The sequence below is a fragment of the Massilia luteola genome (assembly GCF_034420155.1).
Taxonomy (GTDB): Bacteria; Pseudomonadota; Gammaproteobacteria; order Burkholderiales; family Burkholderiaceae_D; genus Telluria; species Telluria luteola.
Genome location: NZ_JAXOFN010000001.1, coordinates 338,106 through 453,448 on the forward strand (window position 1 = coordinate 338,106; position 115,343 = coordinate 453,448).

Below are 115,343 nucleotides of genomic sequence, written 5' to 3' on the forward strand. Positions count from 1 at the left end.
TGCCGCCGCCACCGCCGCCGTGATTTCCCATGCGTCGCAGCTGGGCATGAAGCAGGTGGTGGGCGAGCAGATCGCCTTCGTCAATGTCGACGAGGTGGTGTTGATGAGCGATTTCGTCCGCTTCCTGCCTCCCGATCAGGTCATCCTGGAAATCCTCGAAACCGTCCGTCCCACGACGCAATTGCTGGCGCGCATCAGGGAGTTGAAAGAGCTCGGTTTCAAGTTCGCTCTCGACGATGTTATAGGCCATTCCGAGCAGGTAAGCAAGCTCAGGAACCTCGTCGACGTCATCAAGATCGACTTGCAGGGCGTGGGCCGCGACGAGCTGGCCGGGCTCGTGCACGCACTGCGCGGGCCGCACCAGAAGCTGCTGGCGGAAAAGGTCGAGACGGTCGAGGAATTCCAGCTGTGCCTGGAGCTCGGCTTCGAATATTTCCAGGGCTATTACTTCGCGCGGCCGGCGATCCTGTCCGGCAAGAAGATCTCGCCGTCCGAGCTCGTGCTGCTGCGCCTGACGGACCTGATCCACTCGGATGCCGACAACGAAGCCATCGAAGCCGCCGTCAAGCGCGACGCGTTGCTCAGCCTGAATCTGCTGCGCCTCGTCAACGGCCACCTGACGGGCGCGGGCGCCCCGCGCGTGGAATCGATCTCGCAAGCCCTCGTCCAGCTCGGGCGCAGCCAGTTGCAGCGCTGGGTGCAGATCCTGCTGTACAGCGGCCCGGAAGGTCAGGTCGAACTGAATTCGCCGCTGCTGCAGATGGCGACGACGCGCGGCCGCCTGCTCGAGCTGATGACGTTGACCCTGCGTCCGGGCGACGTCGCCGGCGCCAACACGGCGTTCACGGTCGGCATCATGTCGCTGATGGATGCGCTGTTCGGCGTGCCGATGCGCGAGATCCTCGACAAGGTCGACATCTCGCGCGACGTCCGCGTGGCCCTGCTCGAGCGCGACGGCGACTACGCCGCCATGCTGAGCGTGGCGGAATCGCTGGAGCACAAGGAACCGGGCCGCGACCTGGGCGCGGCGCTGGGCCGGCTGGGGCTGTCCGTCAAGCAGGTGCGCGAGATCGAACTGGCCGCGTTCGGCTGGGTGCGCGAACTCGGCGCCGAGGTGCACTGAGCGGCACGCGTGGGCACAGCGTGCCCACCCAGCAATTTTACTGTGCGAGAAACAGGAAGACGGTCGGCTTCTTGTGGAAATCCGGCGCCTTGCCGGCGGCCAGTTCGGCCTTCCACTTGGCGGCCGTCTGCGTGCGCACGGTTTCCGTCGCCAGCGACAGGTCGGTCGCCACGCACACGAGGGTACTCGGCTGGCAGCCGGCGACGAGCGCTTCCAGCATCGCGCCGTTGCGGTAGGGCGTCTCGATCAGCAATTGCGTCTGCTTGTCGCTGCGCGAGCGCTGTTCCAGTTGCTGGATGCGTTTCGTGCGCTGGGCGGCGTCCGTCGGCAGATAGCCGTTGAACGCGAAGCTTTGACCGTTCAGGCCGCTCGCCATGACGGCCAGCAGCAGCGACGAGGGGCCCACGAGCGGGCGCACGTTGACGCCGTGCTGGTGCGCCAGTCGGACGAGGTCGGCGCCCGGATCGGCGACGGCCGGCACGCCCGCTTCCGACACGAGGCCCGCGTCGCGTCCGTCGAGCAGCGGCGCCAGCAGCGCGGCCAGCGCCTGCGCGGGCGTGTTCACGTTCAGCTCGGCGATCTCGATGTCCTGCAATGGGCGTGCGAGCGGATGGTCGATGGCGACCAGTTTCAGGAAGGCGCGCGCCGTCTTGGCGTTCTCGGCCACGAAATAATCGAGCTTGCTGGCGATGTCCTGCACGTGTTCGGGCAGGATGTGGGACAGCGCGTGCGGCGCCGCTTCGGTCGGGCCGAGGGTGTTCGGGATCAGGTAGAGCGTACCGGGCATAGTCTTTATTGTTGGGTCATGAAAAACGGCATGCCGGCACGGCGCAGCATGCCCGTCAGGGCGATCAGCGGCAGGCCCGTGAGGGCGGTCGGGTCGCTGCTGTCGATGCGTTCGAGCAGGGCGATGCCGAGACCCTCGTTCTTGGCGCTGCCGGCGCAGTCGTATGGCTGCTCGATGCGCAGGTAGGCGTCCAGCTCGGCATCCGGCAGGTCGCGGAACGTGACGAACACCTGCACGTTATCCAGTTGCGCGGCCTGCGCCGCGGCGTCGAAGGGCAGGCGTCCATCCCACAGGCACAGGGCCGTATGGAACACGACGCGGCGGCCGCGCATCATTCGAAGCTGGGCGAGGGCGCGCGCGTGGTCACCGGGCTTGCCGATCTGGACGCCGTCCAGCGTGGCGACCTGGTCCGAGCCGATCACGAGGGCGCCCGGGTGAGTGCGGGCGACGGCCGCCGCCTTGTCGCGCGCCAGCCGCAGCGCCGTCGCTTCCGGGGCTTCGCCGGGACGCGGAGTCTCGTCGATGTCGGGCGAGACGGCGTCGAACGGCAGGTGCAGGCGGCCCAGCAGCTCGCGCCGGTAGGCGGAACCGGAGGCCAGGATGAGGCGCGGAAGGGCGGAACTTGGCATCGATTTTTGTAAATGAAACAGGAAGATAGCGCTTTTGCGACGGAGTCTTTGACTGCGCGGGGCGAAGCCTGTTATTATCGCAGGTTTTCCGGGGATGTTTTTCCAAATGAGCGCTTTTGTCATCGACGCTTTTGAATTTTGTCGGAACAACGGCTATCGTGAAGGCGTCACGCCGGTGGCGGAAATGACCCGCCTGGCGGCCGAATGCGCCGACCGGTCCGGTCAAATCGCCTGGTCCATCCAGGGCGGCCAGACCCGGCAGGGGTATCCGATGTTGACGCTGTCCGTCTCCGGTACCGTGCAGCTGGTCTGCCAGCGTTGCCTGACCCCGTTCGGCTACGCGCTCGATTCGTCGACCGTGCTGGTGCTGGGCAAGGACGACGCGGAAGCGGACGAGATCGAGGAAATCCTCGACGACGAGAGTATCGACGTGATCGTCGGCAGCCACGCCTGCGACATCCGCGACCTGCTGGAAGATGAAGCCCTGCTGGCCTTGCCGCAGGCACCGAAACACGAGGTGTGCCCCGATACCAAGCTGCTGGACTCGATCAAGTCCGAGAAGGTATCGCCGTTCGCGGCATTGAAGAGCCTCAAATCTGAATGACGAACGTCGAAAAACAGTAGCGGGCGGCAGCAGATCTGGATGAGAAGCGCCGCTGTACGAGAGTACAGCGAGCATCGCGGTTCAAATATGCAACGCGCAGCAGGTTTGTCGATCTTCGAAAAGAATTGCGGTGGGTGCTACGTACAGGTAGCATTCGCAGCGTCAAAACGTGTCAAACGCGTGCAGCTCGAGTATTGAGTCATCGTTGTAAGGCAGCGTTAAGCATGTCGGCAATGGCGTTCCCAAAGTTATTGCCGCTGGGATACTCGATGCGCATGTACTTGCAAGTCGAATGTGTTAGAATTTTAGAACTTATGTTTAGGAGTCATCATGGCAGTTCAACAGAATAAGAAGTCCCCGTCGAAGCGCGGCATGCACCGTTCGCACGATTTCCTGACCGCCCCGAACCTGGCAGTCGAGCCGACCACCGGCGAAACGCACCTGCGTCACCACATCAGCCCGAACGGTTTCTACCGTGGCCGTAAAGTGCTCAAGACCAAGAACGACGAGTAATCGACGTCTTGCGGTTTTGTTCCATGAAAGCGGTGCAACGTATGTCGAATGCGTGGCGCCGCTTTTTCTTTCGCGGTAACTCCGTCATTTACCATCCTGCTGACTCGGTCCGTTGTGTATCCTGCCGAGAACACGCCGCCGTCGGCCGACCTTGAGCCCGCGGTCCATCCCGACAAATGACAATCAAAATTTCCATCGACTGCATGGGCGGCGACCACGGCCCCACCGTGACCATCCCGGCAGCCCTCGCATTCCTCAAGCGCGAATCCGATGCCGAACTGATCCTCGTTGGCCAGGAAGAGCAGATCCGTGCTGAACTCAAGAAACATCACGCGGGCGACAACCCGCGCCTGACCATCCGCCATGCGTCCGAAGTGGTCGCCATGGACGACCCCATCGAAGTCGCCCTGCGCCGCAAGAAAGATTCGTCGATGCGCGTGGCGATCGAGCTCGTCAAGGACGGCAGCGCCGCCGTCTGCGTCTCCGCCGGCAATACCGGCGCGCTGATGGCCATCTCGCGCTACGTGCTGAAAACCATGGCCGACGTGGATCGGCCGGCCATCTGCTCGATCCTGCCGAACCAGAAGGGCGGCCCGACGTACATGCTGGACCTGGGCGCGAACGTCGACTGCGAGCCCCACCACCTGCACCAGTTCGCCATCATGGGCGCCGTGCTGTTCGAGGCGATGGAAAAGCGCCGCCCGAGCATCGGCCTGCTCAATGTCGGTACGGAAGAGATCAAGGGCAACGAAGTGGTCAAGGCCACCGCACCCCTGCTGCGGGCCGACCACGAACGCGGCGTGCTGAATTTCCACGGCAACGTGGAGGGCAACGACATCTTCAAGGGGACCGTGGACGTCGTCGTGTGCGACGGGTTCGTCGGCAACGTGACCTTGAAGGCGATCGAAGGCCTGTCGCGCTTCGTCAAATCGGTATTCCTCGAAACGACGATGTCGAAGGTGGGCGCCCTGTTCGCGCGCAAATCGCTCAAGAAGCTGAACCCCGAAAGTTATAACGGTGCCGGCCTGCTGGGTCTCAAAGGCCTGGTATTCAAGAGCCATGGCGGCGCCACCGCCTACGCCTACGAGTGGGCATTGCGACGCGCTTTTGACGCGGCGAAATATAATGTGCAGGCGCAACTCTCGACCTTGATCGCCGAAATGTTGCCGCAAGCTCCCAATCCGGAAGCGCCAGGCTCAACTATTCAGCAGGGTTAGCAATGACTTATAGCAAAATTATCGGCACCGGCAGCTATCTGCCCGCGCAGCGTGTCACGAACGACGACCTGGCGGCCCAGCTGGCCGTCAAGGGCATCGAGACCTCGGACGAGTGGATCGTCTCGCGCAGCGGCATCTCCGCGCGCCACTATGCCGCGCCCGAGGAAAACGCGTCGGACCTGGCCGTGAATGCGGCACGCAAGGCGCTCGAAGCGGCCGGCCTCGAAGCCGAACAGGTCGACCTGATCATCGTCGCCACGTCGACCCCGGACTTTTTCGGCAGCTTCCCCAGCACGGCGTGCATCGTCCAGAACAAGCTCGGCATGCGCAACAACAGTGCGGCGTTCGACATGGGGGCCGTGTGCAGCGGCTTCGTCTACGCCATGGCGACGGCCGACGCCTTCATCAAGGCCGGCAACGCGAAGAACGTGCTGGTGATCGGCACGGAAGTGTTCTCGCGCATCCTCGATTTCGACGACCGCAGCACCTGCGTGCTGTTCGGCGACGGCGCCGGTGCCGTCGTGCTGGCGGCGTCCGACGAGCCGGGCCTGCTGGCCGTCAAGCTGCATGCCGACGGCAGCCACGGCGGCATCCTGTGCGGCCCCGCGAACCCGTCGAACCTGGCCGCCAACCAGAAATTCCTGTACATGGACGGCCCGGCCGTCTTCAAGCTGGCCGTCACCGTGCTGGAAAAGGTCGCCAACGAAGCGCTGGCGCATGCGCAAATGCCGGCCAGCAGCGTCGACTGGTTGATCCCGCACCAGGCCAACCTGCGCATCATGACGGGCACGGCGAAAAAGCTGGGCCTGCCGACCGATAGGATGATCGTCACCGTCAACGAACACGGCAACACGTCGGCCGCATCGATCCCGCTGGCGCTCGACGTGGCCGTGCGCGACGGCCGTATCAAGCCCGGCCACAACGTCATGATGGAAGGCGTGGGCGGCGGCTTCACATGGGGTGCCGTGCTGGCGCGCATGTGAAGCGGCCAGGCCCGACCGAACAATCCACCGGGCGCATGGCCGAGCCGGCGCCCGGCAACGAACAACAATCAAGGAGAACTTGATGAGCAAATTCGCATTTCTTTTCACTGGCCAGGGCGCGCAAGCCGTCGGCATGCTGAACGGCTTCGCCGGCAACCCGGTCGTCGCACAGACCGTCGCCGAGGCATCGGAAGCGCTGGGCCAGGACATCGGCAAGCTGATCGCCGAAGGCCCGAAGGAAGACCTGGACCTGACCACCAACACGCAGCCCGTGATGCTGACGGCCGCCGTCGCCGTGTATCGCGCGTGGATCGCCGCGGGCGGCCCCAGGCCGGCCGTCGTGGCCGGCCACAGCCTGGGTGAATACTCGGCCCTCGTCGCCGCCGGCGTGATCGACTTCAAAGACGCCGTGCCGCTGGTGCGTTTCCGCGCCCAGTCCATGCAGGATGCCGTGCCGGTCGGGCAGGGCGGCATGGCCGTGATCCTCGGCCTCGCGGCCGACGACGTGCGCGCCGTGTGCGCCGAGGCGGCCCAGGGCGACGTCGTGGAAGCCGTCAACTTCAATGAACCGACGCAGATCGTGATCGCCGGCCACACCGCGGCCGTCGAGCGCGCCTGCGACATCGCCAAGGCGAAAGGCGCCAAGCGCGCCATGAAGCTGGCCGTGTCGGCGCCGTTCCACTCGTCGCTGCTGAAGCCGGCGTCGGACCGCCTGCGCGAGTACATGGCGAACCTGAATTTTGCCGCACCGCAGATTGACTTGATCAACAACGTCGACGTGGCTATCCTGAACGATCCGGCCGCGATCAAGGACGCCCTGGTGCGCCAGGCTGCCGGTCCCGTGCGTTGGGTCGAGACGATGCAGAAGATGGCGGCCGACGGCGTGACGCAAGTCATCGAATGCGCGCCGAGCAAGACCCTGATCGGCATGGCCAAGCGGATCGACCCGGTGCTGGTGGGCGAAGCCCTGGTCGACCAGGCCGCGCTGGAGCGTGTGCTCGCCGCCGTCAAAGGCTGAGCGCAGCAAAATCCCGTTAGAAAAAAAGAGGACCAAATGAATCTGCAAAACCAAGTCGCCCTCGTCACCGGCGCCTCGCGCGGCATCGGTAAGGCCATCGCACTCGAACTGGCCCGCCAGGGTGCGAAAGTGGTCGGCACCGCCACCACCGGCGCCGGCGCCGAAGCCATCAGCGCCTACCTCGCCGAATTCGGCGGCAAGGGCGTCGTGCTGAACGTCACCGACGCCGCGCAATGCGCCGCCGTCATCGACGACGTCAGCAAGAACGTGGGCGCCATCGGCATCCTCGTCAACAATGCCGGCATCACCCAGGACCAGCTGGCGATGCGCATGAAGGACGAGGAGTGGGACAACGTGATCGCCACCAACCTCACGGCCGTCGGCCGCCTGTCGCGCGCCGTGCTGCGCGGGATGATGAAGGCGAAGCAGGGGCGTATCATCAACATCACCTCCGTCGTGGGCGCGTCCGGCAATCCGGGCCAGATGAATTACGCGGCCGCGAAGGCGGGCGTGGCCGGCATGACCCGCGCGCTGGCGCGCGAGATCGGCAGCCGCAACATCACCGTCAACTGCGTGGCGCCGGGCTTCATCGACACCGACATGACGAAAGGGCTGGGCGAAGGCCAGCACGAGGCGCTGCTGACGCAGATCCCGCTGGGCCGCCTGGGCCAGCCGGAAGACATCGCGCATGCGGTCGCCTTCCTGGCCGGTCCGCAGGCCGCCTACATCACGGGTACCGAACTGCACGTCAACGGCGGCATGTACATGGGCTGATGGCCGGCACGCTTTGCAAAGAAATCTCGGCAGTTGGCGGTAGTTTCAGTCGATTTAGCGTCAGACGCCGAAAATAGTTTTTCAACGCGCAAACCCTGATAAAATGCGCGCACTTTCCGCAACACATACCTAATGGAGCCATAACATGTCGGATATCGAACAACGCGTTAAAAAAATCGTCGCTGAGCAACTGGGCGTTGCCGAAGCAGACATCAAAATCGATTCCTCGTTCGTTGACGACCTCGGCGCTGACTCGCTGGACACCGTGGAACTGGTGATGGCCCTGGAAGACGAATTCGAAATGGAAATCCCGGACGAGCAGGCCGAGAAGATCACGACCGTTCGTCAGGCTATCGAGTACGCACAGGCGCACGTCAAGGCCTAAGCTTTCAGGATTTCAGGAGAAGCGCTTGAGTTCACGCAACCGCCGTGTCGTCGTTACCGGCCTGGGTTGCATCTCTCCGATCGGCAACACCATTGCCGAGGCGTGGGAGGCAGCACTGGCGGGCAAATCGGGCATTGCCAACATCACCAAGTTTGACGCAGCGCCATTTTCGACCCGCTTCGCGGGCGAAGTGAAGAATTTTAACGTCGAGGATTACTTGCCGGGCAAGGAAGGCCGCCATATGGATACGTTCATCCATTTCGGCATGGCCGCCGGCATCCAGGCGATACAGGATTCGGGCCTCGTCGTCACCGAGGATAATGCCGACCGCATCGGCGTGCTCGTGGGCTCCGGCATCGGCGGCCTGCCGATGATCGAAGAGACCAAGGCCGAGTACGACAATCGCGGTCCGCGCCGCATCTCGCCGTTCTTCGTCCCGGCGTCGATCATCAACATGATCTCGGGCGACCTGTCGATCAAGTTCGGCCTGCGCGGCCCGAACCTGGCCATCGTCACCGCCTGCACGACCGGCCTGCACTGCATCGGCCAGGCTGCGCGCCTGATCGAATACGGCGACGCCGACGTGATGATCGCGGGCGGCGCGGAATCGACCGTGTCGCCGCTGGGCCTGGGCGGTTTCGCCTCGGCGCGCGCACTGTCGTCGCGCAATGACGATCCGGCGACGGCATCGCGTCCGTGGGACCGCGACCGCGACGGCTTCGTGCTGGGCGAGGGCGCCGGCGTCATGGTGCTCGAAGAGTACGAACACGCGAAGGCGCGCGGCGCCAGGATCTATGCGGAAGTCGTCGGTTTCGGCATGAGCGCGGACGCCAACCACATCACGGCACCCCTCGAGGACGGCAGCGGCGCATCGCGCTGCATGGTCGCCGCGATGCAGTACGCGGGCATCAACCCGGACCAGGTGCACTACGTGAACGCGCACGGCACGTCGACCCCGGTGGGCGACGTGGCGGAAGTGAAGGGCATCAAGCGTACCTTCGGCGACCATGCCGGCAAGCTGGTCGTCAACTCCACCAAGTCGATGACGGGTCACCTGCTGGGTGGCGCGGGCGGCCTGGAGTCGGTGTTCACCGTGCTCGCGATCCACAACCAGGTGTCGCCGCCGACGATCAACATCTTCAACCAGGACCCGGAGTGCGACCTGGACTTCTGCGCCAACACGGCGCGCGACATGAAGATCGATTACGCGGTGAAAAACTCCTTCGGTTTCGGCGGTACCAACGGTACGCTGGTCTTCGCGAAAATTTGATCGATATCCGAAGATAGTCGAACTTTCAGACGCCCATTCCTGTCCAAGGAATGGGCGTTTGTCTTTTCTGGCCGAGCGGTCACGTTAACCCAACGAGTATTCCCATGTCGATCGCGGTTTCCGCGCTCGTCAGGCCGTCACGCATCCAGCGTTTCGTGTGGGGTGGTTGCGGCGTGGCGCAATGCGCATCGGCGCTGGCCGTCGGGCTATTGGCGCCCGGACGTTTCCTCATAACGCCAGTCGTGGCGCTCGCGCTGGCCGGTGCCGGCGCGGCCGTGCTGGGCGCCGCGGCCCGCCGTCCAAAGATGCACCGGATTGATATTTCTGGAACCGGCGACCTACGCGTGACGGTACAACAGGACGTGGGCGGCCCGCAGGGGGGCAATGCGGTCCTGCTGCCGGGCTCGGTCATCTGGCCGATGCTGATGTTGTTGCGGTATGCCGCGCCGGGCACGGGGCCGCGGGTACTGGCCGTGTGGCGCGACAGTGTCGACGCCGCCGCGTGGCGCGCGTTGGCCGTCGCGCTGGCAGTGGTCGGCCGGCGCGGAGATGCGGACGAAGGATGCGAAGAATCGACGAACTTATTGCAGCGGACCAACTCTTAAAAAAGAAACGTCGTCCCGTCGCGCGTGTCGGCAACGCTCGGCGGGGTGTCCACGTTTCCGTATAACAGGGACGCCGCCGCAGCCAACGGGGCATTGCAGTGACGACCGAGCGCGAATGTGATCAACTGCTGGTTGAGCGCGTCCAGGCGGGCGATCGCCGGGCGTTCGACCTGCTGGTGGCGAAATACCAGCGGCGCCTGATGCGGCTCGTGTCGCGTCTCGTGCACGATCCGGCGGAGGCGGAAGACGTCGTGCAGGAAACCTTCATCAAGGCGTTCCGTGCGCTACGCCATTTCCGCGGCGATTCCGCGTTTTATACGTGGTTGTACAGGATAGGAATCAATACGGCAAAGAATTTTCTTGTTACGCAAGGCAGGCGGGCGCCGACCTCGACGGAAACCGATGCCGAACGTGCGGAAGGATTTGACGACGCGGATAGCTTGCGAGACATTAATACACCGGAATCGGTGTTGGCCAGCAAGCAGATCGCCTATACCGTGAACGCGGCCATGGAAGCCCTGCCGCTGGAATTACGGACGGCGATTGTCCTGCGCGAAATAGAAGGTTTAAGCTACGAGGAAATCTCCGAAGTGATGGCGTGTCCAATCGGTACGGTGCGGAGCCGGATTTTTCGGGCGCGCGAAGTCATCGCCGAGAAATTGCGGCCCCTGCTCGATATCTCGGCGGACAAGCGTCGGTAGGTAGCGATGATCGTGAAGGCATCTCGCACGACCGGACGCGGCTGGCGGCCGGCCGGGTCGAGGTTCCCGATGTTGGAGACCAAGGATCACATACCGGCGTGATGGAACGACGATGGACACGAACAAGAAAAACCGCGAACTCATCTCGGCGCTGAGCGACGGCGAGATCCCGGATCCCGACCAGGAACTGGCGCTCGCCGCCCTGGACGGTCCGGACGGCCGGCAGGCCTGGGCGCTCTTTCACCAGATCGGCGACGTGCTGCGCGCGGCGCCCGCGCCCGACCTGGCGCCCGGCTTCGCGGAACGGCTGGCGGCCCGCCTCGCGGCCGAACCGCTGCCGGGCAAGCGCGCGGCCGCCGCCAGCGACGCCGCCGGTCCGGCGGCGCAGTTCGACCAGACCGTGGCCGGACCCACCTGAGCCGCAAGCGCATTCCCGGCGCGGCCAAGTTCCGGCCGCGCCGTCCCATGCCGGACCGCCGGCGCGCCGCCCCGTCCGCCCCCGTCCGCCACGGACGTGCCAACGCGACAACAAGGCACTTTTGTCTTACCATACCATCCATTCAAGCCCAGACCTTATCGATCCTATGACAAGCAAAACCGCAAGCGCGCTCCTGTCCGCCCTCGTATTTGCGGGCGCGAGTCTAATGTCCTCCCCGGCGGCCAACGCGGCGGCGCCCGTTGCCGTCCCCGCCGTCACCGGCCTGCCCGACTTTGCCGACCTCGTCGACAAGGTCGGCCCCGCCGTCGTCAACATCCGCACCACCGAACGCGTCCGTCTCGACCAGGGCGGGGGCGACGAGGAGATGCAGGAATTCCTGCGCCGCTTCTTCGGCGGCCAGATGACGCCGCGCGGACGCCGCGGCGGGCCCGTGGAGCAGCCGCCGGAAGAGCGCGTGCAGCGCGGCGTCGGCTCCGGCTTCATCATTTCGGACGACGGGTTCGTGCTGACCAATGCCCACGTCGTGGAGGGCGCGGACGAGGTCGTCGTGACCCTGACCGACCGGCGCGAATTCAAGGCCAAGGTGCTCGGCTCGGACGCGCGCAGCGACGTCGCGCTGCTCAAGGTCGACGGCCGCAACCTGCCCAGCGTGCGCATCGGCGACTCCAGCCGGATCCGGGTAGGCGAGTGGGTGATCGCCATCGGCTCGCCGTTCAACCTGGAGAACACGGTGACGGCGGGCATCATCTCGGCCAAGGCGCGCGATACGGGAGAGTATTTGCCGTTGATCCAGAGCGACGTGGCCGTCAACCCCGGCAACTCGGGCGGGCCGCTGATCAATATGCGTGGCGAAGTCATCGGCATCAACTCGCAGATCGCGACGCTGTCCGGCGGCTACAACGGCATCTCGTTCGCCGTGCCGATCGACGAGGTCATGCGCGTGTCCGACCAGATCCGCAAGACGGGCAAGGTCACGCGCGGGCGCCTCGGCGTGCAGATCAGCGAAGTCACGACCGACGTGGCCGAATCGCTGGGCCTGGGCCGCGCGCGCGGTGCCGAGGTCGCGATGGTCGAGCCGGGCGGCCCGGCGGACAAGGCCGGCGTCAAGGTCGGCGACATCATCCTGAAATTCAACGGCAAGGACATCGACCGTTCATCCGACCTGCCGCGCCTCGTCGGCGGCAGCGCCGTCGGCAGCCGTGCCAGCGTCACCGTGTGGCGCCGCGGCAGCCAGCTCGACCTGCCGGTGACCATCGTCGAATTGCAGGAAGAAAAATCGCCCACGGCCCGCGCGACGCCCAAGAAACCGGCGCCGGACCAGGCCCCGAACGCACTGGGCCTGCATGTTTCGGACCTGTCGGCCGTCCAGAAGCGCGAGCTCAAGACGGAAGCGGGTGTGCTGGTCGAATTCGCCGAAGGGCGCGCGGCGTCGGCCGGCATCCGCCAGGGCGACGTGATCCAGCAGATGAACAATGTCGAGATCACGGGCGCCGCCCAGTTCAACGGACTCGTCGCCAAGCTCGACGCCAAGAAGCCGGTGGCCCTGCTGGTGCGGCGCGACAATGTCTCGCGCTACCTCGTCATTCGGCCGCGCCCATGAACGGCGCACCGCGCTTCACGCTGTATTCGCGGTCGTACTGCCACCTGTGCGACGACATGCTGGCGGCGCTGCAGGCCTTCATGGCGCGCCAGGGGCAGGCCTACACGGTGGACGTGGTCGACGTCGACGCCGACCCGGCCCTGGCCAGCCGCTTCGACGAGCTGGTGCCCGTGCTGGCGGGCGATCCGGCCGGCACCGAGATCTGCCACTACTTCCTCGACGAGGCGGCGCTGCGGCGCCATCTCGGCCTGCAACCCGTGGCCGCGGCCTGATACTCATGGCAATAGCCATAACATTCCTATCGTGTTCCCCGGATCGATTCGCCGGCAAACTGCGATAATCGGCGTCATCGATTCCTGAATGGCGCATATGGCTGACGGCCCCGACACGACGCTCGACCCCGAGGACTGGAAGGACATCCGTGCCCTCGGGCACCGGATGCTGGACGATATGTTCGACAACCTGGAAGGCATCCGCGCGCGCCCGGTGTGGCAGCAGATGCCCCCGGAAGCCCGCGCGAGCCTGCATGCGCCGCTGCCGCGCGGCCCCGGTTCGCTGGCGGACGCCTACCGCACCCTGCAGGACAATGTGATTCCCTATACCGTCGGCAACCCGCATCCCGGCTTCATGGGCTGGGTGCATGGCGCCGGCACGCCGGTCGGCATGCTGGCCGAGATGATCGCCGGGGCGCTGAACGCCAACGTCGGCGGACGCAACCAGGCGCCGGTCGAGGTCGAGCGCCAGGTGTCGGGCTGGATGGCGTCGCTGTTCGGCTTTCCGGCCGACGCGCGGGGCGTGTTCGTCACCGGCACGTCGATCGCCAACTTCATGGGCGTCGTCGTCGCGCGCACGAGCGCGCTCGGCCGCGACGTGCGCGCGGAAGGACTGGCCGCGCACGCCGGCCTGTGCGCGTACGCGTCGACCGAAGCTCACGGCTGCATCGCCAAGGCGATGGACATGGCCGGCTTCGGCACCGACGCGCTGCGCGGCGTGCGCGTGGACGCCGCCGGCCGCATGGATCTCGACGACCTCGCCGCGCAGGTCGAGGCCGACTGCGGCAAAGGGCTGCGTCCGTTCCTCGTCGTCGCCAGCGTCGGGACGGTGAACACGGGCGCCATCGATCCGCTCCCCGCGCTGGCCGATTTTGCGCGCGCGCATTCGATGTGGCTGCACGTCGACGGCGCCTACGCGGCGCTGGGCATGCTGGCGCCGGACGTCGCGCCGCTGCTCGACGGCATCGCGCGGGCCGATTCGATCGCCTTCGATTTCCACAAATGGGGCCAGGTGCCGTATGACGCGGGCTATTTTCTCGCACGCGACGGCGAGCGCATGCTGGACGCCTTCGCGGCACCGGCCGCCTACCTGCAGCGCGCGGGACGCGGCCTCGCGGCGGGGACGGCCTGGCCATGCGACGTCGGCCCCGACCTGTCGCGGGGCTTTCGCGCGCTCAAGACGTGGCTGACGTTCCAGGTCTACGGCGCCGACGCCATCGGCCGCTCGATCTCGGCCACGTGCGCGCTGGCGCGCCTGCTGGCCGAACGCGTCGCGGCCGAGCCGGAGCTGGCGCTGGCGGCGCCCGTCAACCTGAACATCGTCTGCTTCCGCTATGTCTGCGACGACCCTGAACGCGTCAACCGCGAGATCGTGCTGGCGCTGTACGACGAAGGCCGCGTGGCGCCGTCGGCGACGACGCTCGATGGCCGCTACGCGATCCGCGCCGCGATCGTCAACCACCGCACCGGCCCCGCCGACATCGACGCGCTCGTCGACGCCGTGCTGCGGGCCGGCCGCCGCCTATCCTTACCTCCCACAGCATGATCACTCCTGAACTCGTCGACGCCGCCGCCACACCGAACGCCCCGCTGATCGGTGCCGCGGCCCTGATGCGCTGCGCCTTCTATCGCGCCGACCTGCGCCCGATCGGCGAACTGTTGCTGGCGCGCGCCCAGGCGAATCCGGACGATGCGAACGCCTGGCTCGATGCCAGCTTCGTCCTGCAATTGCTGGGCCAGCGCGCGGCGGGCCTGGACGTGCAGGCGCACGCGCTCGCCACCCGCTCGCTGTACGCGTTGCCGGCGCCGGCGCGCACGCCGACGCTGAACCTGCTCGTGCTGATGGGCCCGGGCGACTTCATGGCCAACACGCCGATCGAATTCCTGTTGCAGACGTCGGACATCGCCGCGCACGTGCAGTACGTGACGCTCGACCTGCCTCTGCCGGAACAGGTGCCCGACCACGACGTGCTGTTCGTGGCGCTCGCGCAATCGGACGCCAACGTGCCGCTGCTGCGCGACGTGGCGCAGATGCTGGACGGCTGGCCGCGTCCCGTCGTCAACCGGCCGGAGCAGATCGCGCACCTGTCGCGCGACGGCGCCCATGCCAAGCTCGACGGTGCGGCGGGCGTGCTGATGCCGCGCACGGTGCGCGTGGCGCGCGCGACGGCGGCGCAACTGGCGGACGGCGTGCTCGATGTGCCGGCGCTGTTGCCGGGCGCCGCGTTTCCCCTGATCGTGCGGCCGCTCGACTCGCACGCCGGCACGGATCTGCAGAAGGTGGCCGATCCGGCCGCCCTGCGCGACTACCTGGCGGCGCAGCCGTCGGGCGAGTTTTATCTCGCGCCGTTCGTCGATTATTCCGGGCCGGACGGCCAGTTCCGCAAATACCGCATCGTGCTGATCGACGGCCAGCCGTTCATCTGCCACCTGGCGATCTCGTCGCACTGGATGGTGCACTACCTGAACGCGGGCATGGACGACAGCGCGGACAAGCGGGCGGAGGAGGCGGCCGGCATGGCCGGTTTCGACGCGGGCTTCGCGCGGCGCCACGCGGGGGCGCTGGCGGACATCGACGCGCGCATCGGCTTGCCCTACCTCGGCATCGATTGCGCGGAAACGCAGGATGGCCGGCTGTTGATCTTCGAAGTGGACAATGCGATGGTCGTGCACGCGATGGACGACCCGGCCAAGTATCCGTACAAGGGGCCCGCGATGGACAAGGTGTTTCGCGCCTTCGAGGCGATGCTGCACCGGGCGGCAGGCGCGGCTGCAGACGCGGCGCCAAACTAACCGTCGCCCCCGCGCAGGCGGGGGCCCAAGTATATTTCACGTTTACGCGACGTAATTGGGTTCCCGCCTGCGCGGGAACGACGATGAATTAGGTTCGCCCGCGCGGGAACGACGATGAATTGGGTCCGCCTGCGCGGGAACGACGGCATTTACGCTACGGCGAGTGCGTGCGCATCGTTGGCGACGGGCAGGGCGGCCGCCGGCCCCAGCAGCGCGCGCATGAACGCCCGCTTCGCGCCGCTGCGCGGGCTCGCCCAGAAGCTGTCGAGGGTCGCCTGCGGCACGCCGTCGTAGTCGACGCACAGCAGGTACGGCCGGCCCAGCAGTTCGCTGTGAACATAGCTCGCGAAGCATTCGGCGAAATCGTCATACGGATTCGTCGCGCCGTACAGGCTGGGAAAGTCGCTGCCTTCCAGGCCGGAGTAGGCGGTCAGGATGGCTTCGCTGTCCAGCTTGTTGGTGCCGTAGAAATCGACGACGCCGCGCAGCTCGAAATTCGAGCCGTCCCATGGCACGAAGCGTCCTTGCGCATTCACGCCCCAGCTCAGGTCGAGGAAGGGGAAAGATGCGGCCGGCACCGGCTCCCACCAGCGCGGCAGGAACGTCCCGCCCGCCGTCACGACGTGGCCGAATTCGTGCAGCAGCAGGAATTGCAGGGCGTGCGCGCGGGTGTCGTCGCGCGGTTCCGCGATCGTCGCGGCCAGCGCGAAGCCGGGGCCGCCGAACGGCAGGTTTTCCTTCCACGTCGCCCAGGAATTGGCCGTGTGGTTTTCCAGCAGATCGATATCGAGCAGCACGATGCAGCCGAGGATGCGGCCGTCGACGGCGTCCGCCACGATGTCGGTCACGCCCGACGAGCCGAGCCCGCGGCCCACGCAGACGCCCAGCAGCAGCGGGCTCACGAGGTCGCGCACGGCGGCCGGCATGCCGGCCAGCGCGGCGCGCAGGTCCGCCCGCAGCGCGCCGTCCGGCGTGCACGGGGCGGGCACGGCATCCATGCCGGACGCCATGTTCACCTGATGCACGAATTCGCGCACTTCGTCGGGCAGGGGCAGGATGCGGGTCTCGATGGGCTGGCCCAACTGGGCGCTCCATTGCTGCGGATCGGACGTGTAGATCATGGTGTCGACGTATCGGGATGGCGGCGGGCCGCCGATGTCCCATTAACGGCGCTTCCATCGCCAACTTGACGGTTGGAAATTAAATTCCGAGCGCCGTTGACAGCACGACAAGACCGCACGCACGCCCTTGCTGCCCGTGTTTCGCACCGTATCGATCCCCGCCAGCGTGCGTGTTCCCGGGAGTCGCCCCCCGGAAACCGGGCTTTCTGGCTCGAAATCCGGTAAAATGGGCAGCTTACGGGTGAACCTGCGGCGCTTGGGCGCCCGTTTCGCTCGATAAGGCGCTCGCCCGGGGAACGTCCCGTCCCCCGCACGCGGCGCTTTTTTCGTATTGCGCCGGCGGGCCCTCGGCTGTTATCCGTCCGCACCGGCCTGGCCGCGTGCCGCTCTTTTTGGTTTTGAGTTTGTTAATGAAAAACATACGTAACTTTTCCATCATCGCCCACATCGATCACGGTAAATCGACGCTGGCCGACCGCATCATCCAGCTGTGCGGCGGCTTGTCGGAACGTGAAATGGATGCGCAGGTCCTCGACTCGATGGACCTGGAGCGCGAGCGCGGCATCACCATCAAGGCGCAGACCGCGGCCCTGCAATACAAGGCGCGCGACGGCCAGACCTACAACCTGAACCTGATCGACACGCCGGGCCACGTCGACTTCTCGTACGAAGTCTCGCGCTCGCTGTCCGCCTGCGAAGGCGCGCTGCTGGTCGTCGACGCGTCGCAGGGCGTGGAAGCGCAGACCGTCGCCAACTGCTACACGGCGCTCGACCTGGGCGTGGAAGTCGTGCCGATCCTGAACAAGATCGACCTGCCGCACGCCGATCCGGACAACGCCAAGAAAGAAATCGAGGACGTGATCGGCATCGATGCGTCCGACGCGACCACCTGCTCGGCCAAGACCGGCCTCGGTGTGGAAGACGTGCTCGAGACCCTGATCGCCAAGGTCCCGCCGCCGCAAGGCGACCCGGACGCGCCGCTGCAGGCGCTGATCGTCGACTCCTGGTACGACTCCTACGTCGGCGTCGTCATGCTGGTGCGCGTGGTCAACGGCACGCTGCGCCCGAAGGACAAGATCCTGCTGATGGCGACGGACTCGGTGAACCTGGTCGAGAACATCGGCGTCTTCACGCCGCGCTCGGTCTCGCTGCCGGAGCTGTCGGCCGGCCAGGTGGGCTTCGTCATCGCCGGCATCAAGGAACTGACCGCCGCCAAGGTGGGCGATACCGTGACCCTGGCCAACCGTCCGGCGCCGGCGCCGCTGCCGGGCTTCAAGGAAGTCCAGCCGCAAGTGTTCGCCGGCCTGTTCCCGGTGGAAGCGAACCAGTACGACGCGCTGCGCGACTCGCTGGAAAAGCTGAAGCTGAACGATGCCGCCCTGATGTACGAACCGGAGGTGTCGCAGGCGCTGGGCTTCGGCTTCCGCTGCGGTTTCCTCGGCCTCTTGCACATGGAAATCGTGCAGGAACGCCTGGAACGCGAATTCGACATGGACCTGATCACGACGGCGCCGACCGTGGTGTACGAGGTCGAGATGCGCGACGGCTCCATCGTCCGCGTCGACAATCCGTCCAAGATGCCGGAGCCGTCCAGGATCAACGAAGTGCGCGAGCCGATCGTCGACGTCAATCTCTACATGCCGCAGGAATACGTGGGTGCGGTGATGACACTGTGTAACGGCAAGCGCGGCGTCCAGATGGACATGGCCTACCACGGCCGCCAGGTCAAGCTGCACTACGAAATCCCGATGGCCGAGATCGTGCTGGACTTCTTCGACCGCCTGAAGTCGACGTCGCGCGGCTATGCCTCGATGGACTACGAGTTCAAGGAAAACCGCGCGGCCGACGTGGTCAAGGTCGACATGCTGATCAACGGCGAGAAGGTCGATGCGCTGGCGATCATCGTGCACCGCGCCAACGCGCCTTACCGCGGGCGCCAGGTGGCCGCGAAGATGCGCGAACTGATCCCGCGCCAGATGTTCGACGTGGCGATCCAGGCCGCGATCGGCGCGACGATCATCTCGCGCGAGAACGTCAAGGCGCTGCGCAAGAACGTGCTGGCCAAGTGCTACGGCGGCGACGTCAGCCGCAAGAAGAAGCTGCTGGAAAAGCAAAAGGCCGGCAAGAAGCGCATGAAGCAGGTCGGCTCCGTGGAGATTCCGCAAGAGGCCTTCCTGGCCATCCTCCAAGTGGAAGAAAAGTAAGGAAAGAATAACAAGCGATGAACCTGCAACTGATCCTTGGCAACTTTGCCTTAATCCTGTTCGTGGCCATGGTCGTCACCGGCGTCATCTGGTGCCTGGACGTGTTCGTGCTGGCCAAGCAGCGCCGCGCGAAAGCGGATGCGGCCCTGGCCGAGTACGACGCGCGCCTCGCCAAGCTGACCGCCGACGGCATCAAGCTGGACAACGGCAACCGCGCCGTGCTGGAAGCGTCGATCCTGCGCCAGCCGACGTGGGTCGAATATTCCGGCAGCTTCTTCCCCGTGATCGCGCTCGTGTTCGTGCTGCGGTCCTTCCTGTTCGAGCCGTTCAAGATCCCGTCGTCGTCGATGGTGCCGACCCTGCTCGTGGGCGACCTGATCCTCGTGAACAAGTTCGACTACGGCATCCGCCTGCCGGTGATCAACAAGAAGATCGTCCAGATCGGCAATCCGCACCGCGGCGACGTCATGGTGTTCAAATACCCCAAGGATCCGAGCCAGGACTACATCAAGCGCGTGATCGGCGTGCCGGGTGATAAAATCACCTACGAGAACAAGCGCCTGACCGTCAACGGCCAGCCGATCGAGTACCAGCCGATGGACGATTACCTGGACGACGAGCGTCCGGTCTACCACAAGCAGTTCCTGGAAAAACTGCCGGCCGCCCCGCACCGCATCCTGAACATGGACGGTGCGCGCACGATCAACCTGAGCGCCGTGGAAGATTTCCCGCATCACGAAAATTGCACCTATTCCTACGATGGATTTACCTGTATCGTACCGGAGGGCAATTATTTCATGATGGGCGATAACCGCGACAACAGCGCAGACAGCCGCTACTGGGGCTTCGTGCCGGACAAGAACATCGTCGGCAAGGCTGTGTTTGTTTGGATGAACTTCGGCAACCTGAAGCGCATCGGCGGTATCCACTGAGCCGGACGCGGAGGGTGAGATGACAAGCAGCAAACGGTATCGGATCGGCGCGGAGAGCGGTGTCTCGCTGTCCGGCCTGATCGTCGTGTTGATCGTGCTGGGCGCGGTGGCGCTGGTAGCCATCAAGGTGGTCCCGGCGTTGTTCGAATACCGGGCCGTCAAGGATTCGATCGTCAAGGCGAAGGCGGAAGCCGGCACCGGCAGCGTGCGCGACATCCAGCAAGCCTTCGACAAGAATGCCGGCGTCAACGACGTCGACGCCATCTCCGGGCACGACCTGGTGATCACGCGCGACGGCGGCGATACCGAAATCAGCTTCTCCTACGAGAAGCGGATCCCGCTGGCGGGCAATGTCAGCCTGCTGTTCGACTTTGCCGGCACCACCGACCCGAGCGGCGTCGTCGCCGCCAAGGCCGATACGAAGTAACACAGCCGGGAGGGCGCGCGATGGGATCGGCGCGCGGCGCCGGCCCATTAGATTGGTACGACAATGAATCTTCAGTTATTGCAAACCCGCCTAGGCTATACGTTCCGGGACCCCGGCCTGCTGCAGCAGGCGCTGACCCACCGTAGCCACAGCAGTGTGCATAACGAGCGCCTCGAATTCCTCGGCGACTCGATCCTGAACTGCGTCGTCGCTTCCATCCTGTACGACCGCTTCAACAACCTGGCGGAAGGCGACCTGTCGCGCCTGCGCGCCAACCTCGTCAAGCAGCAGTCGCTGTTCGAGATCGCCCAGAAGCTGGAGCTGTCGCAATTCCTGCGCCTGGGCGAGGGCGAGCTGAAATCCGGCGGCTTCCGCCGACCGTCGATCCTGGCCGATACGCTGGAAGCCCTGCTGGGCGCCATCTTCCTCGACAGCGGCTTCGACGCGGCGCGCGCCGCGATCCGCGCGTTTTATATTCCGCTGCTCGATTCCGTCGATCCGCGCACGCTCGGCAAGGACGCCAAGACGCTGCTGCAGGAATTCTTGCAGAGCAAAAAGATCTCGCTGCCGACCTACAACGTCGTCGCGACGCACGGCGCCGCCCACAGCCAGGAATTCGAGATCGAATGCCTCGTGCCGAAACTCGGCATCCAGGTGTTCGGCCGCGGCGGCAGCCGCCGCGCCGGCGAGCAGGCCGCGGCGCGCCTTGCGCTCGAAACGGCCGAGCAGCTGTTGCAGAAGAGCCCGTCCACGGCGCGCAAGTCGCGGCCCCGTTCCGCCCAGCTGAAACTGGCGGGCATCGCCACCGACCAGAGCGAGCTGACGGTGCAGGCCGAGGAGCCGCAGTCGCAGCAGAAACCATCACAGCCCCAGAAGTCAGGAAACACGCCAGCATGAACACGGAAACCACCCCCAACGACGCACCCGAAGAAGGCACGCAGCCGGAAGGCTTCCGCTGCGGCTACATCGCCATCGTCGGCCGTCCGAACGTGGGCAAGTCGACGCTCATGAACGTGCTGATCGGTGCCAAGGTGTCGATCACGTCGCGCAAGGCGCAGACGACGCGCCACCGCATCACGGGCATCCAGACCCGCGACGACGCCCAGTTCATCTACGTCGACACGCCAGGCTTCCAGACCCGCCACGCGAACGCGCTGAACAAGACGCTGAACAAGACGGTGTCGAACACGCTGACGGCATCCGACGTGATCCTGTTCCTCGTCGAGGCCGGCACGTTCGGCCCGGCCGACCAGCAAGTGCTCGACCTGTTGCCGAAGAACGTGCCCGTCATCCTCGTCATCAACAAGTCCGACCGCATGAAGGACAAGGCCGAGCTGATGCCGTTCGCGGCCAAGGTGGCGGGCCTGCGCGATTTCACGGCCGTCGTGCCCGTGTCCGCGAAGCTGCGCTTCCAAGTCGATGCGCTGGAAGGCGAGATCAAGCGCCACCTGCCCGAAAATGCGCCGATCTTCGGCCCGGACGACATCACGGACCGCAGCGAGAAATTCCTCGCGGCCGAGATCGTGCGCGAAAAAGTGTTCCGCCTGCTGGGCGACGAGCTGCCGTACACGAGCACCGTGCTGATCGAGCAATTCCTGCAGGAAGGCAATCTGCGCCGCGTGTTCGCCGCCATCCTCGTCGAGCGCGACACGCACAAGTCGATGATCATCGGTAACAAGGGCGCGCGCCTGAAAGAGATTTCCACGCAGTCCCGCCTCGACATGGAAAAACTGTTCGGCGGTCCTGTCTACCTGGAAATCTGGGTCAAGGTGAAATCCGGCTGGGCCGACAACGAAGCGGGCCTGCGCGCTTACGGCTACGAGTGAAGCCGGGGTAAGATAGCCCGCATGCCCAGCCACGACGACGAACTCATCGACAACGACCAGGACGCGCATGCAGCCGCGCCGCACGCGGCGCCCGCCGGCGCCAGGCGCCGCGCGCCCGTGCGCGAAGGCCGCATCAACGGCCAGCCCGGGTTCGTGCTGCACAGCTATCCGTACAAGGAAACGAGCCTCATCGTCGACATGTTTACGCGCGACCACGGCCGCATCGGCGTCGTGGCGAAGGGCGCGAAACGGCCGACGTCGAAGCTGCGCGGCGTGCTGCAGACCTTCCAGCCGCTGTCCGTGTCGTTTTCCGGCAAGTCCGAGCTGCGCACGCTGATCGACGCCGAATGGGTCGGCGGCATGCTGCCGCTGGAAAAGGCCGCGCTGCTGTGCGGCTTCTATCTCAATGAACTGCTGGTGAAACTGCTGGCGCGCGACGATCCGCATCCCGCGTTGTTCAACCATTACGTCTCGACCCTCAATGAACTGACGCACGGCGAGCCGGCGCCGATCGCCTTGCGAAAATTCGAACGGGCCTTACTTAAGGAGACCGGGGTCGCCGCCGACCTCACGCGCTGCACGACGACGCGCGCGGCCGTCGAGCCGGACGGCCTGTACGTCGTCGATCCCGAGCGCGGCGCACGCACGGCGGCGGCCGTGGAGTCGTGGCCGATCGTGTCCGGCAAGACGCTGGTCGACATGGAGCGCGAACACTACGCCGACCCGCAGACGCAGGCGCAGAGCAAACAGCTGATGCGCTTCCTGCTGGCCTATCACCTGGGCGGCGCGCCGCTGAACACGCGCCAGATTTTGATCGACCTGATGCAGCTTTAACACCAAAAGAATACGAGAATACGACCATGAGCTTCCTGCAACCCGCCGGCCAGGTGATCGACCTGGGCGTGAACATCGACCACATCGCCACCGTCCGCAACGCGCGCGGCACCGTCTATCCCGACCCGCTGCGCGCCGCGCTGATCGCCGAGCAGGCGGGCGCCGACCTGATCACCCTGCACCTGCGCGAAGACCGCCGCCACATCAAGGACGCCGACGTCCTCGCCATCCGCCCGCAGCTGGCGACGCGCATGAACCTGGAAGCGGCCGTCACGCAGGAGATGATCGACTTCGCCTGCAAGGTGAAGCCGCAGGACGTGTGCCTCGTGCCGGAGCGCCGCGAGGAAGTGACGACCGAAGGCGGCCTGGACGTCGTCCGCTACCAGAAGGAAGTCGAAGCCGCGGTCCGCCAGCTGAAAGGCGAGGGCATCCGGGTGTCGCTGTTCATCGATGCGGACGACGCGCAGATCGCCGCCGCCGCGCAGGTGGGCGCCACGGTCATCGAGCTGCACACGGGCCGCTACGCCGAGGCCGGCAACGCGGACGAACTGGCGCGCGAACTGGAGCGCATCAAGCTGGGTGTGCGCGCCGGCGTGAGGCACGGCCTGCGCGTGAACGCGGGCCACGGCCTGCACTATGCGAACGTGCAGCCGATCGCGGCGATTCCCGAGATCCATGAACTGAACATCGGCCACGCGATCGTCGCGCACGCGCTGTTCGCGGGCTTCGAAAACGCCGTGCGCGAGATGAAGGCGATCATGGTCGCCGCGCGCCTGGGCGTGTCGTACGCCGCGCACGGAGCCGGGCAGTGACGATCTACGGGATCGGCACGGACATCGTCCAGATCTCGCGCGTCGCGGCGGCCCTCGCGCGCAGCGGGCCGCGCTTCGCCGAAAAGATCCTCGGCCCCGAGGAACTCGTCAAATACCACGCCCGCCGCGCCAAGAACGACGTGCGCGGGCTGCGCTTCCTGGCCACGCGGTTCTCGGCCAAGGAGGCGTTCTCGAAAGCGATCGGCCTGGGCATGCGCATGCCCATGACGTGGCGCTCGGCCCAGATGCTCAACGCGCCCAGCGGCAAGCCGGTGATCGTGTGCAGCGGGGCGCTCGACGAATTCATGCGGACGCACCGCCTCACGGCCCAGGTGACGATCAGCGACGAGGCCGACTACGGCGTCGCGTTCGTGATCGTCACCCAGGCCCCGGAAGGAGCGTCCGCGACGTAGCAGGTGCAGCGGAAGTGAAAGACGAAGTCGTAGTACCGGCCAGGCCGAAGACGCCGCGGCGCGCGCCGCGGCCGGCCCCGGCCACCATGCCGCGCGCCCGTCCGGACGCGTGGCAAGCCATGAAAGAGGAAATGATCGCGACGATGACGAAGGATGCCGAATCTCCCGCGCGCCCCAGCGAGGAAGCGCGCGAACAAGTGCTGGCGACGGTGGCCAGGCTGCCCGACCTGCCGGGCGTCTATCGCTATTTCGACGGCGACGACAAGGTCCTGTACGTCGGCAAGGCGCGCAACCTCAAGAAGCGCGTGTCGAGCTATTTCCAGAAGACGTTGTCGAGCCCGCGCATCGCGATGATGGTGTCGCAGATCGCGCGCCTGGAAACGACGGTGACGCATAGCGAGGCCGAGGCCCTGATCCTGGAAAACAACCTGATCAAGAGCCTGAAGCCGCGCTACAACATCCTGTTCCGCGACGACAAGTCGTACCCGTACCTGAAACTCACGGGCGGCGCCTTTCCGCGCATGGCCTATTATCGCGGCGCACTGGACAAGAAGAACCAGTACTTCGGACCGTTCCCGAGCGCATGGGCCGTCAAGGAATCCATGCAATTGCTGCAAAAGGTGTTCATGCTGCGCACGTGCGAGGACAGCGTCTTCGCCAATCGCACGCGGCCGTGCCTGCTGCACCAGATCGGGCGCTGCAGCGGCCCGTGCGTGGAGCTGATCGCGCCCGAGGACTACCAGCGCGACGTCGACAACGCGGCGAAATTCCTGCGCGGGCGCCAGACCGAGGTGCTGGAAGAACTCGAGAGGAAGATGCTCGCCTATGCCGAGGACCTGAAATTCGAACAGGCGGCCAGCGTGCGCAACCAGATCCAGGCGCTCTCGCGCGTGCTGCACCAGCAGAGCATGGAGACGACCGGCGACGCCGACGTCGACATCATCGCCGTCGTCGTGCAGGGCGGCCGCGCCTGCGTCAACCTGGCGATGGTGCGCGGCGGCCGCCACCTCGGCGACCGCGCCTATTTCCCGACCCAGGTGGGCGAGGCGATGGATGAATGCCCCATCGAAGTGGAGGTGCTGGCCGCGTTCCTGGCTCAGCACTACGGCGACAAGTTCGTGCCCGGCACGTTCATCCTTAACATCGAGTTCGACCAGCCCGAGCTGATGATGGCGCTGACCGAGCAGTGCGGCCACCGCATCAATCTCGTGTTCCAGCCGCAGGGCCAGCGCCGCCAGTGGCTGGAGCTGGCGCAGAAGGGCGCGGAGATCTCGCTGGCCCGCCTGCTGTCCGAACAGGGTTCGCAGCAGTCGCGCACGCGCGCGCTGGCCGATGTTCTCGGCCTGGACAGCGAGGACCTCGACGCGCTGCGCATCGAATGCTTCGACATCAGCCACACGGCCGGCGAAGCGACGCAGGCGTCGTGCGTCGTGTTCCACCACCACCAGATGCAGAACGGCGAATACCGGCGCTACAACATCGCGGGTATCACGCCGGGCGACGACTACGCCGCCATGCGCCAGGTCCTGATGCGGCGCTACGAAAAGGTGGCGAACGGCGACGGCGTGATGCCGGACATCGCGCTCATCGACGGCGGCAAGGGGCAGGTCGAGATGGCGCGCCAGGTGTTCACGGAACTGGGGCTAGACATCGCGTCCATCGTCGGCGTGGCGAAAGGGGAGGGGCGCCGCGTCGGCTTGGAAACCTTGATCTTCGCCGACGGCCGCGCCGCGCAGGAACTGGGCAAGGAATCGGCCGCGCTGATGCTCGTGGCGATGATCCGCGACGAGGCGCACCGCTTCGCCATCACGGGCATGCGCGCCAAGCGCGCCAAGACGCGCCAGGCGTCGCGCCTGGAAGAGATCGAGGGCATCGGCGCCAAGCGCCGCCAGAAGCTCCTGGCGCGCTTTGGCGGGCTGCGCGGCGTGGTCGATGCGAGCGTCGAGGACCTGATGTCGGTGGAGGGCATTTCGAGCACGCTGGCCGAGGAGATCTACCGGCAGCTGCACTGAAGTGGGCTCAACTGGTTTAAACGGCAAGAGCCATGTAGACTAGCGCGCACAAACTCAACAAGTGCAGTACCGATCCGCCTCACCCATGCCTTTCAATATTCCGATTCTCCTGACGTGGCTACGCGTCGCACTCATCCCGCTGGTCGTCGGTGTCTACTACCTTCCCGATCACTGGCTGCACGTGGCCGACCGCAACCTGGCCTCCACGCTCGTGTTCATCGTGGCCGCGATCACCGACTGGTTCGACGGCTATCTGGCCCGGCGCTGGAATGAGACGTCGGCGTTCGGCGCCTTTCTCGACCCCGTGGCGGACAAGCTGATGGTGGCGGGCGCGCTGCTCGTGCTGGTGCAGCTGGGCCGCGTGAACGCCATCATCGCCTTCATCATCATCGGCCGCGAGATCACGATTTCGGCGCTGCGCGAATGGATGGCCGAGATCGGCGCGCGCAAGTCCGTCGCGGTGAACTCGCTCGGCAAGATCAAGACGGCCGCGCAGATGGTCGCGATCCCCATGCTGCTGTTCCACGACCCGCTGTTCGACGGCACGCTCGACATTCACCGCTGCGGCGAACTGCTGCTGTGGGTCGCGGGCGTGCTGACGGTCTGGTCGATGTTTTATTACCTGCGCCGCGCCTGGCCGCTCATCAAGGAAAAGTCCGGCGCCGTATAGCTTTACGACATTCATCCTTGACACATAGCTCAGCATCTCTATAATGCCTGCCTGTTGCGAACGACATCGCGGCAAACGGAACGAAGCGGGAGTAGCTCAGTTGGTAGAGCGCAACCTTGCCAAGGTTGAGGTCGAGAGTTCGAGACTCTTCTCCCGCTCCAGAGTTTGCAGGTGATTGATGGTCGTAACAAAAAGGTTGTCTTGGAAATCAGTAAAAAATCTGAGATAATCGCAAGTTCCAGCGACGCGGGAGTAGCTCAGTTGGTAGAGCGCAACCTTGCCAAGGTTGAGGTCGAGAGTTCGAGACTCTTCTCCCGCTCCACTCATCGGCAGATGAGGCTGGGGCAGCAAATAGTAGGTAGTAAGACTCCATGCGGGAGTAGCTCAGTTGGTAGAGCGCAACCTTGCCAAGGTTGAGGTCGAGAGTTCGAGACTCTTCTCCCGCTCCAGTGTTTTACGGCAGTGCGTGATGAACTCCTAAGCGGGAGTAGCTCAGTTGGTAGAGCGCAACCTTGCCAAGGTTGAGGTCGAGAGTTCGAGACTCTTCTCCCGCTCCAGTGATTCACGAATAGCAGTACCGATGCGGGAGTAGCTCAGTTGGTAGAGCGCAACCTTGCCAAGGTTGAGGTCGAGAGTTCGAGACTCTTCTCCCGCTCCAGTTACAGAGAAGCCAGCCTTCTCGCGTCGTTGCGACAGCTAACCGGTCGCTTCGATAGTCAAAGTCTTCCTCCGGCGAGGTAGCAAAGCGGTTATGCAGCGGCCTGCAAAGCCGTGTAGATGGGTTCGACTCCCATCCTCGCCTCCATCTATCTCATGTTGTCTTAAGGCTCTGATTCAAATCAGATTTAAACCCATGCCTACGACGAAATGAGCACACCAACTGCGGTTTCGTGTAAGCGCCATCTGCGCGCCGTCTGGACTGCATGGGACACTTCATAGAGCGGCCGGTGCAGCTAAGCCATCAAGGTAAGCGTCGTCTCTGCATCGTGTAGACACTCGGCAGCTTCAGACGCAAAGTAGTCCCCAGTATTTTTGGTGGGGACTATTTTGGTAGGTGAAGCAGAACAAAAGAAGCGCCGACGCAGCACGAACTATCCGCTGGAGTTCAAGCGGCAGCTGGCACAGCTAGCATGCGATGAGTCGATATCGGTAGCCCAGTTGGCGATGCAGCATGGGCTGAACACGAACATGCTATTTCGCTGGCGCCGTCAACTGCGTGCCGGCTTGCTCGACACGACCACCCAGTTTCTGCCAGTGGCGGTGACGACCGAGCCGAAAGAACCGCCCGGTTTCGGTGCCGGTGGTGCCGACAGCATTGAGATCCAGTTGGGCCAGGCCAGAGTCTGCATTCGCGGCGCGCCCGACCCGGCGACATTGGCGCTGGTACTGCAGGGTTTGCGTCCATGATCGGGCTGCCCGCGGGTACGCGAATCTGGCTGGCGGCCGGCGTGACCGACATGCGCTCCGGCTTCAACGGCTTGGCCGTGAAGGTGGCGACGGCCCTGCAGGAAGATCCGTACAGCGGCCACGTGTTCGTATTCCGCGGGCGGCGCGGCGATCTGGTGAAGGTGCTGTGGTGGACCGGTGACGGCCTGTGTTTGCTGTGCAAACGGCTCGAGCGCGGGCGCTTCGTCTGGCCACAAGCCAATGAGGCACGGTGACGTTGACGCAGGCCCAGCTCTCGATGCTATTGGAAGGAATCGACTGGCGCCGGCCCGAGCGTACCTGGCGCCCGCAGTCAGCCTTGTAAACGTGGCACGGTCCGCGTAAACTGGGCCGCATGCTTGACGCCGCCCACCTGCCCGACGATATCGCCGCATTGAAGGCCATGCTGCTGGCCAGCGAAGCGCGCGTGGCGCACTTGTCCGCTGAACTATCGACACGCACCGCCGAAATCGAGCACCTGAAGCTGGTGCTGGCCAAGCTGCGGCGCATGCAGTTTGGCCGCCGCTCCGAGAAGCTCGACCAGCAAATCGAGCAACTGGAACTCAAGCTCGAGGACCTGGAGGCCGAAGCGGCGGTGGCGGAAGCACAGGCGCCTGTGGAGATGGCGCCGCACCGATGTCTCCGGACAAAATGTTCAGGGAAGTCGCATTCGACCCGGCAGGTCTGGATGCGCTGGTCGGCTATTACGCGCTGTCGCCGCAATCAGGCGTCCAAGGCGTCCATTTCACAAAAGAAGATGGTCATCTGTGGGCACAAGGAACGGGCCAGCCCCGGATTCCTGTATTCGCTTATGGTCAACGCAGTTTCTTTGCGAAGGCGATCAATGCCCAGTTCACCTTCGATGTACCGGGCAAGGATGGCATCGTCGCAGGTGGCGTCCTCCACCAGGGGGGGGCATGATATTCCCGCGCCGCGGGTGGCGCATCGAGCGCCGCCGGCGGAAGCGCTGGCCAAGTTCGAGGGCGAGTTTTACAGCGATGAACTGCACGTGCTGTACACGGTCGCGTTAGGGAAGGACGGCTTGACGCTGACTTACCCGCGCGGCACGGCTTCCCTCGATGCCAAGGGAAAGGACGAATTCGGCGCCAGTTTCCTCTTTGGGGGCGTCAACCTCGACTATCAATGCAGCCCGAAGTCCGGTTGCACTGGTTTTTCACTCAGCACCAGCAGGGCATGGAACCTGCAATTCACCCGCGTCGACCTCACGCCGGTGAAGCCTCGTTGATACCGGCGTCGTCATGCTACGGGACCGTATCTTGTGCGCTGAAGGCAACAAGAAGCGCCTGAGCGACCTCCATGCGGCGTACCGGCGGTTAAACAGAGGTGTAACTTTTCATCCAGTCCCAAGTCGCTGGACCGTGCTGCTTCGTGTGCCGACTCACCTGAACTTCGTGTCGGTGCAGCCGGCGGCAGGCCGATGTGATGTGCGGACCGCAACGATGGCGCCGGTCTCTCGATTCTTGACGACTAAAAGCGCATTGTTGCGGCGTTAAATACGAGATTTACCCTGGCCTGTCCTTGCGCTCGCGTCCTTTCCGACGGTTGCCCTGGTGATCCTGCGGCTCCCGTAGGTGCTCGACAAGAAAGTCGATGAACGCCCGTGCGCGGATCGTCTGATTGCGCTTGCTGGGATAATAAACAAACAGGTCTGCGGCAGGCAGGTCGAACTCGGGCAGCACGATTTTCAGCCGTCCGCTGTCGAGGTATTTCGCCAGGTCCCATTCCGATCGGATCAGGATACCGTGGCCGTCCAGCGCCCAGCCGAGCACGATGTCGCCGTCGTTACTCGACAGCATGCCGTGCACCTTGACCACTTCGCTGTGGTCGTGGTGCATGAAGCGCCAGATGCCATAGGCGTCGTCGTTCTGCCGGTGGATGATGCAGCGATGGTTGACGAGGTCCGCCAGGTTCCTCGGTGTGCCATGGCGCTCCAGATAGCCTGGAGAGGCGCACAGGAAGCGCCGGTTCGACATGATCTTGCGGGCATTGAGCCGTTTGTCCGGTAAAGCGCCAAACCGGATCGCCAGGTCGAAGCCGCTCTCGACCAGGTCGATGGGCTTGTCGGTGACTTCCATCTGGACTTCCACTTCCGGATAGCGCGCACCGAACGCGGACACCAGCGGCGCGATCGTCGTGCGCCCGAAACCCAGGGTCGCGTTCACGCGCAGCAATCCACGCGGCGTGGACCGCGCTTGCGCCACCGCGTCTTCCATTTCCGTGATCTCGGCCAGGATACGGGTCGCATACTGCAGATACGTCTCGCCTTCGCTTGTCAGGCTGAGCGTGCGCGTGGTCCGGTTGAGGAGCCGGACACCCAGCCGGCTCTCGAGCGTGGCCAGCCGCTTGGTGGCTGCCGGCGGCGTCAGGTCGATGGCCCGCGCCGCCGCGGCAAGACTGCCGTGCTTGGCCACGAGCACGAAAAACTGCATGTCGGAGGTCGGATCATTCTTCACTCGAACGCATTTCATAATTGAATCTGGGAGAATTATAGGCGCTTTCAGACGCCTTAATCTACGGTTTTCCGACACCTGATCGCATCCAGGACATGCGATTGTCCTTAGGAGACTCCCGTGACAATCGTAGAAATCCGTGAAAAGACCGTTCCCATCAGCTCGCCGATCCGGAACGCATACATCGACTTCAGCAAGATGACGCTGAGCCTGGTCGCCGTGGTTACCGACGTGCTCCGCGATGGCAAACCGGTCATCGGCTACGGCTTCAACTCGAATGGCCGCTACGGTCAGGGCAAGCTGATGCGCGAGCGCTTCATCCCGCGCATCCTGGAAGCCGACCCGGCTTCGCTGGTCGACGCCGCCGGCGCCAACCTCGATCCGCACAAGATCTGGAACTGCATGTTCACCAACGAGAAGCCGGGCGGCCACGGCGAGCGTTCGGTGGCCATCGGCACTATCGACATGGCCGTGTGGGACGCGGTCGCCAAGATCGAAGGCAAGCCATTGTTCCAGCTGCTGGCCGACCGCTACGGCAACGGCAAGCCGGACCGCAAGATCTTCGTGTACGCAGCCGGTGGTTACTACTACCCGGGCCAGGACCACGACAAGCTGAAGGATGAAATGCGCAGCTACATCGACCGCGGTTACACGGTCGTGAAGAAGAAGATCGGCGGCGCCTCGCTGGACGAAGACCTGCGTCGGATCGACAGCATCCTGTCGGTGCTGAAGGATGGCCAGAAGCTGGCGGTGGACGCCAATGGCCGCTTCGACCTCGATACCGCGATCCGGTACGCAAAAGCGCTGTCGCAGTATGACCTGTTCTGGTACGAAGAGCCTGGCGACCCGCTCGACTTCGAGCTGCAGGCGACCCTGCGCAACTACTACAAGAACCCGATGGCGACCGGCGAGGACCTGTTCTCGATGCAGGACGCGCGCAACCTGATCCGCTACGGCGGCATGCGCGCCGACCGCGACTGGCTGCAGTTCGATTGCGCGCTGTCGTATGGCCTGGTCGAGTACCTGCGCACCCTCGACATGTTGCGCGAGCACGGCTGGTCGCCGGGCCGCTGCATCCCGCACGGCGGCCACCAGATGTCGCTGAACATCGCGGCCGGCCTGGGCCTGGGCGGCAACGAGTCCTACCCCGACCTGTTCCAGCCGTACGGCGGCTTCCCGGACGGCGTCAAGGTCGACAACGGCTACATCACGATGCCGGACCTGCCGGGTATCGGCTTCGAAGGCAAGACCGACCTGTTCGCCGAAATGCAGAAACTGTCGGCGTAATCGTCGCGTGACCATCAGCGCCCGGCAAAAGAGGCGCGTTCGACACCATTCGATCGATAGGGCGGCGGGCACCGCCGGGTGAAACCGGGCATCAGGCCTACACCGGCAGCAGCTTCAGGTCGAACAAGCGCTCCCCCAGCCACACGGCGGCCACCAGCATGATCATCCCCGACCCGCCCACCAGGACGACGCGCCGGTAGAACCACGTGCTGCGCATCAGGTAGGCGAGGGGCAGGAAGGCCGCGACGATCGCCAGCTGGCCGATCTCGACGCCGAGGTTGAAGCCGACCAGCGACGCCGCCAGTGCGCCCGGCTGCAGTCCGAGGTCGGCCAGGACGCTGGCGAAGCCGAAGCCGTGCACGAGGCCGAACAGGAAGGCCGCGGCCCAGCGCCGCCCGCGCGCGACGGGCAGCACGTTGTTCAGCGCCGCCAGCAGCACCGACAGGGCGATCGCCGATTCGACCCAGCGCGAGGGCAGCGCCACGAAGCCCAGTGCGGCGAGGCTCAGCGTGATCGAGTGCGCGACGGTGAACGCCGTCACGATCTTCAGCACGTCCGTCAACGCCGCGCGCATGCCGCACACGGCGCGCCAGCCGCGCCCGTCGCGCACCAGCACGGCCGGCAGCAGCAGCGATACGAGGAACAGGATGTGGTCGTAGCCGACCCAGATGTGCAGGATGCCGTAGCGGACGTAGGCCAGGAAACCGCTGGCCGCGCCGCCCGCGCCTTCGTCGACCGTGGCGCGCGGGTGGTCGCTCCCGAGCACCAGGGTGCGTACGCTATCGCCGTTGCGCACGCTGACCAGGCCCTTGTGCTGCGGGTCGACGTCGGCGAACAGGCGATAGTCGATCGCGAGCGGACCGTCCCGCGGACAGTGGGCGGCGAAGGCCAGCACGGTGTAGGTGCCGTCCGTGTGGGTGTCGACCAGCTGCCTGCCCGGCACGAGTGCGCAGGCGGCGCCGCCGCGCGCAAGGTGCAGGCGCGCCAGCGCATACGCGGCGATCGCGGCGTGGCGGTTGCGGACCTCGTCCCAGGTCAGCTGGCCGTCGTTGTCGGCGTCGAGGCCGATGGCGTAGTCCAGGTCGCGCAGCGCGATGTCCCACTCGCCCTGCACGTCGGCGCTGGCCTTCTCCGTCGTCAGGCGCAGGTAAGAGTCGCTCGGCTTGTGCGCGGCGGCGGGCAGCGACCACGTCGCGCCGGCGAGGAAGATGCAAAACAGGATCCACAGGCGTTTCATGCCTTGCCTCCGCGCGGGTTGAATTGCGAGTCGAATTGCGCGGCGAGGCGCGCGAGTCGGACGTCTTCCACATGCGCGCTGCGCATCCAGTCGAGTACCGGACGGGCGCTCGCGGCGTCGTGCGCGGCGAGCGCCGCTTCCAGCAGGATGCGCGCGTCGGCCGTCTCCTTCTGCACGTCCCAGTTGCGCCGCGCGATCGCCAGCGCGCGGCTGGTGTCGCCGCGCAGGGCCAGCTCGAAGCGGGCCTGTTCGCGCAGGTGGACGCCGTCGCCGCGCCGCTCGCCCGCGTCGAAGCGGGCCGCCAGCTCCGCCAGTTCGGGTGCCAGGTCGCGTGCGCGGCCGGCCCCGCGCAGTGCGAGCGCGTGGCGCAGCAGCAGGCCGTCCACGCGCGCATGCGGCGCCAGCAGCGCCGCCGCCTCGGGATAACGGCCGGCGTCCAGCAGGAAGTCGGCATAGGCGCCCAGCAGATAGGTGTCGCGCGGCGCGAGCCGCAGCGCGGCGCCGAAGCGCCCGTCGGCGGTCGCCGCGGCACCGCGGCGCTGTGCCATTTCGGCCAGCATCGTGAGCACCCAGGCGTCGACGGCGGGCGCCTCCACGCCGGCGCCTGCGCGCGCGCGCACCGCCGCGAGCAGGCGTTCGCTGGCGGCCAGGCGCCCGTTCACGGCCCCCACGTTGGCGATGCAGGCCGTGGTCACCAATTCGTCGGCGAGGCTGGACAGGCGCGCGCAGCTCCGCGTGGCCGCGGCGTAGTCGGCGCGCACGGTTTCGACGGTGGCGCGGGTCAGCCAGGCCTGGGCGTTGTCCGGCTGCTGGGCCGTCAATCCGGCGAGGTCGGCCAGCGCCTCGGGAAATCGGTGTTCGCTCTGCAGCAGCGTGGCGCGCAGCAGGCGCACGGGCGGCGGCGGCGCGGCCAGGCGCCACCACGGGCCCAGCGCGGCTTGCGCATAGCCGTAGTAGCGCGGGTCGGCTTCGCGCCGCCCGGCTTCGATGTAGCGGCGTGCGACGTCGACCGCGCGCGCCAGGTCGCGCGGCGCTTCCTGCAGGCGCGCGCGCAGCGCACGCAGTTCGCGCTGCTGCGGATCGGCGCGCCAGGGCAGGACCTCGAGCACCTCGGCGCCGCTGGCCGGCAGGCGCGGGGCGGCGGCGGCCCCGGCGCCGGCGCAAGCCAGCAGCGCCGCCGCCAGGGTGCGGATGGCGGCGCCGGCCTTCATTGCACCGCCTGCGGCTCGGTGTCGTCGGGCATGGTCGGCGCCGCGTCGTCGAGCGCCAGCGGCTCGGCGTCGTCCGGCGCGCTCGCGACCAGGCTGGCGACCTGGGCCGTGAACTTGTCGGCGGCCGGCGTGCCGCCACCGGACGCGGGCGGCGGCGGCGGGGTCATGGCGACGCCGTCGTCGTGGTCGCTGCCGCCGCACGCGGACAGCAGAGCGCCGAGCAGCATCATGCATGGCAAGAGTTTCCTCATGATCGTCTCCTTCGCGGGCTCATTGCTGCGGCGAACCCGCCAGCGGGGTCTTCAGGTACGGGAAGCCGTTCGTGAAGAAGCTGTCGTCCAGGTACGCGCCATCGGTGAAATGCAGGCCGCCGGCCGGGGCATCGGACGGGGCGCAACCCAGGTTCAGCGTGCACAGCTTGCCCATCACGACGCGCAGGGCGATGTCGACCACGTCGTCGCCCGGACGGCGTCCGTTCGGGAAGCCGGCGTTGTCGCCGTCGATCACGCCCAGGCGTTTCTGGGCCCCCATCGCCGCCGGGGCGATCGACATGTTCAGGCGCAGCATCTCGGACGGCGTCACCTTGAGCGGCTGATTCAGGCCCTTCACGCCGGTCAGGAACGCGGTCACGAGGTCGTTGCGCGGGAAGTTGGTCGGGGCCTTGGCACCGGCATTGCCGTACAGGATCTCGATCAGGGCGGGCAAGGTCGGATTCGTGACGTAGTCGGCAAACTGGGCATCGTTCATCGGCTTGCTGGCGTTGAAGCGGTCCTTGTCCTTCAGGCCGATCACGACTTCGTTCACGAGCGGCATGCCCAGACGCGACACTTGCGTCCACGCGCCGCCTTCCTTCGACGCGCCGGCGCCGGCCGGGGCCGGGTTCAACAGGCGCGCCTGGCGCATGCTGGCCGTGGTCCAGCCGCCGATCACCGGATCGCCGCCGGCCATGAGGCAGGAGGCGGCGACTTCGAGCTCGATGCTGGTCACGTTCTTGCCGGCCAGGTCATCCTTTGCCGCCTTTTCGGCGTTGGCCGCGAACTCGGTGGCCGGCGCCTTGATGTTGATGAGGTCGAACGTCTCGCCCAGGTTCACGACGAACGGGTCTTTGCGCTGGCCGACGAACATGCGTGCCGGCGTCGAGCAGCCGGGGACGTTGACCGTGTAGACGTGCTTGGCCGCGTACGCCGCGTAGTTCGGGATCGACTTGTTGCCGATGTTGTCGAGGGGTTTGTCGAAGGCCGCGCCGCCGTCGGTCGCATTGGTCACCGGACTGCGCTGTCCGGAACGGCGGTCGCCGCGCACCACGTTGACGGTATAGGTTTCGCGCACGTTGGCGCCGGAGGCGTTCGGGTCGGCGATGGCGCCGCCGTTGATCACGAGCGGGATCGATACCTTCTTGCCGCCGACGGTCAACTGGGCGTCCTTGTTCGCGTTCTGGAACCTGAACTGGAAGGTGATGTCTTCCCTGGCGTCGCCGTTGTTGTCGATGTGGATCTCGTACAGCGCGTCCGGGTCCATCATGAAGTAGTTCGGGCCGGCCTGCGGATCTTGCAGCGGCACATAGTTCGCGATCAGCGTCACGAAGCCTTCGCGGCCCGGCTCGTAACTGCGGAACATGTAGAAGTCGGTGGCGTCGACTTTCGGCTGCTTCGTGATGAACGGTGCTTCCCTGTGGCTGGACGCCTGCGCCGGCACCTGGATCGCGGCGCCGGCACAGATGGCCGCCACCCATACGCGCAGCGCGCCGCCGCCGGCGGTTTTCGATGTCTTCTTTTGCAACATGATTCCCCCTCTCTTGCTTGGTCAAGGTTGATGATTGAGCACGAATGCATTCCTTATACGAAGCAGGGAGGCGGGTGGATTCAGGGTTTTGAAAAAATAGTCGACATGTCCCGTGAACCGGCGCGTTGCAGCGGCGCGTTGTCGTAAGAGTTCACGGTTGCGGGCGCCGGCCGTGCGGTCGGCGTCGTACCGACACGCTGGTGCCGCTTCGGCGCCCGTGGTCCGGGTTTACAATGGTTAACGATAACAAAAATGACTCGTCGGCGCCTCGTCCGCGGCCCGGGCCACAGGCATGAACGGTCGCCCGCGGCGGCCGGGAGAGCCGTGCCGGGGGCCCGACAAAGCGGGCGCGAGCCGGCAAGTACGGCCGGAACCGGCCGCCGCGCCGCTGGCCGCGGGCGTGCCGTCCATGCGTCGCAGCGAAAAATGATAAACGGGAATGGTTGTTTTTACTATCAGGGTCCGACCTATAATCGATCCGATTTGTTATCGATATCTAAAACGGCGGAAGGCACCCACGCACGCTGCGGATCAACGAATCAAACATATAACGAGACCACTCGTATTACTTGGAGGAGCAGAAGATGAATCAGAAACACAGCATCGGACCGCGCATGTCGATCGTCGCCATGGCACTGGCCCAGGCTTTCGCGACGCAGGCGCTGGCGCAGCAGGCGCCGGCGGAGAACACCGTCGTCGTCACGGGCATCCGCGCGAGCGCGCAGTCGTCGCTGGCGATCAAGCGCGACTCGATGGAAGTCGTGGACTCGATCTCGGCGGAAGACATCGGCAAGCTGCCGGATCCCAACGTGGAAGAGACGCTCACCCGCATCCCGGGCGTGCAGGGCTACCGCTACGGCGGCGAAGGCGCGTCGCCCTCCGGCAACGGGTCCGGCCTGACCATCCGCGGCCTTTCCGGCCAGACGGCGTCGCAGGTCAACAACCGCGCCTATTTCACGGCCGGCTCGCGCGAGTTCAACCTCGAGGACGCGATCCCCGGCATGATCGCCGGCGTGGACGTCTACAAGAATCCGTCCGCCGAACACATCGAAGGCGGCATCGGCGGCCTGGTGAACATCCGTACGCGCAACCCGAGCGATTTCAAGGGCCTGACCGCCACGCTGACCACCAATGCCCGCTACAACGACCTGGCCAAGAAGGCCGACCCGGAAGTGTTCGGCCTGGTCGCCAACCGGATCAACCTCGGCGGCGGCTCGCGCATCGGGGTCATGGCCGCGTTCGCGTTCCAGAAGAGCACGGGCCGCTCCGACAGCAACCCGGCCAACCGCGGGCCGGACTTCCGCCGCGTGGTGGGGGCCGACACCCCCGAGTATGCGCAGCTGGCGGCGGCCAACACGGGCAACGACCCGGGCAAGCCGATGGCGAAATACGTCGGCCGCAACGACGTCAGCTATCTGGCGAGCGTGCCGCTGCGTCCGACGTCGGCCACGGTCGGCGCCAACATGCCGGATACGACCGGTTTGACGGCGGCCCAGGCTGCCAACATCATTTCCACGACCGCCGTCAACGCGAATCTGTTCCAGGAAACGATCATGCGCGAGCGCAAGGGCATGAACCTCGCGGCCGACTACCGCGTGGATAACAGCCTGCGTTTCTACGTCGAGAGCAACTACACCTATTACTTGTACCACCAGAACTATCGCTTCATCTGGGCCGATACCGGCAACAACGTCCGCAACCTCAAGACGGCGCCGTTCCCGGTCACCGAAAGCATGGTCAACCGCAATTTCAACGGCGGCAGCGACGACGTCCTGTCGTCCAGCCGGCTGCTGGGCGGCACCTGGATGGATTCCGGGATCCGTCCATGGGGCGGCGACGAGCACAGCCCGTACTCGACGTGGATCGGTGCCGGCGGCGCGGAATGGAATCCGACGAATGCGCTGGCGCTGAAGGCCGATTTCTCGTACATCAAGTCGGACCGGCGGCAGGATAACCGCCGCGTCGAAATGGCCGGCGCCGCCGGCACGGCGTGGGACGTGACGCGTTACGCGGACGGCGAGCCGCACCAGATGACGTACGGCGGGCCGAGCCTGTCCGACCCGGCCAATTTCGTGTTCAGCGGCTTTCCGCTCGGCTGGCAGCACTGGGACGACAAGGGCAATGCGACGGCGCTGAACGGCGCCTACTCGCTGGAGTCGGGCTTCTTCGACAAGATCAAGTTCGGCACCCGCTACGCCACCCAGCAAAGCCTGTACACGAACCGGGGCTTCGGATCGATGAACCTGACGACGGACGGCAAGCCGCTGGCCGCCGACCGCTCGAATGCCATCCCGGCGTCGTCGAAGACGGACATGCTGCAGACCGCGCCGACCAACTACATGCGCGGCTTGGCCGGCTATGCGGGCGGGTATGTCGTCTGGAACCCGGACCGCCTGCTGGGCAACCAGGTCAGCGCCCAGTTCCCGAACGCCGGCATCCCGGACGAGAACAACTTCCCGGAAAACGGCTCCGCACGCCGCCTGATGAAGGAGAGCACGCTGGCCGGCTACTTGGTCGGCGATTTCTCGGCGCTCGACGACCGGCTGAAAGGCAATGTGGGCGTGCGCGTGGTCCGCACCAGGTCGACGGCCCAGGCCCGCAACCTCAGCCTGACGCAGCCGGGCACGCTGGTCGACTACGCGCGCACGACGACCTATAACAACGTCCTGCCGACATTGAACGCGACCTACGACATCCAGAAGGACTTCCTGGCCCGCTTCGGTTTCGGCCGCGGCATGACCCGTCCCGACCTGGGTTCGCTGAACCCGTCCATCACCATCGATACGGGCCTCGGCACCGCGAACATGGGCAATCCCGACCTGCGCCCGCAAACGGCCACCAGCTACGACTTTTCGCTGGAGCGCTATTTCAGCGCGACGAACTATGTGTCGGCCGCCGTGTTCGACAAGCAGATCAAGGGCTTCTTCAGTTCGGTCGCGCAGTGCATGACGGTGCCGTTCGCGCCCCTCTACGGCGGCACCGCGAACAACTGCCCGAACGGCCAGTACATGACCTCGCAGCAGGTGAATGCGGCGCCCGGGTATGCGCGCGGCGCGGAGTTGTCCGGCCAGTGGTTCTTCGGCGGCGACAACTGGTGGAAGAACTTCGGCGTGGCGGGCAACTACACCTACGTCAAGACGTCCAACCCGGTCAACTACGGTACCGCCGTGGCACCGGTCTGGATCACGTCGGCACAGCCGCTGGCGTCCAAGAACAGCTACAGCATCTCGGCGCTGTATGAAGACAGCAAGCTGTCCGGCCGCCTCGTGTACACGTGGCGTTCGTCCCAGCTGCTCGGTGCCGTGAATGCGGTGAATCCGTTGGGCAGCGGCTATGTCGGCGCCTATGGCCTGCTCGACGCGTCGCTGAACTACGCGATCGACGATCACCTGACGCTGACCCTGAACGGCTCGAACCTCACCGACAAGGCGCCGAACCGCTACGTCGGCGAATCGCCGAACTTCGAACCCAACCTGCTGGCACAGTACTTCGACAACGGCCGTACCATCAGCGTGGGCCTGCGCTACAAGTTCTGAGTTCGCGGCGGCAGCTGGCCCGATCGGCGCCCGCTGCACATCGATGGAGAAGTGACATGACGAGCAAGACGGTGATCTTCCTGGCATCTGCCATCCTGAGCATGGCGGTCCAGGCGCGGGCGGCCGATGCGTTCCGGCCGGGCGACCTCTGGCCCGACGACGAGGGCGTGCACATCAATGCGCACGGCGGCGGCATTCTCGAAGACCGCGGCGTGTATTACTGGTTCGGCGAGCACAAGGTCGCGGGCGAGGCCGGCAACCGCGCCCAGGTCGGCGTGCACGTGTACAGTTCGCGCAACCTGACCGACTGGCATGACGAAGGCATCGCGCTGGCCGTCAGCGACGATCCGGCCAGCGACATCGTCAGGGGCGCGGTCATCGAACGGCCGAAGGTGGTCCACAACGCGAAGACGGGCAAGTTCGTGATGTGGTTCCACCTCGAACTCAAGGGCCGGCGCTACGATGCGGCGCGCGCGGGCGTCGCCGTGGCCGACCGCGCGGCCGGACCGTATGTCTACCAGGGTTCGTTCCGCCCGGACGCCGGCGCCTGGCCGGTGGACGTGGCACCGGCTGACGAGGATCCCGCGGCGTCCTTCCTCGCGCGCGACCACGTCGGCGGCCAGATGGCGCGCGACATGACGCTATTCGTGGACGACGACGGCACGGCCTACGACATCTACGCGTCCGAGGAAAACCATACGATGCACGTGTCGCGCCTGAGCGGGGACTACCTGCGCAGCGGCGGGCAGTATGCGCGCGTGGTGTCCGGCGGCGACGACGAAGCGCCGGCCATGTTCAAGCATGGCGGCAGGTACTACCTCGTGACGTCGGGCCTGTCCGGCTGGAAGCCGAACGCGGCCAGGTCGTACGTGGCGGACAATGTCTTCGGCCCGTGGCGGGCGCTCGGCAATCCCGTGCGCGGCACGCCGGCGCAGCAGAACACCACGTTCGGCGGCCAGTCGACCTATGCGCTGACCCTGCAGCGCAACGGCTGCACGCGGCATATCCTGATGTTCGACGTCTGGCGGCCGAAGGATGCCATCGATGGCCGCTACGTGTGGCTGCCCGTGGAATGGGAGGGCGACCGGCCCGTCGTGCGCTGGCGCGACAGCTGGACGCTGGACGACCTGGACAAGCTGCCGTGCGACGGCCCCGGCGACGCGCATCCCGGGCAGCGCTCCGCACAGGGGGCATCGTGACGACGGCGCCTGACGCACGCGCGACGGTATGGGACGTCGCGCAGCGGGCCGGGGTGTCGGCCATGACGGTCTCGCGCGTCATCAACGGCGCGCCCACCGTCAGCGCCGCGAACCGCGAAAAAGTCATGCGCGCGATCGAGGAGCTGCAATATCGGGTCAACGTCGCGGCGCGCGCCGCGCGCATCGGCACGGTCCGCGTGGGCCTCCTGTACAGCAACCCCAGCGAGGCATTCCTCAGCGCCTTCCTCGTCGGCGCGCTGGGCGAATGCGGACGCAGCGGCGCCCACCTGATCCTGGAGAACTGCGGCGACCTGCGCGGCCAGCGCGTCGCCATCGACCGCCTGATCGCGAACGGCGCCGACGGCATCCTCGTGCCGCCGCCCCTGTGCGACTCGAAGGCGGCGATGCGGCAGCTGTCCGCGCTGGGCGTGCCCACGCTGGCGGTGGCGACGGCCCGGCCGTCGCCGCGGATGTCGGCCGTGCGCATCGACGACTACGAAGGCGCGAAGACGTTGACGAATTACCTGCTGTCGCTGGGTCACGTGGACATCGGCTTCGTCAAGGGCGATCCCGAGCACACGCCGGCCCAGCTGCGTTACCAGGCCTTCATCGATACCATGCGCGAGGCCGGCCACGCGGTCCGGGCCGAACGCATCGCCCAGGGCATGTTCACCTACCGCTCCGGGTTGCTGGCGGCGCGCGAGCTGTTGTCGCACCCGACCCGTCCCACCGCCATCTTCGCCAGCAACGACGACATGGCGGCGGCCGTCGTCGCCGTCGCGCACGGCATGCACCTGCGTGTCCCGGACGACGTCGCCGTCTGCGGCTTCGACGATACGCCGGTCGCCACCGCCGTGTGGCCGGAGCTGACCACCATCCGCCAGCCGATCACGGACATGGCGCGCGGCGCCGTCGCGCTGCTGATCGAGCACATCCGCTCGCAGCGCCGGGGCCAGGCCTGCGTGCCGCGGCACCGGCTGATGCCGTACGCGCTGGTCGTGCGCGACTCCACCGCCGGGGCCGCGGCCGGTGACGGTGCCGGCAGGCGGAGATAGCCGGCGTCGCTGATCTCCCCTCGGGTTCGTCAACGCCCGCCGGGCGCGGCCGCCGGTCCCGCGCTTCAGAACGACGGTTTCCACTCCAGCACGCGGACGAGGCTGGGCGGGCGCACCGCCTGGCCTTCGCCGTCGACCTGGGACGTGTCCTGCACGAACAGGTCGAGCTCCGCCTTTTCGCGCCACAGCTCGGTGTCGAACGTCGGTTCCCAGGCACCGACGGACGCATCGTCCAGGTCGCGGATCGACCAGCTGGGGCGGTCGAAGTCGGTGATCGTGACGACCGACACCTTGTTCCCGCGCTCCGCGTCGCGGAACACGAGCACGCCGGCGGGCCGCGGCCGGGTGCCGTCGATCATGATCTGGGGCCGCGCGATCGGAATCGCCTTGGTGCCGCCGCCGGCGAGGCTGAACGGCGTGTGCCGGAAGCCGAGTGTCGTCACCTGCCAGCCGGCCGCCGTGCGCCGCACGATCCGGTACTGGGGCACCTGGCTGTCGCGGTCCCGCCAGTACGTGGCGATGTAGGGCCGGCCGTCGCGGTCGGCCGCCATCGAGGTCTGGTTGATCAATTCGCTGCCGGTCGGGATGCGCGCGGCGTATTCCGCGGTCGCGGCGGTGATCGGCAACGCGTAGCGCGTGCCGTCCGATTTTTCCCAGGTCATGCCGCCGTCGCGCGAACGGGCATAGGCGAGGTCGTGGTTGCTGCTCACATCGGGCGATTCGCGCCAGACCCACGACAAGTGGATCGTGCCGTGCCCGTCGACGAACGCCTGCCAGTACGCGCTGCGCTCGCCCTCTCCGCTGATCAGGTTGCTGAACAGGCGGTGCCAGGTGCCCGTCCGGACGTCGTAGCGGTTCACCACGAGATTGCCTTCGCCGGACGCGCCGTTGCGGAACAGGAACAGCAGGTTCCCGTCCGGCATGCGGTGGAATTCCGGATACGTGACGGCGTCCTCGTCCTGTCCCGTCATCGGCTGCTTGTCGCCCAGTTCCAGGGCGCCGGGACGGACGCTCTTCGCATAGCGCAGCCGGTTGTTGTGGTGGTCCCAGGCGACGTGCAGATAGCCGGCGCCGTCCACCATGATGCTGATCGTGTTGTGCGCATCGGCGGCATTGCCCTGGTACCGGGTGCGGTGCAGCGTCCAGTCGCGGGTGCCCAGCTTGCGCCGGCCCAGCACGACGTAGCGGTCGCTGTCGTAGAACGCGACGTATTGCGTGTCGCCGGCCGTGACCAGCGAGTTCTTGCGGAATACGACCGTATTCACCGAGTTCTCGGCCCACGCCGGCCCGACGTCGCTGAATCGGACCGGTGCGGTCGGCAACTGGGCGCAGCCGGCGAAGGCGAGCGTGGACACGGCGGCGACGAGAAGTCGCGCATAACGGGTTGGAGCGGGAGTGTGCATGGTGTCGTGGATGGTTTGTCGGGGTTAGACTGCATTGTAGGGGCGAGTGGCCTCTCAAACTTGGATTCCCGCCTTCGCGGGAACGACGTAAAAATTTATGCCGCAGTCCTTTCGTTAGTCAGATAGACCTCGGCCGGCCCGCAGCGCGTCCAGGTTCAGATAGCGCGCCAGCCGCTCGATGGCGAGGCCGGCGTGCCCGCGCCCGAGCGCGCAGCGCGCGCCGGTGAAGCCGTCGGGCGGGGCATCCAGGGCGACGTCGCAGCGGCCGTCCGGCCTGTCGACGATCACGCCTTCGGCGAACCGCAGGACGAGCATGCCGGGCGCCGGCTCGACCAGCGCCAGCGCCGTGACCGGGCCGGCGGCGAGCGCCTGCGTCACCCGCAGGTCGTCGTCGAGCCGGGCGCGGTGCGTGCCGGCCAGGTGCCGGTGCGGGACGTCCATGGCCCACGCCGTGGTCGCGGACGGGATGGGCGTGCCGACGGGTTCCGCGCAGGCGGCCGGCGCGCCCAGTGCTTCCAGCACGCAGCGTGCCGCGACCGCGTTCACGCCGCCCCGTCCGGCGACCGGCAGCCCGCGCCCGTTCAGCAGCGCGGCGCCGGCGGCGAGCGTCCGTTCGATCAGCGCGTCCTGGGCGCCGGTGCGCGTGCCGGGACAGTGGACGATGGCGCCGCAGCGGGTGGCCCAGACCATGTCGTCGAGCGCGCAGGCGGTGCGCAGGACGGCTTCGATGGCGGCGGATGCGCAGCCGATGTCGACCGCGCCGTCGAAGTCGGCCAGCTTGCGGCGCAGGCGGAAGCGCGAGACCGCGTCGCGGCGCCGCGCGAGGTCCGCGCTGTCCAGCGCGACGAAGCGCAGGCCCAGGGCGCTCGACAGCACGGGCAGCCCGGCCGCCGCGCGCGGCATCCCCTCGGCCGCCAGAGACAGGATGCCGATGTCCGTACCGGCCAGGCGCTTGCTGGCGGCCAGCGTATCGGTCCACTGCAGGATGCGCGCCAGCGTGGCCGCGCAGTCGCCGCGGCCGGCAACGACGTCGACGTTCACGCGTTCCGCGCGCAGCGTGAAGGCCAGTTCCGCGACCGACGTGCGGGCGCGCCGCGCGGTGGCGGCGCCGCCGGCGGCCGCGTCGTCGTCCGGTTCCGCGCCGTCCGCCGGGAGCGACAGCAGCAGCGCGGGCTTGTCGACCAGGCGCAGGGCGGCGCGCACCTGATGGGGATGCGCGGTCGATTCGACGCACAGGATGACGCCGTCGACGGCGCCGCGCCGCAGTCCGGGCGCGACGCGGCGGGCGAAATCGGCCGGCCCCGCGGCCCCGGCGGACGCCGCCGCGACGGACGTGCCGGCGAACCGCGCCAGCAGGGCCGCGCCGGCGGCCCGCGGGCCGGTCGGCGCGACGGCGGCATCGTGCCGATCCAGGCCGGCGATCGCGATCCTCGGCATGTCGTTCAGAAGAACGTGTAGCGCAGCGAGGCCTGGAACGTGCGGCCGTCGTAGTCGGCGCGGCGCAGCTTGGCCATCGTGCCTTCGTACTCCTGGCGGAACGTGTCGGTCAGGTTGAAACCGTCCACGGCCAGCGACAGCTTGTCCGTCAGCTTGTACGAGGCCGACAGGTCGAACTGGCCGCGCGCCTTGACCGAGCGCGCCGCGCCGCTGAACGTGCCGCCGCTGGGCAGGTTGTAGTCGTCGCGGTAGTTGTAGACGCCGCGCACGCCCCACACCGGCGTCTCGTAGTACAGGATCAGGTTGGCCGAACGGGGCGAGACGTTGTTCAGGAAGGCCGGCGAGCCGTCCGGCGACTTGCCCTTGGTGCGGGTGTACGAATAGTTGAAGACGCCGCCCATGCCGTTGAACGGCGCCGGCAGGAAGTCGAAGGTCTGCTGGACGGTCAGTTCTGCGCCCTCGGCGATCAGGTCGTTGGGCGAGTTGACGGCGCCGTTGACGTCGATCGTGTACTTGCCGTTCAGGCCCTTGCCGGCGGGTGCCGCGATGTCGCTGACGCAGCGGTCGCCCGATACGCTCCAGGTGCCGAGGCCCAGGTTGTAGCCGTCGGATGGGCACAGCAGCGCGTCGCGGTTCTCGCCGACGATCATGCCGTGGATCTTCTTGCGGTACACGGCCAGGCCGATCAGGCCATTCGGGCGGTTATAGTATTCGAGCGACAGGTCCTGCGAATCGGACGTGTACGGCGTGATGTTCACGCGCCCCAGGCTGACCGTGAAGCCGCCGTTCACCGTATCTTCCACGACGGTCGTCGAGATCGGCGAGATGTCGCGCGGGTTCGGCCGGATGAACGTCTTGTAGTTGCCGTAGCGGAGTACCAGCTTGCTGGTCAGGTCGGCCGCCAGCAGCATCGAGGGCAGGTTGTTCTTGTAGCTCGTCTCCCTGGTATTGGTGTGGAACGTGGCGGTGGCGCCGGTGCCGGTGCGGTCCATCGAGACGACGGTCTGCTTCGTTTCCTCGCGCCGCACGCCGATGTGGCCGCGCACGCGGATGCCGCCGATCTTGCCGTCCAGCTTGCCCATCAGGTAGAGCGCCTTGATGTCGTCGTCCACGCTGAAGTTGTTGCTGGTGAAGCCGCCGTCGGCCGGATCGTTGACCCAGCCGCTGGCCGTGCGCAGCAGGTTGGCGGCGATGGTGGGCTGCAAGGTCGAGCTGACCAGGTCGTAGTTCACGGTCTGCCAGTTGGCCAGGTAGTTGCCGGCGTTCCCGCCGAAGAAGTCGTGCGCGAACGCGCTCGGGGCGACGAAGTTCGTGCTGATCTTGCTGTAGTCGATGCCCGCGGCGCTGGAGCGGTAGGCGCGCGAATCGTACGTGTTCTTGTTGTACTGGGCGCCGCCCTGGACCGATTCGAGCCACGGCAGGTCGAGGAAGCGCTCGGCGTCCAGGCGCAATGCCTTGACGCGGTTGTCGGCGTAGTTGTCCGAGCCGGCCACGATGAACACGTCGCCGGCGGCATTGGTGACGGTCGGGGTGTTGCCGGTGCCGCCCCAGGTCCAGGGCCCCGTCAGCTGCGCGGTGCCCAGTGCCGGCGCGCTCTGGTTGAAGCCCATCGTGAAGTTGTCGAGTCCACCCGACAGGCCGACCTGGCCGGTGATCCCGTTGCCCGTGCCGCCGGCGCGCGGCGCCTTGGCGGTGTTGCGCACGTCGAGCTGGCCCTGGTAGCCGTAGTTGGTGGCCTTGGACAGCACGCCGCCCGCCTCGATGCGCCAGTCGTCGCTGGTGAACGATCCCTTCAGGTTCAAGCCGTCCGCCTTTTGCTGGAACGGCTGCTTGCGCATCGAGCCGTACACGCGCGGGTTCGTGAACTTGTAGTCCATCGTGTAATAGCGCCCGTCGGACAGCTTGACCGGCGCCGACGTCGGATCGAGGATGGTGTTGGCGTCGCGGTAGTCGATGTCGAGGATGTCGAGCGCGGTGCCCTTCATCTCGCGGTCCGTGAAGAAGTAGTTGCCGCCCACCTTGACGTGCGGCGACACCTTGAATTCGGCGCCGAACGCGCCCGACGTCAGCGTGCCGTCGTTGACCTGCGCCGCCTGGCGGATGTCGGTGGGCGCCGTGACGCCGGCATTGGAGAGGGCACCCGTGCCGCCGGGCGCGGCGACGCACGGCGATGCCTGGCCCGTGCAGCTCGCCGCGTAGTAATCCTTGTAGCGGTTCAGGAAGTCCGGCGTCGTGGCGGGGCTGAGCTGGGTGAACTGGTTGATGTACAGCGAGTCGCGGCGGAACTGTTCCTTCTTGCGCGACAGGATGGCGAACACGCCCAGCCTGCCGTCCAGGTATTTTTTCGCGACGTTCAGCGACAGCTTGGGCGACGTGTAGTTGCCGAGCGTGTCGTGCTCCGCCGTGACCTTGACGGACGCGCCTTCCTTGCGCGAGAGCGCGGGTGCGATGACCATGTCGATATTCCCCGCGATTCCGCCGCTCTGTTCCGCCGCGGAGACCGATTTGATGACCGTGAACGCGCTGAAGATGTCGGAATCGAAGGCGCCCATCGGCGTGGCGCCGCCCAGCACGGGCGCGGCGAAGTCCATGCCGTTCATCGTGACCTTGGCGAAGGCGCTGGGCAGGCCGCGCAGGTTGACGGAGGCGCTGCGGCCGTCCTCTTCGCGATTGACCTGGATGCCGGGAATGCGCTGCAGGGCCTCGCCCACGTTGAGGTCGGGGAAGCGGTCGCCTTCGGCCGAAATGCTGTCCGACACGCCGATATTCTGGCGCTTCATGATGAGGGCGTCGGTATAGCTCTTCTTGTAGCCGGTCACCACCACCTGGCTGGCGGCGGCCACGGCCGCGTCGCCGTTGGTGTCCTGCGCATGCGCGAACGCCGGCACGCACATGGCGGGTACGACCATGCAGCCGAGTCGCCGCGCGCGGCTCATCTTTTTCAGTGTCTCCATCTTTTATCGCCTTATCAAAGTATTGCGCTTCAAACCGGGTGAATATCGGTGGTCTTCATGCGAGACAACGTTGTCTCAGCGGCGCGATATTACTGCGTTCGTATTCACGCAGCTATCCTCCGGGCGGGCGGATCATTTCCCCGAAATAAAGAAAAAGGAGAAAGTGGCCGGACCGGTTGAGAGAACGTAGTCGCTTCGTCACTGCCGCTATCGGAAGTGGCATGACCAATACGATGTGCTGCGCAGCGTGGGGAGGGCAGGCGCCGGCAGCGTCGATATGCGCCAAATAACAGAAAAATCGGTCATCGTGGGTTCATCAGGCGTCAAGGGGCGCCGGTGCGGCGAATGGGAAGCCGCCGATCTTCCCGCGTCTTTCGTCACGCAGCGCCGCCGCCTTCCGCGAACCCCGGCAGGGAGCGCTCAAGTTGATGAGTGTTTACGCTGTTGCCGGACGTTGAGACAACGTATGGCATGTGGTAACGTAACCGCACACCTGCCCATGAGACCCCGATGAAACTCCAATACCTGTTGTTTGCCGGCGCGCTCGCCGCCGGCCACTGCCTGGCGCACGGCGCCGACCGCCTCGTCGTCGACGTCGCGCACGACCTGGACGCGGCCCGTCCCGCCGAGACCATCGCCGTCCCGTGGGCCGACGTGAACAAGGCCTTGCCCGGCGCGCTGCTGCAGCACATCGTCGTCAAGGACGCGGCGGGACATGTGCTGCCTTACCAGGTGACGAACGTGAATCCCGAGGCCAAGGACCCGGACAACAAGGGCGTCGCCTACGGTGAGCTGATCTTCCAGCACGACTTCGCCGCGGGCGAGCACCATGCCCGCTTCACCGTCGAGAAGTCCGCCGCGCTCAGTCGACCGTTCGAGACGCGCGCGTTCGCCCGCTACGTGCCCGAGCGCCTGGACGACTTCGCGTGGGAGAACGACAAGATCGCCCACCGCACTTACGGCCAGGCCCTGGCCGCGCCCGCGGCGCCGGGCAGCGACAAGGAAGTGCTGGTGACGAGCGGCCTCGATATCTGGTTCAAGCGCGTGAGCTATCCGATCGTCGACCGCTGGTACAACAAGGGCCACAACCATTACCACAAGGACGAAGGCGAAGGCCTCGACATGTACGGCGTCGGCACGACGCGCGGCGCCGGCGGGACCGGCATCTGGGACGGCAAGCGCCTGTACGTCAGCCGCAACTACGTCGGCTGGAAGGTCATCGCCAACGGCCCGATCCGGGCGATCTTCGAATTGACGTATGCGCCGTGGGATGCGAACGGCGTGCAGGTGTCGGAAGTGAAGCGCTTCACGGTGGATGCCGGCCACGCATTCGACACGGTGGACAGCACGTTCTCGTTCGCCGGCCCGGCGCGACTGCAGGTCGCCGTCGGCTTGAACAAGACCCCGGCCTACGACGAGCAGCATCCGGTCGTGAAGACGGAACGCCTGCCGGCCGCGCATGCGCTGGCGCAGTGGGTCACGCAGCGCAGCAACGGCGACTTCGGCGTGGCGATTATCCTGCCGGCGGCGGGCGCGCAAGCCTATGCCGAGGATGCGCAGAATGCGCTCGTCTACGCGCAAGCGAAGTCCGGCCAGCCGCTGCGCTATTACCTGGGCGCGGCGGCCGGCTGGTCGGACGACGTGCACGACCGGGACGACTGGCAGCGCAAGGTGAAGGCCGAAGCGGCCCGGCTGGCGGCGCCGCTGCGCGTCGTCGTGTCGGGTGGCACGCGGTGAGGCGCGATCCCGGATGGCGTCCATACACGCCATCGCAATCACGTTTCTGAGTACTTCGATGGGGCGAGGCGCTCCATAATCGGTGTCGGCAGTTTTCTTTTTTGACGACATCGCATGGAGTATTTATGTTCAGGTCCCGCACGTTGCGCGCGTTGGTGTTTCTGGCCGTTGCCGGTATCGGAAGTCAGGCGTGCGCCGCTTCGATCCCATCCACCTGGGTCGACAAGGACACGGGACACCGCGTCTGGCGCCTGACGCCGGAACCGGATTCGGCTTCGCTCTATTTCAATTACACCGCGATCAGCCCGGACGGCAGGTGGATGGTGTACAACGCCCCCGACGGCATCCACGGCCTGGACCTGGGGACGCGCAAGACGACGCTGCTGGTGCCGAACGGCGGCGACCGCATGGCGGCGCGCACGATCGCGGTGGGACGCAAGACCAACTCGGTGTTCTACCTGAGCGACGACCCGGCGACGAAGGTCACCTCGATCAACCGCGTCGATTTCGATACCGGCGCGCGGCATAAGCTGGTCGACGTCCCGGCCGGCTACAAGATCGACAGCATCAACGCCGACGAGACGCTGGCGGCCGGCACCTACGAGCCGCAGCGTGCGGCGCGGGCGCGCCAGGACGCGCCGGGCGGCCCGCTCAACCAGCCCCGCAACAAGGGCGAGATGATGGAGCGGCGCCTGGCCGCGCGCATCCCGCTGGTGCTGTTCGCGCTCGACCTCAAGAGCGGCAAGGAGACCACGCTGCTGCGGTCGACCGACTGGATCAATCACCTGCTGTTCTCGCCGACCGATCCGACGCTGCTGATGTATTGCCACGAAGGGCCGTGGCAAAAGGTCGACCGCATCTGGACGATCCGCACGGACGGCTCGGCGAACACGCTGATCCATCACCGGACGATGGCCATGGAAATCGCGGGGCACGAGTTCTGGGGACAGGACGGCAAGACGGTCTGGTACGACTGGCAGTATCCGAAAGGCGCGAGCTTCTATGTGGCCGGCTACAACCTCGCGACCGGCCAGCGCACCGCCTATCATCTCGAGCGCAACGACTGGTCGATCCATTTCAACGTGTCCAGCGACGGCAGCCTGTTCGCGGGCGACGGCGGCGATCCGGGCCAGGTGGCGCATGCGCCGGACGGCGAGTGGATCGTGCTGCTGCGGCCGCAGTCGGTCCTCGGAAAGGGCGCCATGAACGGCAAGGACTTCTGGCAGCCGGGCGTGTTCAAGCCGGAACGGCTGGTGAACATGGCGCACCACGACTATCACCTGGAGCCGAACATCCGCTTCACGCCCGACAAGAAGATGGTGGTCTTCCGCACCAATATGTTCGGTCCGACCTATGTGCTGGGCGTCGAGGTGGAGAAGGCCGCCGCCGGCGCGGCCGACGTGATGTCGACGTCGGAGCTGGCGCGCAGATTCAAGCCCGACCAACCCGTCGCGACGAACGTGGAAGCGACGAAATAGGCCCGTGCCGATGGTACAATCTTTCAACCCGGCCGCCGCCAACCGGCGGCCGTTTTCCCTGAAAGAGCCATGCCAAAAAAAGACGCCCGTCCCGAGTCCGCCAACGCGCCGGCATCGACCCCGTCGAACGCTTCGCAGCGCCGCCTGCAAATGGCAGACGTGGCGCGGCTGGCCGGCGTCGCGACGTCCACCGTGTCGCGCGCGCTCAACGGCAGTCCGCTGGTCAACGAGGAGACCCGCGAACGCATCCTCGAACTGGCACGCTCGCTCAACTACACGATCAACGTCGGCGCGAAGAACCTGAGGCAGGGGAATATCCGCACGATCGCGGTCGTGATTCCGTATGACGAGGAAAGCCGCCAGCACCTGTCGGACCCGTTCTTCCTCAGCATGCTCGGCACGCTGGCCGACGCGCTGACCGACCGCGGATTCGACATGCTCGTCGCGCGCGTGAGCTCGCAGCACCTGGACGCGGCGGCGCATTACTACGAGACCGGGCTGGCGCTGGGCATCATCCTGATCGGCCAGTGGCGCCATCACGACCAGCTGAACCAGCTGGCGGCGCGGCGCGTGCCGCTCGTCGTGTGGGGCGCGAAGATGGAGCAGCAGCTGTATTGCACGGTCGGCAGCGACAACGTGCACGGCGGCGACGTGGCCGTCAGCCACCTGGTGTCGCTGGGCCGGCGCCGCATCGCGTTCCTCGGCGACGTCAAGTTCCCGGAAGTGGCGCAACGCTGCGACGGCTACCGCGCGGCCCTGGCGCGGGCCGGCATCGCGTTCGACCCGGCGCTGCAGGTGGCGGTGCCGTTCAACGCCGAGGATTGCCGGCGCGCCGTCCAGCAGATGGTCGGCGCGGGCCTCGACTTCGATGCGATCTTCGTCGTCAGCGACCTGCTGGCCATGACGGTCATTAACACCTTGCGCGAATGCGGCCGCGACGTGCCGGGCGACGTGCCGGTGGTCGGCTTCGACGACATCGCGCTCGCCTCGTACTTCCACCCGCCGCTGACGACGGTCCACCAGAGCATCGAGGATGCCGGTTCGGCGATGGTGGAATCGCTCCTGGCGCAGATCGCGGGCGAGGCGGCGGCGCCGCGCCTGCTGGCGACGCGCCTGATCGTGCGCGGCAGCAGCGCCGCCGGCTGAACGTCCGTCAGGACACTTCGTCGCCGGCCAGCGCGCGGGCGCCCGATGCCGGCGCCTTGGCCGGCACGCCCACGAACAGCGTCGCCACGGCCGCGCCGAGCAGCATCACGCCGGCCAGCGCCACGACGTGGCCCGGATCGCCGTTCAGCCAGCCGTGGTAGATGAAGGGCAGCGTCACGCCCTGGATCAGCATCGGGATCACGATGAACATATTGAAGATCCCCATGTAGACGCCGGTGCGCTCCGGCGGAATCGAGCCGGCCAGCATCACGTACGGGTTGCCCATGATGCTGCCCCAGCCCAGTCCCACGCCGATCATCGGCAGGAACAGCATGGCCTTCGTCGTGATGGCGGGCAGCGCCAGCATCGCCGCGCCGGCCGCGCACAGGCAGATGCAGTGCACGATCTTCGGGCCGAAACGCCGGGTCAGCGGGATCATGGCGAACGCGCTGAGGAAGGCGATCGTGTTCGAGAAGCCGCCGATCTGGCCGTTGACGAGGACCGCGTCGCGGAAGCCGTCCGAGTTCGGGTTCGCCGTGTGGAACAGGGTGCGGCCGATCATCAGCGTGAGGAATTGCCAGTAGCAGGCCATGCCGTACCACTGCAGGAGCTTCATCAGCGCGAGCTGGCGCATCGCCCGCGGCATCTCGATGATGGCGTCCCACACCTCGCGCAGGCTGGCGCGCAGCGACATCGGCTTGGCGTCGAGCGCCGCGCGCTGTTCCGTCGTCAGCGGCAGTTCCGGCACGCGCAGGATCGACCAGGCGATCGTCGTCAGCGACAACACGGCGCCGATCAGGAACGTGATGCGCGTGATGACCGGGATGTGGTTGCCGTCGACCGCGTACTGGCTCATCCCGAAGTAGACCATGATCGACGGCGTGAGATAGGACAGCATCTGCGCGAGGCCCGTGAACGCGCTCTGCGTGAGGAAGCCGAGCGAGTGCTGGCGGCTGTCGAGGCGGTCGCTGACGTAGGCGCGGTACGGCTCCATCGTGATGTTGTTGCCGGCGTCGAGCATCCACAGCAGCGCCGCGGCGGCCCACAGCGTGGGGCTGTACGGCATCAACAGCAGGCCCAGGCTGCAGATGATCGCGCCGATGAGGAAGTAGGGCGTGCGCCGGCCCAGGCGCGAATGCGTGCGGTCGCTCATGGCGCCGATCAGCGGCTGCACGAGCAGGCCCGTGATCGGTCCGGCGAGCCACAGCAGCGGCATGCTGGCTTCGTCGGCGCCGAGGTAGCTGTAGATGGCGCTGACGTTGCTTTGCTGGAGGCCGAAGCTGAATTGCAGGCCGAAGAAGCCCAGGTTCATTTCGAGGATCTGGCGCAGGGTGAGGCGCGGTTTGGCGTAGGGGATGTTCATGCGAGCTGCCAGAGATCGAGGGACAGGAGGTCGACGCCGCCGTCGGCGGCGTACAGCGCCAGCGTGGCGGCGGGCGTGGCGGGGAAGACGAGTTCCGTGAGCACGGCCGCGCCGTCGTTCACGAACACCTCCACCGAACAGTTGTCGACGAGGATGCGCAGGCGCAGTTCGGACGACGGCCCGGCCGGGGCCCGGCGGCGGCCCGGGAAATCCGGGTGCTCCGTCATGAGGCCGGAACGCGAGCGGTCGACGAACACGGTGCCGGCCTCGTAGCCGACCAGCGTGTGGTCGCCGTCGGCGTCGCCCAGCCGCAGGCCGAATTCACGGGCGTCGCGCAGGGCGAAGCGGGCGTCGATGTCGCACTGCATGTCCGTGAGCGGCCACGCGTGCGCGCCGTTGTCGAGCCGCATGCCGGCGTGGCGGACGTGATCCGCGCGGCGCGCGGCCAGTTGCGGCACCGGTTCCTGCGCGAGCAGCAGGCCGCGCGCGTCCTCGCGCAGCGCCAGCCGGCGCGGCTGCGACAGCGCGCCGCGCCACGGCCGCGTGGGCGTCGTTTGCGCGTAGCGGTGATTGTTCATCCATCCGATCCAGACAGGGCCCGCCGCGTGATCGGGCAGGCCGTTCCACGACAGCGCCGCGTAAAAATCCGCGCCAAAATCGCTCCAGCGCGCCGGCTGGCCGGGGCGCGGCGTGAAGCGCTCGCCGTCGAACCGGCCGACGAAGTACTGGCCGCCCGTGCTGCCGCTCACGTGGCCGTCGAACACGTCGACCTTCAGCACCCAGGCCGTGCCGCCTTCCCATTCTACCGGGAACAGGTCCGGGCATTCCCAGATGCCCTTGACTTCGCCGGCGGGACCGAAGTCGCTCAGGTGGTGCCACGACTTGAGGTCGGCGGACGCGTAGAACGCGACGCGGTGCAGCTCGGGCAGCACCACCGCCATCAGCCAGAATCCGCCCGGCGCGTACCACTGGACTTTCGGGTCGCGGAATTCGGCCATGCCCAGGTCGAGCACCGGATTGTGCGCGTACTTCGTCCACGTGCGGCCACGGTCCGTGCTGTACGCGAGGTGCTGGTTCTGCAGGCCGCCGGGGTTGCGCCGGGCGGCCGTGTAGATCGCGACGAGCGCCGTCTCGCCGGGGCCGGCGAAGCCGCTCGTGTTGTGCGTGTCGACCACGGCGCTGCCGGAAAAGATCAGCGTCTGCTCGTCCGCGTGCAGCGCGACGGGGAGCTCGTCCCAGTGCTGCAGGTCGGTGCTGACGGCATGGCCCCAGCCGATGTCGCCCCAGACGTCGCCGTTCGGGTTGTACTGGTAGAACAGGTGGTATTCGCCGTCGAACCAGAGCAAGCCGTTCGGATCGTTGATCCAGTGGCGCCGGGGCGTGAAATGGTAGCCGGGGCGGAAGGCCGGCGGGGTGTCGTGCATGCGGGTGTCTCCTTGGCGTGTCGCGCTTTTTATGTCGATCAGGATAGCGTCGATTGCAAACGTTTGCAATCGTTTCCCGCGATGGCGCGCGCCTGCGGCAGAGTGTTGTAATTTTGTCGCAACCGCGGCGCGTCCTCCCGCACGATGGTGTCGCTATCATGGGGCCGCCCCTATATATTGCAGAGCTGGCGTTTGCCTCGACGAAAACATTTTCCCCGCAATGGGTGTCCAAAAAAGTTTTATTACAATCGATTGCAATTGCTTGAGGTCTTGATTACCATGGTTTTAGCGCTGAAGCATCGCAGGCGTTCACACCCGAATAAGAGAACGAAGGAGACCTCATGAAGCACTACAACAAGCGTGCGCTGTGCGCTGCCGTCCAATCCATTTTCGCCGCCTCCGCCGTGGCGGCACTGGCGGCCCCGATGGCGCAGGCACAGGAAGCGGCGGCGCCGGCCAGCGCGCCGGCGGCAAAGCAGGGCGACACGCTGGGCCTGAACACGGTGGTGGTCACCGGTGTCTCCGGCGGCAAGAGCAAGATGCGCAGTTCGATTTCCGTCACCGACGTCGACGCGCAGCAGATCGCCGACTTCGCGCCGCGCTCCGAAGCCGAGGTGCTGCACCTGATCCCCGGCATCCGCGCCGAAAGCTCGGCCGGCCCGGGCGGCAATTCCAACATCACGGTGCGCGGCCTGCCCATCGCGTCCGGCGGTTCGAAGTACGTGCAGCTGCAGGAAGACGGCCTGCCGGTGGTCGAATTCGGCGACATGAACTTCGCCAACAACGACTACTGGCTGCGCTACGACGCCAACGTCGATCACGTCGAGACGGTGCGCGGCGGCTCCGCCTCCACGTTCGCATCGCACGCGCCGGGCGCCATCATCAACTTCATCAGCAAGACCGGCGACGAAGACGGCGGCACCGTCGCCCTGTCGCATGGCCTGAACTACGCGGAAAACCGCACCGACCTCGAATACGGCGGCCATATCCGCCCGGACCTGCGCTTCCACATCGGCGGCTTCTACCGCGACGGCGAAGGCCCCCGCGCCAGCTCGTACAACACGGAACGCGGCTACCAGATCAAGGGCAACATCACCAAGACCTTCAATAACGACAAGGGCTGGTTCCGCGTCAACTTCAAGGCCCTTGACGACCACGCGCCGACCTATACGAGCATGCCGGCCCGCGCCGACATCAGCGGCAACACGCTGTCGGGCTTCGCCGCCATCCCCGGCGTCGACGTGTTGCGCGATTCGCAGAACTCGATCTACAACACGAGCGCGCCGCAAGTCGGCCCGGCCGGCACGGCGGCGAGCGTGGCCGACCTGACGAAGGGCATCTCGGTCAAGTCGAACGCCATCGGCTTCGAATTCCACAATCAGTTCGACGGCGGCTACACGGTCGACGACAAGTTCCGCTACACGTCGCAGAGCGGCGCGTTCCAGAGCCAGTTCTGGGGCCTCGACACCTTGGCCGGCACCCTGGCCGGCTTCGGCGCGGGCGCCACCGCCGTCTACGCGAACGGCGCGAAGGTCGGCCAGGCGGTGACGCAGGCGAACCTCGCCACCGGCTATATCTCGAACGGCGCCGCCATCGACGTGCGCACGCCGGACATCGGCCACTATGCGAACGACCTGTCCGTCGGCCGCAACTGGAAAGTGGGCGGCGCCACCGTGGGCGGCAAGGCGGGCTATTACCACGCGAGCCAGAACATCGTCGAGCAGTGGTCGATCAGCGGCCGCCTGATGGAAGTGGGCCGCGACGGCGCGCTGATCGACATCCGCGATGCCGGCGGCGCGGCGCTGACCACGATGGGCCTGACCGGGTACAACGACCAGTGGGGCGGCTGCTGCGCGCGCGACTACGACGCGCACTACATGACGGACGCGCCTTACCTCGGCCTGACGTATGCCAGCGGCCCGCTCGACGTCGACGCCAGCGTGCGCCACGACAGCGTGAAGGCGAGCGGCAGCTACACTGGACCGATGCAGGTGGCGGGCGGCGTCGACGTGGACGGCAACGGCGCCATCACGGGCGCCGAGCGCAACGTCTACGTGATCGACACCGCGCATCCGCATCCGATCAACTACAAGGTCGGCTACAACTCGTACTCGCTGGGCGCCAACTACCAGTTCGACAAGGACGTCAGCTCGTTCGCCCGCATCAGCCGCGGCGGCCGCGCCATCGCGGACCGCCTGCTGTTCTCGAATAACATCGACCCGAACACGGGCGCGCTGGCGGCCGGCGCGGATGCCGCCGCCGTCGCCCAGGTCAAGCAGATGGAGATCGGCCTGAAATACCGCGGCCACCGCGACTGGGGTTCGTTCGGCCTGTTCTCGACCTTGTACCACACGACGGTCAGCGAATTCGATTACGACCAGACCCGCACCATCGGCCCCAAGCTGAACCAGACGGGCTACCGCTCGAACGGCGTCGAACTGGAATCCGTGCTGCGCATCGGCGGCTTCGCGCTGAACGCCAACGCCACCTACACGGACCTCAAGATCACGTCCGACCTGGTCGGCCAGGCGACCGGCAACAGCACCGTCGGCAACACGCCGCACGGCACGCCGCACTGGCTGTTCTCGATCTCGCCGCGCTACGATTTCGGCGTCGCGCAGGTCGGCTTCACGGTCGTCGGCCAGAGCAAGGTGTGGTCGGATGACGCGGACACGCTGCAAGTGGAAGGCCGCAGCCTCGTCAACGCGTTCGCCAACTACAACGTGGGGCCGAATACGACGCTGAGCCTGAACGTGACCAACCTGTTCGACAAGGTCGCGTTCTCGGGCGGCGTCGACCAGGGTTCGCTGGCGCAGATCCGTGCGCTGGGCGCCGCGATCGGCGCGCAGGGCGTCGTGTCGTCGCGTCCGGAAACGGGACGCACGGCCAGCGTGTCGATACGCTACGCTTTCTAAACGTTGGTGGGGTGGGCACAGTGGTGCCCACCCTACGGGGACAGGCGGCATCCACAGCCCGGACAGCGGGCGGCATTTCCATTTCCGGACCGGACGACCATGTACGCGAACACACCCGATTCACCCGCCGATTACCTCGTCCTGCACGGCACTCACAGCTCGCTCGTGCTGGAATTGCATGCGGACGAGGCGCCGCTGTGGCGCTACTGGGGCCCGCGCCTGCCCGACGATGTCGTCCCCGGCGCCCCGCTGCGTGCCGGCCGTCCGCTGCCCAGCTTCATGCTCGACTTCGACCAGCCGTTGACCGTGCTGCCGACGTTCGGCGTCGGCTGGTTCGGGCAGAGCGCGCTGCTCGCGCACCGCGCCGGCACCGCGTTCGCGCAGGCGTTCAGCGCGTGCACGGTCGAGTGGATCGAGCCGGGGCGCGCCGTCGTGCTGCACCTGACGGACGAAGTGGCGCAGCTGCGCGCCGACATCACCCTGCGCCTGGATGCCGCCAGCGACGTGCTGGTCGCGCGCACGGCGCTGACGAATCTCGGCACGACGCCGCTGGACGTGCAGTGGCTGGCGGCGCTGACCCTGCCGCTGCCCGGCGATTGCGCGGCGGTGCGGTCGTACGCGGGCCAGCACCTGCACGAATTCATGCTGCAGGTCGACCCGCTGTCGCGCAGCCTGTGGCGGCGCGAGAACCGGCGCGGCCGCACGTCGCACGACTGCTTTCCCGGCGCGGTCGTGTGCGCGCCCGGCGCGGGCGCGGACGGTGGGGCGGTCTACGGCGCCCACCTCGCCTGGTCGGGCAACCACCAGCAGACCATCGAATGGCTGCACGACGGCCAATACCAGTGGCAGCTCGGCGAATGGCTGGCGCCCGGCGAAGGCTGGCTGGAACCGGGCCACACGCTTGAGACACCCGAGGTCGTGGCGTCGTTTTCGAATGCGGGTTTGAACGGCCTGGCCGCGAACTTCCACGCCGAGCTGCGCGCGCGCCTCGACTGGCCGGGCGGCCGCATGCGTCCCCGTCCCGTGCACCTGAACACGTGGGAAGGCTTTTATTTCGACGTGCATCCGGAGCCCGTCAAGCAGCTGGCCAGCGCCGCGGCGCGAGTCGGCATCGAACGCTTCGTGCTCGACGACGGCTGGTTCCACGGCCGCCACCACGACCGTGCCGCTTTAGGCGACTGGTGGCCCGACGAGACCAAATTCCCCGACGGACTGGGCGATCTGGTCGCGCACGTGACCGGCCTGGGCATGGAATTCGGCCTGTGGTTCGAACCGGAGATGATCAACCCGGACAGCGACCTGCATCGCGCCCATCCCGACTGGCCGCTGCGGCTCGCGGGGCGGCCACTGCTCACGGCGCGCAACCAGCTCGTGCTGGACATCGCGCGGCCCGAGGTGGCCGACTACCTGTTCGACAGGATGTCCGGGCTCCTCGCCGCGCATCCGATCCGCTACATCAAATGGGACCACAACCGCGACCTCACGACGGCCGGACTGCACGACGGCCGGCCGGGCTACCGCGCCCAGGTGCTCGCGTTCTACGCGCTGCTGGCGCGCCTGCGCGCGGCGCATCCGGACGTGGAAATCGAAAGCTGTTCCGGCGGCGGCGGGCGCATCGACTTCGCCGTGCTGCGCCACACGCACCGCGTCTGGACGAGCGATTGCATCGACGCCGTGTCGCGCACGAGCATTCAGCGCGGCTTCCTGCAATTCTTCCCGCCCGAGATCATGGGCGCGCACGTGGGGACGGCGCCCGCCCACACGACGGGCCGCAGCCAGGCGATGGCCTTCCGCGCGGCCGTCGCCCTGCCGGGCCACCTGGGCGTGGAGCTCGACGTGCGCGCGCTGGGCGCGGCGGAGACGTCCGAACTGGCGGCCTGGATCGCGCTGTACAAGCGGCTGCGCGACCGGCTGCACGCGGGGCGCGTCTGGCTGGGCGACGGGCAGGACGGCCTGCAGTGGCAGGCGCACGGCGATGCCGGCGACCTGCTGCTGTTCGTGGTCAGGCGCGAGCCGAGCACGCACCGCTACACCCCGCCGCTGCGCCTGGCCATGCTGGACGCCGGCGCGCGGTACCGCGTGAAGGAAGTTCGGCCCGACGGTGTTCCGGAAACGGGCCGGCGCGCGCCCCTGCTGGATGCGATCGGCGGCGCGGACGGCGCGTCGTTCAGCGGCGCCTGGCTCGCCCACGCCGGCCTGCCCGTGCCGCGCGGCCAGGCCGAAACGGTGTGGATCGTGCGCCTGCAACAGGAGGATCGCCGTGACGGCCAATGACCGGAGATTGCGCGGCATCGTCATCGTCGGCGGCGGCTCGGCCGGCTGGATGGCGGCGGCCGCCCTGTCGGCGGTGGTCAACGACGGTTGCACGGTCACGCTGATCGAGTCGGAAGAGATCGGGACGGTGGGCGTCGGTGAGGCGACCATCCCGCCCATCAAGATCTTCAACCAGACGCTGGGCCTGGACGAAGCGGAATTCCTGCGCCGCACGCAGGGCACGTTCAAGCTGGGCATCGAGTTCGTCGACTGGGCCAGGGCGGGGCGGCGCTACTTCCACCCGTTCGGCCCGCACGGCATGCAGTTCGATGCCGTGCCGCCGCACCAGTACTGGCTGCGCGGCCGCACGGCGCCCGGCGCGCCGGCGCTGGACGAGTATGCGATGGCGTGGGCCGCCGCCAGCCGCGGACGCTTCGACAAGCCGTCGCGCGACCCGCGCGAGGTCGCGTCCACGTTCGACTATGCCTACCACTTCGACGCCGGCCTGTACGCGGCCTACCTGCGCGAGGTCGCGCAAGGGCGCGGCGTGCGCCGGCTGGAGGGCCGCATCGTCGGCGTCGACCTGCGCGGCGCCGACGGCTTCGTCGAGGCGGTGCGGCTCGCGGACGGCAGGGCCATCGCGGGCGACCTGTTCATCGACTGCTCGGGCTTTCGCGGCCTGCTGATCGAAGAGGCGCTGCACACGGGCTACGAGGACTGGAGCGCCTTTCTGCCATGCGACCGCGCCATGGCCGTGTCCAGCGCGCCGGATGGCGACCCCGCGCCGTACACGCGCTCGACGGCGCGCGCGGCCGGCTGGCAATGGAAGATCCCGCTGCAGCACCGGGTCGGCAACGGCTACGTCTATGCCAGCACGTACCTGTCGGACGACGAAGCGGCGAGCACGCTGCTCGCGAACCTGGACGGTCCGGCGCTCGCGCAACCGCGCGCGCTGCGCTTCGTGACGGGACGCCGCAAGCGCTTCTGGCACCGCAACGTCGTCGCGCTGGGCCTGGCGAGCGGCTTCATGGAACCGCTGGAGTCGACCAGCCTGCACCTCGTGCAATCGGGGATCTCGCGCCTGCTCGCGCTGTTCCCCGACCGCGACTTCGACCCGTTCGTCATCGACGAATACAACCGGATCGGCGTCAACGAGTACGAGCGCATCCGCGATTTCCTGATCCTGCACTACAAGCTGACGGAACGCACGGACAGCCCGCTGTGGCGGGCCTGCGCCGCGCTGGACATCCCCGACACGCTGGCGCGCAAGATCGAGCACTTCAGGCGCTACGGCCGGCTGGTGAGCGAGGGCCCGGAACTGTTCGGGAACGCCAGCTGGCTCGCGGTGCACGTGGGGCAGCTGAACTGGCCGCGGCGCCACGATCCGCTGGCCGACCTGCGCGGCGTGGACGGCGCCGCGATGCTGGCGCGCCAGCGCGACGCGATGGCGCGTGCGGCGGACGCGATGCCGACGCACGCGGACTTCATCGCGCGCTACTGCGCCGCACCGCGCCGCCCGTAGGGTGGGCGGCCCTCCGCCACGCGTGACGTCTGCGTCGTGTTGGCGTCACGCGTGGGCACGTTTCGTTTGCGGCCCCCGGCCTCGAACGCCCACCCTACCGGCGCAGGTGCCAGCTCGTGCTGAGGAAGTCGGCGTTCATGGCCGGCAGGATCAGGCCGGCGTACATCAGCTGGTCGCCGCCGTACGTCTTGCCGTCCGCCGCGCAGACGTATTGCGCGGCCGGATCGAGGCCGCGCAGGCGCAGCCAGTCCAGCGGCGCGTTCGCTTCCGCCAGCACGTGCACGTACACGACGAACGCTTCCGACTGGTCCTTCGCGACGACCATCCACGCCGTGTCGTTGCCTTCGAACGGGCTGCGCAGCCGATGGAAATCGCCGAACTGGATCAGGCCCCGCAACGCCTTGTACTGCGCCACCTGGCGCTTGATTTCGGCCTTGTCCTCGGGCCCCATCTTCGTCAGGTCGAGCTCATAGCCGAAATTGCCCGACATCGCCACGTTGCCGCGCGTGCGCAGCGGCGTGACGCGGCCGACCTGGTGGTTCGGCACGGCCGACACGTGGCTGCCCATCGCCGACAGCGGGTACACGAGGCTCGTCGCGTACTGGATGCGCAGGCGGCTGATGGCGTCCGAATTGTCGCTGGTCCAGGTCTGCGGCATGTAGTACAGCATGCCGGGATCGAAGCGGCCGCCGCCCGACGCGCAGCTTTCGAACAGCACGTTCGGGAAACGGCTCGTCAGCGTGTCGAGGATGCCGTACAGGCCGAGCATGTAGCGGTGCGCCGTCTCGCGCTGGCGCGCGGGCGGCAGCAGGCTCGAGCCGATCTCGCTCATGTTGCGGTTCATGTCCCACTTCACGTAGGCGATGGGCGCCGAGCGCAGCACGGCGCTGACGGCTTCCAGCACATGGGCGCAGACGTCCTTGCGGCTCAGGTCCAGCACGAGCTGGTGGCGCTGCTCGGTGCGGTCGTGGCCGGGCACGTGCAGGCACCAGTCGGGGTGGGCGCGATACAGGTCGCTGTTCACGGAAATCATCTCGGGCTCGAACCACAGCCCGAACTGCATCCCCAGCTTGTTGACGCGTCCCGCGAGGTCGGCGAGGCCGGCCGGCAGCTTGCGCTTGTCGACGACCCAGTCGCCGAGCGACGAGTGGTCGTCGTCGCGCTTGCCGAACCAGCCGTCGTCCAGCACGAACAATTCGATCCCGAGGTCGCTGCCCGCCCTGGCGATGGCTTCGAGCTTGGTGGCGTCGAAATTGAAATACGTCGCTTCCCAGTTGTTGATCAGGACCGGGCGCGTCTTGTCGCGGTAAGTGCCGCGCGCCAGGCGGCTGCGATACAGGCCGTGATAGGTGCGCGACATCGCGTCCAGGCCGGCGGCGCTGTAGACCATCACCAGCTCGGGGGCCTGGAACGACTGGCCCGGTTCGAGAAGCCATTCGAAATCGAAGTCGTTGATGCCCATCGAGACGCGCGCCGTGCGGTACTGGCCGACCTCGACGCGGGCCGCGAAGCTGCCGCTGTAGACGAGCGAAAAGCCGTAGACCTCGCCGTGGTCTTCGCCGGTGCCCGGCGCGAGCAGGGCGATGAACGGATTGTGTTCCAGGCCGCTGGCGCCGCGCCGGCTTTCGATCCCTTGCATGCCCGGCTCCAGGCGGCGCCGGACGATCTCGCGCTCGCGCGCCCAGTCGCCGGACAGGTGCAGCAGTTCGAAATTCGCGTGCGGGAAGTCGACGGCGGCGCTGTACGCGCGCGCCAGCCGCAGCGGCGTGCGGCCGTCGTTCGTGAAGCGCACCGAGCGCGCGATGGCGTCATGGCCCGCGAACGCGGTGTAGCTGAGGACCGCCACGAGGCCGGACGGCGCGTCGCGCAGCGTGATTTCCAGCGTGGTCGCTTCGCCGTTGCCCTCGACGTAGGTGGCGGGCAACCCTTCCAGCCGGGGTTTGCCGGCGACGATGCGGTGGCTCGCATAACGCAGATCGGTGACCGTCGTGCCGTTGGCCAGCCGGACCTGGTAGGCCGGATGGCGGAAGTCGCCGGTGCCGTAGCCGGGGAATTCCTGCGGCTGCGTGTTGGGCGAAAAATCGCGGTCGCCGAGGTCCGCATGGGCCGGCGCCACGGCGTCCTCGTGGCCGTTGCGCATGCCGGGCCAGGAGGCCGAGTGCAGGCGGCGGCCCCAGTACACGTGGGCCAGCATGCCGCCCGCGAGCACCTGCAGGATGTAGCTGGTGGACGGCGTGCGCAGGTGGAAGGTGCGCTGCTGCGGGTCGTACGCGATCGTTGCCGTGTCGGATGCGCCGGCGGCCGCGCTGCCGGCAGGTGCGGGCTGGCCCGCATCCGCGAGCGCCGCGCTTGCGTTGATCGCGCCGAGGCCCGCGAACATCGCCTGCAGGACGGTGCGGCGGCGCGGCCGCGCGGGCCCGGTGGGTGGAGTCGTCGTTGTGGTCTGGTCCATGCAGGGTCCTCGTGTCAGGCGGCGAGCCAGTGATCGATGAAGGGGCGATAGAAGTCCAGGCTGGATGGTACCGCACCTGCGATGCAACACGCGGCGCCGGCGAATTGGTTGGCGCGCACGAGCGTCTCTCCCAGCGGCCAGCCGCGCGCGCGGCCGACCAGGAACACGGCGGAAAACGCGTCGCCCGCGCCGACCGTGTCGACCAGGGTGCCGGGCATGCGCGCCGGCGGCGCCGCGACGAACGCGCCGTCCGCGCCGAAGAACACGGCGCCGCGCGCGCCCAGCGTGACGATCAGCCCTTGCAGGTTGAAGATCCGCAGCAGGGTGGCGCAGGCGCTCTGCACTTCGGCGTCGCCCATGTCCTCCGTGGACGGCCGCAGGTGGGTGTACCAGCCGAACAGGTCCTGCAATTCCTCTTCGTTGACCTTGACGACGTCGGCCGCGTGCAGCGAGCGGTACACGCAGCGTTCGGTGACGTGGCCCGCGCGCACGTTCAGGTCGAGGTAGCGCAGCGCGGTGTCGGCCTCCAGCAGGCGGGCGAGGGTCCGCTGCGATTGCGGCGCGCGCTGCGCCAGCGTGCCGAAATACAGCGTGCCCGGCGCCGCCGCGGCGACGGCGGCCAGCGCGGGACCGGCCTCGATCGCGTCGTAGGCCTGGTCTTCCAGGATCGTGAAGCGGTGGTTGCCGCCGTCCGCGCTGCGCTCGACGAGCACGCGGCCGGTCGGCCGTTCCGCGTCGACCTGCACGCCGGCGAGGTCCATGCCGAAGCGCGCGCAGTCGGCGCGCACGCGGCCGCCGTTCGCATCGTCGCCGACCCGGGTCAGCATCAGCGCGGCCTGGCCGAACGCGGCCAGGTGCCGCGCCACGTTGAACGGGGCGCCGCCCAGCACCTGGTGGTCGCCGAAATCGTCGACCAGCGCTTCGCCGAACACGGCGATCGTTGTTGTTGAATGCTCCATCTCCATCCTTGTTGTCGTTGTCAGGTCAAGGGCTGGCCGGTCGCGCGGTCCAGCCAGACGCACTCCCACGGGCGCAGCACACGGCCGCCCGGCGCCGCCGCCACGGCGCGCTCCGAAAAGTTGAACAGGCCCAGGAAGCGCGTGCCGCGTGCCAGCGCGAGCAGGGCCGGGTCGGACGTGTCGAGCGCCGCGCACGGCACGCCGGCCGCCAGGTCGGGATGCCGGTTGCGCAACGCGATCAGGCGCCGCAAGCCGGCGTGGATCGGCCCCGTCGCGGCTGTGTCGGCGGGAAACGCGGCGCGCTGCACCCAGCGGCTGTCGTGCGCGCGGGCGGGGTCGAGCAGGTAGTCGTGGTCGTTGACCATGCCCAGTTCGTCCCCCATGTACAGCATCGGCAGGCCGCCGAAGGCCAGCGCCAGCGCGTGCAGCAGCAGGACGCGGCGGACGGCGGCCTCCGGGTCCGCATGCCGCAAGCCGCACAGCGAGGCAGCGGTGCCGTTCGTCGCGAGGCCGCCCTGGAACGCGACGCCGTCGGCGAAGCCGCGCCCGCCGTTGTAGAAATCGGCGACCGCCGCCAGCCGGCCGATGTTCCCGGCCTCGGGCTGCAGGTGCTTCCAGCCGATGTCGTCGTGGCAGCGCACATAGGTCACCCAGCTGGTATGCGGCGGCAGCGCGGGCGTGCCGTCGACGACGGCGCGCACGAGCCCCGCGTCCTGCTCGGCCAGCGCGGCCCAGCCGGCCGTCATCAACGTGCTGTGGTAGGCGAGGTGGCACTCGGGCGCGTCCGCCGTGCCGAAGTAGGCGGGCAGTTCGCGCGTCGGCACGATGGCTTCCGCTTTCAACAGCACGCCGGGCGCCGCGATGGCGACGAGGGTGCGCAGCGCCTGCAGCACCGTGTGGGCCTCGGGCTGGTTCATGCAGTCGGTGCCGGGGCGCTTCCACAGGAACGCGGTGGAATCGAGCCGGAATACGTCGACGCCGCGATTCGCCAGCCGCAGCAGCGCCGCCGCCACCGCCGCGAACAGCGCCGGGTTGGCGTAGTTCAGGTCCCACTGGAACGGGTAGAACGTCGTCCAGACCCAGCCGCCCATCGTCGCATCGAACGTGAAGTTGCCGGGAGCCGCGTCGGGGAAGACCTGGCCCAGCGTGCGCTCGTACGCGTCGACCTGCTCCCGTTCGGGCAGCACGTGGAAAAAGCCGCGCAGGCGTTCGTCGCCCGCGCGGGCGCCCGCTGCCCACGGGTGATCGTCGGCGACGTGGTTCAGGATCAGGTCCGAGCACAACGACATGCCGTTCGCGCGCAGGCTGGCCGCGAGGTCCTCCAGGTCGTCCATGGTCCCCAGGCGCGGATCGACGTGGTCGAAGCTGGCCACCGCGAAGCCGCCGTCGCTCTCGCCGGCGCGCGGCTTCAGGAAGGGCAGCAGGTGCAGATAGGTCACGCCGAGGTCGCGCAGGTGCGGGATGCGGGCCGCGACCCCGCGCAGGTCGCGGCCGAAACGGTCGACGTAGGCGCTGTAGCCCAGCATCGTGGGAGCGCAGAACCAGTCGGGCTGCCGTTCGCGCGCGCCGTCGAGCGCCAGCAGCGCCGCGGGACGCGCGGCCACCAGGCGCCCGGCTTCGGCCAGCAGCGCGGCATACCACGCGTCGTGGCCGGGCAGGTGGCCGTACAGGCGGTGCAGGCGTTCGCGCAGGATGCCTTCGTGGCGCTTGAGCCGCCGTTGCAGGGTGTCGTGGAGCCCGGCGGGCAGTGCGTCCAGCATGGCGGAAAACGGATCGGACATCGTGGTCATGGAACTCGCATCAAGAATTGGCAAAGACGGTCGCGCATCGTCGGTGTGGCAATTATTTCCTAAAAAAGAAATAATTACAATCGATTGCAATTGAAATTGCAGCGAATTTTCTGCTCGCGATGCTTTAGTGTGGCATTTTAAATGCAAACGATTGCATTCGACTGGCCGCGAAATTGCCGGCCCGATATCGCGCGGTGGACAGTCCGGCGTACAATCACCCGACGGTACGTACGAGCGTCTACTTACGAGGAGTTGCCATGGAAACGACGAAGCGCATTCCCGCGACGGGCGACGCGGGCCGGCTGGTCTTGCGTGTGGTGCTTGCGATCCTGCTGCTGTTTCACGGCGTGTCGAAGGTCATCGGGGGCGTCGGCTTCGTCGCCGGCATGCTCGCGAAGGTCGGCCTGCCGGCCAGCCTGGGCTACCTGGTCTATATCGGCGAGGTGGTCGCGCCGGCGCTGATCCTGGTCGGCCTGTTGACGCGCGCGGCCGCGCTGATCGTCGTCGTCAACATGATCGTGGCGCTGCTGCTGGTCCATACGGGCCAGTTCTTCTCGCTGTCGGAGACCGGCGGATGGGCGCTCGAATTGCAGGGGATGTACCTGGGCAGCGCGGTGGCGCTGGCCCTGCTCGGGGCAGGGCGCTACAGTATCGGCGGGGCGGACGGCCGCTGGAATTGACGGCCTGGCGGTTCAGCGGGCAGGCGCCGGCGGCAGGGCCGCCACGTTGTCCATGCCCGTCGGCGTGAGGTCGGGATCCCAGCCGCCGCCGAGCGCCTTGTAGGCCGCCACCGCGGCGCATGCCGCATCCGTCTGCGCCTCGGCGCGGGCGTCGGCCGTTTGCAGCAGGGTCTCGTCGGCGCGCAACACGTCGATCAGGCTCGCGGCACCCCGCTGGTACGCCGCGAACGACGACGCGCGCGAACGCGCGAGCGCATCCTCGCCGCGCACGAGGACGGCCGTCTGCCGCGTGCGGTTGGCCAGGGCCGAGAAGGCGTTCTCGACGTCTTCCGTCGCATGCAGCACGGCGAGGCGGTAGGCGGCGAGCGACTCCGCTTCGCGGCCTCTGGCCTGGGCGATCCGGGCGTCGATGCGGCCGAAGTCGAACAGCCGCCACCGCACGCCGAGCACGGCCGCACTTTGGCTGGCGCCGCCGCCGAACAGGTTCCCGCTCGACAGGGTCGTCGCGCTGCCAAGCAATGCCCCGAGCGACACGTGCGGATAGTATTCCGCCAGCGCCGCGCCGATGCGCGCATTCCCGGCGGCCACGCGGCGCTCGGCGGCGATCAGGTCGGGCCGGCGCTGCAGCAGGTCGGCGGGCGCGCCCATCGCGCCGATGGCCGGCGCCGCCGGAATGGCGGCGGGCGTCCGCAATGCGTCGCGGTGCGTGCCGGGCGGCGTGCCGAGCATGACGTCCAGCGCGTTCAGTGCCGCATCGAGGCCGGTCTGGAGCGCGGGCACGGTGGCCTCGGCCTGCGCCAGCTCGCCTTCCGACTGGCGCACCTGGTAGTCGGGCGCCACGCCCTTGTCGTGCAACAGCCCGACCTTGGCGAGCAGGTCGCGGCGCGTCCGCACCCGGCGCTGCGCGATGTCGAGGCGGGCCTGCAGGCCGCGGATGCTGATGTAGATGTCCGCCGTCTGCGCCGCCACGGCGAGCCGGGCGGCGACGGCGTCCGCCTTCGACGCCTGGTAGTCGGCCAGCGCGGCCTCGCGCCCGCGGCGCAGGCCGCCGGATACATCGATTTCCCAGCTGGCCGCGACGTTCGCGTCGTAGGCGTTGCCCCAGCGGTCGTTGCCGGGCGTCGCGGCGAGGACGCGGCCGAGCGGGGTTTCGGCGGACTGGTACGCGCGCGTGGCGGAGCCGGCGACGGTCCCGGACGGCAGCAGCGCCGCGTTGGCCGCGCCCAGCCCGGCGCGCGCCTGGGCCACCCGGTCGGCGGCCTGGGCCAGGTCGAGGTTCCGCGCCAGCGCCTGCGCGACGACATCCGCCAGTTGCGGGTCGCCGAATGCCTGCCACCACGCCGTCAGTTCGGTTGCCGGCTTCTGCGGGACAGCGGCCTGGCCGAGGTAGTGGTCCGGGAGGGGCGCCTCCGGACGCCGGTAGTCGGGGCCGACGGCGCAGCCTGTCGCCGTGACGGCAATCGCGGCTGCCGTGAGCAAGCGGATCGGGAACATGGAGTATCCTTCGAAATATGGTGACTAGTGACCATAATACGCATTAGTCACATTTTGTCAAACTCCCGAGCTACGCGTTAAGCTATCGCCATGAACACACCTGCCCACACCGCACCCCCGACCCGGGGCCCGTCCGACCACGACGTCCGTAGCCAGATCGTCGCTGCCGCCACCGAGTACTTTGCCCGCTACGGCTATGAAAAGACGACCGTGTCGGACCTCGCCAAGGAGATCGGCTTCTCGAAGGCGTACATCTATAAATTTTTCGAGTCGAAGCAGGCTATCGGCGAAGTCATCTGTACCAATCGCCTGGACGACATGCGCCGCGCCGTCGACGCCGCCATCGCGGACGCTACCAGCGCGTCGGATCGCTTCCGCCGCATGTTCCGGGCGTTCGTCGACGCCGGGACGCAGCTTTTCTTCGGCGACCGCAAGCTGTACGACATCGCGGCAACGGCCGCCCTCGAGCCCTGGCCATCCGTGCGCGCCTACGAGCGCTACGTCGAAGAGCTCGTCGTGCGGATCGTCCGCGAAGGGCGCGAGTCCGGCGAATTCGAACGCAAGACGCCGCTGGACGAGACGGCGAACGCCATCTGCCTCGTCATGAAGCCCTATATCAGTCCCTTGCTGCTGCAATACAACCTGGACGGCGCCCAGGACGCGACCGTGCACCTGTCCAACCTCGTCCTCAGGAGTCTCGCGCCATAATTCGTCGCTGTGACCATTGACTTATTTGGTCACTAGTATAAAAATGAGGGCTTTCTTGCCAAAGGAGCTCCCATGTCCATTCGCCCACGGGGTACGCATCTGATGTATGCGTTACCGCTCATCCTGGCGGCGTGCGGCGACAAGCCGCCAGCCGATCCGCGCACGGCGGCGCCGCTGGTCGAGACCGTCCTCGTCCAGGGCGCGTCGTCCACCGCGCTGTCGTTTTCCGGCACCGTCGGCGCGCGCGTCCAGAGCGATCTGGGCTTTCGCGTGCCCGGCAAGGTCGTGCAGCGCCTCGTCGACGTCGGCCAGGCCGTCCACCGTGGCCAGCCGCTGATGCGCATCGACCCGATCGACCTCGGCCTGCAGGCCCGGGCCCAGGCCGAATCCGTCGCGGCCGCCCGCGCGCGCGCGCGCCAGGCGGGCGACGACGAAGCCCGCTACCGCGACCTGGTGGCGGAGGGCGCCGTGTCGGCGTCGGCATACGAGCAGCTCAAGGCCGCGGCCGATTCGGCCAAGGCGGCGTTGAGCGCCGCCGAGGCCCAGTACGACGTCGCGCGCAACGCGGCCGGCTATGCGCTGCTCGTGGTGGACGCGGACGGCGTCGTCGTCGACACGCTGGCGGAGCCGGGCCAGGTCGTCGGCGCCGGCCAGACGGTCGTGCGCCTGGCCCACGCCGGGCCGCGCGAGGCGATCATCCATCTGCCCGAGACGGTACGCCCCCGCATCGGCACGGAGGCGCAAGCCACGCTGTACGGCGGGCAGGGCGGCGGCCGGGCCAGGCTCAGGCAGCTTGCCGACGCCGCCGACCGCCTCACGCGCACGTACGAGGCGAAATACGTGCTCGACGGCCCGCTGGCCGACGCGCCGCTGGGGGCGACCGTCACCCTGCGCCTGGACGGGAACGACGCGGATGGTGCGAAGGCGCTGCAGGTGCCGGCGGCCGCGGTCCTGGACGCGGGCAAGGGCAGCGGGGTCTGGGCCGTGACGGGCGATCCGGCGAAGGTGACGTGGCGCCGCGTCAACGTGCTCGCGATCGGCGACGACATGGCGCGCGTGCGGGGCGACCTGAAGGCCGGCGAGCGCGTGGTCGCGCTGGGTGCCCATCTGCTGCACGAGGGTGACAAGGTGCGCGATAACGTGCGCGACAAGGCGAACGCCGCCGGCGCGCCGCGGCAGGTGGCTTCCGCCGCGCCCGGAGGCGTGCGATGAGCCACTTCAACCTGTCGGCGCTGGCCGTGCGCGAACGGTCCGTCACGCTGTTTCTCATCCTGCTCGTCTCGCTGGCGGGCGTGCTGGCCTTTTTGAAGCTGGGCCGCGCGGAAGACCCGCCGTTCACGGTGAAGCAGCTGACGGTGATTACCGCCTGGCCCGGCGCCACCGCCCGCGAGATGCAGGACCAGGTGGCCGAGCCGCTCGAAAAGCGCATGCAGGAACTGCGCTACTACGAGCGCGCGGAAACCTATACCCGTCCGGGGCTCGCGTTCACGACGGTCACGCTGCTGGACAGCACGCCACCATCCGAGGTGCCCGACCAGTTCTACCAGGCCCGCAAGAAGCTGCAGGACGTGCAGGGGACGCTGCCGGGCGGCGTCATCGGCCCGATGGTGAACGATGAATTCGCCGACGTGACGTTCGCGCTGTACGCGCTGAAGGCGCGGGGCAAGCCCGCGCGCCTGCTCGCGCGCGATGCCGAGACCTTGCGCCAGCGGCTGCTGCACGTGGCCGGCGTCAAGAAGGTCAACATCATCGGCGAGCAGGCGGAGCGCATCTTCGTGTCGTTCTCGCACGACCGCCTCGCCACGCTGGGCATCGCCCCGCAGGAGATCTTCGCGGCGCTGAACGCGCGCAACGTGCTCACGCCGGCCGGTTCGATCGAGACGAAGGGCGCGCAGGTGTTCGTGCGCGTGGACGGCGCCCTGGATGAACTGCAGAAGATCCGCGACACGCCCGTCGCGAGCCAGGGCCGCACGTTGAAGCTGTCCGACATCGCGACGGTGGAGCGGGGCTACGAAGACCCGGCCACGTTCCTCATCCGGAACAACGGCGAACCGGCGCTGCTGCTGGGCATCGTCATGCGCGACGGCTGGAACGGGCTGGACCTGGGCAAGGCGCTGGATGCCGAGGTCGCGTCCATCAACAAGGACGTCCCGCTGGGCATGAGCCTGACGAAGGTGACCGACCAGGCCGTGAACATCAGCGGCGCCGTCGATGAATTCATGGTCAAGTTCTTCGTCGCGCTCCTCGTGGTGATGGTGGTCTGTTTCGTCAGCATGGGCTGGCGCGTGGGGCTCGTCGTCGCGACGGCCGTGCCGCTGACGCTGGCCGCCGTGTTCGTCGTCATGGCGGCGACCGGCAAGAACTTCGACCGCATCACGCTCGGCTCCCTGATCCTCGCGCTGGGCCTGCTCGTCGACGACGCCATCATCGCCATCGAAATGATGGTCGTGAAGATGGAAGAGGGCTACGACCGCGTGCAGGCATCGGCGTATGCGTGGAGCCACACGGCGGCCCCGATGCTGTCCGGCACCCTCGTCACGGCCATCGGCTTCATGCCGAACGGCTTCGCGAAATCCACGGCGGGCGAGTACACGAGCAATATGTTCTGGATCGTGGGCATCGCGCTGGTGACGTCGTGGATCGTCGCCGTCGTGTTCACGCCCTACCTGGGCGTGAAGCTGCTGCCGGCGATACCGAAGGTCGAAGGAGGTCATCATGCCATCTATGACACGCCCAACTACAACCGGTTCCGGCGCCTGCTGGGCACCGTGATCCGGCGCAAATGGCTGGTCGCGCTGATCGTGATCGGCACGTTCGTGCTGGCCGGCGCCGGCATGGCCGTCGTGAAAAAGCAGTTCTTCCCGACGTCCGACCGTCCCGAGGTGCTGGTCGAGGTCCAGATGCCGTACGGGACGTCGATCGAACGGACGTCGGCGGCGACGGCGCAGGTCGAGGCGTGGCTCGCCCGGCAGAAGGAAGCGCGCACCGTCACGGCCTACGTCGGACAGGGCGCGCCGCGGTTCTACCTGGCGATGGCGCCCGAGCTGCCCGATCCGTCGTTCGCCAAGATCGTGATCCGCACCGACAATGAAGCGGAGCGCGAGGCGCTCAAGCTGCGCCTGCGCGCGGCCGTCGCCGACGGCCTGGCGCCGGCCGCACGGGTGCGCGTCACCCAGCTCGTGTTCGGTCCGTATTCGCCGTATCCGGTGGCGTTCCGCCTGTCCGGCCCCGATCCGGACACGCTGCGCGCCATCGCGGACAAGGTCGAAGCCGTGCTGCGCGCCAGCCCGCAGATGCGCACCGTGAACACGGACTGGGGCAACCGCGTGCCGACCTTGCATTTCACCCTCGACCAGGACCGCCTGCAAGCCGTCGGCCTGACATCGGCCAGCGTGGCCCAGCAGCTGCAATTCCTGTTGAGCGGCATTCCCGTCACCGCGGTGCGCGAGGACATCCGGTCGGTGCAGGTGGTCGCGCGCGCAGCCGGCGCCGTGCGCCTGGACCCGGCCCGGATCAATGCCTTCACGCTGGTGGGCGCGGCCGGGCAGCGCATTCCGTTGTCGCAGGTCGGCGCCGTCGACATCCGTCCGGAAGAGCCGGTGCTGCGCCGCCGCGACCGCGTGCCGACGATCACGATCCGCGGCGACATCGCGGAAGACCTGCAGCCGCCGGACGTGTCGGTGGCGATGGAGAAGGCGCTGCGGCCCGTCGTCGCCGCGCTGCCGCCCGGCTACCAGCTGACGATGGCGGGGTCGATCGAGGAGGCCGGCAAGGCGAATGCCGCCCTGTTGCCGCTGTTTCCGGTCATGCTCGCGTTCACCCTGCTGATCATCATCTTCCAGGTGCGCTCGATCGCGTCGATGGTGATGGTGCTCGCGACCAGTCCTCTCGGCCTGATCGGCGTCGTGCCGACCCTGCTGCTGTTCCGCCAGCCGTTCGGCATCAACGCGCTGGTCGGCCTCGTGGCGCTGTCCGGCATCCTGATGCGCAACACGCTGATCCTGATCGGGCAGATCGACCACAACCGGGCGGAAGGACTCGGTCCGTTCGACGCCGTCGTCGAAGCGACGGTGCAGCGGGCGCGGCCCGTCATCCTGACGGCGATGGCGGCGATGCTCGCCTTCATTCCGCTGACCCATTCGGTGTTCTGGGGCACGCTCGCGTACACGCTGATCGGCGGCACGTTCGCGGGCACGATCATGACGCTCGTGTTCCTGCCGGCGATGTACGCGATCTGGTTCAGGATCGTGCCGGCCGCCGAGCGGACGCCCGCACTGGCGGCCGCCCCGGCCTGAGGGCGGTAAAAAAAAGCCCGGGCGGGCCGGAAGGCCGCGCCCGGGCTGTTCGCCGCGAGAACCGGTCAGAACTGGTTCATGGTGTTGTGCTTGCCGCCGGCCTTCAGCGCGGCCTCGCCGCTGAAGTAATCCTTGTGGTCGTCGCCGAGGTCCGAACCGGACATGTTCTGGTGCTTGACGCAGGCGATGCCCTGGCGGATTTCCTTGCGCTGCACGCCCGCCACGTAGCCCAGCATGCCCTGGCTGCCGAAGTAGTCCTTGGCCAGGTTGTCGGTCGACAGGGCGGCCGTGTGGTACGTCGGCAGCGTGATCAGGTGGTGGAAGATGCCGGCCTCGCGCGCCGCGTCGGCCTGGAACGTGCGGATCCGTTCGTCGGCGACCTTCGCCAGGATCGATTCGTCGTACTCGGCGCTCATCAGGTGCGCGCGGTCGTAGGCCGAGACGTCTTCGCCGCGGTCCTTCATGCCGTCGTACACCTGCTGGCGGAAGTTCAGGGTCCAGTTGAACGACGGACTGTTGTTGTACACGAGCTTCGCGTTCGGGACGACCTTGCGGATCTCCTTCACCATGCCGCCGATCTGGCCGATGTGCGGCTTCTCGGTCTCGATCCACAGCAGGTCGGCGCCGTTCTGCAGCGAGGTGATGCAGTCGAGCACGCAGCGCGCTTCGCCGGTGCCTTCGCGGAACTGGAACAGGTTGCTGGGCAGGCGCTTCGGACGCAGCAGCTTGCCGCCGCGCTGGATCACGACGTCGCCGTTCGCCAGCGCCGTCGGCGCCACTTCTTCCACGTCCAGGAAGCTGTTGTACTGGTCGCCCAGGTCGCCAGGCTCGCGGGTCACGGCGATCTGCTTGGTCAGGCCGGCGCCCAGCGAGTCGGTACGGGCCACGATGACGCCGTCGTCCACGCCCAGTTCGAGGAACGCGTAACGCACGGCGCGGATCTTGGCCAGGAAGTCCTCGTGCGGGACCGTGACCTTGCCGTCCTGGTGGCCGCACTGCTTTTCGTCCGACACCTGGTTCTCGAGCTGGATGCAGCAGGCGCCCGCTTCGATCATCTGCCTGGCCAGCAGGTACGTCGCTTCCGCGTTGCCGAAGCCGGCGTCGATGTCGGCGATGATGGGCACGACGTGGGTGACGAAGTTGTCGATCTTGTCCTGGACGGCGGCGCGGGCCGCGCCTTCGGCGTTGTCCAGCTGGCGGAACAGGCCGCCCAGTTCACGCGCGTCGGCCTGGCGCAGGAAGGTGTACAGCTCCTTGATCAGGGCCGGGACGGCGGTCTTTTCGTGCATCGACTGGTCCGGCAGCGGGCCGAAATCCGAGCGCAGCGCGGCGATCATCCAGCCCGACAGGTACAGGTAGCGGCGATCGGTGTTGTTGAAGTGCTTCTTGATCGAGATGAGCTTCTGCTGGCCGATGAACCCGTGCCAGCAGCCCAGCGACTGCGTGTACTGCGACGAATCGGCGTCGTAGTTCGCCATGTCGCGGCGCATGATGGCCGCCGTGTAGCGGGCGATGTCGAGGCCGGTCTTGAAGCGGTTCTGGGCACGCATGCGGGCCGCGGATTCGGGATTGATGGCATCCCAGCCGCTGCCGTAGCGCTGCTTGAGGGTGGCGATGGCCTGGATATCGTTTTGGTACTCGGACATGTCGAACTCCATGAAAAGTGAATCGAAGTGGGTGAATCGCATGGGTTCATCATAAGAGATCTGTGCGCGTATATCTTCTGTCTTATATAAGACTTGTAATTAAAAATAGATCATTTAATTCAATGAGTTAAGTCAAGCATTCCGCAATGCGGCAAGTAATTTTGCGGACTGGAATATTCGTGCGACCTTTTGGACGCTCGAAATCTCACATCGTGGAACGGTATTCAGCCGAGTGAAAAATGGCCGGGATTGGCCGGCGCAAAATGGAGGGGCGAAAAAAAAGCCCGCTGTGTGGCGGGCTTGAATCTATTTTCTTGGAGGAAGATAGAGGAGACAGGAAGCATGATGCTGCATTGCGTCATTTCCGTCCAATGATGAGTGGTGATAGCAGTCATCCGGCTAGCGCATGTCTGCCCGATGCCGCAGGGAATGAAGACGCCGTCGGGCCCGCTGGTATGATGCCGGTATCGATACATCATGTAATGAATCGGGAGCGCACCGATGAGCCGCCAATTCGACGACATCTTGCTCGGCAGCATCGAGCTGTTCTGCTCCGCCGCGGAACTGGGCAGCTTCACGGCCGCGGCGACGGCGGCCGCGGTCACGCCGGCCGCCGTCAGCCGGGCCGTATCGCGGCTGGAAGCGCGCCTCGGCGTGCGGCTGTTCGTGCGCACGACGCGCACCCTGAACCTGACCGAAGCGGGCCGCGAGTACTTCGACCAGTGCCGCCAGGCGCTGGCCCAGCTGGTCGAGGCCGAGCGGGCCGTCACCGGGCGCCAGAGCGCGCCGTCCGGCCTGCTACGCATCAGCATGCCCACGCCGTACGGCCACTACCGCGTGCTGCCGCTGCTGCCGGCGTTCACGCGCCGCTATCCGGACGTGAAGGTCGATTTCCACCTCAGCAACCGCAACGTCGATTTCGGCGACGAAGGCTTCGACCTCGCGATCCGCGGCCGCGCGCCGGCCGATTCGACGATGATCGCGCGCGCGCTGGAAGACGCGGAGCTGGTCGTCGTCGCGGCGCCCGCGTACCTGAAGCGCGCGGGCACGCCGGCAACGCCGGACGCGCTGCGCGACCATAACTGCATCCAGTTCGCGCTGCCCAGCACGGGGCGCAACATCCCGTGGCTGTTCAAGGCGGACGGCGAAGACGTCGAATTGGGTACGAATGGCCTGTACGGCTGCGCCGAGGACATCCTGGGCGCCGTGACCCTCGCGCGCGCGGGCGGCGGCATCTTCCAGACCTACCGCTTCATCGTCGACGCCGACCTCCGAGCGGGCGATCTCGTGGAACTGCTGCCGGCCTACGGCGGCCGCGCGCGTCCGTTCTGCCTCATCTATCCGCACAACCGCCACGTGGCGCTGCGCGTGCGCGCCTTCGTCGATTTCCTCGTCGAGCACCTGCGCGACACCCGCCGCACGGGCAGGCGATTCATTACATGATGTATCGATTGTCTTTCTTGAACCCATCTTTTTCCACGTTCGGCTTGTTCCTATAGTTGTCTCCATGGACGGCGCAACCGGCGCCGCCCGGACAACCAAGGAGAAGAGCATGAACGCAGCAGCACAGCAACGTCGTACGGTCGTCATCACGGGCGCCTCGAGCGGCATCGGCCTCGCGCTGGCCCGCGCCTACCTGGAGCGGGGCGACAACGTCGTCGGCAATGCCCGCGGCGCGGCGCGCCTGGACGAAGCGGCCGCGCAGCTGGGCAACCCGGCCAACTTCGTCGGCGTCGCCGGCGACGTCGCCGACCCGGCCACCGCGCAGGCCCTGTTCGCGACGGCGATCGCCCGCTTCGGCCAGGTCGACATCCTGATCAACAACGCCGGCATTTTCACGGCGAAACCGTTCCCCACCTATACGCCGGACGAAGTCGACCGCCTCGTCGACACGAACCTGAAAGGCTTCTTCTACCCGTCGCAACAGGCCGCGGCGCACATGACGGCCCGTGGCGGCGGCCATATCGTGACCATCACGGCGAGCATCGCCGTGCAGCCGAACGCCAGGGTGCCGGCCCTGCTGCCGGTGCTCGTGAAAGGTGGCCTGAACAGCGCGACCCGCGCGCTGGCGCTGGAACTGGCCGCGCACGGCGTCAAGGTGTCCGCGGTCGCGCCGGGCATCATCGAGACCCCGCTGCACGCCGACTACGAGGGCACGCGCGCCTTCTACAACACGCTGGCGCCGAGCGGCACGACCGGCACGACGGACGACGTCGTCGACGCCGTGCTGTACCTGACGGACGCCCGCTTCACGAGCGGCGTCGTGCTGGGCGTGGACGGCGGCGCGACCGCCGGCACGTGGTGACCGGCGCAGCGACAAGGAGACCAGCATGCCCTATATCCTCATCCAGGTGACCGACGACGGCGTCACGCAGGAACAAAAGGACGCCCTGATCGCCGGCGCGACCGATCTCATGGTGACAGTCCTGAACAAGGATCCGGAGGCCACGTTCGTCGTCATCGACGAAGTGAACCCGGATAACTGGGGGCACGGCGGCGAGGCCGTGACCAGGCGCCGCCGGCGCGCGGCGGCCGGCTAGCACGTTGCCCGCGCAGACGCCTCCATCCAAAGACGGAGCCGTAATCGGGGCCGCGGGTGTAGATTCGGGCGATCCGAATCCATCGCAAAGGAATACCCATGACGACCCCCGACCTCGACCTCACCCATGCCCCCGCCGCGCGCGCCGCATCCGCGCCGGCCTTCGACCACGCGGTGCGCACGGCCGGGCGGATGCTGGTCGGCGTGCTGTTCCTGTGGGCCGGCATCGACAAGGTGACGGGCTGGCAGGGCGCGCTGCAGGAAGTGGTGGCGGGCGGGCTGCCGGCGCCCACCTTGATGCTGGCGTTGACGATCGTGCTGCAGGTGGCGGGCGGCGCCGCGATCGTCGCGGGACGCTGGTTGCGGCCCGGCTGCTGGGCGCTGGCCGGGTTCACGGCGCTGGCGACGGTGTTGTATCACGGCTTCTGGCACGCGGCCGGCGCGGCGCGGCATGCGGAGCTCATTCCGTTCATGGAGCACGTGTGCATCGTGGGCGGGTTGCTGGTGGTGTCGACGCTGGAGACGCGGCGCGGCTGACCGTCGCGCCGACGGTTCGCCGTCCACGCGTTCAACCTCCGCCGGCGCGGACGCGACCAATTCGACGGTACGTATCACCGCGTGGGCGGAGGGCCGCCCACCCTACCCGATATGCCGGTCGGTACCCCGTGCCCACGCGATTCACCACCCACGCGGGCCCGCGCCGCCGCATGCCGAACGGCGGCCACCCCGGTGCCCGCCGATTCAATCCGCCAGCGCGGCCCGCCACACCACCCGGTTGCGGCCTTCCTGCTTGGCGCGGTACAGGTGCTCGTCCGCCGCCTCGAACAATTCGGCCGCGCTTTCCGGGCCGTGTCCGCCGAGCGTCACGCCGCCCACGCTGACCGTCAGCACCGGCGCCACCTGCGACGCCGCGTGCGGCATTTCCAGCGCGGCGATCCTCGCGCACACGTCGTCCACCACGTGGCGCGCCTGCACGGTGTCCGTGTCCGGCAGCAGGAGCACGAATTCCTCGCCGCCGTAGCGCGCCGCCAGGTCGGCCGGGCGGCGCAGGCCGGCGGCCGCCGTGCGCGCGACGGCGCGCAGGGCGCGGTCGCCGGCCGGGTGGCCGTAGTAGTCGTTGTACTGCTTGAACGCATCGATGTCGAGCAGCGCCAGCGACAGCGGCCAGCCGTTGCGCTGGGCGCGCTGCCATTCCTGCGCGTACAGCTCGTCGAAGCGGCGCCGGTTGGCGAGTTCCGTCAGGCCGTCCACGTGCGCCAGGCGTTCCAGCATGCGGCGCTGGCGCACGAGCTGCAGGTGCAACGCCACGCGCGCCATCACGACGGTGGCGTTGAACGGCTTCGCGATATAGTCCGCGGCACCCAGCTTGAGGCCGTTCGCCTCGTCTTCCGGGCGACCGAGGCCGGAGATGAAGATGACGGCGATCTGCTCCAGCTGCGGATCGGCGCGCAGCCGGCGCAGCACTTCGTAGCCGTCCAGGTCGGGCATCATCACGTCGAGCAGGACGAGGTCCGGCGCATGGCGCGCGGCCCGTTCCAGCGCCTGTTCGCCATTCTTCGCCAGCAGCACCGTGTATTCCGGCTTGAGCAGCTCGGCCAGCACCTGGCGGTTGATCGGGTCGTCGTCGGCGATCAGGACTTTTTGCGGTTCGACGTGGTTCACGATGCGGCCTCCATCTGGGTGTCGACGGCACGCTCCAGCGCGTCGAGGTGGACCAGCGCGCGCTCGTACTCGATCTCGTCGACCGCGGCGCGGATGGCGGAAAGCGGCGCCGCGTGGCGCGCGTCGGTCAGCACGCCCTGCAGCTCGTCCAGCGCATCCTCGGCGCGCGCGTCGTCCGTTTCCAAGAAGCCGCGCAGGCGCGCCAGCAGGGCGCCGGCATCGAGGCCGCTGACGGCCGGCGCGTGGGCGGCGCCGATGCGGGCCAGGCCCGACAGCACGCTGTCCAGCGCCACGATCAGGTCCGGCGCCAGCACGGACACGCGCTCGGCGCGGCCGGAGCGCAGGTCCTCCTCGAGCGTGCCGGCCAGCACCGCGAGCGGCGCCGCGCCGATGTAGGCGGCGCCCGATTTCAGGTTGTGCGCGAGCGCCTGCAGCGGCGCGTAGTCGCCGTGCGCCAGCGCGTCGCGCATCGACTGCGGCGCGTTCACGTACTCTTGCAGGAAGCCGGCGATGCGACGGCGCAGGCGCTGCTGCTGGCCGCCGGCGGCCGCCAGCGCGCGGTGCCAGTCGACGCCGCGCACGGCCGGCAGGCTCGCAGCGGCGGCCCCGGCCGGCGCCGGTTCGACACGCGCCGCGTGCGCGGGCGCGCGGCCGGCCAGGCGGGCCGGGGCTATCCATTTCAGCAGGGTGCGCAGCAGCAGGTCCGGATCGATCGGCTTGACGACGTGGTCGATCATGCCGGCGGCCAGGCTCTTTTCGCGGTCGCCGGCCATCGCGTGCGCCGTCATGGCGACGATCGGCAGCGCGGCGCAGCCGGGCAGGGCGCGGAGGGCGCGGGTCGCGGTGAAGCCGTCCATCCCGTGCATCTGGATGTCCATCAGCACGAGATCGTAGTCGCCGTCCTGCGCCATGCGGATGGCTTCCGGGCCGCTGGCTGCGGCGTCGACCCGCATGCGCGCCACGGCCAGGAAGTCGAGCGCCACCTCGCGGTTGTTGGCGTTGTCGTCCACCAGCAGGATGCGCGCGCCGGCCAGCCGGTCGGCGTCGGGCCGCTGGCCGAAGGCGGGTTGCGCGGCCGCCCCGGCCGGCGCGGCGAGGTCGGGGCGCAGCACCTGCAGCAGGCTGTCGTACAGCAGCGCCGGGCCGACGGGCTTGGTGAGGAAGCCGGACAGCGGCAGGTCGCCTTCCTGCTGCAGCACGCCTTCGCGGGTGCAGGCGCTGACCATCAGGATGGCGGGCGGCGCGGTGAAGCGGGCGTCGGCGCGGATGCGGCGGATGGTCTCGACGCCATCCCAGCCCGGCATCATGTAATCCATCAGCACCACCTGGTACGGGGCGCCGTCCTGCACGGCCTGCGCCAGCCGGGCCAGCGATTCCTCGCCGGACGCGACGGCGTCGGCCTGGATGCCGAAGCCGTCCAGCATCTCGACGAGGGCGTCGCGCGCGCCGGGGCTGTCGTCGACGACCATCACGCGCATGCGCTGCAGCGCGGCGCCCGGGGCCGGCGCGGCCGTGCTGTCCGCGTCCGCGATGCCCAGCGGGACCGTGAAGCTGAAGCGGCTGCCCACGCCCGGCGTGCTCGTGACGGCGATCGTGCCGCCCATCAGTTCGACGAGCTGCTTCGAGATCGACAGGCCGAGGCCCGTGCCGCCGTATTTGCGGGTGATCGAATTGTCGGCCTGGGTGAAGGACTGGAACAGGCGCGCCAGCTGGTCGGCGTCCATGCCGATGCCCGTGTCGCTGACGGCGAAGCGCAGCACGACGCGGCCGGCCTCGCGTTCGACCACGTCGACGGCGACGGCGATCTCGCCTTCCTCGGTGAACTTGACGGCGTTGTTGGTCAGGTTGATCAGCACCTGGCCCAGGCGCAGCGGATCGCCCACGAGGCGGCCCGGCACGCCGCGCGGCACGCAGAACACGAGTTCCACGCGCCTGGCGTCGGTCTTGATGGCGGCGATGCTGGACAGGTGTTCGAGCATGTCGTCGAGGTCGAACGGCACGGCGTCGAGCGTCATGCGGCCGGCCTCGATCTTGGAAAAGTCGAGGATGTCGTTGATGATGCCCAGCAGGTGCTCGCCCGCGCCGAGGATCTTCCCGAGGTAGTTGCGCTGCTTCGGCGTCGGGTCGGCCATCAGCGCGAGGCGGCTCATGCCGATGATCGCGTTCATCGGCGTGCGGATCTCGTGGCTCATATTGGCCAGGAATTCCGATTTCATGCGGGTCGCCGCCTCGGCGCGCAGCATGGCGTCCTGGATGCTCTTCGTGCGCAGGCCCAGGATGCGCATGAACACGAGCATGTCGAACGTGCCGCCGAACTGGGTGGAGTTCAGCGTCCAGTAGGTCGCGTCCAGGCCGCCCTTGATGACTTGCGCCTGGATGGCCGAGCTGATGAAGCTCGCGGCCCAGCCGACGAGGAAGTAGATGCCGACCGTGTCGCCGCGGCGCGCGCGGTTGAACGCGCCGGGGAGGCCCAGCAGCATCGGCATGATGCCGAGCGACCCGATGATGGCGACCAGCGCGCCGTCCTCGATCAGGCCGAGGCCGAAGGCGGTGGCGGCGATCACGCACAGCACCGCGCCGGTCTGCATCAGGCGCGGGAAGATGCGGTCGACGCCGGGGCGCGTCAGCGCTTCGCCCACGAACAGGTAGCCGCCGCAGGCCGTCATCAGCGAGACGATGCCGGTGGCGTGCACCGTGGCCCACCGGCTGGTGCCCCACAGGTATTCGGCGCCGAGGCCCCACCAGGCGATGTTGTACAGGGCCAGGCCGCCGATCAGCAGCGAATACTTGGCGAACAGGATCTCGCGCAGGTTGACCCATTGGGCCAGGCTGTACAGCAGCAGGCACAGGAACAGGCCCGTGAGGATGCCCTGCACGAGCCGGTCGCGCAGCGCATTTTCGTAGAACGTGCCCGGCTTGTCGAAGCTGATCGGCAGGATCTTGGGACCGTTGGTATCCACGCGCAGCAGCACGTCGTAGCGCACGCCCGGGTCCAGGTGCAGGAGGAAGGCCGGCACCGGGCCGCCGCGGGCGATCGGGCCGCGCTCGCCCGCGCGCTCCGACCCCGCCTGCGCATGGTGCTCGACGTGGCCGGCGCGCGCGAGCCAGAGGTCGACGCGGTTGAGCAGGCCGAAGTCGACCTTGAGCGCCCACGCGCCGTCGCTGCCCGCCGTCGCCTGCACGGGGACGCGCACCCACACCACGCCTTTCTCCATGCCCAGCGTGGCGTAGGCCGCATGCGGCACCGTGAAGCGTCCCGGCACCGCGACGAGATCGGCGGCGTCGAGGCGGCCTTCCGGATCGCGCAGCACCGTGACGGCGGGCCAGGCTTCGACGTGGGCGGCGGCGTCGTCCAGCACGAGCGGCGCCTGTGCGGCCCGCGCCATGCCCAGCACGGACAACAGCACAAGCAGCAGCGCGAGCGCGAGCCGGCGCGGGCCGCGCGATGGGGTCGATAAAGGCAGTGCGAACATCGTTTTATCCTTGACGGGCGGCGGGCGCGCCGCGCCCGGTGAGGCGGCGCTCGAGGGCGTTCACCCAGCGCGGCGCCCTGGCGTCGTTGTGCCACGCGTGCACGGCGTCGCTGACTTCCTGGCGCAGCGTGGCCGGCAGTTTCAGCGGGCGGGTTTCGTCCATCAGCAGCTTGGCGGTGAGCTGGTAGCCGAGGATGCGCGTGACGAGGCGCGAGATCGAGAAGCCGGGGAACACGAGGCGTCCGATGGCGTCGATGCCGCGCACGAGGGCAAAGCCCAGCACGAACAGGGCGCGCGACAGCAGCGACACGCGGCCGTCCAGGCCCAGGTCGCACGATGTCGCTTTGCCGACCAGGTGGCGCGTCAGCAGCACGGGGAACGGTTTCAGCACGCGCGGCGGAATATAGCGCTGCATCGTCGCGACGAGCGCGCCCGCCAGCGCCGGGCGCGGGTCCGATGTGCGGACCTGGGCGCGCGCGCTTGCCTGCATGGCGTCGAACATGCGGGCCGCATCGGTCATCGTGTCGGTCATCAGGCCGGGCTCGATGCCGAGCACGTAGCCCAGCACGTTCCACGTGTGCATGTACGCTTCCTCGTCGGCTTTGCGCAGGCCGAGGCCGAGGCGGCGCAGGCCTTGCAGGAACACGTAGTTGAAGGTCAGCAGCGTGTACGCCAGTTCTTCCTGGTTGCAGGGCAGGCCGAGGCGGTCGACGTCCCAGCCGTGCGCGTACAGCACCTGCGGCATCGTGCCACCGAGCGCCAGGAGGCGGGGCAGGCGGCGCGGCGCGACGAGCGCGTCGGCCACGTGGCCGCGCAGCACCAGATAGCGGATCATGGCGTGGATCAGGCGCACCTTGATGGCCTGGGCGACGCCGCCGCCGGCGGGGGCCGTGAGGCCGCCGTGCATCATGACGGGGAAGATCATGGCGGCGGTGGCGCGCACGCGGTAGTCCGTGTGCTGTTCCAGTTCGCCGGCCGCGTGCAGCACGGCGGCCAGGTCGGGCATCACATAGCATTGCGGCAGGCTGGCGCAGAACAGCAGCGTGCACGAGGCCATGCTCATCTCCATGAACAGGACTTCGGCCCGCGCGATTTTCGAAGCAATGGCCCAGTCGGGCAGCACGCGCGCCTGTGCCACGTAGTCTTCCAGCGCGGCCGCCATCTCCGGAGGCAGGCCGGGGCTGGCGCGCCAGCCGTCCAGGTCCCCGTTCAGCTGCCAGCGCGCGATTTCCTTGTTCAGGACGTCGATCGTCGCCATGTCCGGGCCGCCGGGCCGGCCGGGACCGAGGATGCGCGCGATGGTGGCGTCGGCCAGCGGGTCGGCGCGCAGGGTCGGATTGGCCGCCAGGCCGGTTTCGAGGTCGTCGCGTTTCATGCGGCCTCCTTCAGTGCCACGGCCGGCAGCGCGGCGGCGGGTTGGACGCCGGCGGCCGGACGGGCCAGGACGCCTTGCCAGCGCAGCAGGCCGGCGCCGGCCGCCAGCAGCGGGAAGCCCATCGCGAACAGGGCGATCGTGCGCGCTTCGACGGGGTAGCCGAGCAGCACCTGGAACACCATCAGGCCGGCATACACCCCCAGCGGCACGAGCACGTGGCGCGCGGTCGGCGGGACGGCGGCGGCCGGGCGCACGCGCGCGAGGCGGCGGAAGGCGAACAGGATCGCGAACGACACGGTCATCCAGCCGGCGAAGCCCTGCACGGTCTCGCCGAACCACCAGCCGTCCGTCTTCGCCATGATCCAGGCCTTGAGCACATACACCATGTACGGATCGACGCCCAGGTCGTAGCACGTGACGACCGTCGCGCCCACCAGCGCGAGGATGGCGTCGTGGCCGAGCGACGCCGGCGCGTCGACGGGGTCCTGCCACACGATCAGGTTCGAGACCACGTAGCCGATGTAGGCGAGCGCGAACCACATCATCGGGATCACGACGGGCACGTCGCCCAGGCGCGGTCCGAGCACGGGCGTGTACGTGTAGCTGCCGAAGAACCAGCCGTACGAGGACCCCAGCTGTTCCGCCAGCCAGCCGAAGCTCATCGCGATGGCGACGAGGCGCAGCGCGGCCCTGGCGCCGAGCAGGTGCGCGGCGCTGGCCCAGCAGCAGGCGAACATCACGAGCGAGCTGGCGACCAGCAGCATGGTGCTCTCGCCGCCGATGCGCCTGGCGAGGACGAGGAGGAAGAGCGCGAGCAGGGTGGCCGATACGAGAGGCAGACGACGGTGCAGCGACGGGGGCATGGCAGGCTCCAGGGGCACGACGTAACGATAAATGCGGCCGCCGGGGTGCGGCGGCCGCGGGCAGGATCAGAAACGGTAATCGAGGCGGACGTCGGCCGTGCGCGGTTCGGTCGGCACGGCGAGGCCGGAGGAACTGATCGTCATCGGGCGCACCTCGTTCTCGAGGTTGCGCACGCGCGCCAGCACGCGCCAGCGGGCGCCGTCCGGTTCCCAGCCGAGGTGCACGTCGGATTCCGTGTGGCCGGGGACGCGGTACTTCAGCCCCGCCTGCGGCACGGCGAGGAGATAGCTGGCGCTGGCGCGGGTGCCGACGCCGCCCGCCAACGTGCCGCCGGCGAGATGCAGGCGGTGTTCCCAGCCGAGCGACAGGGTGCGCGCCGGCGTGCGATCGAGCTTGACCCCGGCCCAGGAATGCACGCCGTCCGGCGCGTAGCTGGCGTAGTGCGCGTCGAGCAGCGTGAGTGCGTACTTGAAGCTGTCGGCGCGCGTCGCGAGCACCTGGCCATCCGCTTCCAGGCCGCGGATGGCGGCCTGGCCGGCATTCGTCGTCTCGTAGCGCGGCCGGCCGTTCACGACGACTTCGTTGGACAGCTGCAGGTTGCGGTAGTCGTAGTGGAACACGGCCACGTTCAGGCTCGCGCGGCGGTCCCAGAAGCGGGTCTTGACGCCCGCCTCGTAGGCGCGCACGGTCTCCGGCCGGTAGGTGAGGCTGGCGGCCGGCAGCGCGCTGGCCGCGGGGCAGCCGATGCCGCCGCGGCTGTCGCCCGCCGCGCAGCCGTCGTTGAAGCCGCCGGCCTTGTAGCCGGTCGCGATCGAGCCATAGACGAGGGTGGCCGGCGCCACGTCGTAGTCGAGGCCCAGGCGCCACGTCGTCTTGTTCGTGGAAATGCTGCCGGCGTTCAGCTCGCGCAGGTCGGTGGCCGCGTTGAACGTCGGGGTGCCCTGGTAGCCGATGTAGCCGGTGCGCGACTTGTCGTCTTCGGTGTAGCGGGCGCCGGCCGTGGCGCGCAGGCCGTCCGTCAGGCGGTAGGTCGCCTGCCCGAATACGGCCTTGCTGCGCGACTGGACCGGGTCGTTGCCGAACACGTAGTAGGGCGGCAGGCCGACGGCCTGCAGGTCGCGGAAATAATAGACGTCGCGCGCGCGTTCGCGGAACCAGTACACGCCGCCCTGGGCACTGAGCGGCCCGGCGCCGTTGGTGGCGAGGCGCAGCTCGTGCGAGTCCTGGTGGTAGCTGCCGTCGAACGGCTGGCGCACGCCGAGCGCGATCGTCGGCGCGACGCGGTAATAGAAGTTGTACAGGTAGTCGTGGTCGAAGCTGCGGTGCGCACCGAGCCACGACAGCGTCGCCGGCCCGAGATCCCAGTTCAGTTCCGCCGTCAGGGCGGACGTCGTCTTGTGCGAATGACCCTGTTCGAAGCGCGTGTTGGGCGGATTGAAGCGGTTGGTCAGCCGGCGGTCCGTCGAGTCGCCGTTCCACACCGGCTGGCCCGCGGCGATGCCGTCGTAGAAATTCGAATCGGGCACGGTGCTGTCGTTGTTGCTGTCGTCGCGGCTCGCTTCGTAGCGCACGAGCAGGGACGCCTTGTCGCCCAGCGCCAGCTTCGCGGACAGGCGCGCGGCGCGGTCGTCGCGGTCCAGGCCCAGCGCGCGCGGCGTGTTCGTCCCGTTCGTGAGATAGGAATCGTGTTCGTTCCAGGTGGCGGCGGCGCGCAGCGCGAGCACGGCGTTCACCGGCACGTTGACCATGGCGCCGACCTTGCGCTCGCCCCAGTTGCCGAGGGTGGCGTTGACGTCGCCTTCGAACCGGTTCACGGGTGCCTTCGTGATGACGTTGACGACGCCGGCCGTCGTGTTGCGCCCGTACAGCGTGCCCTGCGGACCGCGCAGGACTTCCACGCGGTCGACGTCGTACAGCGCCGTGTTCTGGCTCTGGGGCCGCGCGACGTAGACGCCGTCGACCATGAACGCGGCCGACGGATCGCCTTTTTCCGTCACGTCCGCATTCGACACGCCGCGGATCGTGATGCGCAGGCCGTCGTACGAGTTTTCCAGCCAGGTGTTGGGCAGCCGGGCGGCGAGCGCGCCCGGCTGGTCGGCGCCGATCTTGTCCAGATCGTCGGCCGTGAGCACGCTCAGCGCCACCGGCGTCTTCGATTCCGGCGCGGCCGTGCGCTGCGCCGTGACGATGACTTCCTGGATGCCGTCGGCTTGTGCGCCGGCCGTCTGCGCGCACGCCGGCGCAAGCGGCGTGCCCCATGCGATCGTCGCGATCGCCATGGCGAGCAGGTTAGGGGTCAACCGACCCTGCTGTTTCTTCATGAACTACCCCAGTTTTCTTATATGCGTATGCGTGGTCGCCGTGCACTGGGCACGGTCGCCGCCTGCGTGGATTTTCGTGAGATTGTATTGCAGGCGGGTGAAACGGAAGAGTCTAACAGGTAGTGCGAACGGGAAATAGTGTTGAGTTACCACAAAGTGGTGCAAGAATGTTCATGGACCGTATCTTTTCAGCCACTGATGCTGTCGCCAAGGACTCGGCGGAGCGCCACTGGCGCGCGCGGCAAACCCCATCAAGCTGTCGTGTCCCACCGCTTTCTCGGCGCCTGCGCAGCGTGACGAGCCGCCATGGAAGAGGATCGGCGGCGCGGATGGCCGCGGCGCGGAACCGGCAGGCAGCGCGACGAAGATGGTCAGTGACGATGGCCGGACGGTCGTCCTCGATGCCTGATGCGCTCGTGTGAATCTTCTGGCGAGTCGAGTCGGGCGTGCCCGTTGAACTGCACGCCTGGGCTCGGTTTACGCCTCGATTGTATTGAATATATACTAGACAATGCGCGAGCCGCCGCCGGCGGTCTGAACTTGATGTCGACGTGCCGATACACACACAGGAGCGAGTTTGAAACGACGACAATTACTGAAGCATTTGGGTGCGGCGGTTCCAGCCGTCGCCCTATCGCCGTATGCGCGCGCCGCCGACGCGCTGACGCAAACCGGTACGGGCACGATCGCGGCCGGCCCGTTCGCGCCGACCTGGGATTCGTTGTCGACCTACCAGACGCCGGACTGGTTCCGCAACGCCAAGTTCGGCATCTGGGCCCACTGGGCCATGTACGGCGAAGGGCCGGTGGCGCTGGAGGGGGCCACGTCGAAGACGGGCGCCAGCTTCAACGAGGGTAAGGGCAAGCCGTTCTCGGCGGACGATGTGCGCTTCACCGCCAAGGGCAAGACCGTGTTCGCCTTCATCATGGGCTGGCCGGCATCGGGCAAGGTGTCGATCGCGGCCATGGGCAGCGCCAGTGTGCACCTGGCCGGGCGCATCCGGCGGGTCGAGCTGCTCGGCGTCAAGCGTGCGCTGGCGTTCGAACAAACCGCACAGGGCTTGCAGGTCACGCTGCCGGCCGACATCCCAGCCCTGGCTTACGCCAACGCCTTGAAAATTTCTTGAGGAAAGGGCATGAACACCGCAGCCTGCGTGCTTACCGCATCGATGGCAACCCCGGTGCCGGCGCAGCCGGCGGCGCCGGCCATGCCGTGCCGCGGCGCGGCGACGTTTTGACCGTGCGGCCCTGAACAACCAAAGGATTAACATGTTACCTGCACGCAGATCTTTCCTGGCACGGGCCGTTGCGCTCGCTTCCGCACTCCCGGCGTGCGCGCTGGCGGCGCCGCCCATACCAACGAGCTCGCTGTTCGACGTCAAGCGCTTCGGCGCCAAGGGCGATGGCCGCACGCTCGACTCGCCGGCGGTCAATGCTGCCATCGCTGCCGCGGCGGCTGCGGGCGGGGGCACGGTGTATTTTCCGCCGGGGCGCTATCTGTCGGCGTCGATCAGGCTCAAGAGCAACATCACGCTCTACCTGGAAGCGGGCGCGGTGATCGAAGCGGTGGACGCGAGCGTGGCGCGCTACGACCTGCCCGAGCCGAACGAGGCCGGCGGCAACTATCAGGACTACGGCCACAGCCACTGGCAAAACAGCCTGATCTGGGGTATCGGCCTGGACCACGTGGCCATCGTGGGCGGCGGCTTAATCCATGGCAAAGGCCTGAATAGCGGCCACGACAAGTACACCGGCAACTACACCGACAAGCCGGACCAGCCCGGCGAAGGCGACAAGGCGATCGCGCTGCGCGAGTGCCGGAACGTGACCTTGCGCGATTTTTCGATCTTGCATGGCGGCCATTTCGGCATACTGGCGACCGGTTGCTCCAATATGCTGATCGACCACCTGACCATCGACACCAACCGCGACGGCATGGACATCGACGCGTGCAGCAATGTGCGCGTCACGCATTGCAGCCTGAATACGCCCTGGGACGATGCGATCTGCCTCAAGGCCAGCTACGGCCTGGGCCGCATCCAGCACTGCGAAAACATCACGATCTCCGATTGCATGGTATCGGGAAATTTCGACGAGGGCAGCCTGCTCGATGGCACGTTCAAGCGCAGTGCGCCGGAGTACCGCTCGGGGCTATACGGCCGCATCAAGCTGGGCACCGAATCGAATGGCGACTTCAAGAACATCGCGATCACGAACTGCATTTTCGACACGTGCCGCGGCCTGGCGATCGAGAGCGTGGACGGTTCGCACATCGAGGACGTGACGATTTCCAACATCACGATGCGCAACGTGGTGAACGATCCGATCTTCATACGCCTGGGCGCGCGCCTGCGCGGACCGAACAAGCCGGCGGTGGGCACCATCCAGCGCATCAATATCAGCAATATTGTCGTCTCCGGTGCGTACCGCAATCACGCCAGCACCATTGCCGGGCTGGCGGGGCATCCGATCGAGGACATCCGCATCAGCAATGTGCAGATAGAAACGCAGGGCGGCGGGGATGCGGCCTGGAGCGCGCTGGTGCCGCCCGAACTTCCCGATGGGTATCCGGAGCCGGGCATGTTCGGCAAGGCGCCGGCGTATGCGTTTTACCTGCGTCACGTGAAGGCAATCGAGGTTCATCACGTCAAGGTCGGCTACGTCCAGCCCGAGGGGCGAACCGCGGTCGTGCTGGACGATGTCAGCGATGCCAGCTTCCATGCCGTCAATCTGCAGCGCGGGCAGGGCGGGGCGGCGCTGTTCGCGCTGCGCGAGGTCAGCCAGTTCTCCGCCAAGGACGTGCGCGGCATGCCGGACCGCGAGGTCACGGGGCGTGTGAATGCGCTGACATTGTAGACACCAGGAACGACAGAGGGACGCGCGGCCGGCCGCTCGCCACGATGCGCAGCTCAAGGCTGCCGCAACAGGTCGCCACGGGGATACCCCCAGCCTGGCACGGCATGCGGACAGGGCGCCGACGCGAGCCCGGCATAGTCGATCGTCGAGAAATTGGGACTGCCCGGCGGGCTCCAGCGCGCATCCGTGGCCGTCGTTTCCGCGACCGACGGCGCGCGCGCGAAACGCATCCAGGCGTCGAAGTGGCAGTTGGCCCGTCGCAGCCCGCGCAGGTGCGCCAGGCTGTCGCGCTCGTCGCTTTGCCAGGCCAGCCCCGGGTCGCGATCCATGGCCCGGCCGGCGATCGGCGCGGGGCAGGCCGCGGCCCGGCTGACGCCCGGGGCGATGCTGAGCAGGCCGCGGCGCATATGGTAATTGCCGTGCGCGGCATCGGTCGCCACCGTCACGAACGACCAGCACAGCGGATTGGCGGGATAGGCGGACAGGGCGGTGTCGAGCAGGCGCTCGCCCGGGTCCAGGCGCGCAATGGCCGTCGCGATGGTGTCGCGCGCCGTGTGCATGGCCACGGCCTGGACGGCGACGAAGGCGAGCGACGCGGCCAGCCCGGCGGCGAGCGCCGCGCGCGAGCGTGCGCCGCCGGGCCGCCGCGCCTGCCCGCGCGCGATCCACGCGAGCACGCCCGCCAGTGCCAGCAAGCCCGCAAGCGAACCCCATTGCAGGAAACCCGCGAACGTCACGCCGGCGGGCACGGCCACCAGCAGCGCCAGCAGCAGGCCGCGCGGCACGCGTCCGCGCACCATCAGGGCGAGCGGGATGCCGAACGCGATCCAGAACACGGGCTCGACGATGAAGATGAGGTCGCCGTAATACCAGCGCGCATCGAACGGCCAGAACGGATGCACGCCGTAGACGTTGAGCCCGTCCATCGCGATGTGCAGCAGCAGCCCGGCGCCGGTCGCGACGAGGGCCGCCAGGCGCGCGCGGCGGCTGGTGCGCAGCAGGCCGCGCGCGGCCGGCCACAGCAGCCAGACAAGGCCCAGCAGCAGGGCGGCTTCAGCGAGCGCGCCCAGCAAGGTGTGCGTATGGCCGCGGTGCTGCAGCAGATAGCCCAGCGGCGCTTCGAGCAGGCGCGTGAGCACGAGATCCAGGTCGGGGAAATTGCTGGCGAGGCAGCCGATGGTCAACAACATGCGCGTGCGCACGCGCTGGGCGTCGGGCAGGGGCTCTGGCGGCACGCTGCGGTCGACCAGCGCGCCGATGCCGAGGCCGACGAGGGAGTGGGTAAGATTGTCCATGCTGCAATCTTACCCAAATCGCAAGCCGGAAGCGGGCGCGTGGCGGCGGATCAGCCCGGCGCCAGCGCCAGGCTGCCCACGTAACCCGCCGGCACCGCCAGCGGCCGACAGGCGCAGCCGGCCAGGCGCGCGTCCTCGTCGGCCCGCCATTCCGCCAGCGCCAGGCCGCGGCATTTGAGCCGGGCTTCGCGCGCGCTCCACGCGCGCGCGAACGCGGTGGCGCGCGCGGGCGCGGGCAGGCGGGCCAGTGCGGCCGCGCATGCGGGGCCGAGGTAGTCGCGGGCGACGGCTTCCCAGTCCGGGACGTCCGTCACGCGCATGAGGTCGATGCCGACGGCGCCACCACCAAGGCGCAGCGCGGCCACCGAGAGTTCGCCGTCGTGGCTGATCGACAGCGCGACGCGCCGGCCGTCGCAGAGCAGCGCATACGGCGCTTCACCCGGTGCGCCGCACAACCGGATGCGCTCGGGCGGCACGGCGCTCGCTTGCGCCAGTGCCGCCAGCACGGCGGCGCGGATCGTGCGGCGTGCCGTGGCGCGGTCCGGCTGGCCGCGCACGCCGACGATGTGCGCGGGCCCGGCGGCAACGGGCGCCCCGACGAATCCGCCGTCCGCCCACCAGCGCACGGGCAATGGGGCCGTCACACCCGCTGCGGCGCCGCCGGCAAGCCGTTCCAGGCCGTCGCGGCGGGGATGTGTTCGCCCTTCATGACGAGGGTCAGCGGGCCGAGGCGGGCATTGTCGCCGACCTTCGCGCTGTACAGCACGGCGCTGCGCGGTCCCATGTACACCTTGCTGCCGATGTCGACGTGGTCGATCTTCATCACCCGGTCCTCGAACAAGTGCGTCTGCGGGCAGGACAGCGCGTTCAGTTCGCTGTGGTCGCCGATCGTCACGCAGTCGAATTCCGTGATGTCGGTCGTGTCCATGTAGACGCCGCGGCCGATGCGGCAGCCGAGCAGGTTGAACGCGAGGGGCAGCCACGGCGTGCCGCGCAGGTAGCGCATGAAGTTGGGCACGGCGATGCCTTCGTACATATTCGTCACGCCTTCGGACAGCCACACGAACGGCGTCCACATCGGTTCCGCGCGTTTTTCGTAGCGGCCCAGCAGCAGCCATTTGAAGGCGAGCACGAAGACATAGTTGCCGATGCCGTAGGCGAGGCCGACGAGGGCCAGGTCCCAGATCACTTCGCTCCAGCGGCCCGCGCCGGCGATCGGCATCAGGTCCAGCACGACCGTGTAGCCGACGGCGATGACGACGGCGTGCGGCGCGACGATGCGGAAGGCTTCGACGAGCGCGCGGCCGAGGCGGCGCGTCGCCGACGGGCGGTAGGTCAGGTGTTCCGGGTAGCCGCTGACCTGTTCGCGCGCCGGCAGGTGGATCGGCGGCGAGCCGAGCCAGGTGTCGCCGCCCGTCATGCGTTCGTTCGCCGGCGCGTGCGTGTGTACGCCCACGAGCACGCCTTCCGGCAGCACGGTGCCGTCCGGGATATAGCTGCCGTTGCCGACGAAGCTGCGGTTGGAGACGACCGTCGCCTCCATCGTCATCCAGCCGCCGTCGATCTGCTCGTCGCCCAGCATCACGGCGTCGGCGATGAAGGTCTCGTCGCCCAGGGTCAGCATGTCGGGGACGACGCCCAGCGCCGTCGAGATCTCGGCGTCGCGGCCGACCTTGGCGCCCAGCAGGCGGTACCAGAACGGCGCGAACACGGTCGCGTAGATGCCGTGCAGGACGTTCAGACTCGATTCCTGGATATGGCTCACGAGCCATTTCTTGCAGTACGCGTTGCTGTGCACGGCCGAGCGGCCCGGCATCATGCGCGGCAGGAAGCCCCAGCGGATGGCGGCCGACACGAGCATCGTCAGCGCGATCAGCACGGCGGACGCGGGCAGGGCCAGCACGAAATAGCGCAACAACTGGCCCTGGATCGAATTCTGCGCGAGGACGGGCAGGGTGCCCCGTTCGTCGAACCAGTCGATCAGCACGAAGCTCGGAAAGACGGGCATGAAGAACAGCGTGGCGACGAGCAGCATGCCGAACACGAAGAACAGGCCTTCGCCCATCAGGCGGGCGCGGCTGACGGGCGGGCGCGGCGGCAGCGTGGACGGATCGAACGCGCCGGTGTCGCGCGCGGGCGAACCGCTCCAGACGCGGCCGTCGGGCACGGCGGCGCCGTCCTGCAGCGCGGACTGGCCCTCCAGGTGGCCGCGCCGGCCCACGCGCGTATTGCCTTCCAAAATCGCGTACGACGACACGCAGGCATCGTCGTCCAGTTCGATGCGGCCGAGGATCAGGCGGCCCCGTTCCACACGCGCGTTTTCGAAATTGGCGGCATTGCCGATGCTGACGTTGGCACCGATGTCGAGCAGGTCCGGCGCGCGGATCGTCAGCGAACCAATCACCACGTCGTGCCCGACCTTCGCGCCCAGCATGCGCAGGTACCAGGCGTACAGCGACGAGCCGGCCAGCAGGTAGGTCGGGGCGGACTCGACGAGCCGGTCGGCCAGCCACCAGCGGAAATAGGTCGCGCCCCACAATGGATAATTGCCCGGCTTCAGGCGGCCCGCGACGAGCCATTTGCCGGCGACCGCGACGGCGAATTCGAGTAGCGTGGCCAGCAGGAATACGACGATCGACAGGGCGATGGCGCGCGGCACCGAATCGCCCGGGTCGCCCGTGAAGAAGTGGTAGGTGAAGAACGGCGCCAGCCACTGGGCCATCCGCAGCGTGATCAGCACGGGGACGGTCGCCAGCTGCGCCGCGCCGCACAGCCAGCGGCGCGCGCTGTCGGGCGGCGTCCAGTCGGGGAGGGTGGCGGTCGTGCCAGCGGCCTGGTCGAGGCTTGACGCGATGGCGCCGATCTGGCGCTGCGAATAAATGTCGCGCACGGTCACGTGGGCGAAGCGCGGATCGGCACGGAGCGCCGTCGCCAGGCGGGCGGCGAAGAACGAGTGGCCGCCGAGATCGCTGAAGAAATCCAGCTCGCGCCGGATCGGCTGGCCAGGGAACAGCTTGCCCAGCGCCGCGAACAGCGCTTCCTCGCCCGGCGTTTCCGCGACGTCGGATTCGGCCGGATCGCTCGGCAGCGGCGCCGACAAGGCCATCGCCTTCAGCGCCTTGCGGTCGATCTTGCCGGACGTCAGGCGCGGCATCACGGACAGTGACTCGAAGCGGCTCGGCACCATGTACGGCGGCAGCTTGCCGGCCAGCGCGCGGCGCAGGGTCGCCGGCGCCAGCTGTTCGTCCGTCGCGCCGGCGGCCGGCACGAGGTAGGCGACGAGGCGGTCGATGCCGTCATCCTTGCGCAGCAGCACGGCCGTCGTGCCGATGCCCGGCTGCTGGGCGAGCTGGGCCTCGATTTCGCCCAGCTCCACGCGGAAGCCGCGGATCTTGACCTGGTCGTCCGTGCGGCCCAGGCACACGACCTGGCCGTCCGGTTCGATGCGCGCGAGGTCGCCCGTGCGGTACAGGCGCGGGTCGTCCGGGCCCGAGGTCCAGGGATTCGCGAGGAATTTCTCGGCCGTCAGGTCGGGGCGGCCGAGGTAGCCGGCCGACAGGCCCGGGCCGATGATGCACAGCTCGCCCGTGTCGCCGCGCGGCAGCAGCTGCAAGCCCTTGTCCGTCTCGGTGTGGATGACGAGCAGGCCATAGTTTGGCAGCGGCGTGCCGATCGTGATCAGCCGTCCCGGTTCCAGCCGCGCGAGGCTTGCCGACACGGTCGCTTCGGTGGGGCCGTAGGTGTTGAACATCTGCCGGCCCGGCTTCGAGAAGCGCTCGACCACGGTTTCCGGGCACATTTCTCCGCCCAGGTTGATGATGCGCAGGCTCGGCACGTCGTCGGCGAACAGCGCGAGCAGCGTGGGCACGGCGTGCAGCACGGTGACGCCGTTCTCCGCCAGCAGGCGCGGCAGGGCTTCCGGATCGCCGGCCGTTTCCTTGGGACCGAGGACCAGGGTGGCGCCGACGAGGTAGGAAATCCAGATTTCCTCGAACGACATGTCGAACGCGACGGAAAAGCCCTGGTACACGCGGTCCGAGGCCTTGACGCCCAGGACTTCATTTTCGCTGCGCAGGAAGTGGCAGATGCTGCGCTGGTCGATCAGGATGCCTTTCGGCTTGCCCGTCGAGCCCGACGTATAGATGACGTAGGCCGGCGCGTCGCCGGACACGGCGCCGCGCCGGCGCAGCGGCCGGCCGTCGGGCGCGGGCGCGAGCAGCGCTTCGGCCGTGTGGATGGGCTGGGTGACGGCACCGAGGCGGTCGCGCATGCGCTCGCTGCTGACGAGGGCCGGCGAACCGGCGTCGTCCATGCACACGAGGAGGCGTTCGACCGGCGTGTCCTCGTCGACGGGCAGCCAGGCGGCGCCGGCCTTGGCGATGGCGGCCTGCATGACGAGCAGGTCGATGCCGCGCGGCATCCACAGCCCGACGATGTCGCCGGGCTCGATGCCGGCGTCGATCAGGCGCGCCGCGGCCAGGCTGGCCTGCTCGTCGAGCTCGCGATATGTCAGGCGGCGGTCGCCCGCGATGAGGGCGGGGTGGTCCGGCGTGCGGCGCGCGCTGGCTTCCAGCAGGTCGGCGAGGATTTCGTCGCGCAACAGTTCGGGTTGGTGCGGACCGTAGAGGACATCGGGATGCCGTGTCAGAGGAGAGATATCGTTCATCAACGGCGACTTTGGGATTTCAAGAGGTTCATCAAGGCAAAAACGGCGGTTCTGGCGGTCACGTGCGCGCAGCGTACCGCATTTTAACGGTCGGGCGGCGCGTCTGTTTTTCTGCTGAAGTTCTGCTGAAGAACCGATCTGCAGGGCTCACGACAACGTCCGCCGCCCGGCCATGCCGGCGGCGGCGTTCGCTGACCTGTGGCAAACGCGGCAGGCCGGCGATCGGTGGACAGGACGCATCAAATAATCGCCGCAGGAACGGCGATTTCCACGGGATGCAGTCCACCCGCCGGCAGGGCATCCGGGACGGGGGCCGCCGATGTCCGGGCCGGCCGCCGACCGGCCGCGCCTATCGCTTACATGCTCGGCCCGCGTCCCGTGCCGCGCTCGTGCTCGATCCGCTCCTGGCATGCGACGCACGTCTGCACCGTCGGCGTGGCGCGCAGGCGCGCTTCCGGGATCTCGCGGCCGCACGATACGCACACGCCGATCGCGCCCGATTCCAGCCGGCCCATGGCGGCGTCGATCTCGTGCAGCAGGTCGGAATCGTGCTCGGCCCGGTGCTCCTCGTTATGGCTGAGCATCTCGGCGGTCGGGGCGTCGTCGTTCTGCCCCATGTGGGCGGTGGGCGAGATCGCCGGGCGGTCGTCCGTGTCGCCATCCGTGCGTGCGCGCACGGCGGCCTGCACGTCCGCGCGGCTCTGGCGCAGGCGCTTGCCGAGTTCCTCGTGGAGTTGGGGTGAGATTGGCGGCATGGTCGTCGTCCTGTTCGTTGTCTGGATTCTTCCGCACTCTAATCCATAACGACCGGACCGCGCGCCGGCTTGCCGGCCGCCGCGCCGCCCCCGCCCTCGTCAAGCGTGCGCGCCCTCGCGTTGTCAAGGACTACACTTCCCATGAAAATTTGCTAACGGGAGATTTATGTCGGTCGAGCCGGCCTCCGCTTCATCCGGATTGCATGACGACGCCGTCCCCGACGGTGTTGCCGTGCCCCTTCCGCTGGCCGGCGAAGACCAGGCCCGCGCCGACTTTTATGGCCTGTTCGCGCGCCTGCTGCTGGCCCCGCCCGACGCCGGCCTGCTGGCGGCGCTGGCCGCCGCCGAACCGATCGCGGCCGCCGGCGAATTCGCCCTCGAGGATGCGTGGCTCAAGCTCACGCAGGCCGCCGCCGCCGTCGACGCGGCCGCCGCCCACGACGAGTTCGCGGCCATGTTCGTCAGCATCGGCACGCCGCCGGTGAATCCGTACGCCTCCTTCTACCTGACCGGCCACCTGAACGACGCGCCGCTGGCCGGCCTGCGCCACGATCTCGCGCGCCTCGGCCTGGCGCGCGCGCCCGGCGTGGGCGAGTCGGAGGACCACCTGGGCGCCCTGTGCGAGACGATGCGCGTGCTGATCCAGGGCGGCCCCTGCATGCCGGCGCGCGGGCTCGACGTGCAGCAGGCCTTTTTCGAAGCGCATCTGCGGCCCTGGTACGCGGCCTGCCTGGCCGACGTCGCCGCCGGCCCGGATGCGAATTTTTACCGGGTCGTGGCGGGCGTCGTCGATGCCTTCCTGTCGATCGAAGCGCAGGCCTTCGCCGTGCTCGACGCCGCCGACCCGATCGCCGCATGAGGACGACCATGGACAAGGACACCGACCCGCACCCCGATCCGGCCCGCCGCAGCTTCCTGCGGGCGGCCCCACTGGGCGCCCTGGCGATCGCGGCCGCCGCGCGTGCGCGTGCGCCCGCCGCGCCGGCCGCACCCGCCGCGCCGGCGGCGCCGCAGCCATCGCAGGGCTATCACGAGACCGAACATATCCGGCGCTACTACCGCAGCGCGGCGTATTGGTAGACCGGTAGACGAACCGGTGGACGAGAGGAGACTGGCATGACCCTGGTGAGACAATCGCGCGACGGCGGACTCAAACGGCGCCGCTTCCTCGTCGGCGCGGGCGTGACGGCCGGCGCCGGCGCCCTCGCGCGCCATCTGCCGCTGAACGTGATCCAGCCCGCGACCGCGGCGGACCCCGTGCCCACGCAAGCGCACACGGAGGTCAAGCACACGGTGTGCAGCCACTGCTCCGTGGGCTGCTCGGTGGAAGCGGTCGTCAGCAACGGCGTATGGGTGCGCCAGGAACCGGCGTTCGATTCGCCGCTCAACATGGGTGCGCACTGCGCCAAGGGCGCGTCGGTGCGCGAGCACGGTTTCGGCGAGCACCGGCTGCGCTATCCGATGAAGCTCGTGAACGGCAAGTACGAGCGCATCACGTGGGACCAGGCGATCAATGAGATCGGCGACCGGATGCTGAAGCTGCGCGCGCAGTCCGGGCCGGACGCGCTGATGGTGATCGGCAGCTCGAAGCACAACAACGAGCAATCTTACCTGCTGCGCAAATGGGTATCGCTGTGGGGCAGTAACAATTGCGACCACCAGGCCCGCATCTGCCACTCGACGACCGTCGCCGGCGTCGCCCAGACCTATGGCTATGGGGCGATGACGAATTCGTTCAACGACCTCCATTACAGCAAGGCCGTGCTGTTCATCGGCTCGAACCCGGCCGAGGCGCACCCGATCTCGATGCTGCACTTCCTGCACGCGAAGGAGCTGGGCGCGAAGATGATCGTCGTCGATCCGCGCTTCACGCGCACGGCGCGCTTCGCCCATCACTACGTGCGCATCCGGCCCGGCACGGACATCGCGTTCGTGTGGGGCGTCCTGTGGCACATCTTCACCAACGGCTGGGAGGACAAGGCATTCATCGCCGCGCGCACCCACGGCATGGACGACGTGCGCAAGGAGGTCGCCAAGTGGACGCCGGACAAGGTGACCGACGTGACCGGTATCCCAGAAGCGTCGGTGCGCATGGCGGCCGAGATGCTGGCGACGAACCGGCCGTCGTCCGTCGTCTGGTGCATGGGCATCACGCAGCACCACGTCGGCACGGCAAACGTGCGCGCGCTGTCGATCCTGCAGCTCGCGCTGGGTAATATCGGCGTGCAGGGCGGCGGCGCCAACATCTATCGCGGCCACGACAACGTGCAGGGCGCCACCGACATCGGCCCGAACGGCGATTCGCTGCCCGGCTACTACGGCATCGCGGAAGGCGCGTGGAAGCACTTCGCCACCGTGTGGGGCGTCGATTACGACTGGATCAAGTCGCGCTTCGGCTCGAAGGAGCTGATGGAAAAGCCGGGCATCACGGTGTCGCGCTGGTTCGACGCGGTGCTCGAGGATAACCAGTACGTCGACCAGCCGACCAACCTGCGCGCGGTGTTCTACTGGGGCCACGCGCCAAACAGCCAGACGCGCCTGCCCGACATGAAGGCGGCGATGCAGAAGCTCGACTTCATGGTCGTCATCGATCCGTATCCGAGCATGACGGCCGCGATGCACGGCCGCTCGGACGGCGTCTACCTTCTCCCGGCCGCGTCGCAGTTCGAGACGCAGGGCTCGGTGACGGCGTCGAACCGGTCGCTCCAGTGGCGCGAGCGCGTGATCCAGCCGCTGTTCGAGTGCAAGACCGACCACGAGATCATGTACCTGTTCGCGCGCAAGCTGGGCTTCGGCGAGCAGCTCGTCAAGAACATCAAGGTCGTCAACAACGAACCCGTCATCGAGGACATCCTCCGCGAGATCAACCGTTCGTGCTGGACCATCGGCTACACCGGCTGTTCGCCCGAGCGCCTCAAGCTGCACATGGAGCACAAGCGCGACTTCAATCCGACGACGCTGCTCGCCGAAACCGGTCCGTGCAAGGGCGATTACTACGGCCTGCCGTGGCCGTGCTGGGGCACGCCGGAGATGAAGCATCCGGGCACGCCGATCCTGTACGACCTGCACAAATCCGTGGCCGAGGGCGGCCTGCCGTTCCGCGCCAACTGGGGCGTGGAGCACAACGGCGAGCCTTTGCTGGCGGCCGACGGCTCGTTCACGAAGGACAGCGAGATCGACACGGGCTACCCGGAATTCGACCACGTGTTCCTGAAAAAGCTGGGCTGGTGGGCCGAGCTGACGCCGGAAGAACAGGTGCAGGCCGAGGGCAAGAACTGGAAGACGGACCTGTCGGGCGGGATCATCCGCGTCGTCATCGCGCACGGCTGCGCGCCGTACGGCAATGCGCGCGCCCGCTGCAACGTGTGGAACTTCCCGGACCCCGTGCCCGTGCACCGCGAACCGATCGTCACGCCGCGGCGCGACCTGGTCGCGAAGTATCCGACCTACGACGACAAGGCCGCGTTCTGGCGCCTGCCGACCTTGTACAAGTCCGTGCAGGACGTGGATTTCTCGAAGGACTACCCGCTGATCATGACGTCCGGCCGCCTCGTCGAGTTCGAGGGCGGCGGCGACGAGACGCGCTCGAATCCGTGGCTGGCCGAACTCCAGCAGAACATGTTCTGCGAAGTGAACCCCGCCGACGCCGCGCAGATCGGCGTGAAGGTGGGCGAATTCATGTGGGTCGAGACGCCGACCGGCGCGCGCCTGAAGCTGATGGCGATGGTCACGCCGCGCGTGCCCGAGGGCCTCGTGTGGATGCCGTTCCACTTCGGCGGCTGGTGGATGGGCGAGGACCTGGAAAAGCACTATCCGGAGGGCGGCGCGCCCGCCGTGCGCGGCGAGGCCGTGAACACCGGATGGACGTATGGGTATGACGCGGTGACCATGATGCAGGAGACCAAGGTGTCGCTGTGCCGGCTGGTGCGCGCCTGACAACGAATGCATCAACGACGAACACATAAATACCGTCGTTCCCGCGCAAACAACGTCGTTCCCGCGCAAACAACGTCGTTCCCGCGCAGGCGGGAACCTAAGTTGAAGCGCAACGGAACGCTTGCAAACTTGGGCCCCCGCCTGCGCGGGGGCGACGGGGAGAGTGCGGCGGCGACGTGGAAGAGTGCGGCGGCGACGGGGAGAGTGCGGCGGCGACGTGGAAGAGTGCGGCGGTGACGAGGGAGAGTGCAATGGCGACGAGGAGAACGATATGGCCCGAATGAAGTTCATCTGCGACACCGAGCGCTGCATCGACTGCAACGGTTGCGTGACCGCCTGCAAGAACGAGAACGAGACCCCGTGGGGCGTCAATCGCCGCCGCGTCGTCACCATCAACGACGGCGTGCCGGGCGAGCGCTCGATCTCGGTCGCGTGCATGCATTGCAGCGACGCGCCGTGCCTGGCCGTCTGCCCGGTCAACTGCATCTACCACACGGAAGACGGCATCGTCCTGCACGACAAGGACCAGTGCATCGGCTGTGGCTACTGCTATTACGCGTGCCCGTTCGGCGCGCCGCAGTTCCCGGCCACGGGCCTGTTCAACCACCGCGGCAAGATGGACAAGTGCACGTTCTGCGCCGGCGGCCCGGAGCCCGATACGTCCGAGGCCGAGTTCAAGAAGTACGGCCGCAACCGCATCGCCGAAGGCAAGCTGCCCGCGTGCGCGGAGATGTGCGGCACGAAGGCGCTGATCGGCGGCGACGCGACCGTCATCGCGGACATCTACCGCCAGCGTGTCGAGACGCGCGGCTACGGCCCGGAGCTGTGGGGCTGGAAGATCGCCTACGGCAAGCCGAAGCGGGGCGGCGACATCAAGGCGACGGGCGACGGCCCGCGCGCGAACCAGAACCTCAAGGATACGCAGAACGACCCGGGGAGGCTGCCGACATGAGACGCCTTTTCACCCTGTGCCTGCCCTTGCTGCTGCTGGCGGGCTGCCTGGAAGTCGACCAGCATCCCAACTGGGTGCACGGCATGTACGCCGGGAAGAAGGACGACCGTCCGATGCACCGGCTCTTCCACGACGACAAGCTGGCGTGGTGGGGCGCGATCGGCAACCGCAACATGAACCAGAACGAATACAACCGGGCCAACCCGTAGCAGGAGCCGACCATGTCCTTCGCCCTTCCATCATCGCGGACGCTGCTGGCTTTATTCCTCGGATTGTGGCTGGTCGGCGCCGCCCACGCCGCCGTCCCGAACAACCGCGCCGAACCGGCGTACGCCGAGGAGCAGACGGTCCTGCAGGCCGAGCAGGATACGCGCGCGCCCGAGCCGGGACTGGCGTCGTCGAGCTCCGGACGCGTGCACATCGACCGCCACTACCTCGGCCAGTACGGCGCGAAGGAAGGCACGGTCATCGTCCAGCGCGGCGGCAACCAGTGGCGCACGTGGCGCAACGGACCGTTCGCCACGGCGATGGGGACCATCCTCGTCGTCGTGCTGGTCGCGATCTTCCTGTTCTACCGCGCCGTCGGCCCGGCGCGCGTGGAGGCGCCCGAGACCGGGCGGCGTATCACGCGCTTCACGAGCTGGGAGCGCAGCGTGCACTGGGCCACGGCGATCAGCTTCATCGTCCTCGCCGTGACGGGCCTCGTCATCATGTTCGGCAAGAAGTTCCTGCTGCCGCTCGTCGGGCACGACGTGTTCGCCGCCATCGCCTACGTCTTCAAATACCTGCACAACTTCGCGGGGCCGCTGTTCATCGTGTGCTCGGTGCTGATGTTCTTCACCTTCCTGCACCGGAATTTTTTCCGCCGCATCGACTGGCGCTGGGTGAGGCAGGGCGGCGGGATCGTGTCGCACACGCACGTGCCGGCCGGGTTCTTCAACGCCGGCGAGAAGGCGTGGTTCTGGCTGGGCGTGACGCTGCTGGGCCTCGTGATGTCGATCAGCGGCCTCGTACTGGACTTCGTCGACTTCGGCCAGACCCGCTACGTGCTGCAGGTGGCGAACTACCTGCACATCGCCGGCGCCACGTTCTACATCGCCGCGGCCATGGGCCACATCTACATCGGCACCTGGGGCACGCCCGGCGCGTACGAGGCGATGCGCCACGGGACCGTCGACGAATCGTGGGCGAAGGCGCACCACGCCGTGTGGTACGACGAGGTGCAGTCCGGCGTCGCGCCGGGCACGTTCGACGACCGCCTCCCGCCTGACCAGCGCCCGCCCACGGGCAATCCGCCGCCACGGCCGGCGCACTGAGGGGACAGCGATGAAGGCGACGACGACGATCATGGCGCTGGCCGTGCTGCTGGCCGCGACGGCCTGCAAGCAGCACGGCGACAACGCCCAGCGCAAGACGAAATTCCCGGGCATGGTGACGGCCGACGGCGGCACGAGCGGGCAGGTCATGGCAGCGCATGCCGGCCCCAAGACGGACGCCGGCTATGCGGGCGGCACGCCGGGCATCGCGGGCGGCAGCGGCGGCAACACGGCCGGCGCCGCGCTGGGAGGCTCCGTGCGCGAGACGGGCCAGGGCCCCAGCCAGGGCGTGACCCCGCCCAGCGGCGCCGGCACCCAGGGTACGACGCAGACGCAGCCGGGGGACAACGGCAGGCCGGCCACGCCGACGCCGGCCGAGGTGGGGCCGCGGCCGGGGGCCGTCAACAGCGATCCCGCGCATTCCGCGGCGCCGGGGCGCTGACATGGACACGATGAACCGGATGAACCGCATGAACCCGATGAACCGGATCGCCGCCGCGCTGGCGCTCGTTCTCGCCGCCGCCGCGGCCCACGCCGCGCTGCCGGCGCCGACTCTCGCGCAGCAGCAGGCCGCCGCCGCCAAGAAGGCGAAGGCCGATGCCCAGGCCGCGCAGGACAAGCTGGCGCTTACCGCCTCGGTGGACGCCGTCACCGCGCGCTGGCGCGCCCGCGCGGCCGCGCAGGGCTGGAAGACACATGCGCCGGTCGCGGTCGCCGCGGCCGCCGCCCCGGCCGCCCCGGCCGGACAACCGGACGGCAAGCTGACGCCCGCCGGTGCCGCGGCACCGATCAAGAGCGAGAAGCTGGGCACGGCGCCGCCCAGCGCGGACGTCAAGGCCGGCCCGACGAAAGCCGAGCCGGCCGGCACGCCGCCCACCGTCCAGAAGGGCACGCCGAAGGTGCACAACCAATGAAGATGGGATCCATGCCGATCGCCGTGTTGATGCAGCGGCGCGCCGTCAAGCACCGCTGGGCCGACGAAGCGTGGGAAGCCGTCGGCGTCGTGCCCGACCGGGGCGACCTGCCGCCCGTGCGCGTGCTGAGCGAGTCGCCCGAGCGCGACTACTACCTCGTCTCCGGCCTCGAACTGGAACTCTATCCGGACGAGAACGAGGGCTATTACGAGAACTGCGTCGCGCCGGAATCGAAGGTGTTCGTGTTGTGGCGCATGCAGGACGGCCGCGCGATGCCCGTGCGGGCGTCGGTCAGCTACGTCGAAGGCACGCGCATGTTCGACTCGGGCGAGAATGCGGACGGCGTGACGATGCCGGCCGAGATCTACGCCTGGCTCGCGGGCTATCTACGCGAGCACTACCAACCCAGGCCGCGCCGCGGCCGCCAGCACGGATGACGGAGCCATGACGGGACGGATCGAGCCGGACGAGGGTTTCCTGCGCCGCTGGGCGCGCCGCAAGAACGCAGCGCGGGCGGAACCGGCGCCGGTCGCGGCCAGCGGGGCCGCCGCGCCGCCCCCAGCAGCAGGCATGGCCGCTGCGCCGCCTCGCGCAGCAAGCGTGACCTCAGCGCCGCCCGCAGCAGCAGGCGTGGCCGCCGTGCCGGCCGCCGCAGCCAGCGCAACCGGGGCGCCGCAGGCCGCATCGAGGGCGGTCGTCGCGCCGGCCGTTGCCTCCGCCTCCGCACCCGCGCCGCTACCGACGCTGGACGACGTCGCCCGCCTGACCGGCGACTCCGATTTCTCCGCCTTCGTCGCGCGCGGCGTCGACGCGGCCGTGCGGCGTACCGCGCTGAAGAAGCTGTTCGCCGACCCGCACTTCAATACGATGGACCGGCTCGACGTCTACATCGACGATTACACGAAGCCGAGTCCCGTGTCCGAAGCGATGCTCGCGTCGCTGGCGCATGCGAAGCAGATGTTCCGGCGCGCCGTGGATGCGGCCGGCGCCGACGACGATCCCGGCGCCGATCGCCCGGCCGTGGCGGAGGCGCCGCACGATACCGACAACACCGACAACACCACCTGAAACCGAGACACGATGAATATCCGCTTGATCGAAGGGCAGGGCGTCCCCCTCGACCCCGACCGGGACGAACGCGACCGCGCCGCCCGCCGCGCCGCGCTCGATGCGCTGGCCGCCATCCCGTCCCCTGAACCGCTGGACACGGTCGGCTACCGGTCGGTCGGCCGCACGCTCGTTGTCGGCACGCGCGCCGACGCGCTGCCGTGGGCGGAGCGCGTCGCGGCCGTGCTGCCTGTGACCGTCGTGCTGCTGGACGGCGACGGCGACGATGACAACGACCACGCGCCACGCCTGTTTCCGGTGTTCGCCGCGCGCGCGCTCGTCGTGACGGGCTGGCTCGGCGCGTTCGACGCGACGTGGCAGGCGGGCGCCCGCACGCCGGAACACGCGCGCTTCGACCTCGTGCTCGACCTGGGCGCGACGCCGCAGATCGCGACGCACCAGCGGCCGCACGGTTATTACGCGCCGGGCCCGGACGCGGCCGCGCGCCAGGCCGCCGTCGCCGAATTGGCCGGGATGGTGGGCGAATTCGAAAAGCCGACCTACTTCGCCTACAAGGAACGCCTGTGCGCCCACGGCCGCAACCGCAAGAGCGGCTGCAATGCCTGCGTCGACGTCTGCTCGGCCGGTGCCATCGCCGGTGCGGGCGACCTGATCGCCGTGAACCCGTACCTGTGCGCCGGCTGCGGCGCGTGCACGACCGTCTGCCCGACCGGGGCGCTGGGCTATGCCTACCCGAGCGCGGCGCACACGGGCATGCGCATCAAGGTGCTGCTGGCCGCCTTCGCGCAGGCAGGCGGGCGCGAGCCGGTGCTGCTCGTGCATGGCGCGGAAGGCGCGGCGCTGCTCGCGCAACCCGATGCCGTGCCGGGACGCGTGCTGCCGCTGGGCGTGCACCACACGGCGTCGACGGGCATCGATCTCTGGCTCGCCGCGCTGGCCTGGGGCGCGGCCGGCGTCACCGTCTTGATGACGGAGGCCGAGGCGCCGCAGTACGCGGCCGCGCTCGACGAGCAGATGACCGTCGCGCAGACGATCATGACGGGCCTCGGCTATGCGGGGTCGCACCTGCAGCTGCTGCGCGTGAGCTCTGCCGACGAACTGGCGCTCGCGTTGCGGCACGCGCCGCGCGGGGACGTGCCGGCGCGGCATGCCGGCTTCAACGTCGCGGCGGACAAGCGCAACACGCTCGACTATGCACTGGAGCACCTGCTGCGCGAGGCGCCGCGGCCGGCCGACGAGATCGCGCTGCCCGCCGGCAGTCCGTTCGGCGCGCTCGATGTCGATGCGGCCAAGTGCAGCCTGTGCATGGCGTGCGTGGGCGCGTGTCCGGCGTCCGCGCTGCAGGACGGGCAGAACGCGCCGCAGCTGCGCTTCATCGAAAAGAACTGCGTGCAGTGCGGCCTCTGTGCCACGACGTGTCCGGAAGATGCGATCCGGCTCGTGCCGCGCCTGTCGTTGCGCGAGTCGCGCAAGCAGCCGGCCGTGCTGAACGAAACGCAGCCGTTCCACTGCATCCGCTGCCAGAAGCCGTTCGGCACGGTGCGCATGGTCGAGAGCATGCTGGCGCGCCTTGCCGGCCACCCGGCCTTCGCGGGCCACCTCGACCGCATGCGCATGTGCGGTGACTGCCGCGTGATCGACATGATGACGCCCAGCGACGAACAGACCATCCACCAGGCGCACGAGCTGCGCCGGCGCTGACGGCGCGTCGGCTCCTTGCGCTGACGGCGCGTCGTCCCCTGGCGCCTCGAGCGTGGCAGAATGGACGCGGGTGCTCACGAGGCGCCCGTGCCGCAACCACAATCAAGGAGACGACCGATGGCATCCCCGTACGAGCGCTTCATCCGCGCGCGCGACTTCCTGCAACAGCATCGCACCGATTACGCGACCGCGTACCGCGATTACCGCCAGCCCGAGCTCGACGAATTCAACTGGGCCCTCGACTATTTCGACATCCAGGCCAGGGACAACGCGACGCCCGCGCTGTGGGTCGTCGACGAAGACGGCGGCGAGCGCAAGATCGCCTACGCCGAGATGGCGGCGCGCTCCAGCCAGGTCGCGAATTGGCTGCGTGCCTGCGGCGTGGGCCGCGGCGACCGCGTGCTGCTGATGCTGCCGAACCGCGTCGAGCTGTGGGAGATCATGCTGGCCGGGATCAAATTGGGGGCCGTGCTCGTGCCGACGACGATGCTCGTGTCCGACACCGATCTGCAGGACCGCCTGCAGCGCGGCCGCGTGCGCCACGTGATCGTCCAGGCGTCGGAAACGCACAAGTTCGCCGACCTGCCCGGCGATTACACGCGCATCGGCGTGGGCCCCGGCGCGGGCGTCGCCGGCTGGCGCGATTACGCCGACAGCGCGGCGGCGCCAGCGGTGTTCGTGCCGGACGGCGTCACGCGCGCTACCGATCCGCTGCTGCTGTACTTCACGTCCGGTACGACGGCCAAACCCAAGCTCGTGCTGCACAGCCAGCAGAGTTATCCGGTGGGACATCTGTCGACGATGTACTGGATCGGCCTGCGCGCGGGCGACGTCCACTGGAACATCAGCTCGCCCGGCTGGGCCAAGCATGCGTGGAGCTGTTTCTTCGCGCCGTGGAACGCGGGCGCCACGGTGTTCGTCTACAACTACGAGCGCTTTTCCGCGCGCGCCTGCCTGGACACGATCGTGCGCTGCGGCGTGACGTCGCTGTGCGCGCCGCCGACCGTGTGGCGCATGATGATCAAGGAAGACCTCGCGCAATGGCGGCCGCCGCTGCGCGAACTGGTCGGGGCGGGCGAGCCGCTGAATCCGGAAGTCATCGAGCAGGTCGAGCGCGCGTGGGGCATCCGCATCCGCGACGGCTTCGGCCAGTCCGAGACCACCTGCCAGATCGGCAATCCGCCGGGCCAGCCCGTCAAGCCGGGATCGATGGGCCGGCCGCTGCCCGGCTACCGCGTGGCGCTGCTCGACATCGACGACGAGCCGGCCGCGGAAGGCGAGATCGCGCTGCACCTCGACCCGGCCCCGCTGGGCCTGATGCTGTGCTACGAGAACGACGACGCGAAAACGCGTGACGTGATGCGCGGCGGCCGCTACCACACGGGCGACACGGCGCGCGTGGACGACGACGGCTATTATTTTTACGTGGGCCGCAACGACGACGTGTTCAAGTCCTCCGATTACCGCATCAGCCCGTTCGAGCTGGAGAGCGTGCTGATCGAGCACCCGGACGTGCTGGAAGCCGCGATCGTCCCGAGCCCGGACCCGGTGCGCCTGGCCGTGCCGAAAGCGTTCATCGCGCTGCGTCCGGGCGTGGCACCGACGCCCGAACTGGCCGCCGCCATCTTCGCCTTCGCACGCGACCGGCTGGCGCCGTACCAGCGCATCCGCCGCATCGCGTTCACGGAACTCCCGAAGACCATCTCCGGCAAGATCCGCCGCGTCGAGCTGCGCAAGGCCGAGGCGCGCGGCGAGCACGTGGGCACGGAGTTCCGTGAGGAGCATTGAGCCCGGGGGGCTCAATGCGAGTCCGGGGCGCTCAATGCGAGCCCGGGGCGCTCGATGCAGGCGCGCGGCGCTCAATGCGGGGCCGCGGGCCTCACCGCAAGCCCGGGCGGCTCCATGTAAACCAGCGACCGACCCGGCGGCGCCGACACGGACCCGGCAACACGGTAAGATGGTGGCGTGCGGCGGCCGTGCCGCGATCCGATCAATAATAAGTCCGTGTCCACCATCCGAAACGCCGAGCCAATGAGCACCTCCGTCCGACCGTCCCCCTCGAAGCAGACCGCAAGCAAGGCGGCCGACAAGGCCGCGCAGCCCGCCAGGACGGCGAAGCCGGCGCGGGCGGCCATCTACGAGGTTCGAAAATCGCCGGTGCACGGCAACGGCGTGTTCGCAATGCGTGCGATCGGCGCCGGCGAGCGCATCATCGAATACCGCGGCGAGCGCATCACGTGGGACGAAGCGACGCGCCGTGCCGCCGAGCGGGGCGGCCCGGTCAACCACACGTTCTACTTCAGCCTTGCCGACGGCAACGTGATCGACGGCGGCCGGCGCGGCAACGACGCCCGCTGGATCAACCACGCCTGCGAGCCCAACTGCGAAGCCTACGAAGACGACGGCCGCGTGTACATCCACGCGCTGCTCGACATCGCCGCGGGCGAGGAGCTGAACTACAACTACGCGCTGGTCTACGACGAGCGCCATACGCCGGCGCTGAAACGCCTGTTCGCCTGCCGCTGCGGCACGCCGGCCTGCACGGGCACGATGCTGGCGCCGAAGAAGCGCAGCCGCAAGGCCGCCGGCGCCGCGACCTGAGGCCACCGCCGCTACCCCGCGGGCCAACCCGACACCACCGAATACCGACAACAGCAACGACACCGACAATCGCGACCCGCCGAACCGCCCATGAAACCAGTCGTCCAAAGCCTGCTCGAAACCGATCTCTATAAATTCACCATGTGGCAGGCCCTGCTGCACATGCACCCGAACGCCACCGGCGAATACGAGTTCAAGTGCCGCAATACCCCGGCCTATCCGCTGGCCGAACTGAAAGAGGAAGTCGAACGCGAGTTGGACCATCTGTGCACGCTGATGTTCAGCGAGGACGACATCGAATACATGAGGTCCCTGCGTTTCATCAAAAGCGACTTTGCCGACTTCCTCACGCTGTTCCGTTTCCAGCGCAAATTCATCCACGTGGAAACGGACGGGCCGCACCTGCGCATCCGCGCGAGCGGACCGATCGTGCACGTGATGGGCTTCGAGATCTTCGTGCTGTACATCGTCAACGAACTGTATTTCCGCCGCTTCGACCGGCAGGCCGCGCTGGCCGTGGCGCGCGAGCGGCTCGCGCAGAAAGTCGCCGAGTTCCGCGCTTTCGAGCAGGAACCGAAGCGTGCCAACCCGTTCGAGTTCTTCGATTTCGGCGTGCGCCGCCGCTTTTCCGGCGACTGGCACGAGGAAGTCGTCGCCACGCTCGCGCGCGAGCTGCCGCAATTTTTCAAGGGCACGTCGAACGTCTATCTCGCGAAGAAGTTCAATCTCGTGCCGATCGGCACGATGGCGCACGAATACATGCAGGCGTTCCAGTCCTTCGACGTGCGCCTGCGCGACTTCCAGAAGAAGGCGCTGGAAGACTGGGTCCAGGAATACCGCGGCGACCTCGGCACGGCGCTGACGGACGTCGTCGGCATGGACGCCTTCCTGCGCGACTTCGACCTGTACTTCGCCAAGCTGTTCGACGGCCTGCGCCACGATTCCGGCGATCCGGTCGAGTGGGGCGAAAAAGCCATCGTCCACTACGCCAGGCTGCGCATCGACGCGCGCACCAAGCGGCTGGTGTTTTCGGACGCGCTTACCGTGCCGAAGGCGCTCAGCCTGTACCGCCACTTTGCCGACCGCGTCATGACGGGCTTCGGCATCGGCACCAAGCTGACGAACGACACGCAGTTCGAGCCGCTGAACATCGTCATGAAGCTCACGCGCTGCAACGGCCAGCCCGTGGCCAAGCTGTCCGACAGTCCCGGCAAGGGATTCAGCACGGACGAGACCTTCATCGCCTATCTGCGCCAGGTGTTCGACCAGCGCATCTGAACGATTGCCGCGGCTTTTTTGCCGGCATCCGGCGCCGGAATCCGTCCCGCGGCCGGCCCCGGCGCGCCCGCGTTGTCGCGGCGCGACCACGGCTTCGCTGTCGGTCTTTTCGCGACAAAGAATCGCGTGCATTTTTATTGCGCCAGGTCTACTATCGTTTTGACATTGCTCACAGTTTTAACAATTCGCCAGGGCAGCGCGCGGCCCTGACAGCCACACACACCTGGAGCGCTCGTTTGAAGATGTTTTGGCAACTACATGCATGGCGGGCGGGGCGGTCGCGCGCCAGCGCAACACGGCCCGCGGCGCGCGTCGCCGGGCTGACCGGCCTGTTATTGGCAGCGGCCGCGCTGCCGTGCCGTGCGCTGCCGCAAGGCAGTGAATTGCTCGACCTCAGTTTCGACCAGCTGGCCGACATCCGCATTACGTCCGTATCCAAGAACAGCGAGCGCCTCGCGGAGGCGGCGGCGTCCGTGTTCGTGATCACCAGCGACGACCTGCGCCGCAGCGGCGTCACCAGCTTGCCGGAAGCGCTGCGCCTGGCACCGAACCTGCAAGTCGCCGAAGCCAGCGCCTACGGCTACACGATCAGCGCGCGCGGTTTCAACAGCAGCGCGGCCAACAAATTGCTGGTGCTGATCGACGGCAGATCCATTTATACGCCGCTGTTCTCGGGCGTATTCTGGGATGCGCAGGACGTGATGCTGGAAGATGTCGAGCGGATCGAAGTGATCAGCGGGCCGGGCGGGACGCTGTGGGGAACGAATGCGGTCAATGGCGTCATCAACATCATCACCCGTGCTTCCGGGGACACCCAGGGCGGCGTCGCCAGCGCCGGCGCCGGCAACCGCCGCTCCGACGCCGCCGTGCGTTACGGCGCGAGGCTGGACAACGGGCTGACTTACCGGATCTACGCGAAATACGTCGACCTCGAGCACACGTCGCTGGCGACGGGCGGCCCCATCGACGACGCCGCCTACCACGCGCAGGCCGGTTTCCGGGCCGACTGGCGGCGGGGCGTCGACCAGTTCACCGTGCAAGGCGACGCCTACCATGGCACCGAGAACCAGCCGCTGCCGGGCATGATCGCGATCTCCGGCATCCAGTTCGCGCTGGGTCCGATCACGCTGGCCGGCGCCAATCTCAACGCCCGCTGGGAGCGTCAACTGGACGGCGGCGGCCACCTCGGCCTGCATGTGGTCGAAGATCACACCGAGCGCACCGTGCCGCCGACCTTCGGCGAGGTGCTCGATATCGTCGATGTCCAGTTCCAGCACAACCTGGCGCCGATCGGCCGGCACGCGCTGGTGTGGGGCGCGGGCTATCGTTACAGCGTCGATCGGGTCCGCAACAGCCGGTACGTCGCCTTCCTGCCGGCGGACCTGAACCAGAACTGGGTCAGCCTGTTCGCCCAGGACGAGCTGGCGCTGCGTCCGGACCTGCGCCTGACCGTCGGCGCCCGCCTCGAACGCAACGGCTACACCGGCATGGAAGTGCTGCCCAATGCCAGGCTGGCCTGGACACCGGCACGCGGGCACGCGCTGTGGGGCGCGCTGTCGCGCACCGTGCGCGCGCCGTCGCGCTTCGATCGCGACATCTACGTGCCGGGCGCGCCGCCGTTCCTGCTCGACGGCGGATCGACCGTGACGTCCGAGTCGGCCCAGGTCGCCGAACTCGGCTATCGCGGCCAGCCCACCGCGACGCTGTCGTATTCGGTCACGGCCTTCCATGCCCGGTACGACGACCTGCGCACGCAGGAAGTCGCGGCCAGCCGCACCTATGTTTACTACGCCAACAAGATGGAGGGCAGCACCAACGGTATCGAGATGTGGGGCACCTGGCAGGCCATGCCGCACCTGCGCCTGAACGCGGGGATGAATGCGCTGCACGAAGGACTCCACCTGAAACCCGGCAGCAACGACGCCAGGGCCCCCGCGACGGCCGGGCTGGACCCCGCGCACAAATGGCTGCTGCGCTCGTCGCTGGACCTGGACGGCCAGCGCTCGCTCGATTGCACGCTGAGCCGCGTGGCCGCGCTGTCCAGTCCGGAGGTGCCGGCCTACACCAGCGTGGACGTGCGCTATGGCTGGCGGCCGCGGCCGGATTGGGAATTGTCGATCGCCGCGCAGCACCTGAACGGGGGCGGGCATGCGGAATTTACCGCGGCGGCGACGCGCAGCGACTTCGGCCGCGGCGTCTATGCCAAAGCCGTCCACCGCTTTTGAGCCGCCCGGGCCACGTCGACAATGTTGATGTCCTGGCTAGAGCGTAAGGGGCGGCGGCGCTGGCTGGCGGGGCTGGCGTGTGTCCTCGCCATCGCGGCCGGCGCCGCGCGCGCCGACACCCCGGCGAACGGGCGCAGCGAGCAGATGCTGCGCCAGATCGAGGCCGCCTATCTGTACAAGTTTGCCAGCTACGTCGAATGGCCGCCCGAGGCGTTTGCCGGACCGGACAGCAACTTCACGATCGGCCTGGCCGGCGCGGACGCGTTGGCCGACGACCTCGAGGCGAGCCTGGCCGGGCGCACCGTGGACGGGCGTAAAGTGGTCGTGCGCCGGCTGCGGCGCGGCGACCCGGCGGCCGACGTGCAGATGCTGGTCGTCGGCGAACTGGACGCGCACTGGGCGCGCGAGCTGAATGCGGCCATCAAGGACCGCCCGGTCCTGACCATCGCGGAACCGGGCGCGGGCGGCGGCTTCGGCAGCATGATCAGCTTCGCCGTCGTCGACGACCGCCTGCGCTTCGAAGTCGCGCTCAGGTCGATCAAGCCGAGCCGCCTGAAGGTCAGCGCGCTGATGCTCAGTGCGGCATATAAAGTGGAGAAGGGGATTCCATGATGCGGCGCTCGCACTCCATCCGGTACAAGTTGTTCATCATCGTGCTGTCGACCACGCTGGTGGCGCTCGCCATCGCGCTGGTCGGCAACGTGGCCGGCGACATCTGGACGTTCCACCGCGGGCTGGTGGCCGAGATGACGACCCAGTCGACGCTGCTCGGGCGCATGACCGCGCCGGCGCTGGCGTTCGACGATCCGAAACTGGCGACCAGCAACCTGCACTTGTTCGACGCCTGGCCGAACATCGAGGCGGCGGCGATCTACGACGACCAGGGCAAGGTGTTCGCGTCGTACGTGCGCCCCGGCCGCGCGAGGGACCTGCCCGCCCGGCCGGCGGAGGACGGCGCACTGGTCGAGGGCGCGCGCCTGAACGTGTTCCGCCGCATCGCCGGCGAAAACGGCACCCTCGGCACCGTGTACCTGCGCGCGACCTACGATCCGACGAGGACCATCGTGGTCGACGTCGGCATCGCCGTCGCCGTCTGGCTGATCGCGATGGCGATCGCGCTGCTGATGGTCGTGCGCATGGAGGCGCTGGTGAGCCGTCCGATCTCGGCGGTGGCGGAGACGGCGCGCGACGTGGTGGCGCAGCGCGACTATTCGCGCCGCGTCGAAGCCAGCAGCGGCGACGAAGTCGGCATGATGGTGGGCGCGTTCAACGACATGCTCGGCGAGATGGAACGGCGCACCGGCGAACTGGAGTCGTCGAACCTGGCGATCATGCGCGAAGTGGAACAGCGCGAGCGCGCCCAGCGCGAGGTCATGCGCCTGAACGTCGACCTCGAGCAGCGCGTGGCGGAGCGCACGTCGGAGCTGGCGCTGGCCAAGGCGGCGGCGGAAGAGGCGAACCAGGCGAAGTCGTCGTTCCTGTCGAGCATGAGCCACGAATTGCGCACGCCGCTCAACGCCATCCTCGGTTTTACCCAGCTGCTCGCCAACGACGCCCAGCCGAACAACGTCGAGCGCAAGAAGGAATTCACGGGCTATATCCTGAAGGCGGGTCGACACCTGCTGACCCTGATTAACGAAGTGCTCGACCTGGCCAAAGTCGAGTCCGGCGCTGTCACGCTGTCGCTCGAGGCGGTCGCCCTCGACGAAGTCGTGCAGGAATGC

Annotated in this window: 92 protein-coding genes, 6 tRNA genes and 1 pseudogene (2 of these 99 cut by a window edge); 72 read left to right on the forward strand and 27 right to left on the reverse strand. The window is 67.8% G+C overall.

The genetic code is table 11. The features are described from left to right. On the forward strand, positions 1-1,123 hold the 3' portion of the coding sequence (locus U9J41_RS01600) for an EAL and HDOD domain-containing protein (RefSeq protein WP_322399842.1). It extends 152 nt beyond the left edge of the window; the window shows 1,123 of its 1,275 coding nt (coding positions 153-1,275); its start codon lies beyond the left edge, outside the window; it ends in the stop codon at positions 1,121-1,123. Positions 1,124-1,160: 37 nt separating this feature from the next. Here the strand turns inward: U9J41_RS01600 and U9J41_RS01605 are convergent, their stop codons facing one another. Together U9J41_RS01605 and U9J41_RS01610 are read right to left on the reverse strand one after the other, a co-directional pair. Continuing rightward, the gene (locus U9J41_RS01605) at positions 1,161-1,910 is read right to left on the reverse strand and encodes an SAM-dependent methyltransferase (protein WP_322399843.1); all 750 of its coding nucleotides are present in this window, start codon (positions 1,908-1,910) and stop codon (positions 1,161-1,163) included. A 5-nt stretch (positions 1,911-1,915) separates the two neighbouring features. Further along, the gene (locus U9J41_RS01610; RefSeq protein ID WP_322399844.1) at positions 1,916-2,539 is read right to left on the reverse strand and encodes a Maf-like protein; all 624 of its coding nucleotides are present in this window, start codon (positions 2,537-2,539) and stop codon (positions 1,916-1,918) included. A gap of 106 nt (positions 2,540-2,645) precedes the next feature. Between U9J41_RS01610 and U9J41_RS01615 the strand changes: the two genes are divergently transcribed. The 15 genes from U9J41_RS01615 (at position 2,646) to U9J41_RS01685 (ending at position 15,713) form a co-directional block, all read left to right on the forward strand. Beyond that, positions 2,646-3,143 (forward strand): YceD family protein, encoded by a 498-nt coding sequence (locus tag U9J41_RS01615; protein WP_322399845.1) that lies wholly within the window; start codon positions 2,646-2,648, stop codon positions 3,141-3,143. A 330-nt stretch (positions 3,144-3,473) separates the two neighbouring features. After that, positions 3,474-3,656: a 50S ribosomal protein L32 gene (gene rpmF / locus U9J41_RS01620; RefSeq protein WP_005666806.1), complete on the forward strand. Its 183-nt coding sequence runs from the start codon at positions 3,474-3,476 to the stop codon at positions 3,654-3,656. A 176-nt stretch (positions 3,657-3,832) separates the two neighbouring features. Further along, entirely contained in the window at positions 3,833-4,873 is a 1,041-nt protein-coding gene (plsX, locus tag U9J41_RS01625; RefSeq protein WP_322399846.1) for a phosphate acyltransferase PlsX, read from the forward strand. A 2-nt stretch (positions 4,874-4,875) separates the two neighbouring features. After that, entirely contained in the window at positions 4,876-5,856 is a 981-nt protein-coding gene (locus U9J41_RS01630; protein WP_322399847.1) for a beta-ketoacyl-ACP synthase III, read from the forward strand. Positions 5,857-5,938: 82 nt separating this feature from the next. Then, positions 5,939-6,874: an ACP S-malonyltransferase gene (gene fabD, locus U9J41_RS01635; protein WP_322399848.1), complete on the forward strand. Its 936-nt coding sequence runs from the start codon at positions 5,939-5,941 to the stop codon at positions 6,872-6,874. A 36-nt stretch (positions 6,875-6,910) separates the two neighbouring features. After that, positions 6,911-7,648 (forward strand): 3-oxoacyl-ACP reductase FabG, encoded by a 738-nt coding sequence (fabG, locus tag U9J41_RS01640; RefSeq protein WP_322399849.1) that lies wholly within the window; start codon positions 6,911-6,913, stop codon positions 7,646-7,648. 145 nt (positions 7,649-7,793) lie between these two features. Beyond that, on the forward strand, positions 7,794-8,033 hold the full coding sequence (acpP, locus tag U9J41_RS01645; protein WP_036168404.1) for an acyl carrier protein: 240 nt from the start codon (positions 7,794-7,796) through the stop codon (positions 8,031-8,033). Between the two features lie 25 nt (positions 8,034-8,058). Next, positions 8,059-9,303, forward strand: a complete 1,245-nt coding sequence (fabF, locus tag U9J41_RS01650) for a beta-ketoacyl-ACP synthase II (RefSeq protein ID WP_322399850.1) — start codon at positions 8,059-8,061, stop codon at positions 9,301-9,303. A gap of 104 nt (positions 9,304-9,407) precedes the next feature. Further along, on the forward strand, positions 9,408-9,908 hold the full coding sequence (locus U9J41_RS01655; RefSeq protein ID WP_322399851.1) for a hypothetical protein: 501 nt from the start codon (positions 9,408-9,410) through the stop codon (positions 9,906-9,908). Between the two features lie 98 nt (positions 9,909-10,006). Beyond that, on the forward strand, positions 10,007-10,609 hold the full coding sequence (rpoE, locus tag U9J41_RS01660; RefSeq protein WP_056436132.1) for an RNA polymerase sigma factor RpoE: 603 nt from the start codon (positions 10,007-10,009) through the stop codon (positions 10,607-10,609). A gap of 112 nt (positions 10,610-10,721) precedes the next feature. Next, positions 10,722-11,027: a sigma-E factor negative regulatory protein gene (locus U9J41_RS01665; protein WP_322399852.1), complete on the forward strand. Its 306-nt coding sequence runs from the start codon at positions 10,722-10,724 to the stop codon at positions 11,025-11,027. A gap of 166 nt (positions 11,028-11,193) precedes the next feature. After that, positions 11,194-12,648, forward strand: coding sequence for a DegQ family serine endoprotease (locus tag U9J41_RS01670; protein ID WP_322399853.1), 1,455 nt, complete (start codon positions 11,194-11,196; stop codon positions 12,646-12,648). Further along, complete coding sequence (locus tag U9J41_RS01675) at positions 12,645-12,920, forward strand: glutaredoxin family protein (RefSeq protein WP_322399854.1); 276 nt, start codon at positions 12,645-12,647, stop codon at positions 12,918-12,920. Before U9J41_RS01670 ends, U9J41_RS01675 begins: the two co-directional genes overlap by 4 nt. An 88-nt stretch (positions 12,921-13,008) precedes the next feature. After that, complete coding sequence (locus U9J41_RS01680) at positions 13,009-14,466, forward strand: pyridoxal phosphate-dependent decarboxylase family protein (RefSeq protein ID WP_322399855.1); 1,458 nt, start codon at positions 13,009-13,011, stop codon at positions 14,464-14,466. Then, the gene (locus U9J41_RS01685) at positions 14,463-15,713 is read left to right on the forward strand and encodes an ATP-grasp domain-containing protein (protein ID WP_322399856.1); all 1,251 of its coding nucleotides are present in this window, start codon (positions 14,463-14,465) and stop codon (positions 15,711-15,713) included. Before U9J41_RS01680 ends, U9J41_RS01685 begins: the two co-directional genes overlap by 4 nt. A 149-nt stretch (positions 15,714-15,862) precedes the next feature. Here the strand turns inward: U9J41_RS01685 and U9J41_RS01690 are convergent, their stop codons facing one another. Then, positions 15,863-16,834, reverse strand: a complete 972-nt coding sequence (locus U9J41_RS01690; RefSeq protein WP_322399857.1) for a hypothetical protein — start codon at positions 16,832-16,834, stop codon at positions 15,863-15,865. 410 nt (positions 16,835-17,244) lie between these two features. Here U9J41_RS01690 and lepA point away from each other — a divergent pair, with 410 nt between their 5' ends. The 19 genes and pseudogenes from lepA to U9J41_RS01785 form a co-directional block, all read left to right on the forward strand. Further along, the gene (lepA, locus tag U9J41_RS01695) at positions 17,245-19,038 is read left to right on the forward strand and encodes a translation elongation factor 4 (protein ID WP_322399858.1); all 1,794 of its coding nucleotides are present in this window, start codon (positions 17,245-17,247) and stop codon (positions 19,036-19,038) included. Between the two features lie 17 nt (positions 19,039-19,055). Further along, complete coding sequence (lepB, locus tag U9J41_RS01700; RefSeq protein WP_322399859.1) at positions 19,056-19,970, forward strand: signal peptidase I; 915 nt, start codon at positions 19,056-19,058, stop codon at positions 19,968-19,970. Positions 19,971-19,989: 19 nt separating this feature from the next. Continuing rightward, positions 19,990-20,397, forward strand: coding sequence for a DUF4845 domain-containing protein (locus U9J41_RS01705; RefSeq protein ID WP_322399860.1), 408 nt, complete (start codon positions 19,990-19,992; stop codon positions 20,395-20,397). A 63-nt stretch (positions 20,398-20,460) separates the two neighbouring features. Continuing rightward, positions 20,461-21,294, forward strand: coding sequence for a ribonuclease III (gene rnc, locus U9J41_RS01710; protein WP_056436102.1), 834 nt, complete (start codon positions 20,461-20,463; stop codon positions 21,292-21,294). Then, positions 21,291-22,223, forward strand: coding sequence for a GTPase Era (gene era / locus U9J41_RS01715; protein ID WP_322399861.1), 933 nt, complete (start codon positions 21,291-21,293; stop codon positions 22,221-22,223). The genes rnc and era overlap by 4 nt, the downstream gene beginning before the upstream one ends. 21 nt (positions 22,224-22,244) lie before the next feature. After that, entirely contained in the window at positions 22,245-23,057 is an 813-nt protein-coding gene (gene recO / locus U9J41_RS01720; RefSeq protein ID WP_322399862.1) for a DNA repair protein RecO, read from the forward strand. Positions 23,058-23,083: 26 nt separating this feature from the next. Further along, on the forward strand, positions 23,084-23,869 hold the full coding sequence (gene pdxJ, locus U9J41_RS01725; protein ID WP_322399863.1) for a pyridoxine 5'-phosphate synthase: 786 nt from the start codon (positions 23,084-23,086) through the stop codon (positions 23,867-23,869). After that, positions 23,866-24,282 (forward strand): holo-ACP synthase, encoded by a 417-nt coding sequence (acpS, locus tag U9J41_RS01730; protein WP_322399864.1) that lies wholly within the window; start codon positions 23,866-23,868, stop codon positions 24,280-24,282. Before pdxJ ends, acpS begins: the two co-directional genes overlap by 4 nt. Before the next feature lie 143 nt (positions 24,283-24,425). Beyond that, positions 24,426-26,294: an excinuclease ABC subunit UvrC gene (gene uvrC, locus U9J41_RS01735; RefSeq protein ID WP_322400137.1), complete on the forward strand. Its 1,869-nt coding sequence runs from the start codon at positions 24,426-24,428 to the stop codon at positions 26,292-26,294. Between the two features lie 85 nt (positions 26,295-26,379). Further along, positions 26,380-26,964 (forward strand): CDP-diacylglycerol--glycerol-3-phosphate 3-phosphatidyltransferase, encoded by a 585-nt coding sequence (gene pgsA / locus U9J41_RS01740; RefSeq protein ID WP_322399865.1) that lies wholly within the window; start codon positions 26,380-26,382, stop codon positions 26,962-26,964. 85 nt (positions 26,965-27,049) lie between these two features. Continuing rightward, positions 27,050-27,125: transfer RNA gene (locus U9J41_RS01745), tRNA-Gly, on the forward strand. Positions 27,126-27,210: 85 nt separating this feature from the next. Then, positions 27,211-27,286 (forward strand) — tRNA-Gly (locus U9J41_RS01750). 51 nt (positions 27,287-27,337) lie between these two features. Then, a tRNA-Gly gene (locus U9J41_RS01755) sits at positions 27,338-27,413 on the forward strand. 32 nt (positions 27,414-27,445) lie between these two features. Continuing rightward, positions 27,446-27,521, forward strand: a tRNA-Gly gene (locus U9J41_RS01760). Between the two features lie 25 nt (positions 27,522-27,546). Further along, positions 27,547-27,622 (forward strand) — tRNA-Gly (locus tag U9J41_RS01765). Between the two features lie 73 nt (positions 27,623-27,695). Beyond that, positions 27,696-27,769 (forward strand) — tRNA-Cys (locus U9J41_RS01770). Between the two features lie 242 nt (positions 27,770-28,011). Further along, the gene (gene tnpA / locus U9J41_RS01775; protein ID WP_322399866.1) at positions 28,012-28,371 is read left to right on the forward strand and encodes an IS66-like element accessory protein TnpA; all 360 of its coding nucleotides are present in this window, start codon (positions 28,012-28,014) and stop codon (positions 28,369-28,371) included. Continuing rightward, the gene (gene tnpB, locus U9J41_RS01780) at positions 28,368-28,625 is read left to right on the forward strand and encodes an IS66 family insertion sequence element accessory protein TnpB (protein ID WP_425259851.1); all 258 of its coding nucleotides are present in this window, start codon (positions 28,368-28,370) and stop codon (positions 28,623-28,625) included. The genes tnpA and tnpB overlap by 4 nt, the downstream gene beginning before the upstream one ends. Positions 28,626-28,744: 119 nt before the next feature. Next, positions 28,745-29,011, forward strand: a pseudogene (locus tag U9J41_RS01785) (transposase domain-containing protein); the annotation flags it as partial. A 901-nt stretch (positions 29,012-29,912) separates the two neighbouring features. On the opposite strand, the gene U9J41_RS01790 reads toward U9J41_RS01785, so the two are convergent. Next, positions 29,913-30,863 (reverse strand): LysR substrate-binding domain-containing protein, encoded by a 951-nt coding sequence (locus U9J41_RS01790; RefSeq protein ID WP_322399867.1) that lies wholly within the window; start codon positions 30,861-30,863, stop codon positions 29,913-29,915. A gap of 117 nt (positions 30,864-30,980) precedes the next feature. Between U9J41_RS01790 and U9J41_RS01795 the strand changes: the two genes are divergently transcribed. Next, entirely contained in the window at positions 30,981-32,147 is a 1,167-nt protein-coding gene (locus tag U9J41_RS01795; protein ID WP_322399868.1) for a mandelate racemase/muconate lactonizing enzyme family protein, read from the forward strand. A 97-nt stretch (positions 32,148-32,244) separates the two neighbouring features. Here the strand turns inward: U9J41_RS01795 and U9J41_RS01800 are convergent, their stop codons facing one another. Genes U9J41_RS01800 through U9J41_RS01815 form a run of 4 tightly spaced genes read right to left on the reverse strand, consistent with a single transcriptional unit; the run spans position 32,245 to position 36,377 of the window. Next, complete coding sequence (locus tag U9J41_RS01800) at positions 32,245-33,384, reverse strand: HupE/UreJ family protein (RefSeq protein WP_322399869.1); 1,140 nt, start codon at positions 33,382-33,384, stop codon at positions 32,245-32,247. Then, complete coding sequence (locus U9J41_RS01805) at positions 33,381-34,595, reverse strand: hypothetical protein (protein ID WP_322399870.1); 1,215 nt, start codon at positions 34,593-34,595, stop codon at positions 33,381-33,383. Before U9J41_RS01805 ends, U9J41_RS01800 begins: the two co-directional genes overlap by 4 nt. Further along, positions 34,592-34,846: a hypothetical protein gene (locus tag U9J41_RS01810; protein ID WP_322399871.1), complete on the reverse strand. Its 255-nt coding sequence runs from the start codon at positions 34,844-34,846 to the stop codon at positions 34,592-34,594. The genes U9J41_RS01805 and U9J41_RS01810 overlap by 4 nt, the downstream gene beginning before the upstream one ends. A gap of 19 nt (positions 34,847-34,865) precedes the next feature. Beyond that, positions 34,866-36,377 carry a DUF4331 domain-containing protein gene (locus U9J41_RS01815; protein WP_322399872.1) on the reverse strand — a complete coding sequence of 504 codons (1,512 nt, stop codon included), beginning with the start codon at positions 36,375-36,377 and terminating at the stop codon, positions 34,866-34,868. Between the two features lie 584 nt (positions 36,378-36,961). Here U9J41_RS01815 and U9J41_RS01820 point away from each other — a divergent pair. From U9J41_RS01820 to U9J41_RS01830, 3 genes are read left to right on the forward strand one after another with little or no spacing between them, the layout of a single operon-like run. Then, positions 36,962-39,913, forward strand: coding sequence for a TonB-dependent receptor (locus U9J41_RS01820; protein ID WP_322399873.1), 2,952 nt, complete (start codon positions 36,962-36,964; stop codon positions 39,911-39,913). Between the two features lie 56 nt (positions 39,914-39,969). Beyond that, positions 39,970-41,112, forward strand: coding sequence for a glycoside hydrolase family 43 protein (locus tag U9J41_RS01825; protein WP_322399874.1), 1,143 nt, complete (start codon positions 39,970-39,972; stop codon positions 41,110-41,112). Then, positions 41,109-42,167, forward strand: coding sequence for a LacI family DNA-binding transcriptional regulator (locus tag U9J41_RS01830; RefSeq protein WP_322399875.1), 1,059 nt, complete (start codon positions 41,109-41,111; stop codon positions 42,165-42,167). Before U9J41_RS01825 ends, U9J41_RS01830 begins: the two co-directional genes overlap by 4 nt. Before the next feature lie 65 nt (positions 42,168-42,232). Here U9J41_RS01830 and U9J41_RS01835 read toward each other — a convergent pair whose 3' ends face one another. The 3 genes from U9J41_RS01835 to U9J41_RS01845 form a co-directional block, all read right to left on the reverse strand. Beyond that, positions 42,233-43,570, reverse strand: coding sequence for a BNR repeat-containing protein (locus tag U9J41_RS01835; RefSeq protein WP_322399876.1), 1,338 nt, complete (start codon positions 43,568-43,570; stop codon positions 42,233-42,235). Positions 43,571-43,684: 114 nt separating this feature from the next. Beyond that, the gene (locus tag U9J41_RS01840; RefSeq protein WP_322399877.1) at positions 43,685-45,007 is read right to left on the reverse strand and encodes a hypothetical protein; all 1,323 of its coding nucleotides are present in this window, start codon (positions 45,005-45,007) and stop codon (positions 43,685-43,687) included. A gap of 5 nt (positions 45,008-45,012) precedes the next feature. Beyond that, positions 45,013-47,961 (reverse strand): TonB-dependent receptor, encoded by a 2,949-nt coding sequence (locus U9J41_RS01845; RefSeq protein WP_322399878.1) that lies wholly within the window; start codon positions 47,959-47,961, stop codon positions 45,013-45,015. Positions 47,962-48,471: 510 nt separating this feature from the next. Between U9J41_RS01845 and U9J41_RS01850 the strand changes: the two genes are divergently transcribed. The 3 genes from U9J41_RS01850 (at position 48,472) to U9J41_RS01860 (ending at position 52,322) form a co-directional block, all read left to right on the forward strand. After that, positions 48,472-49,698, forward strand: coding sequence for a DUF4861 family protein (locus U9J41_RS01850; RefSeq protein ID WP_322399879.1), 1,227 nt, complete (start codon positions 48,472-48,474; stop codon positions 49,696-49,698). 125 nt (positions 49,699-49,823) lie between these two features. Continuing rightward, complete coding sequence (locus U9J41_RS01855; RefSeq protein WP_322399880.1) at positions 49,824-51,176, forward strand: oligogalacturonate lyase family protein; 1,353 nt, start codon at positions 49,824-49,826, stop codon at positions 51,174-51,176. A 69-nt stretch (positions 51,177-51,245) separates the two neighbouring features. Next, entirely contained in the window at positions 51,246-52,322 is a 1,077-nt protein-coding gene (locus tag U9J41_RS01860; protein ID WP_322399881.1) for a LacI family DNA-binding transcriptional regulator, read from the forward strand. Between the two features lie 7 nt (positions 52,323-52,329). Here U9J41_RS01860 and U9J41_RS01865 read toward each other — a convergent pair whose 3' ends face one another. Next, on the reverse strand, positions 52,330-53,685 hold the full coding sequence (locus U9J41_RS01865; RefSeq protein WP_322399882.1) for an MFS transporter: 1,356 nt from the start codon (positions 53,683-53,685) through the stop codon (positions 52,330-52,332). Further along, entirely contained in the window at positions 53,682-55,109 is a 1,428-nt protein-coding gene (locus U9J41_RS01870) for a glycoside hydrolase family 32 protein (RefSeq protein WP_322399883.1), read from the reverse strand. Before U9J41_RS01870 ends, U9J41_RS01865 begins: the two co-directional genes overlap by 4 nt. A 341-nt stretch (positions 55,110-55,450) precedes the next feature. Between U9J41_RS01870 and U9J41_RS01875 the strand changes: the two genes are divergently transcribed. The 3 genes from U9J41_RS01875 (at position 55,451) to U9J41_RS01885 (ending at position 61,799) form a co-directional block, all read left to right on the forward strand. Further along, positions 55,451-58,024 carry a TonB-dependent receptor domain-containing protein gene (locus tag U9J41_RS01875; protein ID WP_322399884.1) on the forward strand — a complete coding sequence of 858 codons (2,574 nt, stop codon included), beginning with the start codon at positions 55,451-55,453 and terminating at the stop codon, positions 58,022-58,024. A 99-nt stretch (positions 58,025-58,123) separates the two neighbouring features. After that, positions 58,124-60,298, forward strand: coding sequence for an alpha-galactosidase (locus U9J41_RS01880; protein ID WP_322399885.1), 2,175 nt, complete (start codon positions 58,124-58,126; stop codon positions 60,296-60,298). Next, positions 60,285-61,799 (forward strand): tryptophan halogenase family protein, encoded by a 1,515-nt coding sequence (locus U9J41_RS01885; protein ID WP_322399886.1) that lies wholly within the window; start codon positions 60,285-60,287, stop codon positions 61,797-61,799. Before U9J41_RS01880 ends, U9J41_RS01885 begins: the two co-directional genes overlap by 14 nt. A gap of 94 nt (positions 61,800-61,893) precedes the next feature. Here U9J41_RS01885 and U9J41_RS01890 read toward each other — a convergent pair whose 3' ends face one another. From U9J41_RS01890 to U9J41_RS01900, 3 genes are read right to left on the reverse strand one after another with little or no spacing between them, the layout of a single operon-like run. Further along, positions 61,894-64,251 carry an alpha-galactosidase gene (locus tag U9J41_RS01890; protein WP_322399887.1) on the reverse strand — a complete coding sequence of 786 codons (2,358 nt, stop codon included), beginning with the start codon at positions 64,249-64,251 and terminating at the stop codon, positions 61,894-61,896. A 14-nt stretch (positions 64,252-64,265) separates the two neighbouring features. Beyond that, on the reverse strand, positions 64,266-65,210 hold the full coding sequence (locus U9J41_RS01895) for a PfkB family carbohydrate kinase (RefSeq protein WP_322399888.1): 945 nt from the start codon (positions 65,208-65,210) through the stop codon (positions 64,266-64,268). A gap of 20 nt (positions 65,211-65,230) precedes the next feature. Then, positions 65,231-67,000: an alpha-amylase family glycosyl hydrolase gene (locus U9J41_RS01900; protein WP_322399889.1), complete on the reverse strand. Its 1,770-nt coding sequence runs from the start codon at positions 66,998-67,000 to the stop codon at positions 65,231-65,233. A 257-nt stretch (positions 67,001-67,257) separates the two neighbouring features. Here U9J41_RS01900 and U9J41_RS01905 point away from each other — a divergent pair, with 257 nt between their 5' ends. Continuing rightward, the gene (locus U9J41_RS01905) at positions 67,258-67,680 is read left to right on the forward strand and encodes a DoxX family protein (protein ID WP_322399890.1); all 423 of its coding nucleotides are present in this window, start codon (positions 67,258-67,260) and stop codon (positions 67,678-67,680) included. 12 nt (positions 67,681-67,692) lie between these two features. Here U9J41_RS01905 and U9J41_RS01910 read toward each other — a convergent pair whose 3' ends face one another. After that, on the reverse strand, positions 67,693-69,174 hold the full coding sequence (locus U9J41_RS01910; RefSeq protein WP_322399891.1) for a TolC family protein: 1,482 nt from the start codon (positions 69,172-69,174) through the stop codon (positions 67,693-67,695). 90 nt (positions 69,175-69,264) lie between these two features. Between U9J41_RS01910 and U9J41_RS01915 the strand changes: the two genes are divergently transcribed. The 3 genes from U9J41_RS01915 to U9J41_RS01925 all read left to right on the forward strand — a co-directional run bounded on the left by U9J41_RS01915 (position 69,265) and on the right by U9J41_RS01925 (position 74,177). Beyond that, positions 69,265-69,882 (forward strand): TetR/AcrR family transcriptional regulator, encoded by a 618-nt coding sequence (locus U9J41_RS01915; RefSeq protein ID WP_322399892.1) that lies wholly within the window; start codon positions 69,265-69,267, stop codon positions 69,880-69,882. Between the two features lie 72 nt (positions 69,883-69,954). After that, positions 69,955-71,094 carry an efflux RND transporter periplasmic adaptor subunit gene (locus U9J41_RS01920; protein WP_322399893.1) on the forward strand — a complete coding sequence of 380 codons (1,140 nt, stop codon included), beginning with the start codon at positions 69,955-69,957 and terminating at the stop codon, positions 71,092-71,094. Further along, complete coding sequence (locus U9J41_RS01925; protein WP_322399894.1) at positions 71,091-74,177, forward strand: efflux RND transporter permease subunit; 3,087 nt, start codon at positions 71,091-71,093, stop codon at positions 74,175-74,177. The genes U9J41_RS01920 and U9J41_RS01925 overlap by 4 nt, the downstream gene beginning before the upstream one ends. A 65-nt stretch (positions 74,178-74,242) precedes the next feature. Here U9J41_RS01925 and U9J41_RS01930 read toward each other — a convergent pair whose 3' ends face one another. Further along, positions 74,243-75,823 (reverse strand): isocitrate lyase, encoded by a 1,581-nt coding sequence (locus tag U9J41_RS01930; protein ID WP_322399895.1) that lies wholly within the window; start codon positions 75,821-75,823, stop codon positions 74,243-74,245. 501 nt (positions 75,824-76,324) lie between these two features. On the opposite strand from U9J41_RS01930, the gene U9J41_RS01935 reads away from it, so the two are divergent. From U9J41_RS01935 to U9J41_RS01950, 4 genes are all read left to right on the forward strand, one after another. Continuing rightward, positions 76,325-77,266 carry a LysR family transcriptional regulator gene (locus U9J41_RS01935; RefSeq protein ID WP_322399896.1) on the forward strand — a complete coding sequence of 314 codons (942 nt, stop codon included), beginning with the start codon at positions 76,325-76,327 and terminating at the stop codon, positions 77,264-77,266. Positions 77,267-77,375: 109 nt separating this feature from the next. Further along, complete coding sequence (locus U9J41_RS01940; protein ID WP_322399897.1) at positions 77,376-78,128, forward strand: SDR family NAD(P)-dependent oxidoreductase; 753 nt, start codon at positions 77,376-77,378, stop codon at positions 78,126-78,128. A gap of 25 nt (positions 78,129-78,153) precedes the next feature. Next, positions 78,154-78,363, forward strand: a complete 210-nt coding sequence (locus tag U9J41_RS01945) for a tautomerase family protein (protein ID WP_322399898.1) — start codon at positions 78,154-78,156, stop codon at positions 78,361-78,363. A 98-nt stretch (positions 78,364-78,461) separates the two neighbouring features. Beyond that, positions 78,462-78,899 carry a DoxX family protein gene (locus U9J41_RS01950; protein WP_322399899.1) on the forward strand — a complete coding sequence of 146 codons (438 nt, stop codon included), beginning with the start codon at positions 78,462-78,464 and terminating at the stop codon, positions 78,897-78,899. Between the two features lie 204 nt (positions 78,900-79,103). Here U9J41_RS01950 and U9J41_RS01955 read toward each other — a convergent pair whose 3' ends face one another. From U9J41_RS01955 to U9J41_RS01975, 5 genes are all read right to left on the reverse strand, one after another. Then, the gene (locus tag U9J41_RS01955; RefSeq protein WP_322399900.1) at positions 79,104-80,024 is read right to left on the reverse strand and encodes a diguanylate cyclase; all 921 of its coding nucleotides are present in this window, start codon (positions 80,022-80,024) and stop codon (positions 79,104-79,106) included. After that, positions 80,021-83,497 (reverse strand): response regulator, encoded by a 3,477-nt coding sequence (locus U9J41_RS01960; RefSeq protein ID WP_322399901.1) that lies wholly within the window; start codon positions 83,495-83,497, stop codon positions 80,021-80,023. The genes U9J41_RS01955 and U9J41_RS01960 overlap by 4 nt, the downstream gene beginning before the upstream one ends. A 4-nt stretch (positions 83,498-83,501) precedes the next feature. Next, positions 83,502-84,872, reverse strand: a complete 1,371-nt coding sequence (locus U9J41_RS01965) for an oxygenase MpaB family protein (protein WP_322399902.1) — start codon at positions 84,870-84,872, stop codon at positions 83,502-83,504. Next, the gene (locus U9J41_RS01970; protein WP_322399903.1) at positions 84,869-85,735 is read right to left on the reverse strand and encodes a carotenoid biosynthesis protein; all 867 of its coding nucleotides are present in this window, start codon (positions 85,733-85,735) and stop codon (positions 84,869-84,871) included. Before U9J41_RS01970 ends, U9J41_RS01965 begins: the two co-directional genes overlap by 4 nt. Positions 85,736-85,801: 66 nt before the next feature. Then, positions 85,802-88,057, reverse strand: coding sequence for a TonB-dependent receptor (locus tag U9J41_RS01975; RefSeq protein ID WP_322399904.1), 2,256 nt, complete (start codon positions 88,055-88,057; stop codon positions 85,802-85,804). A gap of 577 nt (positions 88,058-88,634) precedes the next feature. Here U9J41_RS01975 and U9J41_RS01980 point away from each other — a divergent pair. Together U9J41_RS01980 and U9J41_RS01985 are read left to right on the forward strand one after the other, a co-directional pair. Continuing rightward, entirely contained in the window at positions 88,635-89,183 is a 549-nt protein-coding gene (locus U9J41_RS01980) for an alpha-L-fucosidase C-terminal domain-containing protein (RefSeq protein ID WP_322399905.1), read from the forward strand. Positions 89,184-89,325: 142 nt separating this feature from the next. Then, on the forward strand, positions 89,326-90,912 hold the full coding sequence (locus U9J41_RS01985; protein ID WP_322399906.1) for a rhamnogalacturonidase: 1,587 nt from the start codon (positions 89,326-89,328) through the stop codon (positions 90,910-90,912). Between the two features lie 53 nt (positions 90,913-90,965). Here the strand turns inward: U9J41_RS01985 and U9J41_RS01990 are convergent, their stop codons facing one another. From U9J41_RS01990 to U9J41_RS02005, 4 genes are all read right to left on the reverse strand, one after another. Beyond that, entirely contained in the window at positions 90,966-92,207 is a 1,242-nt protein-coding gene (locus U9J41_RS01990) for a metal-dependent hydrolase (protein WP_322399907.1), read from the reverse strand. A gap of 50 nt (positions 92,208-92,257) precedes the next feature. Beyond that, a complete protein-coding gene (locus U9J41_RS01995; RefSeq protein ID WP_322399908.1) occupies positions 92,258-92,851 on the reverse strand; it encodes a 4'-phosphopantetheinyl transferase superfamily protein in 594 nt (197 codons plus the stop codon). After that, positions 92,848-96,873, reverse strand: a complete 4,026-nt coding sequence (locus U9J41_RS02000) for a Pls/PosA family non-ribosomal peptide synthetase (protein WP_322399909.1) — start codon at positions 96,871-96,873, stop codon at positions 92,848-92,850. Before U9J41_RS02000 ends, U9J41_RS01995 begins: the two co-directional genes overlap by 4 nt. A gap of 356 nt (positions 96,874-97,229) precedes the next feature. Beyond that, positions 97,230-97,628, reverse strand: a complete 399-nt coding sequence (locus U9J41_RS02005; protein ID WP_322399910.1) for a TraR/DksA family transcriptional regulator — start codon at positions 97,626-97,628, stop codon at positions 97,230-97,232. 232 nt (positions 97,629-97,860) lie between these two features. Between U9J41_RS02005 and U9J41_RS02010 the strand changes: the two genes are divergently transcribed. From U9J41_RS02010 to U9J41_RS02090, 17 genes are all read left to right on the forward strand, one after another. Beyond that, positions 97,861-98,487, forward strand: coding sequence for a TorD/DmsD family molecular chaperone (locus U9J41_RS02010; RefSeq protein ID WP_322399911.1), 627 nt, complete (start codon positions 97,861-97,863; stop codon positions 98,485-98,487). After that, positions 98,484-98,708 (forward strand): formate dehydrogenase, encoded by a 225-nt coding sequence (locus U9J41_RS02015; RefSeq protein ID WP_322399912.1) that lies wholly within the window; start codon positions 98,484-98,486, stop codon positions 98,706-98,708. The genes U9J41_RS02010 and U9J41_RS02015 overlap by 4 nt, the downstream gene beginning before the upstream one ends. Positions 98,709-98,744: 36 nt before the next feature. Then, entirely contained in the window at positions 98,745-101,564 is a 2,820-nt protein-coding gene (locus U9J41_RS02020; protein ID WP_322399913.1) for a formate dehydrogenase subunit alpha, read from the forward strand. Positions 101,565-101,835: 271 nt separating this feature from the next. Next, positions 101,836-102,516: a formate dehydrogenase FDH3 subunit beta gene (fdh3B, locus tag U9J41_RS02025; protein ID WP_322399914.1), complete on the forward strand. Its 681-nt coding sequence runs from the start codon at positions 101,836-101,838 to the stop codon at positions 102,514-102,516. Further along, the gene (locus U9J41_RS02030) at positions 102,513-102,725 is read left to right on the forward strand and encodes a hypothetical protein (RefSeq protein WP_322399915.1); all 213 of its coding nucleotides are present in this window, start codon (positions 102,513-102,515) and stop codon (positions 102,723-102,725) included. Before fdh3B ends, U9J41_RS02030 begins: the two co-directional genes overlap by 4 nt. A gap of 12 nt (positions 102,726-102,737) precedes the next feature. Continuing rightward, positions 102,738-103,832: a formate dehydrogenase subunit gamma gene (locus U9J41_RS02035; RefSeq protein WP_322399916.1), complete on the forward strand. Its 1,095-nt coding sequence runs from the start codon at positions 102,738-102,740 to the stop codon at positions 103,830-103,832. Positions 103,833-103,842: 10 nt separating this feature from the next. Further along, positions 103,843-104,274: a hypothetical protein gene (locus U9J41_RS02040; protein WP_322399917.1), complete on the forward strand. Its 432-nt coding sequence runs from the start codon at positions 103,843-103,845 to the stop codon at positions 104,272-104,274. A 1-nt stretch (position 104,275) separates the two neighbouring features. Continuing rightward, positions 104,276-104,746: a hypothetical protein gene (locus U9J41_RS02045; RefSeq protein ID WP_322399918.1), complete on the forward strand. Its 471-nt coding sequence runs from the start codon at positions 104,276-104,278 to the stop codon at positions 104,744-104,746. Beyond that, on the forward strand, positions 104,743-105,183 hold the full coding sequence (locus U9J41_RS02050) for a DUF3305 domain-containing protein (RefSeq protein WP_322399919.1): 441 nt from the start codon (positions 104,743-104,745) through the stop codon (positions 105,181-105,183). The genes U9J41_RS02045 and U9J41_RS02050 overlap by 4 nt, the downstream gene beginning before the upstream one ends. 7 nt (positions 105,184-105,190) lie before the next feature. After that, entirely contained in the window at positions 105,191-105,814 is a 624-nt protein-coding gene (locus U9J41_RS02055) for a DUF3306 domain-containing protein (protein WP_322399920.1), read from the forward strand. Positions 105,815-105,826: 12 nt separating this feature from the next. Beyond that, entirely contained in the window at positions 105,827-107,515 is a 1,689-nt protein-coding gene (locus U9J41_RS02060; protein ID WP_322399921.1) for a 4Fe-4S binding protein, read from the forward strand. A gap of 117 nt (positions 107,516-107,632) precedes the next feature. After that, positions 107,633-109,303 carry an AMP-binding protein gene (locus U9J41_RS02065; protein ID WP_322399922.1) on the forward strand — a complete coding sequence of 557 codons (1,671 nt, stop codon included), beginning with the start codon at positions 107,633-107,635 and terminating at the stop codon, positions 109,301-109,303. Between the two features lie 243 nt (positions 109,304-109,546). Further along, a complete protein-coding gene (locus U9J41_RS02070; RefSeq protein WP_322399923.1) occupies positions 109,547-110,116 on the forward strand; it encodes an SET domain-containing protein in 570 nt (189 codons plus the stop codon). Positions 110,117-110,206: 90 nt separating this feature from the next. Further along, the gene (pncB, locus tag U9J41_RS02075) at positions 110,207-111,394 is read left to right on the forward strand and encodes a nicotinate phosphoribosyltransferase (RefSeq protein WP_322399924.1); all 1,188 of its coding nucleotides are present in this window, start codon (positions 110,207-110,209) and stop codon (positions 111,392-111,394) included. 242 nt (positions 111,395-111,636) lie between these two features. Next, entirely contained in the window at positions 111,637-113,619 is a 1,983-nt protein-coding gene (locus U9J41_RS02080; RefSeq protein ID WP_322399925.1) for a TOL_0244 family TonB-dependent receptor, read from the forward strand. Positions 113,620-113,646: 27 nt separating this feature from the next. Continuing rightward, positions 113,647-114,231 (forward strand): TOL_0243 family YfiR-like periplasmic protein, encoded by a 585-nt coding sequence (locus U9J41_RS02085; protein WP_322399926.1) that lies wholly within the window; start codon positions 113,647-113,649, stop codon positions 114,229-114,231. Then, on the forward strand, positions 114,228-115,343 hold the 5' portion of the coding sequence (locus tag U9J41_RS02090; protein WP_322399927.1) for a sensor histidine kinase, YfiR-like protein-associated. The gene runs 921 nt beyond the window's last position; only the first 1,116 of its 2,037 coding nucleotides appear in the window; the start codon lies at positions 114,228-114,230; the stop codon falls past the right edge of the window. Before U9J41_RS02085 ends, U9J41_RS02090 begins: the two co-directional genes overlap by 4 nt.

Bases quoted from the DNA above. Each gene is read 5' to 3' on its own strand.
- U9J41_RS02015 (WP_322399912.1), top strand. From the start codon at position 98,484: ATGAGGACGACCATGGACAAGGACACCGACCCGCACCCCGATCCGGCC.
- lepA (WP_322399858.1), top strand. From the start codon at position 17,245: ATGAAAAACATACGTAACTTTTCCATCATCGCCCACATCGATCACGGT.
- U9J41_RS01880 (WP_322399885.1), top strand. From the start codon at position 58,124: ATGTACGCGAACACACCCGATTCACCCGCCGATTACCTCGTCCTGCAC.
- fabD (WP_322399848.1), top strand. From the start codon at position 5,939: ATGAGCAAATTCGCATTTCTTTTCACTGGCCAGGGCGCGCAAGCCGTC.
- U9J41_RS01855 (WP_322399880.1), top strand. From the start codon at position 49,824: ATGTTCAGGTCCCGCACGTTGCGCGCGTTGGTGTTTCTGGCCGTTGCC.
- U9J41_RS01945 (WP_322399898.1), top strand. From the start codon at position 78,154: ATGCCCTATATCCTCATCCAGGTGACCGACGACGGCGTCACGCAGGAA.
- U9J41_RS02020 (WP_322399913.1), top strand. From the start codon at position 98,745: ATGACCCTGGTGAGACAATCGCGCGACGGCGGACTCAAACGGCGCCGC.
- U9J41_RS01970 (WP_322399903.1), bottom strand. From the start codon at position 85,735: ATGCCCCCGTCGCTGCACCGTCGTCTGCCTCTCGTATCGGCCACCCTG.
- U9J41_RS01935 (WP_322399896.1), top strand. From the start codon at position 76,325: ATGAGCCGCCAATTCGACGACATCTTGCTCGGCAGCATCGAGCTGTTC.
- U9J41_RS02040 (WP_322399917.1), top strand. From the start codon at position 103,843: ATGAAGGCGACGACGACGATCATGGCGCTGGCCGTGCTGCTGGCCGCG.
- acpP (WP_036168404.1), top strand. From the start codon at position 7,794: ATGTCGGATATCGAACAACGCGTTAAAAAAATCGTCGCTGAGCAACTG.
- U9J41_RS01870 (WP_322399883.1), bottom strand. From the start codon at position 55,109: ATGCACGACACCCCGCCGGCCTTCCGCCCCGGCTACCATTTCACGCCC.
- U9J41_RS01940 (WP_322399897.1), top strand. From the start codon at position 77,376: ATGAACGCAGCAGCACAGCAACGTCGTACGGTCGTCATCACGGGCGCC.
- U9J41_RS02005 (WP_322399910.1), bottom strand. From the start codon at position 97,628: ATGCCGCCAATCTCACCCCAACTCCACGAGGAACTCGGCAAGCGCCTG.
- rnc (WP_056436102.1), top strand. From the start codon at position 20,461: ATGAATCTTCAGTTATTGCAAACCCGCCTAGGCTATACGTTCCGGGAC.
- pgsA (WP_322399865.1), top strand. From the start codon at position 26,380: ATGCCTTTCAATATTCCGATTCTCCTGACGTGGCTACGCGTCGCACTC.
- pncB (WP_322399924.1), top strand. From the start codon at position 110,207: ATGAAACCAGTCGTCCAAAGCCTGCTCGAAACCGATCTCTATAAATTC.
- fabG (WP_322399849.1), top strand. From the start codon at position 6,911: ATGAATCTGCAAAACCAAGTCGCCCTCGTCACCGGCGCCTCGCGCGGC.
- U9J41_RS01820 (WP_322399873.1), top strand. From the start codon at position 36,962: ATGAATCAGAAACACAGCATCGGACCGCGCATGTCGATCGTCGCCATG.
- U9J41_RS01845 (WP_322399878.1), bottom strand. From the start codon at position 47,961: ATGGAGACACTGAAAAAGATGAGCCGCGCGCGGCGACTCGGCTGCATG.
- U9J41_RS01805 (WP_322399870.1), bottom strand. From the start codon at position 34,595: ATGAAGGCCGGCGCCGCCATCCGCACCCTGGCGGCGGCGCTGCTGGCT.
- U9J41_RS01675 (WP_322399854.1), top strand. From the start codon at position 12,645: ATGAACGGCGCACCGCGCTTCACGCTGTATTCGCGGTCGTACTGCCAC.
- U9J41_RS01615 (WP_322399845.1), top strand. From the start codon at position 2,646: ATGAGCGCTTTTGTCATCGACGCTTTTGAATTTTGTCGGAACAACGGC.
- U9J41_RS01680 (WP_322399855.1), top strand. From the start codon at position 13,009: ATGGCGCATATGGCTGACGGCCCCGACACGACGCTCGACCCCGAGGAC.
- U9J41_RS02080 (WP_322399925.1), top strand. From the start codon at position 111,637: ATGTTTTGGCAACTACATGCATGGCGGGCGGGGCGGTCGCGCGCCAGC.
- uvrC (WP_322400137.1), top strand. From the start codon at position 24,426: ATGACGAAGGATGCCGAATCTCCCGCGCGCCCCAGCGAGGAAGCGCGC.
- U9J41_RS01800 (WP_322399869.1), bottom strand. From the start codon at position 33,384: ATGAAACGCCTGTGGATCCTGTTTTGCATCTTCCTCGCCGGCGCGACG.
- U9J41_RS01990 (WP_322399907.1), bottom strand. From the start codon at position 92,207: ATGGACAATCTTACCCACTCCCTCGTCGGCCTCGGCATCGGCGCGCTG.
- U9J41_RS01960 (WP_322399901.1), bottom strand. From the start codon at position 83,497: ATGTTCGCACTGCCTTTATCGACCCCATCGCGCGGCCCGCGCCGGCTC.
- U9J41_RS01920 (WP_322399893.1), top strand. From the start codon at position 69,955: ATGTCCATTCGCCCACGGGGTACGCATCTGATGTATGCGTTACCGCTC.
- plsX (WP_322399846.1), top strand. From the start codon at position 3,833: ATGACAATCAAAATTTCCATCGACTGCATGGGCGGCGACCACGGCCCC.
- U9J41_RS02000 (WP_322399909.1), bottom strand. From the start codon at position 96,873: ATGAACGATATCTCTCCTCTGACACGGCATCCCGATGTCCTCTACGGT.
- U9J41_RS02035 (WP_322399916.1), top strand. From the start codon at position 102,738: ATGTCCTTCGCCCTTCCATCATCGCGGACGCTGCTGGCTTTATTCCTC.
- U9J41_RS01835 (WP_322399876.1), bottom strand. From the start codon at position 43,570: ATGCACACTCCCGCTCCAACCCGTTATGCGCGACTTCTCGTCGCCGCC.
- U9J41_RS01950 (WP_322399899.1), top strand. From the start codon at position 78,462: ATGACGACCCCCGACCTCGACCTCACCCATGCCCCCGCCGCGCGCGCC.
- U9J41_RS01655 (WP_322399851.1), top strand. From the start codon at position 9,408: ATGTCGATCGCGGTTTCCGCGCTCGTCAGGCCGTCACGCATCCAGCGT.
- U9J41_RS02030 (WP_322399915.1), top strand. From the start codon at position 102,513: ATGAGACGCCTTTTCACCCTGTGCCTGCCCTTGCTGCTGCTGGCGGGC.
- U9J41_RS02070 (WP_322399923.1), top strand. From the start codon at position 109,547: ATGAGCACCTCCGTCCGACCGTCCCCCTCGAAGCAGACCGCAAGCAAG.
- U9J41_RS01665 (WP_322399852.1), top strand. From the start codon at position 10,722: ATGGACACGAACAAGAAAAACCGCGAACTCATCTCGGCGCTGAGCGAC.
- U9J41_RS02055 (WP_322399920.1), top strand. From the start codon at position 105,191: ATGACGGGACGGATCGAGCCGGACGAGGGTTTCCTGCGCCGCTGGGCG.
- U9J41_RS02045 (WP_322399918.1), top strand. From the start codon at position 104,276: ATGGACACGATGAACCGGATGAACCGCATGAACCCGATGAACCGGATC.
- U9J41_RS02065 (WP_322399922.1), top strand. From the start codon at position 107,633: ATGGCATCCCCGTACGAGCGCTTCATCCGCGCGCGCGACTTCCTGCAA.
- U9J41_RS01670 (WP_322399853.1), top strand. From the start codon at position 11,194: ATGACAAGCAAAACCGCAAGCGCGCTCCTGTCCGCCCTCGTATTTGCG.
- U9J41_RS02050 (WP_322399919.1), top strand. From the start codon at position 104,743: ATGAAGATGGGATCCATGCCGATCGCCGTGTTGATGCAGCGGCGCGCC.
- pdxJ (WP_322399863.1), top strand. From the start codon at position 23,084: ATGAGCTTCCTGCAACCCGCCGGCCAGGTGATCGACCTGGGCGTGAAC.
- U9J41_RS01975 (WP_322399904.1), bottom strand. From the start codon at position 88,057: ATGAAGAAACAGCAGGGTCGGTTGACCCCTAACCTGCTCGCCATGGCG.
- U9J41_RS01900 (WP_322399889.1), bottom strand. From the start codon at position 67,000: ATGACCACGATGTCCGATCCGTTTTCCGCCATGCTGGACGCACTGCCC.
- U9J41_RS01610 (WP_322399844.1), bottom strand. From the start codon at position 2,539: ATGCCAAGTTCCGCCCTTCCGCGCCTCATCCTGGCCTCCGGTTCCGCC.
- U9J41_RS01925 (WP_322399894.1), top strand. From the start codon at position 71,091: ATGAGCCACTTCAACCTGTCGGCGCTGGCCGTGCGCGAACGGTCCGTC.
- U9J41_RS01815 (WP_322399872.1), bottom strand. From the start codon at position 36,377: ATGTTGCAAAAGAAGACATCGAAAACCGCCGGCGGCGGCGCGCTGCGC.
- U9J41_RS01985 (WP_322399906.1), top strand. From the start codon at position 89,326: ATGTTACCTGCACGCAGATCTTTCCTGGCACGGGCCGTTGCGCTCGCT.
- U9J41_RS01915 (WP_322399892.1), top strand. From the start codon at position 69,265: ATGAACACACCTGCCCACACCGCACCCCCGACCCGGGGCCCGTCCGAC.
- U9J41_RS01860 (WP_322399881.1), top strand. From the start codon at position 51,246: ATGCCAAAAAAAGACGCCCGTCCCGAGTCCGCCAACGCGCCGGCATCG.
- U9J41_RS01605 (WP_322399843.1), bottom strand. From the start codon at position 1,910: ATGCCCGGTACGCTCTACCTGATCCCGAACACCCTCGGCCCGACCGAA.
- U9J41_RS01865 (WP_322399882.1), bottom strand. From the start codon at position 53,685: ATGAACATCCCCTACGCCAAACCGCGCCTCACCCTGCGCCAGATCCTC.
- U9J41_RS01850 (WP_322399879.1), top strand. From the start codon at position 48,472: ATGAAACTCCAATACCTGTTGTTTGCCGGCGCGCTCGCCGCCGGCCAC.
- U9J41_RS01630 (WP_322399847.1), top strand. From the start codon at position 4,876: ATGACTTATAGCAAAATTATCGGCACCGGCAGCTATCTGCCCGCGCAG.
- U9J41_RS01910 (WP_322399891.1), bottom strand. From the start codon at position 69,174: ATGTTCCCGATCCGCTTGCTCACGGCAGCCGCGATTGCCGTCACGGCG.
- U9J41_RS02060 (WP_322399921.1), top strand. From the start codon at position 105,827: ATGAATATCCGCTTGATCGAAGGGCAGGGCGTCCCCCTCGACCCCGAC.
- rpmF (WP_005666806.1), top strand. From the start codon at position 3,474: ATGGCAGTTCAACAGAATAAGAAGTCCCCGTCGAAGCGCGGCATGCAC.
- U9J41_RS01965 (WP_322399902.1), bottom strand. From the start codon at position 84,872: ATGAAACGCGACGACCTCGAAACCGGCCTGGCGGCCAATCCGACCCTG.
- U9J41_RS01875 (WP_322399884.1), top strand. From the start codon at position 55,451: ATGAAGCACTACAACAAGCGTGCGCTGTGCGCTGCCGTCCAATCCATT.
- U9J41_RS01825 (WP_322399874.1), top strand. From the start codon at position 39,970: ATGACGAGCAAGACGGTGATCTTCCTGGCATCTGCCATCCTGAGCATG.
- U9J41_RS01890 (WP_322399887.1), bottom strand. From the start codon at position 64,251: ATGGACCAGACCACAACGACGACTCCACCCACCGGGCCCGCGCGGCCG.
- lepB (WP_322399859.1), top strand. From the start codon at position 19,056: ATGAACCTGCAACTGATCCTTGGCAACTTTGCCTTAATCCTGTTCGTG.
- U9J41_RS01905 (WP_322399890.1), top strand. From the start codon at position 67,258: ATGGAAACGACGAAGCGCATTCCCGCGACGGGCGACGCGGGCCGGCTG.
- U9J41_RS01895 (WP_322399888.1), bottom strand. From the start codon at position 65,210: ATGGAGCATTCAACAACAACGATCGCCGTGTTCGGCGAAGCGCTGGTC.
- tnpB (WP_425259851.1), top strand. From the start codon at position 28,368: ATGATCGGGCTGCCCGCGGGTACGCGAATCTGGCTGGCGGCCGGCGTG.
- U9J41_RS01930 (WP_322399895.1), bottom strand. From the start codon at position 75,823: ATGTCCGAGTACCAAAACGATATCCAGGCCATCGCCACCCTCAAGCAG.
- U9J41_RS01685 (WP_322399856.1), top strand. From the start codon at position 14,463: ATGATCACTCCTGAACTCGTCGACGCCGCCGCCACACCGAACGCCCCG.
- U9J41_RS02085 (WP_322399926.1), top strand. From the start codon at position 113,647: ATGTCCTGGCTAGAGCGTAAGGGGCGGCGGCGCTGGCTGGCGGGGCTG.
- U9J41_RS01840 (WP_322399877.1), bottom strand. From the start codon at position 45,007: ATGCCGAGGATCGCGATCGCCGGCCTGGATCGGCACGATGCCGCCGTC.
- U9J41_RS01690 (WP_322399857.1), bottom strand. From the start codon at position 16,834: ATGATCTACACGTCCGATCCGCAGCAATGGAGCGCCCAGTTGGGCCAG.
- recO (WP_322399862.1), top strand. From the start codon at position 22,245: ATGCCCAGCCACGACGACGAACTCATCGACAACGACCAGGACGCGCAT.
- U9J41_RS01705 (WP_322399860.1), top strand. From the start codon at position 19,990: ATGACAAGCAGCAAACGGTATCGGATCGGCGCGGAGAGCGGTGTCTCG.
- fdh3B (WP_322399914.1), top strand. From the start codon at position 101,836: ATGGCCCGAATGAAGTTCATCTGCGACACCGAGCGCTGCATCGACTGC.
- U9J41_RS01810 (WP_322399871.1), bottom strand. From the start codon at position 34,846: ATGAGGAAACTCTTGCCATGCATGATGCTGCTCGGCGCTCTGCTGTCC.
- era (WP_322399861.1), top strand. From the start codon at position 21,291: ATGAACACGGAAACCACCCCCAACGACGCACCCGAAGAAGGCACGCAG.